This window comes from Methylorubrum rhodesianum (assembly GCF_014199985.1).
In the GTDB taxonomy this organism is placed as follows: Bacteria; Pseudomonadota; Alphaproteobacteria; order Rhizobiales; family Beijerinckiaceae; genus Methylobacterium; species Methylobacterium rhodesianum.
The window spans coordinates 1-111,577 of sequence record NZ_JACHOS010000010.1 but is presented as its reverse complement, the minus strand read 5'-3'; the positions used below and the strand labels follow the sequence as shown (position 1 = coordinate 111,577).

Below are 111,577 nucleotides of genomic sequence, written 5' to 3'. Positions count from 1 at the left end.
CGGGGAGCCCGTGATCGGCGGCGTCTTCGCGCCGGCGACGGACCACTTCTACGAGGCGGTGGCGGGCGAGGGGGCGACCCTCAACGGAGCGCCGATCCGCGTCGCGCCGCAGGAGACGCTGGAGGGCGCGCGCGTCACCGGACCGAAGCCGTTCCAGGATCGCCTGCTCGACGGCGCGGCACGGCTCGGACCCCGCCCCACGGTCACGGTGATCGAGCGCGTGCCGTCGCTGGCGCTCAGGCTCGCGCGGGTGGCCGAGGGCCGGATCGACCTCGGCCTCGTGTCACGGGATGCGCGGGACTGGGATCTCGCCGGCGCCGACCTCATCGTGCGCGAGGCGGGCGGGGTGGTCTGCGACCTGCAGGGCCGACCGGCGGTCTACAACCGTCCGGAGCCGCGCCACGGCGAGTTGATCGTCGTACCGCTCTCCCTGCGCGATCCGACTCTGGCCGCCCTGGACGCTTGATCGTGGGCCGGCCACGGCCGGTCATCGCGTTCGGGTCGATCGCCGCGGAGTCCGCCCCGCGCCGTCATCGCTTCGGCCTCACCTCGCGATCATGGTGGTGGTGGCTGGACCGGACCAATCGTCTGGAAGGCCGCTCGCTCTACCGGCCGGAATTCACCCAGCGCACGAGATCGCCGAGGACTTGGCTCAGAGCCGCATCGAGGCCGGCGGCGGCGTTCTGGGGATCGACCTTCGCCACCGGCACGCGGGCGGTGAAGACGCGGGCGTTCACGACCCGGCCGCTGCCCTCGGCGATCAGCTTGGCCGAGAGGTCGACCACGGCCTCGCCGGTTCCGGAATTGATGTCGAACTCGCGGATCTCGCTGACGAGTTGATAGTCGGACGGCACCTTGTCGCCGGGCCGCGAGACCGAGCGCAGGCGACCGGTATTCTCCAGGCTCTGGATCACCCGCGTCTGGATCAGGCGGGGCAGCCGGTCGGCCCACTGGCCGCCGCCGAGGAAGGAGAGGGAGCCGCCGGGCTCGCGCACGATGATGCGGTCGGCCTCCATCGGCTGCAGGCCGACGGGCTCGGACACAACGATGGAGCGTGCCGTGCCGCCGGCCCGCGCCTGGCCCGGCAGGGCCGCGAGATCGAAGGTGAGCGGCGTGGCGCCGCCGCCGCAGCCGCCGAGGAGCGCGAGCGGCGCGAGAAGGGCACCCGTCCGCAGGAGGCGACCGGACAGGAGACGGCCGGGCGAGCGAGGGAGAGGGGCAGGCGAGTGGGATAGACGCGTCATACGCTCGGGCACCGTCCGTTCGCTGTCGGGGACACTGACTTCCCCTCTAGCACGCGAGAGCATACGCCAACGCCCAAGCTGCGCCGTGCGTGCCGACACATCAGCCGGAAATGGGGTCGCTCAGCGGCCACCGTTGTATTCTGGCAACGACGGCTTGCCGCCGAAGATCACCTGTGACGGGTCGCGCTCCAGGCTGCGGGCGGCGCGGCTGAGGGTGTTGAGCGTGCGCTGGCCGTCGGTCGAGAGGGCCTCGACCTCGCGGCGACTCGTGCCCGACAGCCGGTTGAAGCTCGTCGAGATGTTGGCGGTGCGCTTGTCGAGGTTCTCCGAGAGGGTGCGGAACGCCCTGCCGGCCTCGCGCACGGAGATCGCCGCCTCGCGGATCTCGGCGAAGGTGCCCGACCCCTGTTGACCCGAGGCCGAACCGAGGAAGCCCTCGGCCCCCTTCAGCACGCCGTCGATCCGGTCGGCGGAGGCGCTGAGCTTGGCCGCCAGCGCCCGGGCGTCGTGGAGCCCGGCCTCGATATCGGGGCTGGCATTGGCGAGCGCGGTCGAGAAGGTATCGGCGTTCTCGATCACCCGGTTCAGGCGCTGGCCGTCCACCGCCTTCACGAGCCCGGTGATCGAGGGGCCGGCCTCGGCCAGCGTCTTCGAGAACGACTCGACGTTGGCCAGCGTCCGGTTGATCGCGCCCTCGTTGCCGGCCACCACCTTGTCGAGGCGCTGGAGCACGTCGTCGGCCCGCTGCGCGATCTGCTTGGCGGCGGCCATCATGTCCTGGATGTCGCTCGAATCGGCGAAGATCGTCGGCATCTTGTCGCCCGAGCCCGGCGTGAGAGCCGGCGCGTCGGCGCTGCCGCCCGAGAGCGCGATCTGCGAGACGCCGGTCAGCATCGCCGAGTCGAGCCGAGCACGGGTATCGGCGCGCAGGGGCGTCGAGGGATCGACCTGCACCACGGCGACGACGCGGCGCGGATCCTGCGGCAGCAGGCGCACGTCGAGTGCCTCGCCGACCTTGATGCCGTTGAACGACACGGTCGAGCCCTTGGCGAGCCCGCCGACCGAACCGGAGAAGACGATGCGGAGCGCCTGGGTCGCCTGTCCCCGCGATCCTCCCTGGAGCCAGAACACGAAGCCGAAGGCGGCCAGCACGACGCCGATGGTGAAGGCGCCGATCAGCACGTAGTTTGCGCGAGTCTCCATCGGCTCAGCTCTAATCCCGGTCCGTGGGGCTGGAGCGGTGCGCAACCGCACCGGGGGCGATCATCCCGCGCTCAAGCATGGGCATAATCCGGCGGCACGGCCCGAGCCGGCGTGGCGATGGCGCGGGCGCGCTTGCCGTGGAAGTAGGCGCGCAGCCAGGGGTGGTCGCTCGCCAGCATCTCGTCGATGGTGCCCTGCGCGATGATCCGGCCGTCGCCGAGCGCGGCGATGCGGTCGCAGGCGGTGTAGAGGCTGTCGAGATCGTGCGTCACCATGAAGACGGTGAGGCCCAGCGTCCGCTTCAGGGTCGAGACGAGATCGTCGAACTCGCCCGCACCGATCGGGTCGAGGCCCGAGGTCGGCTCGTCGAGGAACAGGATCTCCGGGTCCAGCGCCAGCGAGCGGGCGAGCGCCGCGCGCTTGATCATGCCGCCCGAGAGTTCCGAGGGGTACTTGTCGGCGGCGTCCGGCCTGAGGCCGACCATCTCGATCTTGAGCCGGGCGAATTCGTCGAGCAGCCGCTCGGAGAGCTTCAGATGCTCGCGCATCGGCATCTGAATGTTCTGCTTGACGGTGAGACCCGAGAACAGGGCGCCCTGCTGGAACAGCACACCCCAGCGCTGCTCGAGCTGGCGGCGCCGGGCGACGGTGAGGCCGTCCACGTTCTCACCGAAGATCTCGATGGTGCCGGAGCGCTTCGGCACTAACCCGAGGATGGTCCGCGTCAGCACCGACTTGCCCTGGCCCGAGGGGCCGACAAAACCTAGGATCTCGCCGCGGCGGATGTCGAGATCGAGCCCCTTCATCACCGTACGGTGGCCGAAGCCGACGACGAGATCGCGCACGCGGATAATTGCGTCGCTCTGGCCGGAATCCGGCGCCGCCGAGGAAAGGTGAGGCGTGGTCAAGGGATCGGTCCGGATGTCGTCTGCCCGCATGATGCTAGAAATCGATCGCTGCGAAGAAGACCGCGAACAGCCCATCCAGCACGATCACCATGAAGATTGACTTGACGACTGAGGCGGTGACGTGGCGCCCGAGCGATTCCGCCGAGCCCTCGACCGCGAATCCCTCGATCGTCGCGATGATCCCGATGGTCAGCGCCATGAACGGCGCCTTGATCAATCCGACGGCGAAATGGTGGAACGATACCGCCGCCTGGAGCCGTGCCAGGAAGGCATCGACGGTCATCCCGCCATAGATCGCCGCGGTCAGACCGCCGCCCGCCAGCGCCGCGAGCGAGCCGAGGAAGGCCAGGATCGGCAGGCCGATCACCAGGGCGAGGATTCGCGGCAGGATCAGGATCTCGATCGGGTCGAGGCCCATGACGCGCAGGGCATCGACCTCCTCGCGCATCCGCATCGAGCCGATCTCGGCGGTGAACGCCGAGCCCGAGCGGCCCGCCACCATGATCGAGGTGAGCAGCACCCCGAGTTCGCGCAGGATCAGCAGGCCGATCAGGTTCACGACGAAGCTCTGCGCGCCGAAGCGCTGAAGCTGGAAGATGCCCTGCTGCGCAACGATGCCGCCGACGAGGAAGGAGATCAGCACGATGATCGGCACGCCGCGAAGCGCCACCTGTTCGAGCTGGTTGACGAGGGCCGCCATGCGGAAGGTCTGCGGCCGGCGCGCGACCCGGCCGCCGGCGGCGACCACCTCGCCGAGGAAGGCGATGCCGGACAGGATCTCGTTGCCGCCTCGCGCGACGCGCCGGCCGGTGCCGTCGAGGAGGCGCACCAGCGGGTTGCGGGTGTCGCGCGGAGCCGGCTCCGGCTCGCGCAGGCCCATCTCGCCGAGCAGGATGCGGTGCTCGGGCCGGGCGCCGGCATAGGCCAGCCGCCCGCCCGCCGCCTCGATCTCGGCGCGGGTGCGTTCCAGCACCCAGGCGCCGAGCGTGTCGAGACGCGCCAACCCGCTCAGATCCACCAGCACCGGTTGGGATCGTCCCTGCGCCGCGATCTCAGCCGATGCGCGCTCCACCGCCGGACCCTGGTCCGCGGTCCAGCGGCCGTGCAGGATCACGCGGCCGCCGCCCGCATCGAGGTCGGCGCCCGCGGTCTCCAAGGTGCCTGAGCCGTCTGCGATCCGCACGCGCCGCTCCCGCTTCCGCTCCGAAAATCCTGAAACGAAATCCTTACCAAGATGCGTCGAATCCGAGCCTTCGGGCTCGACGTCGCGGCCGAACGAGGTCGCTGCTCGGGGCGCCGCCCCGATCCTCGCCGAAGAGGGGTGCCCTCGGAGTCCCGGTTTCGGGATCGTGTTGGAAGCGCTGCCTATACCTTACGGGTAGAGCCGCCGCCAAATCGGCGGGGATCATGGCGGCGTTGCGCCAGCGCGACGAGTGCCAGTCCGGCGAGCGCCAGCGGCGCCATCATCAGGAAGGTCGCGGAGCCTCCGAACGAGCGGTAGACCGCGCCGCAGGCCAGCGTCGCCAGCGCCGAGACCAAGGCGGTCGAGGCGCCGACCGTGCCCTGCGCCCGGCCGCGGGCCCCTTCCGGCGCGAAGCCGGAGACCGCCGCCATGACGCCGAGATGGGTCGCGCCGAAGGTGAGGCCGTGCAGCATCTGGAGCGGCAGGAGCAGGGCGATCTCCCCGTCCGCGAGGCTGAGGCCGAGGGCCCGCAGCAGGGCGGCGCCCGCGCCGAGGCCGAGCAGGCGGAACGGGCTGCGCCAGCGCGCCGGCCAGCGACCGACGAAGGCGAACAGGGCGATCTCCGCCGCGACGCCGATCGCCCAGAGCGCGCCGATCCAGGGCGCTGAGACCCCGTGGCGGGCCCAATCGAGGCTGCCGAAGGCGTAGATCGCCGCGTGGCTCGCCTGGATCAGCGCCGCCGCGGCGATGGACAGCCACAGCACCCGCGGCAGGGGCGGGGAGCCTCCCCTCTGGGTAAGAGGCTCGACGGCGGGGGCGGCCTCCCGGCCGGTGGCCGCGACCGTGGTCGCGACCAGGGCGAGCCCGGTGAGCAGCAGCGGCACCGCCACCCGGTCGCCGAGCACGCCGAGAAGCGCGCCGCCCGCGAGGTTCGCGGCGAGGAAGGCGACCGAGCCGCACAGGCGGATGCGGGCATAGTCGATCCGTTTCGACTTGCGGGCGGCGGCGAGGGTCAGATAATCGATGCTCGGCACCAACGGGGCCTGCGCCACCGCGTTCACGACGATCAGGGCGCCGAGCAGCGCCGCCGCGAGCGCGGCGGCCGCCGGCATCAGGGCATAGCTCAGCGCCAGTGTGAGGCTGCCGGCGACAAGCAGCGTGCGCGGGCGCACACCGCGGTCGATCAGGCCCATCAGAGGGCGCGTCGCCATGACCTTCGTTGCGATCGGCAGAGCAAGCAACAGGCCGATCAGCCCGGCATCGAGCCCGAGCGCGCCGAGCCAGACAGGCATGAACGGCATGGCGATGCCGATCTCCACGAAGACCACGGCGTAGAGGAGGCCGAGCCGGACGGGATCGGGCTCACCGGTCGGGGCTGTGCGTGTCACGGGATCGCGGCGAAGCGGGCCGCCCCTCTCGATCGGCAGAAAACGTCGCGCGGCGGGGCGAAGCGGGGAAAAGCGTAAGCCGCCGTTAAAGCGCTCCTGTCAATCTCGCTCCGACCGTCAATCGTCGCGGCATGCCTCGCGGGGGTGCCGAGTCCGTGCGGGGTGTGATGTCGAGTTCCCGTTCTCTGACGCCGCTGGACGCGTCGCAATACGATGCCATCGAGGACGCCGTCCGGGAAACCGAGCGGGGCCGGTGGTTCCTCACCGAATACGCGCGCCGCAACCGCAACGCCGACACCGAGGTGCTGCTGGACGCGATCCGGCGCATCGAGAACGTCGTCACCACGGACCGGCCGGACGACGTCGGCCGCTTCCGCGGCGACCTGATGGAGATGGCCGATGCCATCGCCCGCACACGCGCCGAGGTGGCCGCCCTCTCCGCGCCGGAGCAGGGCGAGAGCCGCCTCACCGTCGCCTCGGAGGCCCTGGACGCGATCGTGCGCGCCACCGAGCGGGCGACTTCCGACATCCTCAGCGCCGCCGAGGAGGTGCAGGAAGCCGCCTGGACGCTGCGCGAGACCGGTGCCGATCCCGAGCTGTGCGGCGCCCTCGATCGGCACGCCACGCAGATCTATACCGCCTGCTCGTTCCAGGATCTCACGGCACAGCGGACGAGCCGCGTGGTCCATACTCTGCGCTACCTCGAGAACCGCATCGCCTCGATGATCGGGATCTGGGGCAATCCCGACGAGTTGGTGCCCTCTCTCGCCCCGCAGACCCATGCCGAGGCGGCCGCCCTCGATCAGAGCGACGTCGACCGCTTCCTCGACATGGAGGGGGCGGTGCCTGCCCCGGCCAGGGCGACCCTGCCGCCGTTGCCGGCCGTGGCCCTCGACGACGATCTCGCCTTCCTGCCGGAGAGCCGCGAGACGGAGCCTGCCTTCGACGAGGCGCCGATCACCGCCGAGGCGCTGGCGCCCGCCATGCTCCTCGCCGAGGAGGGGGCCGCCGAACCCACGTCCCCCGAAATGCTGATTGTGGAGGCGGTCGAAGCGGAAGCCGCGGCCGAACCGGCTCCGGACGCCGTCTCCGAGCTTCCGGATCCGGCGCCCGTCGAGGCTGCGCCGGATCCGGAGGATCACGGGATCCTCTCCGACATCGACGCGGAGAACGTGGAAGCCGACGGGATTGAGGAGGCCGATCCGATCGCCGACCTCGTCGTCCCGAGTGAGCCCGAAGCGGCCATGCCGGCGGCCCAGCCGCTGGTCGTCGCCGTTGCCGAGGTGGGCGCCGAGGACGATCTCGCCCTGGCCTTCCCCGATCTCGATACGCTGAGCATCGAGGAGAAGATCGCGCTGTTCGCGTGAGGGCGTGACGGATCGAACCCGTGCGGCGCTTCATGCCGCATCGATCCGTCGGAAAACCGGCGGCCCTTTTCGAGCCGATGGCGTATAGGGGCCCGCGTCATGGCCCTGCATCTCCTGAAGCTGTGCGTCGGTCCCGCCTCCATCGAGGAGCTGGAGGCGCGGATTGCCCATAACCGGGCGGAGGCCGTGCGCCTCGGCCAGGAGCCGGTGACGGCGCACGTCACGCGCATGTTCCCCAAGCGGGCGCAGGCCATCGCCGGGGGCGGATCGATCTACTGGGTGATGAAGGGGACGCTGACCTGTCGCCAGTCGATCCGCGCCATCGAGCCGGTCACGGGAAGCGACGGGATCGATCGGTGCCGGCTCGTGCTCGATCCGGCGGTGACGCCGGTCTCGCCGCGCCCCTGCCGCCCGTTCCAGGGCTGGCGCTACCTCGAGGCCCGCGATGCGCCGGCCGACCTCGACCGGGCCAGTGCCGGTGAAGTCGCCGAGATGCCCGAGAGCCTGCGGCGCGAACTGGTCGCTCTGGGATTGATCTGACCGGAGGTTTGACCGGGCGCCCGCGCCTCGCGGCGTAGTCGCCGGGATGGCCCCGCGCCGGAGGGTGCGAGGCCGGGGTCGATCAGGCCGCTTCCTTCAGTCGCACGGCGCCCGGTGTGATCCCGAGGCGGTCGGCGAGATGCCAGCGCAGTTCGCGCGGCGAGTGATACTCGTAGGAAGGGTCGATGAGGTGGCTGAGGTCGGCCTGCGCGTTGCGCGCCTGCGTATCGACCACGCTGTCCACCCGGAAAGTCGCCGCGTTGGTCACCGGCGAGATGGCGCCCTCATGGCGCCGGAACTCGAATGTCATTGTCTTTTCTTCTTTCTCGCCGGATCCCGCGCCACCTTCTGGCGTGGCCGGCGTCGTTTCTGGTTGTTTTGTGTCGTCTTGAATCGGCGGCGCCCGCCGTGAGGCACCCCTGGAAACGCGTTTCCGGGGTCCTACTAGCCGGTGGGTGCCGCTTCGTTGGTCATCAGATGGCGCGGTCGGGCCGGCTCTGCACCGGCCCTGAGGCGGATTAGACCGCCTGAAGGTTGCCGGCCGCGTCCTTGCCGCTGCGCTTATCGGTCAGAACCTCGTAGGAAACCTTCTGGCCCTCGACGAGGTTGCGCAGGCCGGCCCGCTCGACGGCGGAGATGTGGACGAACACGTCCTTGCCACCGTTATCCGGCTGGATGAAGCCGTAGCCCTTGGTCTCGTTGAACCACTTAACAGTCCCAGTATCCACGAATAGTTCCTTCGTTCTTCACACGCCACGCGCAAGCATCTGCTCGAAGCGAGCACGTGGTAGCGTCCGCCGATTTTGCGGGATGACGGGCGATGTGCGGATCAATCGAAGCCTTTCGCCTCGCCGCGCCCGTCAGAACTGTATGTAGGCCGCCGTTGCGGCCTTAACAAGGCAGAATGCGATTCGACCGGCGCGGAGCCTCGTGCGAAGCCCCGGACCCGATCGCGGAGTACCGCTCCCGCCACCCTGTGACAAAGCCCTGGGCCGGTGCATATATGAACGTCAATCCAGGCGGTTACGGGACCGCCCTCAAGGCAGTTCGGTCAGGCGGTTCATGGCGGGTATCTCGGTTTCCCTCGAAGGCGCGAACATCCAGCTTTCGTTCCAGAAGGACGACCAATCGACGGCGGTGGTCATGGACGCTCGCGCCGCCCGCGCCCTCGTGCGCGCCGTCGGCCAGCTCCTCACGGCCATCGACGATGACGGCGAGGTCGACCTGGCCGATGAGAACGGCGACGAGGAGGTCGCCATGCTCGACGTGACCTCCTCGGCCATCGAGGTCGGCACCGACGAGCAGGGTCAGGCCGTGGTGGCCCTTCAGGCCGGCGCGCTGCCGCCGTTCCAGCTTCGCCTGACCGACGAAGAGGCCCGTCACGTGGCCTCCAGCCTCAGCGAGATCCTGGCCGCGCCGCGCGACGTGAGGACCTCGCACGGCGGTCATTGAGGGCCGTCTTCGAGATCCGGCCGGAACCGGTCTCACAAGCACTTGTCCGCCGCGTGTCCGCTGGGGGGGGATCGCTCTCGTATCTGTCAGATCGCGGCCCTTCGATCCTGTCGAAGCCGGCGGTGCCCTTCGGCCTAGCGAAGGCAGCCCTGCGGCTCGCTGCCAGCGGCGGCCTGTGCGCTCGGCACGCGGCAGCTCATCCGGCACCAGAGGGACGGCGATGGGGTTGCCGTGTGATCCATGGCCGCACCTGTCTAGGCATCGACCCCCGTCCCGATGATCGGTCCGCCAGGACGATGCCGGCGGCGCCGGTGCCGACCACCCTCATGCGTACCGGGACGGTCTGCGGCTGAAATTCCGGCTCCGTGAACGTGGTCCCGAACGTCACTGAGCGCGGCCCATCGAGCGAGCAGAGGGCATCGGACCGATCTAGTTCCTCGTGGTGGCGATGGAGGCCCCGGGCCGATCGGAAGTGAACGCGATCGGCAAGCTCATGCCGCTTTCGCACGTAGCTGGGCTTGATCCGACGAGCGCGGCGGCCACTCATTGCCTGAACATCCCACTCAGCCCCCGCCTCTGCATGCAGGAGAATGAGCGCTGAGGCAGGTGAGTCTCACCACCGGCGGGCAGAGAGCTGGATGGTGTGAAAGTTCGGCGTCGTCAGAGGGCTGGGCTGCAATCGTGCCATGAGACGACCCATGAGACGACCGCGCCCCGATCTCGCGACCGGGGCGCGGCGTCCCTTGGATCAGAGCCGGATCCCGGGATCCGTCGGGCCACCGGGCAGGTAGTCCGGCTCGGAGCCGGGGCCGCGCGGCTCGTCGATGTTGGGATCATCGACCGGGTAGGGCGTGCGCGGACCGGTCGGGCCGATATCCGGCTGGTCGTCGGGCTGCGGGGGCGGCGGAAGATCGCCGGGGATCTGTCCGCCGGGAGTGGGCTCGGGGGTCGGGATGCCGGGATTGGCCATGGACCGCCTCCTTCGTTCGTTTCGGGGGATGGCGGTCCAACACCTGCCTCCTGGTCCGGTTCCGTTCTTCCTTCGTCTCCTCGCCCGCTCGCCTGCGGCGCTCACACCGCAGGCGGGACACCGCTCGGAACCTCGTCCCGGGCGATCGGTTGGCCCGGCAATTCCCGATACAGACGGAGCCAATGCCATGCCCGATATCCGCGAGGCCAAGATCCTCATCGTCGCCACCGACGGCTTCGAGGAGAGCGAGTTGACGGTCCCGCAGACCAAGCTGAAGGAGGCGGGTGCCAAGGTCACCGTGGCAAGCCCGCAATCCCGCCAGTCGAAGGATGCGATCCGCGGCTGGGACAAGACCGACTGGGGCAAGAACGTGCCGGTCGATCTCGACATCGAGAGCGTGAACCCCGCCGATTACGACGCCCTCGTTCTCCCGGGCGGGCAGATCAACCCGGACAAGCTGCGCCTCGAGCCGAAGGCGCTGGAGGTGGTGCGCGCCTTCCTCACCTCCGGCAAGGTGGTGGCCGCGATCTGCCACGGCCCCTGGCTGCTGATCGAGGCCGGAGCGGTCAGGGGGCGCAGCCTGACGTCGTTCGCCTCGATCAAGACCGACGTGATCAACGCGGGCGGAAACTGGCAGGACAAGGAGGTCGTGACCGATAGCGGCATCATCACCAGCCGCAATCCCGGCGACCTCGATGCCTTCTGCGCCAAGATCATTGAGGAGGTGAAGGAAGGCCGTCACGAGCCACGCCAGCTCGCCGCCTGATCCCGCTCCCTCGAACGACAAGGCCGCCAGCCTTCGGGCCGGCGGCTTTCTCATGCCCGATCCGAGCCGATGCTGGGTCCCGTGCGTCAGCGTTTGGCGACGGCCTTCTGCAGCTTTGGCCGCTCCGAGGCTGCGCCGGCCATCAGCTTGGCGAGGTGGTCCTGGTCGAGTCCGCCGAGGCTCGCCGGCACGACCGCCGCCTCCGCGCGCTCGGCCTTGCGCGAGGCGATGGAGCCGGTGGTGACCGGATCGGCGAGCGCCGCCACCGGCAGGGCCGGCGTTGCGGGCTCGCGCTGGACGCGCATCGCCCAGTGGGCGGCGGTGGAGAGGACGGCGATGGCCAGGATCGCCTTGATGCCGCCGGTCAGGAAACGCCGCATGGTCGGGCCCGAAAACGCAGGGAACGCGGCCGGTTCCCCGACCCTTCGCCATCATCGCGCAGGATCGTGAACGAACCGTCCAGGATCGTGCCGACGAGGCGTGCCGGATCGGGAAGGCCCGCTCGCGCGGGCCTTCGCTGCCTCACGTTCTGTGCGCAATCTCCGCCGGAGTCTTCTGGTTCTCCGGCTCCGCCGCCCTGCGGGTGCGCCACAGGCTGTAGACGACGCCGAGGGTGAGCAGGACCAGGGTGACGACGAGCGAGACCCACGGCGGCAGGTGAACGAGTTCGAGGGTGTCGGCCACCACGATCTTGGCGCCGATGAAGAGCAGGATGAGGGCGAGCGCCGTCTTCAGATAGGCGAAGCGGTCCACCATTGCCGCGAGCGCGAAGTAGAGCGCGCGCAGGCCGAGAATGGCGAAGATGTTCGAGGTGTAGACGATGAACGGGTCGGTCGTGATCGCGAAGATCGCCGGCACGCTGTCGACGGCGAAGATCACGTCCGCGATATTGACGAGCACCAGCGCCACGGCGAGCGGCGTGAGCCAGCGAACGGTCTTACCCGTCTTCGGGTCCGGCTTGCGGACGATGAAGTGTTGGCCCTCCGGCTTCTCGGTGATGCGCACCCACTTCTTGAGAAAGCGCATCGAGGCGCTGTTCTTGACGTCCTGCTCGTCCTCTTCCTTCGAGACCAGCATCTTGATGCCGACATAGATCAGGAAGGCGGCGAAGACCGAGAGCACCCAGTGCGCCTGCTGGACCAGGGCCGAGCCCAGCCCGATCATCAGGCCGCGCAGCAGCACTGCGGCGAGGATGCCCCAGACCAGGACCCGGTGCTGCGCTGCCCGCGGCACGCCGAGGGAGGTGAGGATCACGGCGATCACGAAGACGTTGTCCATCGACAGCGACTTCTCGATCACGAGGCCGGTCACGTATTCCTGGGCCGGATCGAAACCGAGCATCCACCAGATCCAGCCGCCGAAGGCGAGGCCGAGGGTGAAGTAGAAGGCGGTGAGGAGCAGGCTCTCCTTCACGCCGATCTCGTGGTTCTTGTCGCGGTGGAGCAGGCCGAGATCGAAGGCGAGCAGGCCGGCCACCAGGGCGTGGAAGCCGAGCCACATCCAGACGGGCTTGCCGAGCCACTCGTGGGTGAGAAATTCCATCATCATCGTGCGGGACCGGATGCTTCGCTTTCGGGAGAGCATCGGCTCCGACATCGCGGAGGCGTCTGCCGCATCCCTCCCGAACGGGCCGCCGAACCGGCGGACGAAGGGCCTCACCGGAGTCCGGGGGCGTCGCGAGGGACACGGTGCGCGTTCCGCCAGAGGGGCCCGCAGCCGATGTCGGGCAGTTAGAGGGGAGATCGCGTCGAATCAAGGGCAGCGCGATTTTCCGCCCTCCGCGTCACTCAGACAGCGAATGGTGGCTTTTCGAGCCTGCGCCGCTTGACAGCGCCGGCCGCACGGGGCCCTGCCGCGGATCATGGATGCGGATCGAGAGAACGAAATCGCCGTCGTCGGCGGCGGGCCGGCCGGCCTCGCGGCGGCGGAGCGGCTCGCCGAGGCGGGCCGGTCCGTCACGGTCTACGAGCGCATGCCGTCGGTCGGCCGCAAGCTGCTCATCGCCGGGCGCGGCGGGCTCAACCTCACCCATTCCGAGCCGCTGGCGGACTTCCTGGCGCGCTATGCCCCGGTCGATCCGCGGCTGCCGGCCGCCGTCGCGGATTATCCGCCGGACGCGCTGCGGGCGTGGTGCGAGGGGTTGGGCGAGACCACCTTCGTCGGGTCGAGCGGCCGGGTCTTCCCGCAAAGCTTCAAGGCCTCGCCGCTGCTGCGCGCCTGGCTCGCCCGCCTCGATGCTCTCGGCGTCACGATCCGCACCCGGCACCGGCTGGTGGGACTGGAGGACGGCGCGCTGAGCTTCGAGACACCGGATGGCCCGCAGGTCGTCCGGCCGCGGTCGACCTTGCTCGCACTCGGCGGCGCGAGCTGGCCACGGCTCGGGTCGGACGGGGCCTGGGTTCCGCTGCTGGAGCGGAACGGCGTGACCGTCGCGCCGCTCAAACCCGCCAATGTCGGCTTCCGTGTCGCGTGGTCGGCGCATTTCGCGCAGCGCTTCGCGGGCGAGCCGCTCAAGCGCCTCGCCGCGCATATCGGCGGGGCAAGCGCCCGCGGCGAGGCCGTCGCCACGGCGGACGGCATCGAGGGCGGCGTGATCTACGCGCTGTCGCGGCCGATCCGCGAGGCGGTGGAGCGCGACGGCACCGCCGAACTCAGCCTCGACCTCCGTCCCGATCTCGGCGCCGGGGCGCTGGCGGCGCGCCTTGCCCGAAGCCGCCCTGGTGAGAGTCTCTCCACCCGCCTGCGCAAGGCGGCCTCGCTGAGCCCGGCCGCCATCGGCCTGCTGCGCGAGGCGCACGCCAACGCCCTGCCGCCGGAGGCGGACGCACTGGCGGCGGCGATCAAGGCGGCGCCCCTGCGGCTCGTCGCGCCGGCTCCGATCGCGCGGGCGATCTCGACCGCCGGCGGCGTCACCTTCGCCGAGCTCGACGCGCACTTCATGCTTCGGGCGCGGCCCGGCCTCTTCCTGGCCGGCGAGATGCTCGACTGGGAGGCGCCGACGGGCGGCTACCTGCTGCAGGCTGCCTTCGCCAGCGGGCGTGCGGCGGCGAAGGGGATGCTCTCTTGGCTGGACGGCCGGAGCTGAGCCCGGCTCAGGGCCGGGCGCAGATCCCGACCATGCCGCCGCTGCCGGCCGGACACGACGCTTTGGTGTCCCCTTCGAGGGCCGCCGCGCCGCTAGCCTGACAGGTGGCGGAGGCCAGGACCTCGCCCGCGTCGCAGATGAGCGTGCAGCCCGCATCGGTGCAGGCACGCGCCCGCACGACACGGAACGGGGCCGCCACCGTCGCGGCGGACTCGGCTTTCGGACCCGCCTCACCCTTGGGGCCGCGCTCGCCCGCCGGACCCTGCGCGCCCTTGGAACCCTGTTCTCCCTTGGGGCCCTGTTCTCCCTTGGGGCCCTGTTCTCCCTTGGGGCCCGGTGCACCCGCGGGCCCGGCCGGTCCCGCTTCGCCCTTCGGTCCGGCCTCACCCTTGGGTCCAGCCTCACCCTTGGGCCCCGCCTCGCCCTTCGGGCCTGTGGCGCCCGCGGGACCGGGCGGTCCCTGGAGCCCGGCACTGCCCTGCGGTCCGGCCGGACCCGGCTCGCCCGGCTTACCGGCCGGCCCCTCCGGCGCGCAGTTGGCGACCACCGCCTCGCGCTCGTCCTCGCCGGCCTTGATCACCGCGACGCAGGTCGCGGGCCGGTAGGGCAACCGGAATTCGAAGCGTCCGCGCCGATCGGAGAGGACGGAGATGTCGTCGTCGAGGATCACGGTCACGCCGCTCCGGCGCACGCTGCCGGTGACCTGCAGGTTGCCGCCCTCGATGCGCGCGTCCCAGATCTGGATCGGCTGAACCGGCTGGCTCGGTGCCTTCGCGCGGGTGCGGGCCGGTCGCGATTGCGCTGCGGGCTGGTCCTGGGAAGGGGCCTGCGCCTGCGCCGCCGGCCCAGCGAGGGCGAGGCCCAGCGCGATCAGGATCGGCGCGCGCATCGGGCTCCGTCGTCCCAGGCTCCGCGTCTTCGGCATCCTCGCTCCTCCGCTCCTGTCCCGCGCGTCTTCCGGCGTGGCGGGGGCAGGTTTCGGTTGCGGGTCGCTCAGGGTCAAGCCCGGCCGTCCCTCCACAACCGTCCACAGTGCCCGTCCACAGGACAAGCCGTTCCATGATCTCGCTCTTCCCGGCTTCGTCCACAGACGGGTGCGCCGAGCGGCCGGGACGGCGCGGCCGCCCCTGCGCGACCGGAGAAAAGCGCGAGCCATCGATGAGCCGATATCCTAAGAAGGCCGGCAAGGACCCGGTCCGCCGACGACCCGCGGGATGCGACGGGGATGCGACGGGCCGGGCCTTGCGACCTCGAGACCGAACCGCCGCCATGCTTCGCCCGCTTCTCGCCACCCTGCTTCTTCTCTCTCCCGTCGTGCCGGTCGCCGCGCAGGCCGACGCGTGCGACGCCCTCGCCGCCCGCATCGCCCAGGCGACCGGGGCGAGGAAGGCCGGCCGTCGGGTCGGGCCGAGCATCGACGTGAGGGCGGCGAGCGGGGTCCGGCTCGATCTCACCTGCCGCGCGCAGCCCATCGTGCAGGCGTCGTCGGGCGATCCATCGCCCTCCGCCGAGTATTTCCGCGAGCTGACGATCGCCGCCGAACTCGTCGTCGGCGAACCGGCCGCGACCGTGCAGCCGATCCTGGCGCGGGCCTACCAGACCGCCCTGCGCGAGGGCCGCAAATCCTTCATCCAGCAGAACGGCTGGTCGGCGAGCTGCTACACCGACAGCGCCGGCGCGCTTCGCACGCTCTGCTCCGTCGGACGCATCCCGACGGAGTGAGATGCTATCCGCTCGAGCGGACAGCGTCTCGGCGGGCCTGTGCGACGCTCTGCCGGCTCGGGTCAGGGGCTGACAGTGCGGGTGGCCTGAGACCGGCCGCCGCTCTTTCCCGATCGTTCCCGCTTGAACGAAAGGCACGCCCGCGCCAATGCGGAGGGCAAGAACTCCATCGCACGGATCGGGCGCAGGGATCGAGCGCAACGCTCAGGCGCATGGATCGGGCGAAAGACATTTGGTGAGGAAAACCGCGATGGCCGTCCCGACCGTCAACCACCTGTTCGGCCTCGTGCGCACCCATTGCCCGGCCGAGCCGGGCGCCAAGGTCTTCATCGAGACGCCGGACGGCGCGCGCTACACCTACGCCGACCTGATCGCCCGCTCGGGCGCCTACGCGAACGCTCTCCAGGCCCTCGGCGTGAGGCCCGGCGACCGGGTCGCGGTGCAGGTCGAGAAGAGCGCCGAGGTGATCTTCCTCTATCTCGGCGCGGTGCGGGCGGGCGCGATCTTCCTGCCGCTCAACACCGCCTATACCGGACCCGAGATCGCCTACTTCCTCGGTGACGCGGAGCCGGCGCTGTTCGTGTGCGACCCGGACCGCGAGGGCGACCTATCGGCGGTGGCCGCGCAGGCCGGCGTGCCGCAACTGCGCACCCTCGACGCCGCCGGGCACGGCAGCATGGCCGAGGCCGCCGACGCGGCGAGCCCCGATTTCGCCGACGTGCCGCGCGGACCCGACGATCTCGCCGCGATCCTCTACACTTCGGGAACGACCGGGCGTTCCAAGGGCGCGATGCTGAGCCACGACAACCTGGCATCAAACGCCCTCACCCTGGCGCAGTACTGGCACTTCACCGACCGGGACGTGCTGATCCACGCCCTGCCGGTGTTCCATACCCACGGGTTGTTCGTGGCCACCAACATCGTGCTCGCCACCGGCGGCACGATGCTGTTCCTGCCCCGGCTCGACGCGAAGAAGATCCTGGAATTGATGCCGCGGGCCACCGCGATGATGGGGGTGCCGACCTTCTACACCCGCCTCCTGAAGGAGCCCGGTCTCACCCGCGAGGTGGCGGCCCATATGCGCCTGTTCGTGTCGGGCTCCGCGCCGCTCCTGGCCGAGACGCACCGGGAATGGGAGCATCGCACCGGCCACGCCATCCTCGAGCGCTACGGCATGACCGAGACCAACATGAACACCTCGAATCCCTACGAGGGGCCACGGCGCGCCGGCACGGTCGGTTTCCCGCTGCCCGGGGTGACGCTTCGCGTGGTCGAGCCCGAGACCGGCGCGCCGCTCGGCCCCGAGGAGGTCGGGATGATCGAGGTCAAGGGCCCGAACGTGTTCCAGGGCTACTGGCGCATGCCGGAGAAGACCGCCGCCGAGCTGAAGGTGGACGGGTTCTTCATCACGGGCGATCTCGGCAAGATCGACCGCGACGGCTACGTTCACATCGTCGGCCGCGGCAAGGACCTCATCATCACCGGCGGCTACAACGTCTATCCCAAGGAGATCGAGACCGAGATCGACGCGCTTCCGGGCGTCGTCGAATCCGCGGTGATCGGTCTCGCCCATCCCGATTTCGGCGAAGGGGTGACGGCGGTGGTGGTGCCGGGCGAGGGCGCACCCGACGAGGCGTCGGTCCTCGCGGCCCTGGAGGGCCGTCTGGCCAAGTACAAGTGCCCCAAGCGCGTGCTGTTCGCAGCCGAATTGCCGCGCAACGCCATGGGCAAGGTGCAGAAAAATCTTTTGCGCGAGGCCCACGCCGACCTCTATCGCGGCTGAGGGCTGGTCTCCCGACCGCGATCGCTCCGGAGGCGGATCGACCGCCGCCGGATTCGTCCGAGCCGTGACGCACCGTACATGCGCAGCGCTGGCGCTCTCAAGCCTGTGATGCGATGCTTCGCGGTGCAGGTGGTAAGAGCGGGCGATATGGTTCCGGGGGTGAGCCGTCCCGGCGGCACGCCTGCCGCTGCGAGCCCGCGGTGTGTGTCTTGTCCGAACCGCGGAGTTTTCTTCGAACGTGACCAGCAGTACCGAGCAGGACCGGATCGATGCCGAGCTGGTCCGCGTCTCCGACAGCTCCGATCCGTTCGCCGCCGCCGTCAAGGCGACGCGGATGCCGATGCTCATCACCGACCCGCACCGGGCCGACAACCCGATCATCTTCGTCAATCAGGCCTTCATCAAGCTGACCGGCTACGCCCGCGACGAGATTCTCGGGCGCAACTGCCGCTTCCTGCAGGGGACGGAGACGGATCCGCGCGATGTGGCGCGCATCCGCGATGCGATCGAGCGGCGGGTGCCGATCGAGCTCGAGCTGCTGAACCACAAGAAGAGCGGCGAGGTGTTCTGGAACCGCCTCCTGATCTCGCCGGTCTTCGACGACGAGGGGCAGCTCACCTACTTCTTCGCCTCGCAGTTCGACGTCACCCTGGAGCGCGACCGCATGGTGCGTCTCCAGCGCGACCGCGACGCGCTGGAACAGGAGGTCGAGCGCCGCAACGACGCCCTCACCCGCAGCGAGCACCGCCTCGAATTCATGCTGGCGGCCGGCCGGCTCGGCGCCTGGAGCCTCGACCTCGCCGAGCGCCGGCTCGTCGCCTCGGACCTGTGCAAGCAGAATTTCGGCCGTCCTCTGGGCGAGCCCTTCACCTACGACGATCTCGTCGAGGCCGTGGTGCCGGAGGATCGCGAGCGGATGCAGGCGGCGATGAAGGCCGCCATCGACCGCCGGTCCGATTACGACGTCGAGCACCGCGTCTCGGCGCCTTGCGGGGAGGTGCGCTGGGTGCAGCTGCGCGGCCGGGCCTATTACCGGGCAGACGGGGCGCCGCTCTCCATGGCCGGCATCTCCCTCGACGTGACCGAGCGCAAGCGGGCCGACGAGCAGCGCGCGCTGCTCGCCGCCGAGATGAAGCACCGGGTGAAGAACTCCATCGCCACGGTCCAGTCGATCGCCCATCAGACCCTGCGCAACGCCGCCTCCCTGGACGACGCCCGCCGCACCCTCGACGCGCGCCTCAACTCGCTCGCCAACGCCCACGACATCCTGACGTCGGAGGCGACCGCCGGCGTGACCCTGGCCGAGGCGGTGGAGAGCGCCCTGCAGCCGTTCCGGGTCAGCCCGCGCAATCGCATCCGGGTCGGCGGGCCGGAGGTGCGCCTCACCTCGCGCCTGACCCTGGCCATGGTGATGGCGCTGCACGAACTCGCCACCAACGCGGTCAAGTACGGCGGCCTCTCGAACGATTCGGGCCGTGTGATCCTCAACTGGGAAATCGAGGGGACGGCGTCCAAGCGCCTGCTGATGCGCTGGGAGGAACTCGACGGCCCGCCGGTCGAGAAGCCGTCCCGGGTCGGCTTCGGCACGCGGATGATCGAGCGGGTGCTGGCCGCGGAGTTCGGCGGCGAGGCCAAGATCGATTACCGCGCCCGCGGCCTCGTTCTCACCGTCGAGGCGCCGCTGCCGGAGCGCGAGGGCGGCTGACGTTCGTGGTGACGTCATGACGGCGTTCCGCGTCATCGCCTTCTCTCATCTTGAATTTTTCCAGGGGATGCCCCGCGCTCCGAGGGAACGGCCAAGCCTGATCGGGGGTTGAACCGCGTCTCACAGAAAGGCGCGTGCGCCCGACCCCGCCGAACGATGCCGTCCTCTCCCCCGACCTCGCCCCGATCTCCCGCGGAGGGCACGGCCTCCGTGCTCTGGACCCTGATGATGGGTGCGGCGCTGGTCGCGCTCGCCGCCGCACCCCGGCGCCGGCCCGACGACGAGCCGCAGGATCAGCCGGATCCGCCCGACGCGAAGGAGCGCAACGGCGGCGCCCATTCCCACGAGGGCCGCTCGGCCCGCTGGGTGGCGGCGACGCAGCAGGACCGCGGGCGCGCGGCCGACCATCCCGGCGAGATCCCGTCTCCCGGCTGGTGGGACATCGCCACGCGGGTCTACCTGGAATTCAACAAGGACCGGGTGCTCTCGGTGGCGGCGGGCGTCACCTTCTACACCCTGCTCTCGCTGTTTCCGGCCATCGCCGCGCTCGTCACCTGCTACGGGCTGGTGGCCGACGTGAACACGATCAACGTCCACCTCGCCACGCTGCACGGGGTGCTGCCGGAGAGCGCCATCGACATCATCGGCGAGCAGGTGAAGCGCATCGCCACCAAGGGCAGCGGCACCCTGGGCTTCACCTTCTTCACCAGCCTGACGCTGTCGCTGTGGAGCGCCAACGCCGCGATGAAGGCGATGTTCGATGCGCTCAACGTGGTCTACGAGGAGGAGGAGAAGCGCAACTTCTTCTGGCTCAACGTCCGCTCGCTCACCTTCACCGCGGGCGCGCTGCTGTTCATCATCCTGGCGCTGATGGCGATCGTCGTGCTGCCGGTGGTGTTCAATTTCCTCGGCCTCGGCGACGGCGCGCGCCTCATCGCCATGGCGCGCTGGCCGGCGCTGCTCGTCGTGCTGCTCGGCGGGCTCGCCGTGCTCTACCGCTACGGCCCGAGCCGGGAACGGGCGCGCTGGCGCTGGGTCGGCGCGGGCAGCGTGGTGGCGGGCCTGCTGTGGCTCGCGGCCTCGATCCTGTTCTCGTGGTACGTCGCCAATTTCGGCAACTACAACGAGACCTACGGATCCCTCGGCGCGGTGATCGGCTTCATGACTTGGATCTGGATCTCGGCGACGATCGTGCTGCTCGGCGGCGAGATCAACGCCGAGATCGAGCACCAGACCGCCCGCGACTCGACCACGAGCCCGCAGAAGCCGCTGGGACAGCGCGGCGCGCGCATGGCCGACACCGTGGGCGCGGCGGCCTGAGGCTCGGACAACGTATCATCGGTTCTTGCGCGAGAGGGTCGCACTCGTGACAAGCGGTGCCCGGCACCATTTTGCCGAATGAGAAACGAACCGAGGAACGCGACAATGGCCGGATCCGACGTCATCGGGGCAGATCCCGGACTTCGTACGGAAGACGAGTGGCGCGCGGCGCTGACACCTGAACAATATCACGTGCTGCGCGAGCACGGCACCGAGCGGGCCGGCACGAGCGGCCTCAACGCCGAGAAGCGCCCCGGCACGTTCTCCTGCGCCGGATGCGGCGCCCCGCTGTTCGAGAGCGGCACCAAGTACGAGTCGGGCAGCGGCTGGCCGAGCTTCTTCGCGCCGCTCGACGGCGCGGTCGAGACGCAGGTCGACCGCAGCCACTGGATGACCCGTACCGAGGTGCATTGCGCCCGCTGCAAGGGGCATCTCGGGCACGTCTTCGAGGACGGACCGGCGCCGACGGGTCTGCGCTACTGCATGAACGGCGTCGCCCTCGGCTTCGAGCCGGAGGGTTGAACGCATCGGAATCCATGGGCTTCATCCCATGAATTCCACGCCTTTTCTGCCTCCAGGCTTGCGGCGTGGTTGTTTCGGGCTCAACACTTCGCCATGAAGGCCCCTTGAAGAAGAGGTTAACGCCCCGGTCTTCGCGAACCGCCCCTGTCCGGTACGGTGGGCGGCCGCCGATCCCGCTCCGGATCGGCGCCCCGAAGGCCGAGCGTCCGGGCCGGTCCCGGACCGGTGCATGCCGACCCGCGGAGGGAAGTGAATGAGTGTCGTTCGCCGGTTTCTCGTGGCGCCCTCTCTGGTCCGCCTCCTGCGGAAGGAGAGGGGCGGCTCCCGTGTCACCGAGGGCTACTTCGCGCCTCAGGCCGGACGGACCTCGTTCGTGCGCCTGCAGGGCACCAACTGCTTCTTGGTGCTGATGACCGGCTCCGAGGGCGCGATGGCCGAGGAGCGCACCGAGGTGCCGCGCGCCCACGGCGACGCCCTCCTCGACGTCTGCCAGGGCCGGGCCGTCTACGAGCGCACCACGGTCTCCCTCGGCGGCTCGGCCGAGGCGCTGGTCGATCGCTACGTGCGTCCGTCCGGCCTCGATATCGTCAGCCTCGTCTTCCCCGATGCCGCCGCCGCCCAGAGCTTCACGCCGCCGGTCTGGTTCGGCACCGAGGTGACGACGGACAAGGCCTATGACGGCCAGTCGATCGCGCTCACCGGCGTCCCGACCCCCGGCGACATCCCCCTCAGCAACGCCGCTCTGGATGCGGTGCTCGACCTGATCGAGCCGCGCTTCGGCTCCAATCGCCCGCCCTTCTCCCCATCGAAGCCGACGACACCGTCGCGGGAGACCTCGGCCCCCGCCCGCTCGCTCGAGCCGCCGCGCCACCCTCCGATCCCGGAGGCGCTCCTCGCCGCGGCCGTGGCTGAGCCTGCAACGGCGGCCGAGGCCAAGTCGGAGGAGCAGCCTCAGGCCGCCGAAGAGCCTCTCCCGGCGGCTGCCGCCGAGCCCGCGACCGAGGCGCCCAAGGCCGAGGAGGCTCCGACCGAGCCGCCCCGGGCCGAGGAGCCGGCAGCCGAGCCCGTGCCGGAGCCGGCCCCTGAATCGGCCTCCGCCGAGGAGCCCGCCTCCTCCCAGGCGGTCGAGGCGGCCAAGCCGGAGGAGACGCAAGGTGCGGCCGACGCCGGCAAGCCCGCGGGCGAATCCGGGGAGCGGCTGGCGCCGGACGCGCGGATCGACGACGTGATCGAGAGCCTGTCGAAGGCGCTGGGCGCGGCGATCCGGAACCCGCAGGAGCCGGGCCGCGACGAGGAGGTGACCGAGGCGTTCGAGCGCTGGCAGGTCCGGCCGCGCCGCACGCAGCAGACCTGAGCGGCGGCCGCCCCTGAGAACCGATGAGATCTGAGAAAGCCGGCCCCGGCAGGGGCCGGCTTTCTTGCTCCGTCCTCGAACGGTGGCGGTCTCCGGGGCGAGGAGGGCGCCTGCCGCGCGCTGCCGAACCCGCCTTCAGACCTTGCAGGTCGAACCGGCCGGCAGAAGCTGGGGATGGCGCCCCGGCACACCGGAACCGGAAAGGGCTACGCTTCGTTGGCTGGCATCCGGTCGCTCCCAGCTCGCGCGGAGCGCCGGTTAAGTCTGCCTAACAAATGAGGAATCTCCGCCATGAGACGTCTCGCCATCGCCGCTGCAGGTCTGATGCTGTGCCTCCTGCCCATCGCCGGTGAGGCTCAGGCCCAGGGTATTCCGGGCGGCATGCGCCGCGGCGCCGCCGAGGGCGATCGCGTCGCCGGACCGATCGGCGGGATCGTGGGCGGCGCCGTCGGCGGCGCGGTGGGCGGCGTGAACGGCGCGCTCGGCATCGATCCCGGCCGTCGCGCCTACCGCACGCGGATGCGCTCGCACCGCCACGACCATCACCACCGCCGCCATCATCGCCACTATCGCTGAGGCCGGCTGGCGGCGTCATCGCGCGGGGGAGGGGGCGCTCTCCGCCGCGCGTGCCGGCGCATCAGGGCATCCTCACCCAGGAGGGCGAGACCCGAGGCGACGATGATCGCGGCGCCGAGCATCGTCCAGAGGCTCGGCACGTCGCCGAACAGCAGGTAGCCCAGCAGGACCGACCACAGGATCTGCGTGTAGATGAACGGCGCGAGCAGGCTCGCCGGGGCCCGCGCATGGGCCAGCACCAGCAGCCAGTGCCCGATCGTGCCGAACAGCCCGACCGCGATCAGCATCGCCCAGACCGTGCCGGAGGGCGGCGCCGTCCAGATCCAGGGCAGGAGCGGGCTCATCACGGCGAGACCGCCGAGGCCGGTGTAGAACATCGTCGTCGCGGTCGAGTCGTAGGCCGCGAGCTTGCGGGTCACGATCACGTAGACCGCGTAGCAGAGCATCGCACCGAGGCTGAACAGGATGGCGGGCTTGGCCACCAGCGCGTCCGGCCGCACGATGACGAGGACGCCGACGAAGCCCGCCACCACCGCCGCGAGCCGCATCCGCGACGACCATTCGCCCAGCAGCGGACCGGCGAGCAGCGCCACGGTCAGCGGCGCGGCGAACTGGATCGAGATCGTCTCCGCGAGCTGGAGCGAGCGCAGGGCGAGGAAGTTGAAGGCGGTCGAGCCGAACAGGAGCAGCGAGCGCAGGATCTGCAGCGGCAGGCGCCGGGAGTGGGACACGCCCGGCCGCGTCACCGGGTTGATGAACGCCGTCACCAGCGTGACGCTGACGGCGTAGCGCATGAAGGTGGTGAGCAGCGGATCGACGCCCGTCCCAGCCAGCACCTTGCCCGTGGCGTCGAGGCCGGCGAAGAACACCGGGGCGATGCACATCAGGGCGATGCCCACGAGGCGGCGCGGATCACGGGCGATCGATCCTGCCGCTTCGCCGGCCTGTCTGGCGGACACGTCTCACTCCCAGTTTCCGACCCACGTCCGGATCGAGGCCGTAGACCAAGCCGGCGTCCGGCGCAGCCCGATCGGCGCAGGTCTTCTCCTCTGAACGAAACGAAAGCCCGCTGACTTCAACGGTTTTTGCGCGCCGGCCCCGTCACGCCTCTGCGGCGAAGCCGGCGCCCGGCTCGTGGATCGGGCAGCCGTTCTGCGCCGCCCGTAACCCGGCGGAGGCGGGATAGGCGGCCCGGCGGGCGCGCATGATCGCGCCGAGCGGCCGATGCGCGGCGAGTGCGTGCCAGGGGTTGAAGGCCAGACCGTCGTCGATCCGCCGCATCTTGTCCTCGCTCCAGGCGTCCTGGCGCGGCACGGTCAGGCGGGCCACCGCGACGTAGGGGCTCTGGTCTTCCGGCCAGGGCTGCGAGGCGTCCTCGACCGGCATCGTCTCCTCGTCGGTGCGCAGCTGCTCGACGGAGGGACGGTAGGGAATCGGGCTCGCAGCGCTCACCTCGGGCCTCACGGAGGATCCGCCCGCCCTCGCAGGGCCGGTGCGGAACCAAACCGTGATCGGTTGCGGCCGTTCAGCCGCGCGCGGTCACGCTCGCGCGACCGGGCCGTCGAGGGGAGCGAGGCGGGGCTCGGGCGCCAGCGCCGCGGACGGGCCGGGTCGCCGGGGTCGGGCGAGACGCCGGGCGAGGCCGGGCAGATCGACCGAGCTCTCGCTCTGCGACGCCTGACCGAAGACCCGCCGGTCGAGGCCGGCGATGTCGCGCGCCAGATCGGGCTCGCCCCTCCAGAGCGCGGCGAGATCCGGCTGCGCCTGCTCGGCGCGGCCGAGCGCCGCCCGGAACGCCGCCGCGTCGCCCGAGGCTGCGGCGAGGCGCAGGGCGCGGGCCTGCCCGCGGTCGAGGCGAAGGCGGCCGGGGCCGGTGCGGAAGCCGATCAGCGCGAGTCCGAGACCGAAGGCGGCAAGTGATGCCGCGGCTAGCACCGGCCAGGACGCGGGAGCCGCGGCCTTGAGATCCTCCTCCCGGTCGGCGAGGCCGCCGCCGATCTGGCGGGCGGGGATCTCGGCCTCGCGCTGGGTCCGCGTGAGCGTGTCGAACCAGGGGATCTTGATCGCGTCGAGCGGGATCACCTCGGAGACACCCTTCTTGATGTCCCACTGATAGGTCGCCCGCGCCACCGGGCCGGTGGGCGTGATGATGGTCTCGCGCTTCACCGGGCCGGCGAAGGTGATGATGCCGCGGGTGCGCATCACCGGGCGCGGCGGCAGCCCTTCGGCCAGCATGCCCTGCGCCTCGAGGGTCACGATCCGGCGGGCCGTGTCGCCCTTGTTCAGCGTCTCCGGGTCGGGATCCCAGGAATCGGTGATCGACACGTCCCGCGCCGGCAGCCACCAGGGCTCGGCCGCGTCGGGGCCGCCGGTCGCCCCGGTCCAGGCCGCGACCGGGAAGGGCACGGGCTCCGAGCGGACGTCGATCTGCTTGCGCTCACCGTTGTCGTTGATGGTGAGGCGGTGGATGAACGGATCGATGGTGAAGGTCCCCGTATGCTGGGGGAAGACCGCGATGGTGCGCTCGAATTCCAGCGCCATCTGACCGTCGGGCAGCCGCGTGCGGCCCCAATGGTCGCGGCCGAGCTGCGTCCAGGAGAAGTTGACCAGCGGCGGCTGGCGCATCTCCTCCAGCAGAATCTGCGTGCGATAGACGCCGCGCAGGCGCAGCAGCACCATCTCGCGGGCATAGGGCTGGGTCCCGTTGGGGAGGTCGGGCGTCACCGTGAGGGTGAGGTCGCCGGGCTCGATGGCGCGGGCGGGCGTGAGGACGGCCAGCAGGATGAGGCAGAGCGCCGCCAACACTCCCCTCTCCCCTCTGCGGGAGCGGGTGGCCCGCGAAGCGGGTCGGGTGAGGGGAGCGCCCTTTCCGGAAAGACCTGAGCCGGCCCCTTTCGCGCCTGCTCCGCAGCCACCCTCCCCCGCAGAGGGGAGAGGGGTGTTCGCGCGGCGCCGGAGAACGTCGAAAAGAATCACCACGGGTTGCTGCCTCCCGGGATGGCGGTGCCGGCCTCGATGCGGCGGGCCTGCTCGGCCTTGAGGCGCAGCTTCAGGAAGCGGCCGGGCTCGTCCGGCAGGGTCTGGAGCCAGAGCCGGTCGGGATGAATCTCGTGGGCCTCGAAGCTCTTTGTCACCCGGCGCGCCTCGCGCTCCGGAGCGGCGGCGACCATGGCCGAGCCGGCGCCCTGGCGGCCGCGGCCGGCCGCGTCGCTCGCCGAGCCGCGGGCCTGACCCTTGCCGGAATCGATCGCCTGCTGCTCCGCCTTGCCGCGCCGTGCCACCGGGCTGGTGCCGGGCAGCGAGGCGGACGAACTCGCCTCCTTGTTGCCGGCCAGACCCTCGCCGCTGGAGGTGGCGCGGATGTCGTCGTTCTGGTCCTGGTTGGCGGTGTTGTTGTAGCGGGCGCCATACTGGGCCGAGGCGTTGGCGATGCCGCCGCCCTTGCCGCGGTCGATCTCCTCTTCCAGCGCCCTCGCGATCAGCGAGCGGTTGGCCTGCGCATCGGCGTCGCGCGGATTGTAGGTCAGCGCCTCGTCGTAGGCGTCGAGCGCGCCCTTCAGGTCGCCGGATCGGGCGAGCGCGTTGCCGAGGTTGTAGGCGCCGCGCTTGCCCTGCGCCCGGAACAGCGGAATCGCCTCGTCATAACGCCCGGCCTCGTAGAGGGCGGCGGCCCACCAGGCGGGCACCTCGAACACGTGAAGGGCCGCGCTCGGCAGCCCGACCGCCATCAGGAAGCGGCCCAGCGTCGTGCGCGGCTCCGACACGAGCAGCAGGCCGAGGATGCCGATTCCCGCGAGCGCGAGGCCGGCAATGCGCGCGAGCCGCCGCCAGTTGCGCGGGAAGGCGATGGGAAGCGTCCGCCGGAGGGGCGTCGCTCCGGCAAAGAGTCGGGAAGGAGCGGGCGCCACCATCATGCGCTCCGACGGAACAGGAGAAGGGCCGGCACCAGCGCCAGCAGCAGCAGCCAGCGGCCGAAATCGGCGAAGGCGAGCACGCCGAAGCCGCCCGCCGCAAGATGCTGCGCGGTCGAGGCGCCGACGCGGTCGAGCACCGCCTGCGGGTTGTCGATGTCGGCGGCACGGCCGCCGCCCGCACCGGAGAGCCGGTCGAGGGCGGCCCGGTCGGGGCGGGGCGCGCCGGGCGGCAACGCCTTGGCGGCGGGCACGAACAGGGCGTGGAGCTGCCAGCCCTTGTCCCGGATCGCGGCGGCCTCGCGCTCGGCCGCCTGCCCGACGCCGTCGCCGTCGGAGATCAGCACCACGTCGGCGGCGACGACGTTCGCCTCGGCGAGCGTCCGGCGGGCGAGCGCCAGCCCGCGCTCGGGATGGCTGCCGCGGTCGGGCACGGTGTCGGCGTCGAGCGCGAACAAGGTGGTGGCCAGCGTCTCGCGGTCGTTGGTGGGCGAGAGGGCGGTGTAGGCGTCGCCCGCGTAGACGATCAACGCCAGCGAGCGGGTGCCCGCGGCCTCCGCCACGGATTGCGCGGCCTGCCGCGCCTCCTTGAAACGCCCGCCCTCGGTCACCGAGCGGGAGAGGTCGAGCACGACCACCGTGGCATCGAGGTTGCGGAAGGTCGCGGCTTCCGGGCGCTCGATCGCCGGGCCGGTGAGCGCCAGCGCCAGGACGCCGGCGGCGAGCGCGGCGGCGAGGTTGGCCTGCCGCCGCCCGCCGAGCAGGGCGCCGCTTCGGGCGAACAAGGCCATCAGGTGCGGATCGACCGCCTTGCTCCAGTCGCCGAGCGGGGCCGAGCGCCACGCGGCGCGCAGGGCCAGCACGGCCACGATGGGCAGCGCCAGGAACCAGAGCGGGCGCAGCAGGGTGAGGGACTCGATCATGGACTTGTCCCGATCATGTCCGGCGCCGCGTCGCCAGGAGCCCGCAGGCGCACAGGAAGGCGAGGGCCGCCGGCCAGGGCCAGAGATCGCGACGCAGGGGCAGCGGCGGCGCCTTGGCCCGGCCGCCCTCCAGCTCGTCGATGGCGCTGGCGACGGCCTCCAGATCGTCGGTGGTCTTCACGCGGAAGGCGCGTCCGCCGCTGGTCTCGGCCATGGCCCGCAGGGTCTCGACATCGACCACGTCCTGCTCGTTGTTCGGGTTGTCGGCCATGTCGATCGGCCCGAGCGCGATGGTGTAGACGCGCACGCCGAGGTCTTTTGCCAGCGCCGCCACGTCCTTGGGCGCGGTCTGGCCGGCATTGTTGGCGCCGTCGGAAAGCAGCACCACGACCTTGTCGCGAGACGGGGGCGGACCGCCGCCCTCCGCGTTCGCCACCTGGGCCGGCGCGAGCCGCTTGAGGGCGAGGCCGAGGCCGTCGCCGATGCCGGTGGAGCGCCCGACCAGACCGATCGTCGCCTCCTCCAGGGTGCGGGCGACCGCCGCCGTGTCGAAGGTGGGGGCTGCGGCGACGTAGGCCTGATCGGCGAACTCGACGAGGCCGATGCGGTCGCCGGCCCGGCGGCGGATGAACTCGGCGCCGACGCGCTTCACCGCGGCGAGCCGGCTCACCGTCTCGCCGTCGAGGGAGAAATCCTTGCGCTCCATGCTGCCCGATAGATCGAGGGCGAGCACGATCTCGCGGGCCGAGGCCGGAAGCGCGAGGGCGGGCAGGACCATGCGGGGGCCGGCGAGCGCGACCACGAGTGCCACCCAGAGCGTGCCGATGAGCCAGAGCCGCCGCCGTCCGCGGGCAGCGATGGACTCGGAGCCTTCCGCACCCCGGACGAGGGTGGGCGGCACGCGCAGCGCGCCGCTGCCTCCCTCGCGCTCCGGCGGGATCAGCCGGGCGGCGAGCGGCAGGGGCAGGAGCAGCAGGGCGAGCGGCGTCGCGAAGTCGAAGGCGGAGACGAGGGCCGTGAACCAGGCGGGCATCGAGGTCAGGCCCGGATCTGTGCGAGCATGCGGCCGAGGCCGGCATCGATCGCGGTCGGATCGACGGCTTCGGGACGCCGATAGAGGTCGTCGGCGAAGACGCGGCCCGGACCGCTGCGGAAGAAGTCGGTGCCGAAGGTGGCATCGAGCGTCGCCGCCCAGGCGGGGCCGCGGGCGCGCGCCGCCTCCTCACCCTTCAGCGTGCGCACCACCCGGCGGAGAAGACGGGCCTGCGCGACGCGCCGGGCTTCCGGCTCCAGCCGCGCGGCGAGCGCCAGCTCCCGCAGGGCCGCCCGGCGCAGGGATGCGCCGCGACGCGCGCGGAGCAGGCGGATCCCGCCGACGAGCAGCGCGAGACCGAAGCTGAGGACGATGGCGGCCACCATCTCGGGCTGCACCGCCCCGCTGCCGCCGGTGGGCAGATGCAGGCCGCGCAGGGCGGAGAGGTCGGGGGTGGCGGTCACTCCTTGCCCCTCCCCGCATGCCCTCTCCCGGCCTCACAACACCGCATCGAGCCGCTCCATCAGGGGGGCGTAGCTCTCCGGCCCGGCCTCGACGTCGATGCGCAGGCCGTCGACGCCGCAGGCATGGAGGCGGGCGAGGCGCGGATCGAGTTCGTCGGGGGGCGTCGCCCCGCGGCGGGCCTGGACGGTGCCGCGTTGTCCGTCGGGCAGGGCGTAGGGATAGAAGCCGGGCGGACGGGTGCGTTCGAAGGCGTCGCTGACCAGCAGCAGGCGGATCGACAGCCGCTCGGCGAGCCCGGTGATCAGGCTCTCGAAATCCGGCCCCGGGGCGTCGAGGGCGCTCGCGACGACGAGGTGCCCGCCGGAGGGCAGCAGTGAGCGCGCGAGCGCCAGGGTGTCGGTAAGCGGCGGGTCGTCCGCCGCGGGGCGCGCCAGGGCGGCGGCGTGGGCATGGGCCATCGCCCCGGTGACGGCGGTCATCGCCCGCTCGCCGCCGGCCGGGCGGACCACCGAGGGCTCGCCGGCGCCTGCCGCGATCAGGCCGATGCGCCCGCCATCGCCGACGATGCGCCAGCCGAGCAGCGCCAAAGCCTCCGCCGCCGCGACCGAGCGCAGCGCCCGCCGGGTGCCGAACAGCATCGAGGGCCGGAAGTCGGCGAGCAGCACCACGGCGCGGTCGCGCTCGTCATGGTGGGTGCGCACGTGCAATTCGCCGGTGCGGGCGGTGGCGTTGCGGTCGATGAAGCGGCGGTCGTCGCCCTCGGACCAGGGCCGCACGTCGTCGGGCTCGGATCCGCGCCCCCGCTTCCGCGTGACGATGCCGCCGGGCAGGCCGGCGATGGTGCGGGTCGAGGGTGAGACGCCGCGCCGGGCGAGGTGGCGCAGGCTCATCAGCCCGGCCCCCGAGAGATGGATGCCGGGGGCGTCGGTCGGGTCGCTCGCGGGCGCCGCGGTCGCGGTCATGGCGGCTACAGCGCCCGGGTCCGCTCGACCAATCCGCCGACGATGCCCCGCGTGGTGCGCCCCTCGGCCGCCGCGCGCCAGGTCAGGCCGATGCGGTGGGACAGGGCGTCGGCGGCGAGCTCCGCGATGTCCTCGGGCACGACGTGGTCGCGGCCGTGCAGGTAGGCCCGCGCCTTGCCGGCGACCATCAGGGCCAGCGTGCCGCGCGGCGAGGCCGGGTGCTCGATCGCCGCGCGCAGTTCCGGCGCGACGCTGTCGCCGCGGGTGCCGGCCACGAGCCGCACGAGATAGTCCTTGAGAGCCGGCGAGACGTAGGTGGCGAGGGCGGCCTCGCGGGCGGCGATCACCTCGGCGACCGAGAGCCTCACCGGCATCGCCTCGGCGTGGTGGTTCAATTCGCCCTCGACGAGGTCGAGAATGCGGCGCTCGGAGGCCTCGTCGGGCATCTCGACGACGACGTGGAGCAGGAAGCGGTCGAGCTGCGCCTCCGGCAGCGGGAAGGTGCCCGCATGCTCGATCGGATTCTGCGTCGCCACCACCATGAAGGGGTCGGGCAGGCGGTGGGTGTGGCCCGAGACGGTGATCTGCCCCTCCGCCATGGCTTCCAGCAGCGCCGACTGCACCTTGGGCGGGGCGCGGTTCACCTCGTCGACGAGGATCAGCGAGTGGAACAGGGGTCCGGGCAGGAACTCGAAGGTACCCGCATCCTGGCGCCAGACGGTGGTGCCGGTGAGGTCCGCCGGCATCAGGTCGGGCGTACACTGCACGCGGGCGAAGGAGCCGTCGAGCCCGTCCGACAGCCGCTTGACCGCGCGGGTCTTGGCGAGCCCCGGAGCCCCCTCGATCAGCAGGTGCCCGCCGGTCAGGAGCCCGATCAGCAGGCGTTCGACCAGCTTGTCGGCGCCGATCAGCCCGTGGCTCAGTCCATCGCGGAGCTGGAGGATGCGGTCGCGGACGGGAGCCGGCTCCGCCGCGGGCCGGGCGAGTGCCTCGACGCTCATGCTCGGGCCTCTGCCGGCGGCCCAAACGCCGCTGCCCGCGCTTCGAGCGCCGGTCGAGCCTCGACCATCGTCGCAGGAGAACGATCCTGCCGCATGCGCGTCTCCTCAGCGTGGGTTCTTCTTATGGGTCCCACAATCCTGCCGGTGTGCCCGCTGCCCGGTCGCCGCGTCAATCCCGCGCCGCGACCCTGGCCACGGGCAAATTGACCGGTTTCGACGGAGGCGGCGCGAGTCGGTGACGTTTCGTCACGCAACCGTCACGCTTGTGCGACAGCGGGGAAAACCTGCGATACCGAACCACTCCCCGAAAGGTCCGATGCCCGGCCCGTTTCCCTTCCCCACGCCCGAAGCCCTGAATTCCGGCATCAGTCTCGCGGTCGCCTTCGGCCTCGGCACCCTGATCGGGGTCGAGCGGCAGTACCGGCAGCGCAGCGCGGGCCTGCGCACCGCCGTGCTGGTGGCGCTGGGCGCCGCCGCCTTCGTCGATCTCGGCATGCGGCTGACCGGCGGCGAGGGAGCGACCCGCGTCGTGGCCTACGTCGTCTCCGGCATCGGCTTCCTCGGCGCCGGCGTCATCATGAAGGAGGGCATGAACGTGCGCGGCCTCAACACCGCCGCGACCCTCTGGTGCTCGGCGGCCGTCGGTGCCTTCTCCGGGGCCGACCTGCCGCTCGAGGCCTGTTTCGTCACCATCGCCGTGCTGGCGGGCAACACGCTGCTGCGCCCGCTCGTCAACCTGATCGACCGCATCCCCATCGACGAGAGCGCGACGGAGGCGACCTACGAGGTGCAGGTGACGGTGCCCGCCGAAGCGGCCGGTCTCGCCCGCGACCTGCTGGTGGAGCGTCTTGAGGCGGCGGATTACCCCGTCGGCACCACGGAGGTGGAGGAGCGCGGCGAGACCACCGTCGATGTCATTGCCACGCTCACCGCGACGACGGTCCATTCCAAGGATCTCGACGCCGTGGTGGCCGATCTGGCGAAGCGGCCGGAGGTGCGTCACGCCACGTGGACGGTGCAGACGGGGGATTGATCGGGCCCCGCGCCGGGGCCTACGGCCGCACGCATCCCCCCGTGCGAACGCGGATGAGCGACGATGAGGAATCCCGAACGACACGCCCTGATCGTCGGCGCTTCCCGCGGCCTCGGTCTCGGCCTGACCGAGACCTTCCTGCGGCGCGGCTGGCGGGTCACCGCGACCCGGCGCGTGAGCGCACCCGGTCTCGAAAGCCTCTCGGCGCAGGGCGCACGGGTCGAGACGACCGATATCGATGACGACGCGTCCGTTGCCGCCCTGCGCGATCGGCTGGATTGCGAAACCTTCGACCTGATCTTCGTCGTGGCCGGCATCCTGGGGGAGTCGGACCGGCCGCTCCACGCGGTGCCGCGGGCGGTCCACGCGCAGGTCTTCCTCACGAACGCGGTGAGCCCGATCCTGTTCGCGGAGGCGTTCCACGACCGGCTCGTGTCGGGCGGTACGATCGCTTTCATGTCCTCCGGGCTCGGCAGCATCGGCCTCAACACCGACGGCGGTTGGGAGAACTACCGCGCCAGCAAGGCGGCGCTGAATACCAATGCCCGGAGCTTCGCCGCGCGCCACGCCGCCCGCGACTTCGGCGTGCTGCTGCTGCATCCGGGCTGGGTCGCCACCGACATGGGCGGCGAGGGCGCCGACCTCGACGTGGCGACAAGCGCGGCCGGCCTGGCCGACGTGATCGAGGCGAGGGCCGGCCGGACCGATCTCGCCTTCCTCGACTACCGGGGCGAGACGCTGCCCTGGTGAGCCTAGGCTTCCCTCCGACCGGTTGCCGCGACCCTGGGGAGGGCGCGGGACCGGCCTCAGCGGCGCGGGTCGAGGGGCCGGCTGCGGCGCTCGACCACCACGGTCGGGCGGCTGCGACGCTCGACGATGACGGCACGCGGCGGTGCGCGGTTGGGGCTCGCCGGAGCCAGGATGCGTTGCTCCTGGGGCCGATACGCGGGCCGTGCCGCCGCGGCCTTGGCGGCGGCGACCACGTGCGGGCGTACCTCGTCCGGACCGAGGCCGATCAGCCCGCAGGCGATCTCCACCTGCTGCTCAACGTCGTCGGCGAGGTCCTGGGCGGCGGCGACCGCCTCGTCCACGGTCGGCGGCTCGCGCCGCACCCGGATCGGAGGCAGATCCTGGAAGCTCTTCGGGGTTCTTTTCACGGCACGACTCGCGGTCTTCATGCACCGATCTTAGGACGGCCCGCCCGGTTTGTGCATTGCACACAAATCGGACGTGACGGACCGCCGGCCGCATGGCTGCCGGGCGGACGCCCCGCTCGTCGAGCATGCAGGATGCGCGCCGACAAGGAGCGCCGCCAGCACATTCGTTGACGAGGCCGTCCCGCCGGGTCCGGCCCGCGACGGTCAAAGTGTCGCGGCGGCGCAGCAAAGCGAGCGCCCCGCGAAGCGGCCGACCCGGGCTGAGGAAATCCCCGGGCTGAGAGCGCGCCATCCCCAATCCCGCCCCGATCCTACGTCAGTCACGCTCCTCACCATGCCAGACGCTCCTGATCCCCGCCTCACTCCGGCTCGTCCCGATCTCGCCGATATCCGCCTGAAGGGCACCGTCGTGGCGGAGCGCTACGTGGCTGGCGAGCCGGCACGGGTCGTCGTTCCCGCCGCACCCCTGCGCCGCGCGCCGCGTCTCGAGGCCGGGCTCGAAACCGAGGCGGTGATGGGCGATGCGGTGACGGTGTTCGAGGTCCGCCAGGAATTCGCGTGGGTCCAGATCGCCCGCGACGGCTATGTCGGCTACCTGCCGGAGGCGGCGCTCGGGCCGACCGATCCGGCGCCGACCCACCGGGTCACGAGCCTGCGCACCTTCGTCTATCCGGCCGCGGACCTGAAGCGCCCGCACGTCGCCCATCTGAGCCTTGGCGCCGCCTTCGCGGCGGAGGCGCGCGAGGGCGAGTACTGGCGGCTCGCTGGCGGCGGCTTCGTCTTCGCAGGCCATGCCGCGCCGCTCGATGAGGCCGAGGCCGATTATGCGGCCACCGCCGAGCGGCTCGTCGGCACGCCCTATCTCTGGGGCGGGCGCACCAGCCTAGGCCTCGATTGCTCGGGCCTCGTCCAGCTCTGCCTGCAGATGGCGGGGCGTCCCTGCCCGCGCGACGCCGATCAGCAGGAGCGGGCGCTCGGCGGCGCCCTGCCGCCCGGGCTCGACGGGCTCCGGCGCGGCGATCTCGTGTTCTGGAAGGGCCATGTCGGGCTGATGCTCGACGCTGATCGGCTGATCCACGCCAACGGCCACCACATGGCGGTGGCGGTCGAGCCGCTGCGCGAGGCGGTCGAGCGCATCGCCGCCAAGAGTTTCGGCGCCGTCACCTCGATCCGGCGGCTCGATCCGGTCGCCTGAGGGCGCTCAGCCGGCGCGGACGCGATCGGGGGCCAGTGAGGCCACGGCCTCTGCCAGGGCATCGACCTGACCCTCGTCGTGGACGGCCGAGAAGGCGACCCGCAGCCGCGCCGTGCCCGGCGCCACCGTCGGTGGCCGGATCGCGACGACGAGGAAACCGCGCGTCTCCAGCGCCGCCGAGACGGCAAGGGCCGCCTCGGCTTCGCCGACGAGGACGGGCACGATCGGGCTCTCCGCCTCCGGCAGCCCGAGCCGCGCGGTGAAGCGGCGGGCCAGCGCCAGCGGCCGGGCGGCGCGCTCCGGCTCGGCCTCGACGATCTCCAGGGCTCTGAGCGCCGCGGCGGCGGAAGCCGGTGGCAGGCCGGTGGTGTAGACGAGGCTGCGGGCCCGGCTCGTCAGCAGGTCGATCACGGGCCGCGAGGCACAGAGATAGCCGCCGTAGGAGCCCAGCGTCTTCGACAGCGTCCCCATCTCGAGCGGTGCCCGCAGGCCGGGCTCGACCACGCCGAGGCCGTGGGCGTCGTCCACCAGCGTCCAGGCGTCGTAATTTTCCGCGAGGCTCAGGATCTCGGGAAGCGGCGCCCGGTCACCGTCCATGCTGAAAACCCGCTCGGTCAGGATCAGCGTCCGCCGGGCCGCGCCGCGATGCGCGGCGAGGGCCGCGCGCAGCTGCCCGACATCGTTATGGGCGAAGCGTACGACCTGTGCGCCCGACATCTTCGCTCCCGCGAACAGGCAGGAATGGCCGAGGTCGTCGATCAGGATCAGGTCTCCCGCGCCGACCAGGGCCGGGGCGATGCCGAGATTGGCGAGGTAGCCGGAGCCGAAGACCAGGGCCGCCTCCTTGCCCTTGTGCCGGGCGAGCCGCGCCTCCAGCGCCGCCAGGGGAGGGGCGTTGCCGGTCACCAGCCGGGAGGCGCCCGCGCCCGCGCCGTAACGCGCGAGGGCCTCGGAGGCGGCCGCGATCACCCGCGGATCGTGGGCAAGGCCGAGATAGTCGTTGCAGGAGAACGAGACGAGGCGGCGGCCGCCCCGCTCGGCCGCCGCCTCGGCGCCGCGGGCGGTCACGACCAGCCGGCGGCGCAGGGCGGCGGCCTCCAGGCCGGCGAGCTTTTCCGCGGCGAAGGCGTCGAGGCTGTGCGAGTGGTTCGGCGACATGGCGCCTGAAGGCGACGGGTCCCGGGGGATGTCAAGCCGCCGGCCGGCGTGAACCCGGCGCGGGGCGGCGCGTTGCTCCACCTCTCTCGGAACACGCCGCCATGCTGCGTTGCCTCATCCTGGCTGTCCTGCTCCTGGCCGGTGCCTTCGCGATCACGGTACCGGCCTCCGCCGGTCCGGCCCAATCCTACCTGTTCGGCGAGCAGCGCTTCCGCAACGCCTGCCGGCCACCGCTGAAATACGCGGCCGGGGCCTGCGTCCGCCGCTGCCCGGCGGGCTACCAGAGTTTCCGCGGATATTGCCGCTTCCGCAACATGCGGTGGTGATCGTTACACGGCCGGCTTGCGGCGCGGTTCGCACCGTGCGAGCGTCAGCCCGTCCGATACAGACGATACGGGAGAGCCCAGACCGCTCGTGAAGGGAGGTCATGGCGCCGACGGAGCAACCACCCCCGGAAACTCTCAGGCACAATCACCGTATCGTTGGACAATCTGGAGAGAGGCGCCGTCCGGCGTCCACCGAAGGAGAAACCTCGCTCGGCCACGGGTGAGGGAAGCTCTCAGGTAAGCGCGACAGATGGGGGCAACTTGCCAGCCGGCCGGCGGGCAAGAATCGTCTGTCGTGGAGTGCCCGATGAGCCTGCAAGCCTCCGGGGCCGTGAGCCCTGCCGCCCCCAGTCCCGCTGATCCGCTGGCCCAGACGCCGCTGCACGCGCTCCACCTGCGCCTGGGCGCCAAGATGGTGCCGTTCGCGGGCTACGCGATGCCGCTGCACTACGCCGCCGGGCTCCTCAAGGAGCACCTTCACACCCGCGCCGCGGCCGGCTTCTTCGACGTATCGCATATGGGCCAGATCGCGCTGACGACGCGCTCCGGCGACGTGGCGGAGGCGGCCGGCGCTCTCGAAAAGCTCGTACCGATCGACATTCTCGGGCTCGAGGACGGGCGCCAGCGCTACGGCTTCCTGACGGACGCGGCCGGCGGCATCCTCGACGACCTGATGGTGGCGCGCCTGCCAGACCGGCTGCACGTCGTCGTCAACGCCGCCAACAAGACGGCCGATCTCGCCCGGATCCAGGCGCATCTTCCCGATGGCGTCGCTGCGACGCTCGTTCCGGACGCGCTGATCGCGCTCCAGGGGCCGAAGGCCGCGGACGTGCTCGCGCGCTTGGCGCCGGCGGTCGCGGCGATGCGGTTCATGGACGTGCGCACGATCGATCTTCTCGGTACGCCCTGCCTCGTCAGCCGCTCCGGCTATACCGGCGAGGACGGGTTCGAGATCGCCGTGCCGGCCGAGCGCGCCGAGGCGGTGGCCGAGGCGCTGCTCGCCGCGCCCGAGGTGATGCCCGTCGGCCTCGGCGCCCGCGATTCCCTGCGCCTCGAAGCCGGCCTCCCCCTGCACGGCTCCGACATCGACGCCGGCACCAGCCCGGTCGAGGCGAGCCTCGCCTGGGCGATCTCGCCCGCCCGTCGCCGGGGCGGCGCCCGCGAGGGCGGTTTTCCGGGCGCGGACCGCATCCTCGCCGAGATGAAGGCGGGCCCCGGCCGCCGCCGCGTCGGCCTGCGCCCCGAGGGCCGCGCGCCGGTGCGCGCCGATGCCCCGCTCTTTTCCGCGGAGGCCGGGGGCGAGGCCGTCGGCCGCGTCACGTCCGGCGGCTTCGGCCCGAGCCTCGGCGCGCCCGTTGCCATGGGCACCCTGCCATCCGTGCTCGCCAGCCCCGGCACCCGCGTCTTCGCCGAGGTTCGCGGCCAGCGTCTTCCCCTCGTCGTCTCCCCGCTCCCCTTCGTCCCGGCCGGCTTCAAGCGCGGTTGATTGTCGTCAGATCAGGAGTTCGAACCATGCTGCGTTTCACCGACGAGCACGAATGGCTGCGCCTCGACGGCGAGGTCGCCACGGTCGGCATCACGGCCCATGCCGCCGAACAGCTCGGCGACCTCGTCTTCGTCGAGCTGCCGAAGGTCGGCGCCCGGCTCACCAAAGGCGAGGCGGCGGCGGTGGTCGAGTCCGTCAAGGCGGCCTCCGACGTCTACGCGCCGCTCTCCGGCGAGGTGACCGAGGTCAACGAGGCGGCTTTGTCCGACCCGGCCTCGGTCGGGGCCGACCCGCAGGGCGCGGGCTGGCTCTACCGGCTCAAGCTCGACGACGTCTCCGCCATGGACGCGCTGATGGACGAGGCGGCCTACGCCGCGTTCGCGAAGTAGGCCGCCGCACAGCCCTTCCCCCGACGGATCCCGGGCTCGCCCGAAATCCGGAAAGCATCCGCCCAAGTCGGGCAGGCCCGGATTGGGTGGTGGGAGGGTGGCCCTCGCGTCAGCGAGGGTCGGGAGAGGGGAGCGCCATGTCCGGAGGGACCCGAGCCGGCCCCTCACCCGCCCGCTCCGCGGGCACCCTCTCCCGCGAAGGGGAGAGGGAAAGCCGAAGCTTTCGCCCGAGAGGCATCCGATGAAATACGATCGCCACGATCCCTTCGATTTCGCCGCCCGGCGCCATATCGGCCCGAAACTCTCCGAGATCGACCAGATGCTGGAGACGGTCGGCGCGAAGTCGCTGCACGCGCTGATCGACGAGACTCTGCCGCCCGACATCCGGCAGGCGGAGTACATCGATTTCGGCGCCTCGCTGACCGAGCGGCGCTCGCTGGAGAAGTTGCGCGCCACCGCCAACAAGAACCGGCTGCTCGTCTCGCTGATCGGCCAGGGCTACCACGGCACGACGATGCCGCCGGCGATTCAGCGCAACATCTTCGAGAACCCGGCCTGGTACACCGCCTACTCGCCCTACCAGCCCGAGATCAGCCAGGGCCGGCTGGAGGCGCTGCTCAACTTCCAGACCCTGGTCTGCGACCTGACCGCGCTCGACGTGGCCAACGCCTCGCTCCTCGACGAGGCCACCGCCGCGGCGGAAGCCATGGGCATGGCGCGCCGCGTGGCGAAGTCGGACAGGAACGCGTTCTTCGTCGACCGCGACTGCCTGCCCCAGACCATCGCCGTGCTGAGGACCCGCGCGGCGCCGCTGGGCTGGGAGATCGTCGTCGGCGATCCCTTGGATCTCGATCCGTCCGCCGTCTTCGGGGCGTTGTTCCAGTATCCCGGTGTGAACGGCGCGGTTCACGATTTCTCCGACGTCATCGCCGGTCTGCACGAGTCCGGCGCGCTCGCCGTGGTCGCCGCCGACCCGTTGGCGCTGACGCTCCTCAAGGCACCGGGCGAGATGGGCGCCGACATCGCCGTCGGCTCGATGCAGCGCTACGGCGTACCCATGGGCTATGGCGGCCCGCACGCCGCCTATCTGGCGACCCGCGACGCCCACAAGCGGGCGCTGCCCGGCCGCATCGTCGGCGTGTCGGTGGATGCCCGCGGCAACCGCTCGTATCGCCTCGCGCTCCAGACCCGCGAGCAGCATATCCGGCGCGAGAAGGCGACCTCGAACATCTGCACCAGCCAGGTGCTGCTCGCGGTCATCGCCTCGATGTTCGCGGTCTATCACGGGCCGGCCGGACTCAAGGCCATCGCCCTGAGGGTCCACCGCGACGCGGTGCGTCTCGCCGCCGAGCTGGAGCGCCTCGGCTTCACCGTCGAGCCGAAGCACTTCTTCGACACCATCACCGTGCGGGTCGGCGCGTTCCAGGGCGTGATCCTGAAGAGCGCGGTCGAGAACGGAGTGAACCTGCGCAGGGTGGGCCACGACCGTGTCGGCATCAGCGTCGATCAGCGCACCCGGCCCGACATCCTGCAGGCGGTCTGGCGCGCCTTCGGCGGCACCGATCTGACCTATGACGAGACCTACCCGGAGCCGCGCCTGCCCGCGGATCTGGAGCGGACCTCGGAGTACCTGACCCACCCGATCTTCCACATGAACCGGGCCGAGAGCGAGATGACGCGCTACATGCGCCGCCTTGCCGACCGGGATCTGGCACTCGACCGGGCGATGATCCCGCTCGGCTCCTGCACGATGAAGCTCAACGCCACCGCCGAGATGTTGCCGATCTCCTGGCCGGAATTTTCGGAGCTTCATCCGTTCGTGCCGGAGGATCAGGCCGTGGGCTACCGGGAGCTGATCGACGATCTCAGCCAAAAGCTCTGCGCGATCACCGGCTACGACGCGATCTCGATGCAGCCGAATTCAGGTGCGCAGGGCGAGTATGCGGGGCTGCTCGCCATCCGCGGCTATCACCTGTCGCGGGGGGAGGGCCATCGCACGGTCTGCCTGATCCCGTCCTCCGCCCACGGCACCAATCCGGCCTCGGCGCAGATGTGCGGGATGAGCGTGGTGGTGGTCGGCGCCGACGCCCACGGCAACATCGACGTCGAGGATTTTCGCACGAAGGCCGAGCAGCATGCCGACAAACTCGCGGCCTGCATGATCACCTATCCCTCGACCCACGGCGTGTTCGAGGCGCGGGTGCGCGAGCTGTGCGAGATCGTCCACCGGCACGGCGGACAGGTCTATCTCGACGGGGCCAACCTCAACGCCATGGTCGGGCTGGCGCGGCCCGGCGACATCGGCGCCGATGTCAGCCACCTCAACCTGCACAAGACCTTCTGCATCCCGCATGGCGGCGGCGGGCCGGGCATGGGGCCGATCGGCGTCAAGCGGCACCTGATCCCGTTCCTGCCCTCCGATCCGCGCACCGGCGAGGAGGGGGCGGTCTCGGCCGCCGCCTTCGGCTCGGCCTCAATCCTGCCGATCTCGTGGAGCTACTGCCTGATGATGGGCGGGCGCGGCCTGACCCAGGCGACGCGGGTGGCGATCCTCAACGCCAACTACATCGCGAGGCGGCTGGAGGGCGCCTATTCCATCCTCTATGCCGGGCGGAACGGGCGCGTCGCGCACGAGTGCATCGTCGATGTCCGCCCCTTCCAGAAGAGCGCGGGCGTCACCGTCGAGGACATCGCCAAGCGCCTGATCGATTGCGGCTTCCACCCGCCGACGATGAGCTGGCCGGTGGCGGGCACGCTGATGATCGAGCCGACCGAATCCGAGACGAAGGCCGAGATCGACCGATTCTGCGACGCCATGCTGGCGATCCGGGAGGAGATCCGGGCGATCGAGGAGGGTCGGATGGACCGCGCCAACAACCCGCTCAAGAATGCGCCGCACACGGTGCAGGACCTGATCGGTGCCTGGGAGCGGCCCTATTCCCGCGAAGCCGCCTGCTTCCCGTCGGGATCCTTGCGCATGGACAAGTACTGGCCGCCGGTGAACCGCGTCGACAACGCGTACGGGGATCGCAATCTCGTCTGCTCCTGCCCGCCGCCGGAGGCGTATGGGGAAGCGGCTGAGTAGCGGCCGGCCGCCGGACCCTCCTCCGTTTGCGGAGGAGGGTGTCCGCGAAGTGCGCGGGAGAGGGACTGGCAGAGGTCGGCTCGGAACGACGCTCCGCTCTCCCGCGGAGAGGAAAGAGGATGGGCTGACGGGTTTGACTCAATGGCCGCCACCCCCCATCCCGACGCCCATGACCGCGCTCTCCTCCCAAAAGCTCTGGCGTCCCTACACCCAGATGAAGACGGCCGCGCCGCCGCTGGAGGCGATCGCGACGCAGGGCACGCGCATCACCCTGAAGGGTGGACGCGAGCTGATCGACGGCATCGCCTCGTGGTGGACCGCCGTCCACGGCTACAACCATCCGCACATCGCGGCCGCGATGGCCGACCAGCTCATCCGCATGCCGCACGTGATGTTCGGCGGGCTCACCCACGCCCCGGCCGAGCGGCTGGGACAACGTCTCGCCGCCCTGCTGCCGGGTGATCTCAACCACGTCTTCTTCACCGATTCCGGCTCGGTCGCCGTCGAGGTCGCCCTGAAGATGGCGGTGCAGCTCTGGCTCAACCGCGGCGAGACCGGCCGTACCCGGGTGCTCGCCTTCCGCGGCGGCTATCACGGCGACACCATGGGCGCGATGTCGGCCTGCGACCCTGAGGAGGGGATGCACCGCCGCTTCGGCGCCTACCTGCCGACGCAGGTTTTCTGCGAGTTGCCGCGCGACGGCGAGCGGGAAGCCGCCCTCGACGCGGCGATGGCCCGCCACCGCCACGAACTCGCGGCGGTGATCGTCGAGCCGTTGGTGCAGGGCGCCGGCGGGATGCTGACCCATCCGCCGGAGGTGCTGGCCACGGTCGCGCGGCTCGCCCAGCGCCACGGCCTGCCCCTCATCGCCGACGAGATCTTCACCGGGTTCGGCCGCACCGGGACGATGTTCGCCTGCGAGCAGGCGGGTGTCGTGCCCGACATCCTCTGCCTGTCGAAGGCGCTCACCGGCGGCACGATGGCGCTGGCCGCGACCGTCGCCACCACGGAGATCTTTTCCGCCTTCTGGTCCGACGACCCGTCGGCGGCGCTGATGCACGGCCCGACCTTCATGGCGAACCCGCTCGCCTGCGCGGCGGCCAATGCCAGCCTCGACCTGTTCGAAACCGAGCCGCGCCTGGATCAGGCCCGCGCCGTCGCCGCGCGCCTGGAGGCGGGTCTCGCCCCCTTGCGCCGGCTGTCCGGGGTGCGGGACGTGCGCGTGCTCGGCGCGATCGGTGCGGTGCAGTTCGCGCAGGCTCCGGACCTCGCCGACCTCAAGCGGCGCTTCGTCGAGCGCGGCGTCTGGGTACGGCCGTTCGGGGACATCGTCTATCTCACCCCCGCGCTCACCATCGACGAGAACGATCTCGGCCGCCTGATCGCGGCGGTGACGGCGGTGACCGAAACCGCCGCCTGAGGCCGGTTCGCCCCGACCGTTCGACCCGGCGGCGCGGAGCTTGCAGGCCTGCCCGAGGGAGAGCCGAAGCACCTCCGGGACCCTGCAACCCGCAGCGGGGTTACTCGTTGGATCATCGCAGCGCAGCGGTTCCCGGCACGGGAAACGGCCAAGTCTGCAAACATCGGGTCTGCGAACAACAAGTCTGCGAACAACTTGGGTCGCTGGAGCAAATCGGGGAGAGCTTAAGGTGGCGAGCCAGACCGAAACGACGAACCCGGAAGCCGACCGTCCCGTCATCCTCATCGTCGAGGACGAGGCCCTGACCATCATGGACCTCGGCGACGTGCTGGAAGAGGGCGGTTACGACACCGTACAATGCGCCTCCGCCGAGCGCGCCCTCTCCATCCTCCAGGCCCGGCCGGATATCTGCGGCCTCGTGACCGACGTGCAGCTTTCCGGCCGCGTCGACGGATTCGAACTCGCGAATTCCGTCGCCCAGGCCCGGCCGAACCTGCCGATCCTGATCGTGTCCGGCCGCGCCTCGCCCGACCCCGAGCGTATGCCGGCGGGCGCTCAGTTCATCGCCCGCCCCTGCGCCGGCGAGGACATTCTGGCCCGTCTCAAGGGGCTGATGCCGCAGTGCTGAGCACGGCGCGCCCGTCCGCCACTATCTGCGCCAGACCCTGCGCGAGGCCGTAGCGCGGACGGAACCCGACTTCGTCCGCAAGACGCCGGATGTCGGCCTCGATGCAAGCCGGCTCCGAGGGGCTGAGCGGGCGTGCCCCGAAATCGAGCAGGTCCGGCCGGCCCGTGAGCGTCCCGATCGTCTCCAGGATGTCGCGCACCGGTACGGCCTCGCCCGAGCCGATATTGACGGGCCCCTCCACCGCCGAATCGATCAGGGCCGCGAAGGCGGCGCCCGCATCGATGACGTGGAGAAAGTCGCGGCGCTGCCGGCCTTCGCTGGTGGCAAGCTGCCGGCCCGCGAGCAGCGCCCGCGCCGCGTCGCCGACGAGCCGGCCGGGCGTCTCGCCGGGGCCGTAGAGGTAGAACAGCCGCCCCCAGGCGAGGGAGAGCCCGACCCCGGCCGCGTAGGCTTGCAGGACACGGCGAAGCCCGTCCTTGGCGGCCCCGTAGAGCGTTGCGGGATGGCATGGGGCAGCTTCGGTCAGGCGGCCGCTGCGAAGGCTTTCCGCTGCAGTCTCCGTCCCGGCAGGCGGGGAGGGGGCTTCGGCGACCCCGGCGTCGTGCCCCGCTCCGCGCGCCCGGGGAGAGGGGGCGTCCGCTTCTGCACGCGGCAGCCGTTCGATGCCGGTCCAGTCGTACTCCGCACAGGTTCCCGCCACGACCGCGCGGGTGCCGCCCGCCTCGCGAAACATCCGCACGAGGTCGAGGCTCGCCGCAGTCCAGTCGAGGTTGTCCGGCGCCTGCCAGTAGCGGCCGGGCGTGGTGATCCAGGCGAGGTGGAGGAGGTGGCTCGCCGAAGCCGCCTGCACGGCGGCGCGCCTCTGAGCCGGATCGAGCAGGTCGGCGGCGTGGAAGGCGTGGGCGCCATCGGGGGCGGTCCGCCCGAGCCCGTGCACCTCGAAGCCGCGGGCCGCGAGGGCCGCCACCGCGTGGCGGCCGACGAAGCCGGCCCCGCCGGTGACGAGGACCCGCCTCACCGCCCCGCCCAGTCGGGAAAGGCGAGGTCGCGCGGCGCGATCACGGTGATCGGCTCGGGCCATGTCAGCCCGAAGGCAGGGTCGTCCCAGCGCACCCCGTCGGCGGCGGCGGCCACGAAGGGCCGGTCGATCATGTAGAGGATCTCGGCATCGTCGCTGAGCGTCTGGAAGCCGTGCGCGAGGCCTGCCGGGATGTAGAGGGCGTGGCGGTTCGCGGCCGAGAGCGTCACCAGCGCGGTCCGCAGATAGGTCGGTGAGCCGGGCCGCAGATCCACCACCGCGTCGTGGATCGCGCCGGCCGTGCAGCGCACCAGCTTGGTCTCGGCGTGCGGTGCCGTCGAAAAGTGCAGGCCGCGCACCGTGCCGCGGCGGTGGTTGAACGACACGCTCGACTGGGTGAAGCGACCGATCAGCCCGCGCTCGGACAATTCGCTCTCGCAATGCGTCCGGGCGAAGAAGCCACGCTCGTCCGTGTGCGGCTCGGGCGCCACGCGGAACAGGCCGGGCAGCTCGAGTTCCTCGAAGATCATCGGGCTTCAGAACACCGTCAGTTCGGGGATCGCCACGGCGAAGCGACCGCCCCAGGCGCGGATGGCGGCCATCTCGCCGGCGATCTCGTCCTTCAGGTTCCAGGGCAGGATCAGCACCGTGTCGGGGCGCAGGGCGAGAAGGTCGTCGGGCGAGACCACGGGGATGCGGCTGCCGGGCAGCCACGTGCCCTGCTTGTGCGGCGAGCGGTCGGCCACCGCCCGGACCAGTTCCGGGCCGATGCCGCAATAGTTGAGGAAGGTGTTGCCCTTGGCCGCCGCACCGTAGGCGCAGACCGTGCGGCCCGCCGCCCGCTCCTCGATCAGGAAGCGCAGCGCCGCGCATTTGATGTCGGCCACCGCCTGCCCGAAACCGGCGTAGCCGGACGGATCGAACAGCTTCGCGCCCCACTCGGCCAGCACCACGCGCTCCAGCCCCGGGGTCGGCTGGTGGGAGGCGGCCTCGTGGCAGGCGAAAACCCGCAGCGAACCGCCATGCGTCGGCCATTCCTCGACGTCGAACACCCGCAGGCCCTGCTGGCGCAGGATACCGATCACCACGCCGAGCGAGAGGTAGGAGAAGTGCTCGTGGTAGATCGTGTCGAACTGTCGATGCTCGATCATCCGCAGCAGGTGCGGGAATTCGAAGGTCGCCACGCCCTCCGGCTTCAGGATCTCGGCGAAGCCCGCGGTGAAATCGAGGATGTCGGGCACGTGGGCGAGCACGTTGTTGGCCGCCATCAGGTCGGCCTTGTGGCCCGCGGCGGCGAGCCGCCGGGCGGTGTCGCGGCCGAAGAAGGCGACCTCCGTCGGCACGCCGCGCTCCACCGCCACGCGGGCGACATTGGCCGCCGGCTCGACGCCGAGCACCGGCACGCCGCGGGCGACGAAGTATTGCAGCAGGTAGCCGTCGTTGCTCGCGACCTCGACAACCTTGCTCTCCGGTCCCAGCCCGAAGCGCTCGATCATCGCGGAGACGTAGCCTTCCGCGTGCCGCAGCCAGCCGGCGGAGAAGCCGGAGAAGTAGGCGTAGTCGGAAAAGATCGCCTCGGGGCTCTCGAAGGCTTCGAGTTGGACCAGCCAGCAGGCGTCGCAGACATAGGCGTGGAGCGGGTGGAAGACCTCGCCCCGGTGCCGCCGCTCCGGTGTGACGTAGGAGTTGGCGAGCGGCGACAGGCCGAGATCGCAGAAGGTCCGGGTCAGGGCGGCGCCGCAGGCGCGGCAGGTCGGGGCGGTCACGCTTGGACTCCGGCTTGAACTCCGGCTCGGACGCCAGCGCGGTCTCCGGGCTGGCCCAGCGCCTCGTAGCGCGCGATCTCGGCCGCGGCCAGAGCACGGGGATCGGCGCCGGAGGCGGCCGCGCGGTACCAGGTGGCGGTCCAGTCGAGCGCGGTATCGAGGGTCAGACGCCGGTCCCAGCCGAGGCGGGCGCGGGCCTTCGAGGCATCGACCTTGAGATAGGTCGCCTCGTGCGGATGCGTCCGTTGCGACAGGTGCCAGCCGGCCCCGTCGCCCCAGCCCCGGGCCAAACGCTCGACGAGGTCCGCGACGGGCCGGCAATCCTCGTCCGCCGGTCCGAGATTCCAGCCCTCCGCGAAGGCGTTGCCGTCAGCACCCGCGAGACATTCGGCCAGCCGCAGGTAGCCGGCCAGCGGCTCCAGCACGTGCTGCCACGGGCGGATCGCGTGCGGCGCGCGGATCTCGACCGATTGCCCGGCCCAGAACGCGCGCACGATGTCGGGGATCAGCCGGTCGGCCGACCAGTCGCCGCCGCCGATGACGTTGCCGGCCCGGGCGCTGGCGATCCGCGCCGGGTGGCCGCCCGCGCCGAAGAACGAGGCACGATAGGCGCTCGTCACGAGTTCGGCGCAGCCCTTGGAGGCGCTGTAGGGGTCGCGCCCGCCCATCGCCTCGGTCTCGCGGTAGGCGTAGGGCCATTCGCGGTTCTCGTAGGCCTTGTCGCTCGTCACCACGACGACCGCGCGCACGCTGGGCGCGCCCCGCACGGCCTCCAGCAGGTGGACGGTGCCCATGGCGTTGACCGCGAAGGTGCCCACCGGATCGGCGTAGGAGGGCCGTACCAGGGCCTGCGCCGCCATGTGGATCACGATATCCGGCTGCGATGCCGCCATCGCGTCGGCGAGCGCCGCCAGGTCGCGGATGTCGCCGATGCGGGACCGCTCGGACGGGAAATCGATCGCCTCGAACAGGTTCGGCCGCGTCTCCGGCGCCAGGGCGAAGCCGGAGACACGGGCGCCGAGCCGGGCGAGCCAGAGGCTCAGCCACGCGCCCTTGAAGCCGGTATGGCCGGTGAGGAGCACGCGCTTGCCGGCCCAGAAGGCGGGATCGGGATTGAGCGCGGCCATCACCACACCTTCCAGGGGGCGTCGCCGCGGGCCCAGAGCTCTTCGAGGTGCTTCTTATCGCGCAGGGTGTCCATCGCCTGCCAGAAGCCGGTGTGATGGTAGGCGTGGAGCTGCCCGTCGCGGGCGAGGCTCTCCAGCGGCTCGCTCTCCCACACGGTGGCGTCGCCGGCGATCCGGTCGAGTACACGGGGCGAGAGCACGAAGAAGCCGCCGTTGATGGTGGCTCCGTCCCCCGCCGGCTTCTCGCGAAAGCTGCGGACGGCGTCGCCCGCGAGGTCGAGGGCGCCGAAGCGGCCCGGCGGCACCACCGCCGTCAGGGTGGCGAGGCGCCCGTGCGCCCGGTGGAAGGCCGCGAGCCGCGTGAGGTCGATATCGGCGACGCCGTCGCCGTAGGTCATGAAGAAATCGTCCTCGCCGAGATAGTCGCGCACCCGCTTGAGGCGTCCGCCGGTCATGGTGGCGTCGCCGGTCTCGATCAGCGAGACCTTCCAATCCTCGGCCGCCGAGCGGTGGAACTCGACATGGCCGCGGCCGAGATCGAGCGTGACATCGCTCAGATGCAGACGGTAGTTGAGGAAGAATTCCTTGATGACGTAGCCCTTGTAGCCGAGGCAGATCACGAACTCGGTGACGCCGTGGGCGGCGAAGATCTGCATGATGTGCCAGAGGATCGGCCGTCCGCCGATCTCCAGCATCGGCTTGGGGCGCACCACGGTCTCCTCCGAGAGCCGCGTGCCGAGTCCGCCCGCGAGGATCACGGCCTTCACGGTTGGTCTCCGAGGTTGTGCTTCGTCGCCATCATCGCCACGCCTCTACCATGCGCTGCGCGGCGAGCGGAAACCGCTCGGCATCGAGCGCGAAGGCAGGCGGGCGGATGCCGAACGGATCCGGGTAGTACGGATCGCGGGCGAGCCTCGCGCCCCAGCGTCTGCGAAACCGGGCTTGCTCGGCGGGATCGACGGTGGGGATGCGGTTGCGGCTCTCGTAGTGATGCAGCCGGGCCTCGGCGCAATAGACCGTGCGCAAGCCCCGCTCGCCGAGACGCAGGCAGAGGTCGATGTCGTTGTAGTTGATGGCGTAACCCTCGTCGAAGCCGTCGATTCCCTCGAAATCGGCGCGGCGCACCATCACGCAGGCGCCGGTGACAGCGAGATAGTTGCGGTTGGCGAGGCTGGAGCCGTGATAGCCGGCGTCGTCACCCGCAAAGCCGCGGCGGACATGGTCCGGCAGTCCTTCGCCGAAGACGACCCCGGCATGCTGCAGGCCCCCGTCCTCGAACAGGAGCTTGGGGCCGACCGCGCCGACGCCGGGGATGGCCAGCAGCGCGAGCATCGCCTCGATCCAGTCCGGCGTGATGACGCTGATGTCGTCGTTGAGGAAGACCAGCACGTCGCCGGTCGACGTCCGGGCACCGAGGTTCATCTTGGCGGCGACGTTGAAGACCGGCTTGTCCCAGGTGACGGTGCGCGCGCCGAACCGCTCGACCGCCGCGCGCGTCTGCGGTCGCAGGTCGCCGTTATCGACCGCCACGATCTCGATTGTTGCGAAGGTGCTGGTCTCCCGGATGCTCGCGAGGCAGGCGGCCAGGAGATCGATGGTGCGCCCGCCGATGGTGCTGTCGCGCCCGGCGGTCGGGATCACGAGGGAGACGAGCGGGCGGGTCTCGAGCCTGCGCCGCAGGGCGAAATGTTCGGGGCCGAGGGTGCGGACGGCGTCGAGTCCGCCGGTGCGCCGGGCGCGGCGGGCGAGCGCGCGGGCAGCGGCTTCTGGGTCGGATCCGGCAGGGCGGCGATGGTAGAGCACCTGCGCGAGGTGCCCGATGCGGTCGCTCCGCTCGGTCAGGCGCAGCGCGAGGTCGTAGTCGTGTGCGCCCTCGCTCTCGCCCGGGAAACCGCCGACCGCCCGCACTAGGCTGGTACGATAGAGGGCGAGTCCGCCGATGTAGAAGCTGCTCTCAAGCGTCTCGGGCGACCAGTCCGGCTTGAAGCAGGGATCGCAGCGCTCGCCGTCCGGTCCGATCCTATCCTCGTCCGTGTAGAGCAGATCGAGATCGGGCTCGCGGGCGAGCTGTCGGACGAGGACAAGGAGGGTGTGCGGCGCGAGCCGGGCACCGGGCTCCACCGTGGCGAGCCAGGGGCCGCGCGCCTGCGCCAGCGCCGCATCGAGGGAGGAGGCGGTGCCGTGGGCGCGCGGGACGATGCGGATGCGGTCGTCTTCTGCCGCCAGGGCCCGGAGCGCGGCCGAGGCCTCGGCGGCGAGGCACAGCTCCCAGTCCGGATAGATCTGCGCCCGCAGGCTCGCGACGGTCTCCGCGACATGAAGCGAATCGTCGCCGGCCGTCATGAGAAGCGAGATCAGCGGACGCTCTGGCAGGGCCGCGAGGCTGGCCCGCATGGCCTCGGAAGAGGGCAGAGCCCTGGCTTCGACCGCCTGGATCCAGGCGGCGTAGGTGGCGGGCGGGCGCCGGGTCTCGGCAGCACGGGTGAGGCGGCGCCAGATCTCCCGCGGCGGCGTGCTGCGCACCAGCCCGAAGGCGCGCCGCAGGAGCCGCAGGGGCCGACGCTCCTGCGGCGGCAGCCGTTCGAGGATCTTGCGCGCTGACAGGAGGGCCGCCTCGATCCGGCCCGCCGGCTCGACCTGCACGGCATCGATGCGGAAGCGTGGCCCCGCCTCGGCCGCTTCCAGGCGCAGCGCGCGGGTGCCGGGGGGCAGGCGAATCAGGTCGTCGGTGCCGTCCGCACGCCGTGTGAGCCGGTAGCGGCGCGGCTCCGCCTCGCCCGCGGCGTCGACGGCGAGCACCGGCTGCACCGCCTCGGGGCGGCAGCGGATGCGGATGCGCGTCGCGGACAGGGCCGCCACCGCCGCTGCCGGTCCGAGGGCGAAGGTCGGATCGGGGCCGGTCGCGATCCAGCCCCCATCGTCCGCGGGCCGGCGCAGGTCGCGCAGGGGATAGAGGCCGAGCGCCTCGCGACGCCTCATCGGAACGGCCCGGTGTCTCGGTTGCGTTGGACGCTCATGCGGCGCCGGAATCCATGAAATCGGCCGCTCCGTGAAGCGATTTCTCGAAAGAGCTGTGTCTTGTCTCCCCGACGGCGGCAAAGCGCGGCGTTTCTGTCATCGAAGTTTCATGGGCTGTCGGCAGATGCTTGCCCGGCGGGCCGCCTGCAGTTCATCCTCTCGGGCAGCGTTCGAGGGCCCGCGCGTCCGTGAAGGGAAACCGGATCATGTCGGCGGCAAACGAAGCGGTCGCCGTGGCGGCACACGGCGAGGCCACCGGAACGTCGGATGGCCGAGGCGCGCAGAAGGACCGCGCGGGCAAGACCGTCAAGCGGCTGCGTCCCCCGGCGGCCAAGAGCGTCGGCTGGGCGCTGGTCCAGGCGGCGCGGCTGCATCGCGCCCGGGTTGGCGACCGGCTCGCCGAACTCGACCTGTTCGCCGGCCAGGAGCAGGTGGTGCAGGCGCTCGCCGCCGCCGGCAGCATGACCATGGGCGATCTCGCCGCGACCCTGCGGGTGCGCCCACCCACCGCCTCGAAGACGATCTCGCGGCTCGCCGCCCTCGGCTTCGTCGAGCGCCGGGCCGAGGCCGGTGACGGGCGCATCGTGCGCGTGCGCCTGACCGAGACCGGGATGGCCAAGGCCGCCGCCATCGAGCGCATCTGGGACGAGGTCGAGGCCGAACTGCTCGAAGACTTCGACAACAAGGAGCGGCGCCGCCTGCGCAAGCTCCTGCGCCGCGTCGCCCGCAACCTCGCGGAAGCCGCGGGCGTGAGCGGCCACGAGGAAGCCGATTCCGAAATCGACGGCGAGGTCGACGACGAGGACGAGGCCCTGCTGGGATCGGCGGCCTCCGACGCGGTGGCGCGATCATAGGGTGCCGTCCCGGAAGGCGGGCCGGCTTGTCCGAACCCGCTGAGAAACGAGCGCCCGGAAACAGGCGCCCGTCCGACGGTTTCAGGCCCGACCGACCGGCACCATGTCGGCAAGCTCGCGCCGGGGCGGATGTGCGAGGGCGGCGGCCAGCATCGCTTCCAGGACGATGAGGTCGGTTTCCGGATCGGGTTCCCAGCCGCAGGCGCAATGTCCGTCCGGCCCATGCGCGGCGGCCACCTGCCGGTAGAGCGTGCCGACGGTGCGCGCCGCCGCCTCCAGCGCGGCCATGACATGCATCGGTTCCCGCTGAAGCGCCTGCCAGAAGGCGACGGTGAGCGCCCGCTCCAGCATCCCCTGCGCGTGTCGCTCCGCCGCGTCGGAGGGAGGCGTGCCGAGACCGGCGCTCATGCCCGAACCTCCGTCCGCATCCGCGCCCGGGCTTCGACCGGCACGAGGCGCGGCGGCGTCGCGTCTCCGGGCTCGAGCCCGACCAGGGTTTCGAGGCCCCCCCGACTCAGCGCGAGGGAGGAGCCGTCCCACCACGCGAGACGGACGGCTTCCAGCACGTTTTCGAGAGTCGCGAGCAGAGCGGCGAGGCCGCCCGCGCTGTCGCGAACCGGGGGCGGCCTATCGGCCCGTGCGGGCCACCGGCCGTCGTGAGAGACGTTCGGGAACAGGAGAATGTGCGCCATGGGTCCACCATGGCTCCAACTATAGTTGGTATGCAAGCATTCTCTAAAACATTGGAAATACTTTAAATATCCTCTATTTTGAGCTGTTACAGCATCGATTTAGAACAATTCAATCGGCGCTGGAAAACTCCCGTCCCGTCTCGGCTTGGCCGAGACGCTCATCGCACGGGTTGATCGAAGGAGGTTGTGGGGAAGGGCTCGTCCCGGAGGGTGAAGTGCCACCATTCCTGGGCATAGGGGACGAAGCCGGCGCGAATCATCGCGTCGCGCAGGCGGCGGCGGTTGCGGGCCTGCTCCGGGGAGAGGCCAGGAAAATCGGTCGCCGACGCCTCGTCGAACAGGTCGAAGGGGGTGCCCATGTCGAGCTCGGCCCCGTCGGCGCGGCGCACCAGCGTCAGATCCACCGTCGAGCCGCGGGAATGCGACGAGCGCTCGGCGATGTAGCCGAGGCGGAAGAGATCGGCCTTGTCGGTCCGCGGGTAGTAGGCGGGCTTCATGCGCGTGTCGGCGGGGTCGCGCGCCCAGGCCGCGAAATCCGCGACCGCGCGGCGCGGGCGGTAGCAGTCGAACACCTTGAGGCCGAGACCCTCGGGCGCCAGCGCCGCCTGGACCGTCGCCAGCGCCCGCGCCGCCTGCGGCGTCAGCAGGCAGCGCGGCGCCTCGTAGCCGGCGATGGGGCGGCCGATGAAATTGTCGGAGCCGGCATAGCGCAGGTCGAGGACAAGGCCCGGCACCACGCCGCCCGCATCGACGAAGGGGCCGGCCTCCGTCGCGGCGGGCTGGGCGGCGGCGAGGGCGAGGCCCGTCAGGACCGTGCGCATCAGGTCCGCCATGCCAGCAATCCCGCGCCGGCGGCGATCAGCGCGACGCCGGCCCAGTGATGCGGCGCGAGGCGCTCGCCGAGGAAGAGGACGCCGAATACCGCGACCAGGACGACGCTCAGCTTGTCCAGCGGGGCGACGCGGGCGGCCTCGCCCAGGGCCAACGCCCGGAAGTAGCAGAGCCAGGACGCACCGGTGGCGAGCCCCGACAGGGTCAGGAAGACGAGGTTTTTCGTCGAAACACGGCCAAGATCCGACGCCTGTCCCGCGGTGACGACGATGGCGCCCGTCAGCAACAGGATCACCACGGTCCGGATGAAGGTCGCCACGTCCGGCGCCACGCCGTCGATTCCGACCTTGGCGAGGATCGCGGTGGCGGCGGCGAACCCGGCCGAGAGCAGGGCCCAGAACCGCCACGACAGGAGAAGATCGGCCACGGGAAGCCTCCGCTACAGGGCGTGGCGCATGACGACCAGCGCCAGGGCCAGCCCGCCGATCCCCGCCAGCACCGAGACGAGGACGTAGGCGAGGGCCGCGAGCCCGTCGCCGCGCTCCATCAGGGTGACGGCCTCGAGAGAGAAGGTCGAGAAGGTGGTGAAGCCGCCCAGGATCCCGGTCGCCACGAACAGCCGGGCCTGGAGGGGGCCGCCGCGCGCGGCCATCCAGCCGGTGACGATCCCCATCAGGACCGAGCCGACGATGTTGATGCCGAGCGTGCCCCACGGGAAGCTCGATCCGAGCCGCACGGCCCAGAGATTGACCCCGTGGCGCAGCACACCGCCGAGGCCGGCACCGAGGAAGACGAGGAGGGTGTTCAAGTCTGAAGGCTCGGGAAGGGGCGCCGGGTGATCACCTCGGTCGACGAGGTGTGGCGCCGGACGCAGGCTGACGATCTTACAGACGCTTTCCCGTTCATCACAGCCGTCAGTCCGGGGCCGCGTCGCGGAACCCGGAAACCACCCGTGATGCGTCGTTGGAAGCAGGGCGTCGCGGCCGGTCGTGGAGTCCGGGTTCGCCTTCGGCGCCCCGGAATGACGATCGCCGGAATGCTGCGCCGCCGCCGCGATCGGACGGCTCTTCGATCTGTCGACGCGCCCGCCTTGCGCGGAAGCCAATCCGACGAGAGGGACCCACCGACGGAGCCGGTGGGTCCCTTCGGTTCATGACGGTGCTGATCAGCCCTCTCCTATGACCTTGTCCGGCGTGATCGGCAAGTGGCGGATGCGCTTGCCGGTGGCGTGGAAGACCGCGTTCGAGATCGCAGCGGCCACGCCGACGATACCGATCTCGCCGAGACCCTTCACGCCGAGCGGGTTCGCCTTGTCCTCCTCGTCCACGAAGATCACGTCGAGGTCGTGAATGTCGGCGTTCACCGGCACGTGGTACTCGCCGAGATTGTGGTTCATGAACCGGCCGATGCGGTGATCGAGCATCGATTCCTCGTGCAACGCCGAACCGATGCCCATGACGATTCCGCCCAGGATCTGGCTGCGGGCCGTCTTGAGGTTGAGGATCTTGCCCGCCGCGATGGCCGAGATCACGCGGGTGCAGCGCACGATCCCGAGCTCCTCGTCGATCTTCACCTCCGCGAAGATCGCCGAATGGGTATAGGCCTCGTATTGCTGGGCGAAGTCCTTGTCCGGAGCGGCCTCGCCGGTCGCCTCGAGCTTCTGCGTTCCGGTCGCCTTCAGGACGTCGGCCAGCGCCACGCTCTTCGAAGGATCGCCCGTCACCTCGATGCGGCCGTTCGAGAACACCACGCGCTCGAAATCGGCGTTGGCCAGCGGCGAGTTCTCCATGCCGCGGGCGAGCTTGAACGCCTGCTCGGCGATGTCGCGGCAGGCCTTCATCACGGCTGTGCCCGACGAGGCCGCCGTCCACGAGCCGCCCGCCACGGGGGCTTTGGCGAGGGTGGTGTCGCCGAGCTTGGTCGTGACATGGTCCAGCGGCAGGCCGAGCGTGTCGGCGGCGATCTGAGTCAGGATCGTGTAGGTGCCGGTGCCGAGATCGCCCGTCTGGTTGCCGACCTCGAGCCGGCCGTCGGCGGTGAGCACCGCGTGGGCGCTCGACTGCATCATCATCGATTCCCAGATGCCGGTCGCCATGCCCCAGCCGACGAGTTCGCGGCCCTCGCGCATGGAGCGCGGCTCAGGGGTGCGGCGGCTCCAGCCGAAACGTTCGGCGCCCTGGCGGAAACACTCCTTGAGCGCCTTGGAGCCGAACGGCTTCTCCTCGGTCGGATCGCTCTCGGTGTAGTTCTTCAGCCGCAGCGCGATCGGATCCTGGCCGGTGGCGTAGGCCAGCTCGTCCATCGCCGTCTCGATGGCGTAGACGCCGGTCACGGCGCCCGGCGCGCGCATGTCGCCTGGCGTGGGAGTGTCGAGCTTGGCCAGGCTGTAGGTGAGCTTGACGTTGTCGCAGTCGTAGAGCACGCCCGACCAGTTGACGACGACCTCCTGATAGTCCTCGTAAGACGAGGTGCCCTGCACCGCGTCGTGCCTGAGCGCGGTGAGCTTGCCCGAGCGGTCCGCGCCGAGCGAGACGGTCTGAAGCGCCTCAGAGCGGTAGGTGAAGGACCACATCTGGTCGCGGGTCAGCGTCACCCGCACCGAGCGCCCGAGATCCTTGGCCGCCAGCATCGCCAGAAAGAGCTGGTATTGCGGGCGAAGGCCCGAGCCGAAGCCGCCGCCGAGATAGGGGTTCAGGACCCGCACCTGCTCCGGCTTCAGGCCGAAGGCGCTGGCGATGTAGTCGTGGGTGTTCGAGACGCCCTGGATCTTGTCGTAGACGGTGTAGGTGCCGTCCTTCTCCACCACGACGGTGGAGGCGTGCGGCTCCATCGGGTTGTGATGCTCGTCGGCCATCCGGTACTGGCCGTTCACGCGGATCTCCGCGGCGTCGAACGCCGTCTCGGCGTCGCCCCACGGCTCCGGCGGCGGCTTGATGCCGGCCCGCTTCATCGGCGGATCGTAGGCCTCGGGCGCCTGCGCCGCGAGGTCGGTGCGGGGCGCCACGACCCCGTAATCGACCCGCACCAGGGAGGCGGCGTAGCGCGCCGTCTCGAAATCCTCGGCCACGACGAGGGCCACCGGCTGGCCGGAGAAGACGATCCGGTTGGTCGCCAGCGCCTGGAACGGCGCGCCGGGGGGCGCCACCGCGTCCTGGTAATCCTCCGGGTTGTCGGAGGTGGCCGGGCGGTTCTCGTGGGTGATCACCTTGATGACGCCGGGCACCGCCTCCGCCGCGGAGGCGTCGATGCTCCGGATGCTGCCCTTGGCGATGGCGCTCGACACGACCACGCCGTAGGCGAGGTCGGGCGCGGCGAACTCGCCGGCATACTTGGCGAGACCCGTGACCTTGGCCGGGCCGTCGACGCGGCTGACGGCGCTGCCGACGAACCGGTCGCGGCCAGCCGCCGTGCTGATCTGAACGGTCATGGACGGCTCCTTACTGGATGCGCTTGTCGGACTGGGACTGGGGTGTGCCGGCGGCGGCCTGCTCCAGGCCCCGGACGATGGCGCGGCGCGCCAGCTCGATCTTGAAGCCGTTGGTCGATTGCGGCTTGGCCTCGCGCAGGACGAGGTCGGCGGCCGCCTTGAAGCTCTCGCGCGTCGCCGGCCTGCCCTGCAGCAGGGCCTCGGCGTCCGTGTTGCGCCAGGGCTTGTGAGCGACGCCCCCGAGCGCGAGGCGCGCGGTGCGGATGGTCCGCCCGTCGAGTTCGAGCGCGGCCGCGACCGAGACCAGCGCGAAGGCGTAGGAGAGCCGGTCGCGCAGCTTCAGATAGGTATGGTGCCCGGCAAAGCCCCTGGCCGGCAGATCGACGGAGACGATGATCTCGCCGGGCGCGAGGTTGGTGTCCTTGGCCGGATCGTCACCCGGCAGGCGGTGGAACTCGGCGAACGGGATCGCGCGGTCGCCCTGCGGCCCGCTGACCCGCACCGTCGCCTCCAGTGCGGCCAAAGCCACGCACATGTCGGAAGGGTGGGTGGCGATGCAGTGCTCGCTGGTGCCGAGGATCGCGTGGATGCGGTCGACGCCGCCGATCGCCGAGCAGCCGGTGCCGGGCTCGCGCTTGTTGCAGGGCGTGGCCGTATCGTAGAAGTAGTAGCAGCGGGTGCGCTGCAGTAGGTTGCCGCCGGTGGAGGCCGCGTTGCGCAGCTGCGCCGAGGCGCCGGCCAGGATCGCGTCCGCCAGCAGCGGGTAGCGCTCGCGGATGCGGGCGTCGTAGGCGAGCGCCGCGTTGGTCACGAGCGCGCCGATGCGCAGGCCCCCGTCGCGCTCCTCGATCTTGTCCAGCGGCAGCCGGGTGATGTCGATGAGCTTTCCCGGCCGCTCGACATCGTACTTCATCAAGTCGATGAGGTTGGTGCCGCCGGCGATGAAACGGGCCGCCGGATCGCTGCCGAGCGCCTGCACCGCCTCCGCCACCGTGCTGGGACGGACGTAATCGAAGCGGTTCATCGGGCGCCTCCCTGCTGCATCACATCCTCGATCGCGTCGACGATGTTGGTGTAGGCACCGCAACGGCAGATGTTGCCGCTCATCGCCTCGCGGATCTCGTCGCGCGTCTTGGCGTGGCCCTCGTTCATCATTCCGACGGAGGAGCAGAGCTGACCCGGGGTGCAGTAGCCGCACTGGAAGGCGTCGTGCTCGACGAAGGCTTCCTGGATCGGGTGGAGGCTGTTCGTGCCCTCGCGATGGGCGAGGCCGGCCAGACCCTCGACGGTGGTGATCTCCGCGCCGTCCTTCATCACGGCGAGCGTGAGGCAAGAGTTGATGCGCGTGCCGTTCACCAGCACGGTGCAGGCGCCGCACTGACCATGGTCGCAGCCCTTCTTGGTGCCGGTCAGGTCGAGGCGCTCGCGCAGGAGGTCGAGCAGCGTGGTCCAGGGCGCCACCTGAAGCTCGCGCCGCTCGCCATTGATGGTGAGCGTGATGCCGATTGTCCCGACGCCGCCGGGCGAACCGCTGTCGATGAGCATGGTTACATCCGTGATGAGGCGCGAGCCCCACACGGACGAAGCGCGGGCCGGGAGGCTTCGCGAGGACCGAACAGGGAGCGCGTCTTGAAAGGGCGCGGTCTTGAGGGCCCGCGCCGGGTCGTGTCGATAACCATTCCAAGGTGACCCTGTTCCGCTCGGCCGTTGGAGCCGACGGACCGGCCCGATCACGGGCCGGCGGGATACGGGGCGGCTTCCCGTCGGGGGTGGGGCGAAGGGCCGGGTGAAGGGCGGGGTTACGCGCGGCGAGAAGCTCGGCTAACGCTTGCCCCGCACGCCGACTTCGAGGAGCCGCCATGGCCGATGCACTCGACCCCGTCCTCAACGACATCGACCGCGATCTGGACAACAGCCTGGAGCGGCTGTTCGCGTGGCTGCGCATCCCCTCGATCTCGACCGACTCGGCCTATGCCGGCCATTGCCGCGAGGCGGCGCAGTGGCTGGAAGGGAACCTGACTGCGCTCGGCTTCGAGACCAGCGTCGAGGAGACCTCGCTCCACCCCGTCGTTCTGGCCCACCGCCCGAAGCCGGGCGCGCCGCACGTGCTGTTCTACGGCCATTACGACGTGCAGCCGGTCGATCCGCTGAATCTCTGGCGGACCGCGCCGTTCGACCCCCGCATCGAGGAGGCGGACGGCACGAAGCGGATCGTCGCCCGCGGCGCATCCGACGACAAGGGTCAGGTGATGACCTTCGTCGAGGCCTGCCGCGCGCATCTCGCCATGAACGGCGATCTGCCGGTCGGGGTCACCATCCTCATCGAGGGAGCGGAGGAGAACGGCTCCCAAGGACTGCCCGAATGGGTCGAGGCCAATCGCGAGCGGCTGAAGGCGGATGTGGCGCTCGTCTGCGACACCGGCATGTGGGACCGCGAGACTCCGCAGATCACGACCTCGCTGCGCGGCCTCGCCTATTATGAGGTCAAGGTCACCTGCGCCGACCGCGACCTCCATTCCGGCTTCTTCGGCGGCGCCGCGGCGAATCCGATCCACGTGCTGTCGCGGATCATCGCCGACCTGCACGACGCGGATGGCCGCGTGACCCTGCCGGGCTTCTACGACGGCGTGCGCGAGCCGCCGCCGGAGCTGCTGGAGCAGTGGCGCTCGCTCGGGCTGACGCCCGAGAAATTCCTGGGACCGATCGGCCTGAAGCAGCCGGCGGGCGAGCGCGGGCGGCTGCCGATCGAGCTGATCCAGTCGCGGCCGGCCTGCGACGTGAACGGCATCATCGGCGGCTATACGGGCGAGGGGACCAAGACCGTCATCGCGTCCCAGGCCTCCGCGAAGGTCTCGTTCCGCCTCGTCGACGACCAGGACCCGGAGCAGCTCTCGAAGACCTTCGAGGCCTTCGTGCGCGAGCGCGTGCCCGCCGACTGCTCGGTGGAGGTGATCTGCTACAAGGGCTCGCGGGCGGTGGCTCTGCCCTACGACATGCCGCAGCTCGCGGCCGCGCAAGCAGCCCTCTCGGCCGAATGGGGCCGCGAGGCGGTGGCGGTGGGCGCCGGTGGCTCGATCCCGATCGTCGGCGATTTCAAGCGCATCCTCGGGCTCGACACCCTGCTGATCGGCTTCGGCCTCGACGATGACCGCATCCACTCGCCCAACGAGAAGTACGAGCTGACGAGCTTCCACAAGGGCACACGCTCCTGGGCGCGGATCCTCTCGGCGCTGGCCGAGGCGTGATGCCGGATCGGATGGGCGAGCGTCGGCTTCTCCGGCTGGGATCTCCGGCAGCATGAATGCGGCTGCCCTCTCCGGACTGTCGAGCGGTGCCCCTGCGTCGCTGCCCGGCCAGCTGATCGAGGCCGCGCCCGACGCCTGCGTGCTGCGCTTCCCCTTGCCGCCCTCGCTGCCGATCCCGCTGCACGTGTCGGCGCCCGAAGGTTTGCGTCTGGTGACCTGGGCCCTGGACGGGCTCGGCGCCGGTGCGACGGAGGGGCCCGTCTGCCTGCTGGTGCTCGAAGGCGACGGCGCCGCCCTGCGCGACAGCGTGACCGTCGCCACCCATTTCCGCGATCTCGCGGTGCAGCCCGCCCCCGCCTGGGCCGACGCCCTCAGCGCAGCCGAGCGGATCCTCCTCGCGCGGGCGCTGCTTTCCGCGGGCACCGCCGGCCTCGCGCCGCTCGGACGCCTGTTCGGTCTCGTCGAGGCGGCGATCGCCGCGCTGCCGGCCGCCGAGGATGCGCCGGATCTCGCGGACGAGGACGGCGGCTGGTCGCTCGGCGGTACGGCGGTTCCGCACGGCCTGCTGTTTCGCACCCGCGCCGGCTGGGGCTGTGCCAGGGTCGCGCGCTCACGCCTGCGCTTCGGCAATCATCCGAGCAAGCATCCGCGCCAGAACCTGACGCTCGAACCCGTCTGGGGGGCGCCTCCCGAGGGTCTGCCCGAGCGCTCCTACGCGCTCAGTGCCCACGGCTTCACGGCGCTGACGAGATGACCTTCGTGACGCATATGGGCCTCGTGACGCGATGGGCCGCCTGATGCCGCCCGACAGGCCGGACAAGCCAGCGATCCTCGTGCTCGCGCCGATGCCGGCGGCGCCCGTGAGTGCCGGCAACCGGCGCCGGCTCGCGGCCACCTGCGAGGCGCTGACCCGCGGCGGCTTCGCCATCGACCTCGCCTATTACGCCCACGAGGATCAGATCTACCGCCGTTTCGGCCAGCACCCGCCGACCGACTTTCGGGCGATGGAAGCGACGTTCCGGAACGTCTTCCTGATCGAGGCGCGGACCGTGATTCCGCTCAAGACGCGCGCGACTTCGTTCGGGATCGACGAGTGGTGCCCCGACGAGGTCGGCGCGTTCGTCGCGTGGTACTTCTCGGCCTATCCCAACACCGGCGCGGCGCTGGTCAACTACGTCTTCCTCTCGCGCGCCCTGGAGCGGGTGCCGCCGGGCGTGTTGACGCTCATCGACACCCACGACCGCTTCGCCGGCCGCCAGAACCAGTACCGGCCGTTCCGCGCCGAGCCGAACTTCTTCTACACCGACGCGGCCGGTGAGGCGCAGGGGCTGTCGCGAGCCGACGTCGTGCTGGCGATCCAGGCGGCGGAAGCGGGCATTTTCGCCGGCCAGACCGACAGCCGCGTCCTGCTTCTGCCGCCGCATTTTCCCGCGCGGAAATCCTTCTCCGTGCCCGATCAGGTCAAGCGGATCGGCTTCCTCGGCCACGGCAACGACCCGAACCTGTTCTCCATCGGCCGGTTCATCCGCGTCTGGCGCGACGGCTGGACACCGGATCGCCCCGAGCTCGTCATCGCCGGCGAGATCTGCCGCAGCCTGCCCGGCGTCGAGGGACCGGGCGTGCGGCTGCTCGGCTATCTCGACCGGCTCGACGAGTTCTACGCGCAGGCCGATCTCGTCGTGGCGCCGATGCTCATGGGTTCCGGGCTCAAGATGAAAGTCGGCGAGGCGCTCTCCTTCGGTCGCCCGGTGATCGGCACCGAGATCGGACTCGAAGGCTTCGAGCCCGAGGCGCCGGCCCATCGCTGCCGCGACGCGGAGGCGGTGAAGGAGGTGGTGCTGGCGGTGGCCGACGATGCCGACGCGCTGGCGCAACTGACGCGGGCGAGCGAGGCGCTGTTCACCCGCTACGCCGCGGCGGCCCTGGCGGCGGAAGCGGAGCTGACCGGGCTGCTGAGGGCGCGTTGCGGTGACCGTGCCCTCGCCTCGCCCGCCAGGCAGGATGTGGGGCAGGGAACTCCTGAAGCGGAGCGAGCAGGTACGTTCCGAGGCGGCGGCCTCGTTCTGACCTGCGAGACCTCCGCCCGCTCCCTGCCCGCCGCCGACCCTGATCTCGGGGTGCTGGTCGCTACCGAACGAAGGCCGGGACAGGGCACGGCGGACGTCTACACACCCCGGCGGCAGCGCTGGTTCGCCCATGCGGACGCCTCCGTCGACGGCGCGCCGCCGGATCTCGGCGCCCTCGACGTCGCCCTCTCGCCCGAATGGGTGCGTGACCGTAAGCTGACGCCCGAGACCCGCGTCGCGCTCGCCCGCAGCTTCGCGGGCATCCAGGCCGATTGGGAGACGCGAGGCCGGATCGTCGGCCGCGCGGGGGATCGCATCGAGATCGCGACCCTGCTGCCCGGCGTTCTCGTCAACGGCACCCATCCGGCGGTGGCCTTCCTGATCGCGGAGGAGGGGGCTTCCGAACTGCGCCTCGAACGGGTCACGCCGCTCCACCGGCGCGGGACTGATATCTATGCCGATCTCACCGGCCGTCTGCCCGCGCCGCTCCCCGTGAGCCTGTCCTTCCGCGCGGCTTCCATGCCGTCGGACGGCCGCCGCCTCCTGTTCCTCACCGATGACGGGATCGGCCGGATCTTCCTGGCGGAGGACGCGGCCCAACCCATGACCGGACCATGAGCGAGATTCCCGCCGTTCCCCTGCTCGACACCGTCGATCCCGGTATCGGGCGCCGCGCGGCGCTCGCCGAGGCCGCGCTGATCTTCGACGCGATCGTCCGCAACGGCGTCCGCCTCGCCTTCGCGCCGCAGCCTGAGCCGGACGTCTCCATCGTCATCGTCGCCCGCGACGCCCGCCACCTCCTGGCACTCACCCTCACCCGCCTCTGCGCGGGGCAGGTTCTGGCCGGCGTCAGCTTCGAAGTCGTGCTGGTCGACAACGCCTCGGCGCCGGAGACCCGCGCCCTCTACCGGCATCTCGACGGGGTCACGCTGATCGAGAACGCCACCAACACCGGCTTCGGCCCCGCCTGCAACGCCGGCGCGGCGCGGGCGCGGGGGCGCTACATCCTGTTCCTCAACCCGGATGTCGATCTCCTGCCCGGCGCGCTGGCGGCGATGGTCGCGACCTTCCGCGAGTACGAGGGCACCGGCATCGTCGGCGCCCGACTCGTCTTCCCTGGCGGCGTTCTGCAGGAATCCGGCGCGGGCTTCCGCGACGATGCCGGGCTCACCCATCCGCACGGCCGCGGCAACGCCGACCCCTTCGCCCCCGAGCACGCCGCGACCCGCGATGTCGGCTACGTCTCGGGCGCCGTGCTGATGATCGAGCGGGACCTGTTCGAAGGCCTGGGCGGCTTCGACCCGCTCTTCGCCCCGGCCTATTTCGAGGACACCGACCTCTGCCTGCGCTGCCATCAGGCCGGGCGGCGGGTGATCGTGCAGCCGCGGGCCACGGCGATCCACTACGAGAACGCCACCAGCGCCCGCCGCGAGGATGTGGAGGCCCTGCTCGATCGCAACCGCGCCCGCTTCCTCGACCGCCACCGCGCGAACCTGTTCGCGCAGGGGCCGCAACCGAGGGGAACGGGCCTCCTCGACCACGATCCCTGGCGCCTGCGCGTGCTCTACGTGGATGACCGGGTGCCGCATCTCGATCTCGGCGCCGGCCTGCCGCGGGCCAACGCCATCCTCAACGCCATGGCGGGTCTCGGCTACGCGGTGACCTTCTTTCCGAACTACGAGGCGGATGCGGAGGAGGCGCAGCGCTACCGCGATCTCGATGAGCGCATCGAGATCGCCTATGCCAGCGGCGACGACGGCTTTGCCCGCCTGATCACCGAGCGGCGCGACCATTACGACGTGCTGTGGGTCAGCCGGCCGCACAACATCCTGTTCGTCACGCAGGCGCTGCACGCCGCCGGACTCGACCCGCGGGGCTTCGTGCGATCGAAAGTGATCTTCGACTCGGAAGCCCTGTTCGCGCTGCGCGACTTCGTGACCGGGGCCGCGACCTCGGGCAGCGCGGTCGCCGCCGATCTGGCGTGGCAGGCCGAACGTGAGACGCGCCTGTTCGGCCTCGCCGACGCCGTGGTCTGCGTCTCGCCCGCAGAGGCGCGGGTGCTCGCCCGCTACAGCGCCTGCAACGCCACCGTGCTCGGCCACGCCCTGACGCTGCCGGAGGCGCCGACGCCGGGTTTCGCGTCGCGGAGCGGTTTCGTCTTCGTCGGCGCGCTCGCCCGCGAGGGCCAGCCCAACGTCGATTCCCTCGATTGGTTTTTCGGGAGCGTCTGGCCCCTCGTGCGCGGTGCGCTGCCGGAGGCGGCACTGACGATCGTCGGCGGAATCGCGCCGGAGATCCGGGAGCGCTACGCCCGGGAGCCGGGCGTGCGGGTCACCGGCCGGGTGCCCCAGACCGAGCCTTATCTCGATGCCGCCCGCGTCTTCCTGGCGCCCACGCGCTTCGCAGCCGGCATCCCGCACAAGGTCCACGAGGCGGTGGCGCGGGGGCTCCCCTGCGTCGTCACGCCGATCCTCGCCGATCAGGTCGGCTGGGAGGATGGCGCCGGCCTTCTCATCCGCGATTGGCGCGATCCGAAGCCCTTCGCCGAGGCGCTGGTGGCGCTCCACGAGGACGCCGCCCTTTGGGATCGCGTCCGGACGGAGGGAGGACGGAGAATCGCCGCGGATTGCGACGCCGGTGCCTTCGCGACGGCGATCCGGGCGCTCTGCGAGGCGCAGGTGGTGGCATGAGCACCTCTCCCGTCGCCCGCCTCGTCGGCCTCGCCACCGGCCTCCTGCGCCGCGCCGTGATCGGCCGCGTGCCGAAGCTGTTCGACACCGCCTATTACCGTGAACGCAATCCGCGTGTCGCGCGCAGCGGCCTCGACCCGTTCCTGCACTATGCGTGGTTCGGCGCCCGCCGGGACCGCAACCCGAGCGCGGACTTCGACACCGCCTTCTACCGCCGCCAGAGCGGCCGGACCCGGCTCGATCCTGTCCGCCATTACGGGCAGATCGGCGCAAAGCAGGGCCTCGATCCGAGCCCCGGCTTCAGCACGAGCCTCTATCTCGCCCGCTACCCCGACGTGGTCGCGGCCGGAATCAACCCGCTGCTGCATTTCCGCACCGATGGCCGGGCGGAAGGGCGCGAGGCGGCACCCTCGCCGATCGAGCCCGATCGCCTGCGGGCACTCGACGGCGTGGCCGAGGACCATGTTCTCACCTTGCCCGAGGCGGAGGGCGGGCGCTTCGCCCTGACGCTGCTGCGCGAGAGTCCGCTCGACGGCGCCGCGGATTTCGCGCCACGCTTCTGCCTTCAGCTCTGCGTCGACGGCGTCGAGTACGACGCCCTGCTCGACGCGTTCCGCGCCTTCGAGACAGGCGGGCATGAGGCCCTGGCCCTTGAGATCGACACCGGCGCCGGTCCGCACCCGCCGATGCCGACCCAGCTCCTCGCCTTCGAGCGCTGCTTCGTCTCGCGCGAGCGCGACGGCCGGGTGCTGCGTCTGCGCTACGCCGAGATGCGGGCCTGGGACCTGCGGCTCAAGCGCCCCGGCGTGGCGGCGGTGTTTTCCGGCGGCCATTTCTCCACACAGCGTTTCGCGAAGGGGGAGGGGTGGCCGGCGGCCTGATCCCCGCCCGGCATCCGGGAAACCGGGGCGGCGACGCGCGTTCCTCCGTGAAGGACGCGAGCAGGTTCATCACCATGAGCGACGACGACCGCCAGCCGCGCGCGGAGCGCCCCGATTCGACCGGGACCAATTCCAGGCCCCGCGACACCACCATCGGCCAGACCGGCGAGGGCATCCCCGACGATAGCGGGCGGCCGGTGCAGGTGGACGAGGCGGAGGCCAAGCGGATCGAGGAGAAGATCCGCAAGCTCTGAGGGTGGCGCGGAGCACTTCTGCCACCGTCGCGATCCGGATCGCGGACGCCGAGCCTCGCGATGACGGAGAGGAGGACCCATCCGTCATCGCGAACGTCGACGAGCCAAGCCGGCAGCGCGAGGGTCGGCCTCCGTCCTGTGGCCTTCTCCGTCTCAGACCGTCCGCTCGGAAAAGATCGCCTTCTTGACGATGGCGTGGACGCCCCAATTGCCGTCGACGACCTGGGTGATGCCGAAATCGACGGCGACCGACATCAGCGAGATCGCCTCGTCCTCGGTCAGACCCTTCGCCTGCATCAGGAACTGACGCATCTTGCGGAAGGCATCGCGCATGGCGAGGTCGATGGAGGATTTCTGGAAGATCGCGTTCTGCGCGTCCGGCCCGAGATCCTTCAGATAGTTCGGGTAGCTGAAGCCCGAGAGCACCCAATCCTCGCTCGTCTCGATCATCGGGAAGTCGAGGGCCTCCAGCGAGGTGCCGGCGAGATCGGCCTTCTTGTGCAGGATGAACTGAAAGGTGCCGGTGAGCGAGCACTCGATCGCCGTGCCGCACAGCTCCGAATCACCCTGGCTCGCATGGGGGTCGCCCACCGAGAACAGCGCGCCGGGCACGGCGACGGGGTAGTAGAGCGTCGCGCCCTTGCCGATGCGCCAATTGTCGATGTTGCCGCCGGTGTAGCTCGGCGGAATCGAGTTCACCATGTCGGCCTCGGACGGCGCCAGGCCCATCGTGCCGAAATGCGGGCGGATCGGCACGCGGATGCCCTTGAGCACGTCGAAGCTGCGCCGGGTCTTGGTGTGATCGACCGGTAGGCCGGGATAATCGATCGTCGGGTGGTCACGCCCGTCGGGATCGGTGACGCCCGGCCAGGGAAAGCTGTAGACGGCCTTGGCCCAGTCGCGTTCGCCGCTGGCATCGACCTCGTAGATCGTGACGACCTCGCGTTTGTTGCCTCCCAGCATGTCGTTGTAGTGGTAGCCCCACCACGCCGCGGCGTTGCTGCCGAAGGTCCGGCCCCTGAATTTCGGGTTGGCGGAGGGGCGCGGCGCGACGTCGAGGATGCGCACCTCCAGAACGTCGCCGGGCTCCGCCCCGCGGATCGCCACCGGGCCGGTGCAGATATGGACGCCGAGCCCGCCGCCGGGGCCGAGCTTGGAATCCTCCGGCCCCGCGCCGCGGCGGGCGACGCCCTTACGCTCCTTGGTCCAGAGGAACACGCTCTCGGCGCCGGGATCACCCGTCACCATGCGCTCGGCATCGTCGTTGGCGTGGTGGGTCAGCGTCTCGATGGTGACGAAATCACCCGAGTCGATCTCGACCTGGGGTTTGAGCTTCTTCGAGAAGTAGCCCCAGTGCACGGTCTCGGCATTGGCCGGGAGGTGGTAGTGCGCGGTCTGCTTCAGCCGGCCCGCGCTGCTCTGCGCCAGCGCCGGGCTCACCAGCGTGAGCCCGCCCGCAGCGAGGGCGGCGGCCCCTCCGGTCGCGACGAAACCGCTCTTCAGGAAGGCACGCCGTTCCGGCTCCATGTCGCGCCGATAGCGCAGCCGATGCTCGGCGAAGGCGGCACAGGTCGGGTCGTCACCAAGGCACATTGCAGACTCCAGGCGCGTTCAACGCATGGATCTGAATGCAAAATCACAGCCAAGCTCGAGCCCCGTCGCCCGGCTCGGGCGACGGGCCTCGATCGGCGGGGCTCACTCCGAGAGCGGCCCGGCGCCCGGCTCGGCTTCGGGGGCGGCGTCCTGTACGGCTCCGGCCTGGGCCTCGACCACCGCCGCGGCGGTGACGTTGACGATGCCGCGCGCCGTCACGGAGGGCGTGAGGATGTGCGCCGGCTTGGCCGGTCCGATCAGCAGGGGGCCGACCGGCAGGGCGTCGGCGAGCACCTTGGCGAACTGGAAGGCGATGTTGGCGGCGTCCAGGTTCGGGAAGACGAGGATGTTGGCCGCACCCTTCCAGTTCGAACCCGGAAGAACCCGGTCGCGCACGAGTTCGGACAGGGCCGAATCCGCCTGCATCTCGCCGTCGGCCTGGACGTCCGGCGCGCGGGCCTGGATCAGTTCGAGGGCGCGACGCATCTTCTTGGCCGAGTCCGAGTCCGACTGACCGAAATCGGAGTGGCTCAGGAGGGCGACCTTCGGCGTAAGACCGAAGCGGCCGACATGGTTGGCGCAGGCGATGGCGACGTCGGCGATCTCCTCCGCGCTCGGATTCTGGCGGACATGGGTGTCGGCCAGGAAGTAGGCGCCCTTCTTCGTCACGATGAGGCTCATCGCGGCGAAGTCGAGGAGATCCGGCGCGAGGCCGATGATGTCGCGGATGACGCGCAGGCGGGTCTCGAACCGGCCCTCCAGGCCGCAGATCAGGGCATCCGCCTCGCCCCGGCGCACGGCCAGCGCGCCGATCACCGTGCTGTTGGTGCGCACCAGCGTCCGCGCGAGGTCCGGCGTGATGCCGCGCCGCCCGGCGACCTCAAGGTAGGTCGAGACGTAGGCGCGGTAGCGCGGATCGTCTTCCGGGTCGATCAGGTCGAAATGCTCGCCGTGGCGAAGGTCGAGGCCGAAGCGCTTGATGCGGGTCTCGATCACCCGCGGACGACCGACCAGGATGGGGCGTGCCACCTTGTCCTCGACGACGACCTGGGCCGCGCGCAGCACCCGCTCGTCCTCGCCCTCGGCGTAGATGACGCGCTTGGGATTGTCCTTCGCCTTGGAGAAGATCGGCTTCATGATGAAGCCGGAGCGATGCACGAAGCGGTCGAGCGATTCCGCGTAGGCCTGGATGTTCTCGACCGGCCGCCCGGCCACGCCCGAATCCATCGCCGCCTTGGCCACCGCGGGCGCGATGCGCAGGATCAGCCGGGGATCGAACGGGCTCGGGATCAGCGAATGGGGCCCGAACGGCCGGGCCTCGCCGCCATAGGCGCGGGCCACGACGTCGGAGGGCGCCTCGCGGGCGAGCGCGGCGATCGCCTTCACCGCGGCCTTCTTCATCTCCTCGTTGATCGCGTGCGCGCCGACGTCCAGCGCCCCGCGGAAGATGTAGGGGAAGCAGAGAACGTTGTTGACCTGATTGGGGAAGTCCGAGCGCCCGGTGCAGATCATCGCGTCGGGCCGCCGCTCCTGGGCAAGGTCCGGCATGATCTCGGGATACGGATTGGCGAGCGCCATGATCAGCGGCTTCTCGGCCATCTTCTCGAGATATTCGGGCTTGAGCACTCCGCCCGCCGAGAGGCCGATGAACACGTCGGCGCCGGGGATCACCTCGGCCAGGGTGCGCGCCTGAGTCTCTTGCGCGTAGACGTCCTTCCAGCGGTCCATCAGCTCGGACCGGCCCTTGTAGACCACGCCCTTGATGTCGGTGACCGTGATGTTCTCGCGCTTGGCGCCGAGGGAGACCAGCAGGTTGAGGCAGGCGAGCGCCGCCGCCCCCGCGCCCGAGGTGACGATCTTGGCGTCGGGGAGCTGCTTGCCGGCCAGTTCGAGAGCGTTGAGGACGGCGGCTGCGACGATGATCGCGGTGCCGTGCTGGTCGTCGTGGAAGACCGGGATGTTCATCCGCTCCCGACAGCGCTCCTCGACCTCGAAGCACTCCGGCGCCTTGATGTCCTCGAGGTTGATGCCGCCGAAGGTCGGCTCCAGCGAGCAGACCACGTCGACGAGCTTGTCGACGTCCTTCTCGTTCACCTCGACGTCGAACACGTCGATCCCGGCAAATTTCTTGAACAGGACCGCCTTGCCCTCCATCACCGGCTTCGAGGCCAGCGGGCCGATATCGCCGAGGCCGAGCACGGCCGTGCCGTTCGAGAGCACCGCGACGAGGTTCTGGCGGATCGTGAGGGTCGCGGCCTCCTGCGGGTCGTCGTGGATCGCCATGCAGGCGGCGGCCACGCCGGGGGAATAGGCGAGCGCGAGGTCGCGTTGGTTGCCGAGCGGCTTGGTGGCCTGGATCTCGAGCTTTCCCGGTTTCGGCAGTCGGTGGTAGACGAGCGCCCCGGACTTCAGATCCTCGGACATGTTGTCGGCCATGGCGATGCCGTCCTCTTCCGCTCGTTTATGCGCGCCCGCACCCTCGTTTCTCGGGGGGCGCTGTTGAGGCATCTGTTGCAACGGCTGAAGCGGGGGCGCAACCCGCACAACGAAACCCGACTTCATCTCGAAAAGCTGGCGCGCCGCTGGAATTTTTCAATCGGGCCATACTCTTACGGGCGGCCGAAGGTACGCTTCCCGGAATCGGGGCGTCGGCTGACGATCGGCCGGTATTGTTCCATCGCCGACAAGGTCGAGATCCTGCTCGGCGGAGACCACCGGCTGGACTGGATCTCGACCTATCCTTTCGCTGCCATGTCTGGATTGTGGCCGGGGGCGAATGCACCGCAGGATTACCATGCCTCGCGCGGCGACGTGACCATCGGCAACGATGTCTGGCTCGGCTCGGGCTGTCTGATCCTGTCGGGGATCACCGTGGGCCACGGCGCGGTGGTGGCCGCCCATGCCGTCGTCACGCGGGACGTGCCGCCCTACGCGGTCGTCGCCGGCAATCCGGCGCGGATCGTGCGGCGCCGCTTCGACGAGGCCACCACCGCGGCGCTCGTCGAGGCGGCGTGGTGGGATTATCCGCACGAGACCGTGATGCGCTGGATCCCGCTGCTCCAGAGCGGCCGGGTGGAGGAACTCATCGCCGCGGTGAGGGCCGAGCGCGCCGTTGCGGGACCGCCCCGATTGCCGTAACCGGCCAGCAAGATCGTCAGGAAGTCACGACCCATGTCCGAAACGCCCCCCGACCGCCTCTCGGTGAATCCGAACAGCCCCTTCTACGACGAGGCGATCCTCGCCCGCGGCGTCGGCATTCGCTTCAAGGGCGTCGAGAAGACCAATGTCGAGGAGTACTGCGTCAGCGAGGGCTGGGTCCGGCTGTCCGCCGGCAAGGCACTCGATCGGGCCGGCAACCCGATGACGGTCAAGCTCAAGGGCCCGGTCGAGCCGTATTTCCGCGAAGAGGGCTGAGGAGAGGCCCGACGCGGGAGCCGCTCGATCGACGCGGACACCGCCTCGGCTGGCCCGCCCAGCGTTCGAGCCGCGCCCGATCCGCCGTTCCGGCGGGTCAGCCGGCCTTCGAAGGGGCGATGAAAACGAAGAACCCCGCCGGAGCGGGGTTCGTTGGCGGGGTGAGATGAGGCTGGCCGTCAGACCGCCATGCGGTCCTCGCCCTCGAGCGGCTCGCGCAGCACGTAGCCGCGGCCCCACACGGTCTCGATGTAGTTCTTGCCCTCGGAGGCGTTGGCGAGCTTCTTGCGCAGCTTGCAGATGAACACGTCGATGATCTTCAGTTCCGGCTCGTCCATGCCGCCGTAGAGATGGTTGAGGAACATCTCCTTGGTGAGCGTCGTACCCTTCCGCAGGGAGAGGAGTTCCAGCATCTGGTACTCCTTGCCGGTGAGGTGCACCCGCGAGCCGGAGACCTCGACGGTCTTCTGGTCGAGGTTCACGATCAGGTCGCCGGTGGTGATGACCGACTGGGCATGGCCCTTCGAGCGGCGCACGATGGCGTGGATGCGCGCCACCAGCTCGTCCTTGTGAAACGGCTTGGTGAGGTAGTCGTCGGCGCCGAAGCCGAGGCCCTTCACCTTATCCTCGATGCCCGCCATGCCCGACAGGATCAGGATCGGGGTCTTCACCTTGGCGACGCGGAGCGAGCGCAGCACCTCGTAGCCCGACATGTCGGGAAGGTTCAGATCCAGAAGGATGATGTCGTAATCGTAGAGCTTGCCGAGATCGACGCCCTCCTCGCCGAGGTCGGTCGTGTAGGTGTTGAAGTTCTCGGACTTGAGCATCAACTCGATGCTCTGCGCCGTCGCGCTGTCGTCCTCGATCAGAAGTACGCGCATCGTGATCCCCACCGGACAGGCCGTTTCGGGGCGCTTGAGACAAGCCGCCGCCGGTCGTCCGCCGACGGCCTCGGCGGACGCTCCCTCATTCCCACTTTCGAAACGCTATTCCTTAACCGTTAACAAAAGCCGAATCCCGCTTGCAAGCGCTGTCCCTTTCGAGTCCGGGACCGATTCTCGCCATGGTTGGCGATCTGTTCTCCATCCGCAGGGGCTTTTCCAAGGCCGAGAATCCGTGCCGCCGGCTAACCCCTTCATTTCGCTGAGGTTGGCCGTTCTGTTGCCGAAAGGAGACGGATACCATTCGTCGCATTTTCAATACGCTCCAGCCGAGGACGCCCCCGGCGGAGCGGGGTCCGAGCACCTTGGCGGAGGACCGCGCGGTGTTAAGACATCGGCCGGTTCGGTGACGAATGGCGGTTAACGGGGTCGAGGGCGCATGACGCAGGAGCGCGGCTCCGGGGGATTGTCGGCGGCGCTCGCCGCGCTCTCGACCGTCGAAACCCTGGAAACCTTCGGCCGAGTCACGGCGATCCGGGGCCTCCTGGTCGAGGTGGCCGGTCCGGTCTCCGCCATGCGGCTCGGCGGCCGCATCGATGTGGTGGTGGAGGGCGGCGGAGCGGCGACGTCGACCGCGACCGTCCCATGCGAAGTCATCGGCTTTGCCGGCGACCGCGCCCTCGCCATGCCCTTCGGCTCGCTGGAAGGTGTGCGCCGCGGCTGTCCGGCCCTCGTGCGCGACGAAGCGGCGGGGGCCATCCGTCCCTCCAACGCCTGGCTCGGACGCACGGTCGACGCCCTCGGGCGACCCATCGACGGGCTCGGCCCGCTCGCCCAGGGCCCGGCGATCTATCCCCTGCGGGCCGACCCGCCGCCGGCCCACGGACGAAGGCGGGTCGGGCCGCCGCTCGACCTCGGGGTGCGCTGTATCAACACCTTTCTCACCATGTGCCGCGGGCAGCGCATGGGCATCTTCGCCGGCTCCGGCGTCGGCAAGTCGGTGCTGCTCTCGATGCTGGCCCGCTACACCGCGGCCGATGTCGCCGTGATCGGCCTCGTCGGCGAGCGCGGGCGCGAGGTGCAGGAATTCCTGCAGGACGATCTCGGCGCCGAGGGTCTTGCCCGCTCCGTCGTGGTGGTGGCGACCTCCGACGAGCCGGTGCTGATGCGCCGCAACGCCGCCTACGTGACGCTGGCGATCGCCGAGTATTTTCGCGATCAGGGCGCCCAGGTGCTGTGCATGATCGACTCGATCACGCGCTTCGCCATGGCCCAGCGCGACATCGGGCTCGCCGGCGGCGAGCCCCCGACCGCCAAGGGCTACACGCCCACCGTCTTCTCCGAGCTGCCGCGCCTGCTCGAACGGGCGGGGCCGGGGGTCGGGGAGGGAGCGATCTCCGGGCTGTTCACCGTGCTGGTCGAGGGCGACGACCACAACGAGCCGGTGGCGGATGCCGTGCGCGGCATCCTCGACGGCCATATCGTCATGGAGCGGCGCATCGCCGAGCAGGGGCGCTATCCGGCGATCAACGTGCTGCGCTCGGTCTCGCGCACCATGCCGCGGTCCTGCGACCCGGCCCATCTCCCGACGGTTCGCCGAGCGCGCAAGGTGCTGGCGACCTATTCCGACATGGAGGAATTGATCCGGCTCGGGGCCTACCGCGCCGGCTCGTCGCCGGAAGTGGACGAGGCGGTGGCTTTGATGCCCGATCTGACGGCTTTTCTGGGGCAGGGTAAGGAAGAAGCAACCTCCATCGGCGAGGGTTACGCCCGGTTGGCCGCCATCGTCGGCGGCGGGTGAGGCGGCTTCGAAAGCGCGTCGGGTCACGGTCCGGAAGGATCGCGGCGCCGATCGGGCCGCTTTCCAGCGTAGCGTGGAGTGGATGGCCCGACATGAAATCGCGTGACACTCTGATCCGGCTGCGTCGGTTCCAGGTGGACGAGAAGCGCCGCCGGGTTGCCCAGATCGAGATGATGATGGCCGACTTCAACCGCATGGCGGCCGAACTCGACCGTGAGGTCGCGCAGGAGGAAGCCCGCGCCGGGATCTCCGATCCGGCCCATTTCGCCTATCCGACCTATGCCCGCGCCGCGACCGGCCGCCGGGACAACATGCGCCAGTCGGCCGCCGCCCTGGAGGGCCAGCTCGCCGAGGCCAAGGCCGAGCTCGGCGAGGCGTTCGAGGAACTGAAGAAGGTCGAGATCCTGGAGGACCGCGAGCGCTCCGCCGAGCGCGCGGCCGAGGCCGCCCGCGAGCAGGCCGAGATGGACGCGATCGGGTTGCGCGCCCGGGCCTGACCGGCTGGATCGGGTCGGGCGTCGGCGGCGAGGCCGGCGACGCCGCGCGCGCCGGCGGTGAGCCTGCAGGACGGCCGGATGGGGCGTTGCGCAGCCGCGTGCTGCCTGCGGTCTGTGGCTTCGGCCCGTCGACTGCCGTGCGGCTGCCCCATGGAACCGTGAAGCGACCCTTCGGTTTTAACCTATGTCGTCGGCATCGCGCCGCCCTCGCGCGCTCCGCTTCTTCATAGGTGCGACATGCGGCAGTCTGGAACCGGGATCCTGCTCGCGGCTCTCCTGACCGGCGCCACTCCCACGCTCGCGTTTTCGCAGAATGTCATGGCCCTGGATGGCAGCGGTTCTCGAGCGACCGTCTCTGCTGCGCGCGAGGTGACGGCGACGGCCGTGGCCCGGAACGTGATCACGCCGGACGGCATGGGCTATCGGGTCGACGTCTTCGGCGCAGCGCCCGGTTCGCGGGTCGTGGCTGCTCAGAACCTCATCACCCCGAACGGGGCGGCCCCCGTCCCCAACGTGAATGATTGCACCTTCATCCGGGACCCGATCGCCTTGCGCGATTGCATCAATCTCTACGAGGGCCAGCGCCTCGCGCCGGGACCGCGTGCCGGCGCGCTTCGCCAGGGTCTGATCACCGATGAGGGACTGATCGAAGCCGCCGGTCCGATCCCGGGCTCGAACAGAAGTCGGTCCGGCAACCGGGAACGGACAGTTGCACCCGATGCGAAGGGGTCCAACCCCGTCTACATCCAACAGGTCGCGCCTTAGCTCCTGATCGCCCATTCACGGGATCGGCCCGGCACGATGCCGATTCGGCTTCTTCTATTTGAAGTTGTGTATCGAATCCGGTACTCTGTTCAGCTGCGCATAATCCTCTCTGAACGCGACTCTTCGGCATGAAACCGTCATGATCGGGCGGCAAGACCCGGTTGCATCGAGACGGTCGCCCCGGTTCCGCTTGCGATGCGCGCGGCCGTGGCGCAGGAGAGACCGCTCCCGAGGAGGCGGCCGGCATCCATGAAAAAAGTCAGTGAAATCTTCTGGGGGCTGGTGGGCCTCGCCGCGGTGGTGGGGTCCTGCTACCTGCTCTGGGGCGAGTTGAAGACCCTATCCTGGGCCAGCATCGAGGCGGCCTTCGCCGCCATCCCGATCCACCACTTCCTGCTCGCGGCCCTCTCCACGCTCGTCGCCTATGCCGCGCTCGCCTGGTACGACCGGATCGCGCTGCTGCATCTGGGCGTGCGCCACATCTCCTGGCTGTTCGTCTCGGTCTGTTCCTTCACGACCTACGCGCTTTCCCACAATATCGGCGCCTCGGTGTTCTCCGGCGCCCTGGTCCGCTACCGCGCCTACACCTCGAAGGGGCTGTCGGCGGCGCAGGTCGCGGTGCTGGTGGCGCTCTGCTCCTTCACCTTCGGTCTCGGCACGATCCTGCTGGGCGGCTTCGTACTGGTCTACGATCCGGGCCTGCTGGCGCGGCTCGACAACCTGCTCCCCGCCGCGCTCACCAACCCGGCCACCTCGCGGCTGGTCGGTTTCGGTCTGCTCGCCTTCGTCGCGCTCTACGTCATCGGCTCGGTGCTGCGCTTCCGCCCGCTGACGATCCGCAACTTCAAGATCGAGTATCCCCGGCCCGGCATCATGGTGCGCCAGCTCATCGCGGCGCCGCTCGAACTGCTGGGGGCCGCTGGCATCATCTACTTCGCCCTGCCGGACGCGTTGAATCCCGGCTTCATCGCCGTTCTCGGCATCTTCCTGGCCTCGTTCTCCGTCGCGCTGGCCTCGCACGCGCCGGGTGGGCTCGGCGTGTTCGAACTCGTGTTCTTCACCGCCATGCAGCTTCAGACCGATGCCGAGAAGGCCCCGGTCCTCGCCGCCGTACTGATCTTCCGCCTGTTCTACCTTCTCATCCCCTTCGCGGTGGCGATCGTGGTGGTGCTTCTCTTCGAGCGCTCCCGACTCTCGAATGCCCTGGGCAAGAACACCAAGGCAGCGCCGGAGCCGCCGCTGGTCGCACCGGGTCTCGACAGTCACGTGATCGAGCAGCGGTTGGAGAAGAAGGCGGTCTGATCCGCAGTCCCGAGCCAATTTGCGGCGGTCGCCTCCCGGAGGCGGCCGCCGCATGCGTTCCCGTCGATGGAAGGTTCCGTGCACAATTCGTCGCAGTGACGAACGGCGTGCCGATCCTTACGTCACGCCGCCGCAGTGGACGAATGAGACACGCGGGCTTGCCGCCCTTTCAGGAACGGTTAAGCTTCGACGGATTGGGGGGCATTGAGGCTCCCGGATGGATATCATGGCTTCGATCAAGATTCGGGTTGCCGAGGACGGCACCTGCTCGATCTGCCGCAACGGCACGATCATCAGCAGCGGACTCACGCGTTCGCAGGCCGACCAGATGGTCGCCGTCCTGCGCGCCATCGAGGGACACGCCTGATCGGCCGCGAGCCCTGAGCGAGCCTTCGCAAGGTTCCTGGGCAGCCCGGTCGGCCCAATCCTCCGAGAGCACCTTCACCTTAAAGACCTGAAACCGAGCCCGCCCTCGCTTGAGGGCGGGCTCGGTTCTTTCTCGTCCCCGCCGAGCTGAGAGCTTCACACCGAGCCGACCGTCCGCAGGCGTGCGCGGGAATGGATCTCCGCCTGACTCATCACCGGGGTCTCGCGGCGGAAGCGCTCGATGATCGAGCGGACGAAGGGGCGAGCCTGGACGGAGGTGACGAGCACCGGCATCTCGCCCATGCGCGCCGCCTGCTCGAAGCGGTCGCGCACCGTGTTGACGAACTCGGTCAGCTTCGACGGCTGCATCGCGAGGTAGCGCTCTTCCCTCTCGCCGACGATCGATTCGAGGAAGGTCTGTTCCCAGGCCGGCGACAGGGTGATGATCGGCAGCGTCCCGTCCGGCCCCTGGTACTGCGCGCAGATCTGCCGGCCGAGGCGGGCGCGGACATGTTCGACGATGTCGCGCGGGTTCTTCACGTGGCCCGCGACCTCGGCGATGCCCTCGACGATGGAGCCGAGGTCGCGCACCGAGACGCGCTCGGCCAGCAGCAATTGCAGCACCCGCTGGATGCCGGTGGTGGCGATCTGCGAGGGCACTACCTCCTTGAGGAGCTCGGTGTGCTCCTTGGGCAGCTCGCGCAGGAGCTTCTGCACCTCGACATGGTTCAGGAGCTCCGAGACATGGGCCTTGATCAGCTCGGTCAGGTGCGTCGAGATCACGGTGGCCGCATCGACCACGGTGTAGCCCTTGAGTTGGGCCTGATCACGCAGGCCGGCATCGATCCAGGTCGCGGGCAGGCCGAAGGTCGGCTCGAGCAGGTGCTGGCCGGGGAGCTGCACCTGCCCGCCCATTGGGTCCATCGCCATGAACTGGCCGGGGAAGACCTGGCCGGTGCCGGCCTCGATCTCCTTGACGCGCACCACGTAGGTGTTGGCCTCGAGACTGACGTTGTCGAGGATACGCACCGAGGGCATCACGATGCCGAGTTCCGACGCGAGCTGGCGGCGCAGAGCCTTGATCTGGTCGGTGAGCCGATCCTGGCCCTCGCCGTTGACGAGGGCGAGGAGCGCGTAGCCCATCTCCAGCTTGAGGTCGTCGAGCTTGAGCAGGTCGGTGACGGTCTCCTCCGCCGGCGCCGCGCCGGGGGCGGCGGAGCCCGGCATGCCCTCCACGGCAGCGGGCGGGGCCTCGCGCTGCGTCTTGGCGATGCGCCAAGCCGCAAAGCCGGCGGCGCCGCCGAGCGCGAGGAAGGGCAGCATCGGCATGCCGGGCAGGAGCGCGATCAGGAACATCACGCCCGCCGACATGCCGAGGGCCTTCGGATAGTTCGCCATCTGCTTGCCGAGCGCCTTGTCGGCCGAACCCTTCACGCCGGCCTTCGAGACGAGGATGCCGGCGGCCGTCGAGACGATCAGCGCCGGCACCTGGCTCGCCAGCCCGTCGCCGATGGTGAGCAGGGTGTAGGTCTTGGCGGCCTCGGCGAAGCCGAGCCCCTGCTGGGCGACGCCGATGATGATGCCGCCCACCACGTTGATGCCGGTGATGAGCAGCGCCGCCACCGCGTCGCCGCGCACGAATTTCGAGGCGCCGTCCATGGCGCCGAAGAACGAGGATTCCTCTTCGAGCGCGGAGCGCCGTGCCTTGGCCGCCTTCTCGTCGATCAGGCCGGCGGAGAGGTCGGCGTCGATCGCCATCTGCTTGCCGGGCATGGCGTCGAGGGTGAAGCGGGCCGCCACCTCGGCGATGCGGCCCGAGCCCTTGGTGATGACGACGAAGTTCACGATGATTAGGATCGCGAAGACGATGATCCCGATCACGAAGTTGCCGCCCATCACGAAGTGCCCGAAGGCCTCGATGACGTGACCGGCCGCCGCGGTGCCCTCGTGACCGTGGCCGAGGATCAGCCGGGTCGAGGCGAGGTTGAGCGCCAGCCTCAGCATGGTCGCGATCAGGAGCAGCGTCGGGAAGACGGTGAATTCGAGCGGATTGTCGATGAACAGCCCGGTCATCATGATCAGCACGGAGAGGATGATCGAGACGGCGAGCAGGAGGTCGAGCAGGACCGCCGGCAGCGGGAAGATCAGCACCACGAGGATGCCCATCACCGCCGTGGCGAAGAACAGGTCGGAGCGCTTCGACAGCGCCTGCAGGCTCGACCGGTCCGGCAGGCGCAGGGACGCGAGGCCGCCGAGCCCGCCTGCCCCCGCCGGTACGGCCTTGGCCGCTTCGCTCATCGCGCCGAATCTCCGAAGACGAATCGCGCCGGCCATCCGCAGGCCCGCACCCGGCAGGATTTGCCGGGTTCAGGGTTAGCGAGACGTTAACGCCGAGGCATGCGGAACCTCGGCTGGCGACAGGGCTTGGTCAGGCAATCGGTCCGGCCCTCGGCTTGGCATCCTGCGGACGAGCCTCGCTCATGCGTCTCCTTCCCCTTCTCTGCATTGCCCTCCTGATGCCGGCATCGGTCCGGGCCGCGCCGGAGCCCGGGGCACCGGCCGTCGCCCCGGCGGAGAAGGCCCACGGGGCGGTGGGGACGCGGCTCGAGCCCGGCGCCAACAGCTTCACGGCCGCGCAGGTGCGGGCCCGGCTGGCCGAAATGGGTTTTCCGGAGGTCGCCGACCTGCATCTCGACGGGCAGGGTATCTGGCGCGGGCGGGCCGAGCATGCCGGCCGCACGCTGCGCGTCGGCATGGACTACCGGGGCGAAGTCTCCGCCGAGTGAGACACACAGCTTAAGGCACGCCGGGTGAAGCCGGTCGATGCCCGAGACAGACGAGAGGAACGACCATGGCAGCACGCGCCGTCACCGCCCTGTTCGACAGCCAGGAGGACGCCGCCCGCGTCATCGACCGCATCGAGGCCGCGGGCGTGACGCGGGCGGATATCGGCATCGTGTCCCTCAACGCCGCGGATCGGCCGGCCGGCTCGGTGTCCGTGCCTTCAGCCGACGCGTCAGGCGTGGCGACGCCCGAAGCTTTGGGCGGGCACGAGAGTTCGGCGGCGGAGGGGGCGGGAGCCGGTGCCACCGTCGGCACCGTGCTCGGCGGTGGCGCCGGATTGCTCGCAAGCCTCGGCCTTCTCGCGATTCCCGGCGCCGGTCCGGTCATCGCCGCGGGATGGCTCGTCGCGGCCCTGTCGGGCGCCGGGGTGGGGGCGGCCGCGGGCGGGCTGATCGGTGCCCTGACCGGCGCCGGCCTGAGCGGAGCCGATGCCGAAACCTATGCCGAGGGGATCCGCCGCGGCGGGACCCTGGTGACCGTGCGGGCCGACGGTGAGGTCGCCGACCGGGTCATCGCGCTCATGCAGCGCGGCGGAGCCATCGATCTCGATGAGCGCGCCGAGGGTTGGCGGGCGCAAGGGTGGACCGGCGGCACCACCGGGGCACCGCCCGCGACTGCAACGCCCGCGCCGGTTCCGGAGCCCGCCCTGGCGCCTGATCCGAGCACCCCGGCCGATCCCACAGCCCCGCACCCGACCCGTCGTCCGCCCAACGAGATCCCGTGAATCGGCAGGTTCAGCTGTAGAGATACTTCCGGATCACGACGCTGAGGCCGAACACCGCCATCGCCACCAGCGCGACGATGCTCGTGATGAGGTGACGGCGCGGCTCGATCGCCGAGATGGGAACCACCGGGCTGACCACGGGCGTGAAGAATTCGATCTGGCGGTTGGCGATGATGCGCGCCTGCTCGCTCGCGGCCAGCACCTTGTTGTAATAGAGCTGAGCGTTCTTGCGCTCGTTCTCCAGCCCCTCGAACTCGGTCATCGCCTCCGACAGCAGGCGCCGCTGATCCGGATCGGTGCTGGTCATCTGCCGTTCGATTTTCTCGATGTTGTCGTCGAGATCCTGGATCTGAGCCTTCAGGTCTTGGATCGGCCGCCGCTCGGGCGAGAGGTCGCGCAGGCTCTGATTGAGCTGGACGGAGAGCTCGATGCGCTTCTTGCGCAGCTCCGCGATAACCATGAGGTTGTTCTTGTTGGCCGATTGCGCATCCAGCACGCCGGCGCGGTTGCGCAGGTCGCGCATGGCGCGCTGCACGGTGAGCAGGCGTTCCTCGGCATTCTTGAGCTCGCGCGTGCTCTCGGCGAGGGCAGCGTTGCGCGACCTGACGCTGAGCTCGTTCACCATCCGCTCGCTCTCGTCCATCAGCGCTTGGGCGAGCCGGTAGGATTCCTCCGGATCGAAGGCGGCGACATTCAGGGTGACGATGCCGCCGTTCGAGTCGACATGGGTCGTGACGCGCTTGCGCCAGTAGCGCAGGAACAGCTCGATCGGCTCGTTGGCATCGAAGCGCGAGAAGAAGTCGATGCCGTCGCGCGAGTACATGTCCCGCAGCGGCATCTGCCGCTCCATCGCCTCGACCATCTGCCGGCTGGCGATGTAGCTAATCGTGATCAGCGTGTCCTGAGCGATCATCTGCTTGGACATCGAGCTGTTGCTGCCCGTCTCGTCGCTCTGCACCTTGTCGACGTTGCCGAGCGCCGGCCGCAGGGCGAAGCGCGCCTCGGTGATGTAGCGGTCCGAGGCGATGAGGTAGAAGTAGCCGGCGGTGACGAGCGTCGGCAGCAGGAAGAGGACCAGGAAGAGGGCGGGGATCCACGGATCGCGCCGGATATGCGTCTGGTAGGCGCGGATGCCCTTCTTGTGATCGGATTGCCGCGCGATGCGCGCGAACCGCTTGAGCGATTCCGCGACGGCGGTCGAGCGGTCGGCGGTGGTCAGCGGTGCGCCGCTCGGACTGCTGATCTCGGTGCTCATGGTCTCGGTGCCCGCACGCCCCCAGCGGTTTGCCGCGCGGCGCTCAGCGCCGCGGCGGACCGCATGATTCCGTCTGTGACCCGCCCTCGCGGCGAAAGCGTGTCCGATCTGCCGATGGAGGTCGGCTCGACGCCGGACACGCGGCCGGTGCGGTGGTCGTCAGCTGTTCAGGCGGCGATAGGCCGTGATCGCCTCATCGACGTCGTCGTACACCACCGCCTGCCCGTTGATCAGGATGAGCGCCTGACTGCAGTACTCGCGGATCTGCTCCATGCTGTGGGAGATCAGGATCACGTCGGCGGTCTCCCGCCGCTTGTTGAACACGTCGGCGCAGCGCTTCTGGAAACGCGCATCGCCCACCGAGAGCGTCTCGTCGATGAGGTAGGTGTCGAAGGGAATCGCCATGCTCATCCCGAAGGCGAGCCGCGAGCCCATGCCGGAGGAATAGGTGTTCACCGGCATGTTCAGGTAGCTGCCGAGTTCGGAGAAATCCTCGACGAATTCAAGCACGCGGCGCGGATCCTCGCCGTAGATCCTGGCAACGAAGATGACGTTGTCCCGTCCCGTCATCCTCGGATTGAAGCCGCCCGCGAAGCCGAGCGGCCAGGACACGCGGAGGCCCCGGGAGATGCGGCCGCGGGTCGGCTCCTCGACACCGGAGATGAGCTTCATCGTGGTCGACTTGCCGGCCCCGTTGATTCCCATGATGCCGTAGCTGATGCCGGGCTTCAGGGTGAAGTTCACCCGGTCGAGGATGGTGCGACGCCGCCCGTAGGTGGAATAGACCTTGGTGACGTTCTCGAAGCGGATCACGGGTCGATTGGCTCCGTCGGCGAACGATGCGGGTCGGCCCCGCGGCCCCGGGCCCCCCGCCTGACGCCCATCGCCCCGCCGACAACCGGCGAGGCTCGGCACTTTGCGCCGGGCACAAAGCCGGAAAAAGCGGCGAATCTGGGGATGCCGTCCGCATCCCCCCATGGGCGATCCCGCGCATTGCCGGCCGCCCGCGACTGTCACCGGGTGCAGGTGACTAGACCACCGGATCTCCGTTCGTCGGTCACGAACGCTTCGGTGACGCGACGCCGGCGCGCCGCAACGCCTCGGCGAGGGCGCCGTCCTGCGGCGGGGCCGCGGGGGCGGGGCGGCGGGACGGTGCCTCGGAGCGGGGGACGCCGCCGCGCGGCGCCGGCGCGCCGTCGACGGGGTCGTCCAGCCGCATCGAGAGCGAGATGCGCTTGCGCGGCACGTCCACGGCGAGCACCAGGACCCGCACCACGTCGCCGGTCTTCACCACCTCGGACGGCGAGGCGATCCGCTTGCGGGCCATGGCCGAGATGTGGACGAGCCCGTCCTGATGCACGCCGACATCGACGAAGGCGCCGAAGGCCGCGACGTTGGTGACCACGCCCTCCAACTGCATGCCGGGCTTCAGGTCGCCGATCGTCTCGACACCCTCCTGGAAGCTTGCCGTCCGGAAGGCCGGGCGCGGGTCGCGGCCCGGCTTCTCCAGCTCGGCGATGATGTCGCGCACGGTCGGCACGCCGAAGCGCTCGTCGGCGAAGGCCGCGGGGGAGAGCTGGCGCAGCGCCGCCGCGTTGCCGATCAGCACCCGGATGTCGCTCTTCGTCGCCTCCAGGATGCGCCGCACCACCGGGTAGGCTTCCGGGTGGACGCCGGAGCGGTCGAGCGGGTCCTCGCCGTCGGGGATGCGCAGGAACCCCGCCGCCAGTTCGAAGGTCTTCGCTCCGAGGCCCGGCACCTTTTTCAGACCGGCGCGGGTGCGGAACGGGCCGTTGGCATCGCGGTGGGCGACGATCTTGTCCGCCACCGACGCGCCGAGGCCCGAAACCTGGGCGAGCAACGGTCCGGAGGCGGTGTTCACATCCACCCCCACCGCATTCACCGCGTCCTCCACCACCGCCTCGAGCGAGCGCGACAGCTTCTGCTCGGTCACGTCGTGCTGGTACTGGCCGACGCCGATGGATTTCGGGTCGATCTTCACCAGTTCCGCCAGCGGGTCCTGCAGGCGCCGGGCGATGGAGACGGCGCCGCGATGCGACACGTCGAGATCGGGCAACTCGCGGCTGGCGATGGCCGAGGCCGAGTAGACCGAGGCCCCGGCCTCCGACACCGTGACCTTGGCCATCTTGAGATCGGGGTTGGCGGCGAGGATCTCGGTGGCGAGCCGGTCGGTCTCGCGCGAGGCGGTGCCGTTGCCGATGGCGATCAACGCCACGCCGTGCTGGCGGCACAGGCGTGAGAGCGAGGCCACGGCCTCCTTCCAGCGACGCTGCGGCTCGTGCGGGTAAGTGGTCTCGACGGCCACCACCTTGCCGGTGCGATCCACCACCGCCGCCTTCACGCCGTTGCGGTAGCCGGGATCGAGCCCCAGCGTCGCGCGCCCACCCGCGGGGGCGGCGAGAAGCAGGTCCTTGAGGTTGCCGGCGAACACCTTCACCGCCGCCTCCTCCGCCCGCTCGAACAGGCGTGCGCGCAGATCCGCCTTGATGCCGGTGCGGATCTTGGTGCGCCAGGCGGTGCGGACGGTCTCGAGGAGCCAGGCATCCGCCGGGCGGCCCCGGGCGGCGACGCCGAACCGGCGGCAGATCGCCAGTTCGAACGGTCCCGGCACGCCGGGCACGGTATCCTCGCCCTCGGCGGTGAGGGCGAGATCGAGCACCTCCTCCTTCTCGCCGCGGAACAGCGCGAGCACCCGGTGCGACGGCATGCGCTCCAGACGCTCGCGCCAGTCGAAATAGTCGGAAAATTTCTGGCCCGCGGCCTCCTTGCCCTTGCGCACCTTCGACACGGCCTCGCCGCCGCGCCAGACATCCTCGCGCAGGCGGCCGATCAGGTCGGCATCCTCGGCGAACCGCTCGATCAGGATCGCCCGGGCGCCCTCCAGGGCCGCCTCGATGGTCTCGATCCCCTTGGCCGCGTCCACGAAAGCCTGCGCGGCCCGCTCCGGTGCCGTCTCCGGTCGCGTCAGCAGCGTCTCGGCAAGCGGTGCGAGGCCGGCCTCGCGGGCGGTCTGCGCCTTGCTGCGGCGCTTCGGCCGGAAGGGCAGGTAGATGTCCTCCAATCGTGCCTTGGTGTCGGCGGCGGCGATGGCGGCGGAGAGCTCCGGAGTCAGCTTGCCCTGGGCGCGGATGCTCTCGATGACGCTGGCGCGCCGGTCGCGCAGCTCGCGCAGGTAGCCGAGCCGCTCCTCCAGGCTGCGGAGCTGCGCGTCGTCGAGCGAGCCGGTCGCCTCCTTGCGGTAGCGCGCAATGAACGGGACCGTGTAGCCGCCGTCGAGCAGGTCCACGGCCGCGGCCACCTGCCCCTCGCGCACGCCGAGCTCCTCGGCGATCAGCAGATTCACGCTCTTCACGGGATCGGGCCTCGGTCGCGGTGGCGGGGAACGTCGTGCGGCCGTCCTTCTCCGATCGGGCCGGATGGCGCAAGCGACTCCCTCGCCCGGGGATGCCGCGGCTCAATCGTCCGAGCTGTAGACGCTGTCGCCGACGAAGATCATGTCGCGGTCGATCTCGGGCGGGTCCTTCTGCGAGCCGTAGGCGAAGAACAGGCGGCGGCTGCGTCCGTCCGCACCGGTCAGCGTCAGGGTATGGCGGTCGAGGCGGTACCGGCCACCCTCGGGGCCGCGGCGACGGCCGATCGTCGTGCCGACGCCGGTGCTCGCCCCGGAATTGATGGCGCCGACCGAGCCGCCGCGCCCGTAACGGCCGTCGGCCCTGAAGTCGTAGCGGCTCTCGACCGCAACCGCGACGTCACCGCCCATGGCACTGTTGCCGCCGCCCGACAGGCGCCGGTAGGCGCGCGCCACGCGCTCGTCCGCAGCGGCCGGAAAGGCGCGGAAGAAGCTGCCGTCGCCCAGGGCGTAATCGGCCGGCTTGCCGTCCGCGCCCGTCAGCACGAAGCCCTGACCCTTACGGGTCCAGCGACCGAAGCGGCGCGGCTGTGCCATCCGCTCGGCGGCGAGGTCGACGTCTTCGAGCGCCGTCTCGCCGATCTCGTAGGTGGTGCCGTCCTTGAGGACGATCAGCGGCTCGAAATCGACGATCATCATGCCGCCGACGCCGAAGCCGGTGGCAGAGCGAAAATAGACGCCCTCCACCGCGTCCCAGTTGGCGGCGTGACGGGGCGGGGCCGAGGCGTCCGGAACGGGGCCGGGCAAGGAAGGCGGTGCCGGCCGGGGATCGGCGACGGGCGGATTGACGTCCCTCGACGCCGTCGGCGACGGTTGAGCGGAATCCGGCGAGGGCTCGGCGCCCGCCCGAGCCTTCGGCACCAGCCCCGCCTCGGTCAGCGCCAGCGCCCGCAGCTTGGCGGCGGGAATGAAGGCGTTCGAGAGAGTTGCGAGGAAGCGGGGCACGACGCCGAGCTGCCGCGCCGCCTTCCAGCCCGCGTGGTGAAGCACGGCGCGCAGCTTCACCTGCTCGGCGAAGGCGGCCCGGCTCGCCGCCTGCGACAGCGGCGGCTTCTCCGCCAGCGGCATCACGAAGCGGCGGCGGACCGCCTGAAGCGCCTCCGGACCCGGTTCCGCCGTCGCGTCGTTGGCGACCATCCATTGCAGGACGATGAAGGCGGTGAGCACGTCGCCGGCATCGGCCGGGTCGAGACCGGTCCCGTCAAGGAAGCTACGGAAGATCGCGTCGTAATCGTACTTCGCGAGTTCACGGCCGGCCTCGGCCGCCGCGATCGGGTTGGTCGTGCGTAGCTCGCCCAGGTGGCGCTCCACGGTCGCCCGGCGCAACTCCGGTGTGGAGGCGAAGGGGAGGCGCCGGTCCGTTCCCGCTGGCTCGGCATCGCGTTCCCCCGGCGCCGGGACGGTCTCGCGCAGCGATCGGGCGTCGAAATCGGCGCTGTGCCTCTGGGCCTGCGGCGGGCGGAGATCCTGGCGGAGGCCGGGCGCGGCATCCTGAGCGAGCGTCGGGCTCCCCAGCAGCAGAAAGGCAGCGGCGAGACCAATCCTTGGCCCAGGCCGTGCGGGGAGGGCGGCCCAGGCGTCGCAGCTCGACGCGCTTCTCGTACTGGAACGGACGCTTGCCGCCGCGGTGGCGCGCGGGCTCGTCCGCGCGGCCGGATACGGGGGGCACCATCGCGCCGGAAGACCCGCGGCATGTGCCGCTGACGCTGCGCGACGGGCGCCGCGGCACAGCTTTCGGAACCAGGGTTCTGCCGGTCGGGACCGGGACGTCAGCAGCCGCGGCGACACGGGGGCTGTCGAGGCGAGGTGAGGAGGGCTGAGGCGCATGGTCAGTCTCGGGGCCGCTCCGGCCCGCAGGCGGAGAGGGGCAGGCGGGCGAGGAGGAAGACGCGGTTCTGCGCATCCGGCGGAACGAAGCGGCCCTTTTCCCGGCACGCCGCGTCCGGGCTGAAGCCGGGCTCGCGCACCACCGGCTCGGAGAGCCGCGAATCCGCGTCGTCGTTGACGATCCGCAGGCGGCCGTCGGGAAGAAGATCGACGGCGAAGCTGCCCGCGCAGCTCGCGCCGCGTCCGCAGCGGCGGATGCGTCCTCCGGTCTCGGCGCAGCCGATTCCGCCCTCGGCCCGTCCGCCGTCGGTGAAGTCGACGCGCAGCGTCAGATCGAGCTCCGGATCGATCCGGTCGGCCTGGGGGCGCAGTGCGATCAGGCCGCGCGACGAGCCGGAAAGATGGATCGCGCTCACCACCTGCCCCGGATGGCGGGCGAGATGGTCCGCGTCGTAGCGGCGCCCGTAGCAGGCGCCCGCCACGGGAAAGGCGCGCTCGGCGGCGAAGCCGACACCCTCTGCCCGGGCGCTTCCGGCGGGAAGCAGCGCGAGAGCCACGAGGAAGCGGGCAAGCTGCGGCATCGAGGGCCTCGGACCGATCACGTTCGACCCCTTCCGGGAGCGCGGGCGTCGCGGCATCCGCGTCACGACAGCCACGCGCCGATGACCGCCCGCAGGCCGATGCCGAGCCAGATCACGAGCGTCAGCAGCATGAAGGGCAGCAGCAGGATGACCAGCCAGCCCATCACCAGGAGCGTGTAGAGCAAGCCGCCGATATCGATGCCGGCGACGAGGCAGGGATGCGCGCTCGCCTCGTCGACCCGGCAGCCGGTGAGGTGGGCGAGCACGAATCCGAGCCCGAACAGCAGGGCCGGCGTCCAGACGAGCAGGGTCACGGCGAGCATCATGCGCCGGCTCCATCGCGGCAAACGTGATCGGTGCGGCTGTCGTCCATCCATGATGCGCCCTCGCGGTCGATCCTGTCGCGCGTCGGACCGTCTCCGGACCGGCGCCGCCCGCTGCCGGCGACGCGGTGTCGGCGGTCGCTGTTCACAGGGTGAAGCTCGCGACCCAGATGCGCCGCCAGCCGGACCCGGCCGGCGCGACGACGACTTTCACCGCCCGCCGCCCATCGATCGTCGTCTGGCCTCCGGCGCTTTCCTGCGGTGGCACCGCGATCCAGCCGTCGAACGCGGAGGCGAGGCTGCCGAGCCCCGGATCGATGCCTGCCTCGAGGCCCTTCGGCAGGAGGCGGGCGGCGAAGGCGTCGGCCTCCGCTTCCGGCGCGTCGAGGCGCAGCAGCACCAAGCGGTCGATCCCGGCCTCCGTGTGGACGCGCAGGTCGCGCTGGCCGGGCGGCAGGGGTGTTTCGAGGAAGGCCTCGATGGCCTCCGGGCTCATCGTCGTCGGCGCCGGGGTGCAGGCCGCGAGGGCCGGCAGGGCGACGAGGGCGGCGGTGAGCGCGCGGAAGGGCTCGCGCCACGTCGGCTCCGACCTGTGGCGGTCGCCGAAGTCCCGCGGTGATGGGGCGTCGAAGCGGTCGTGCGACGCGTCCCTGCATTCCGTCATGCCTCTTGCCCGCGTCACGGCTCGCGCCGGTAGACGCCGCGGAACGTGACGTTCATGCCGCCGCAGGCGAGGTTGTCCTCCACCACCAGCCAGGGTCCGACGCGTCGCAGCCAGACCTTGCAATCGTACTCGCCGCCCTTCGCGACCGGCAGCGTCGCGTTCTCGCCCATGGCGAAGCTGGCACCGTCGCCTGCAGGCGTGACCGTGCCGGAGATCTCGCCGAGGTTGACCCCGCCGCGCTTCACCCGCTCGGGATCACCGAGGCCCCAGGTCGCGTCGCCGGTCACGGAGAGCGTGCCGGGTTTATCCCCGCGCTTCACCTGGATCCGCCCCTCCGCCTGGGTCCAGGTGCCCAGCCAATCGTCGAGGGCGACGGAGGGCGGCGGTTCCGCAGCCACTGCCTCGGCGGGGAGCCAGCCGGTCCGGGCGAGGTCACCCTTCGCGCCGCGATAGCTGGCGCAGACATAGCCACCGTTGCGCTCTCCCAGGATCACGGGATCACCGGCCACCAGATAGGCCCGCTCGCGGCATTCGGCGCTCGGGGCGGGGCAGCCATTCTGCGCGAGCCCGTCCTTGACGAAGGCTGTACGGCCCGCCGCAACGATTCGCCCGAAGCCGAGAGTCGGCCCCTCCGAGAGCGAGGGCGTGCGCCGGCACTCGTTCTTCGCGGGCAATGCGCGATCCTGCGCGCCCGCGGCCCCGGTTGTGGCCAGAAGCGCCACGAGGACTAGGCCGCGTGACCCGCGCCGCGCCTGACGGATAGGATGGGAGTGGATCAAGGGAGCGCTCTCGTCCAGAATGATGCGAAGGGGAATCGGGCCATGGATGGCGGCGGCCCTGGCCCTCGCCGTCGTCGCGGCGGCGGGTTGGCGCCTGCGCGATCTCCTGGCGCAGGATGCCTGCCTCAATGCGAGGGGCGCGTGGCGGGACGGTGCATGCCGGCGCTGACGACCTTTCGTGCCGCCGTGCATCGGCGGGGTATCGCACAGTCCTAGTTCACGCCTGCCGGATCGGTGTGGCCGGCGGTGCGCAGTCCAGCGTGGGCGAGCGGGACAGCGGGGCTCGGCCGGCGCCTCATCGCGGCGTCACCGCATCGCGACCGAGGCGGCGACGCGCTCGGCGCGGGCCAGCGCGTCGGCCCGGCCGGCATCGGCGACCCCGATCACCCGAAGGTAGCGCCCGTCTTCGAACACCGTCGTCTGCGTCAGGCCGAGCGTGCGCCCCGTTCGGGTATCGGTGCCGGTGCCGCGCAGGCGAACCACCACGGCGTCGCCGCGGGTACTGCGCTCCTCGTCGGTGACCGCGACGTTGGTCAGGTCCTTCTGCGCCGTGAAGAGCCGGCGGGCGTAGGCCGCCTCCGCGCCCGCCGGCACCGGCGCCTGCCCCAGCGAGGGCGTGACCACGACCACAGGCTGCTCGCGCCCGGGATCCACGTCCTTCGGCCCCTCGGTCAGGAGTAGGCCGTTGCCGGCGAACACCACCATCGGGCGGAAGCCGGCTGTGTCGCCGACGGTGAAGGGCAGGGCCGCGACCTGATCGGCGAGGCTCGCCTTGGGCCGGAAGGCGATCGTGCGCAGGGCCGCCTCGACCGTGGGGGCCGGCACCTGTTTGGCGGCCGCCTCGGGGACCTGGACGGTGACGAGGCCGGTGCCGGAGGCACCGCGCACCACGGCGACCCACTTGGTGTAGGCGAGCCCGTTGGCCCCCTGCGTCCCACGCAGGACAAAGCCCTCGCCGCCGGCCGTGCTCAGCGGCTCCAGCCCGCCTTTCACCCGGAAGCCGGACGGCGCCAGCGCCTCGGGGGTGAACTTCCCGTTGATCTGGTCCCAGGCTTCCGGCGGCATCTCGACGAGGACGATCGAGGCGCCCGACCGGTGCTCGAAGCCCGCGAAGCTCGCGGCCGGCTTCATGCCGGGCGGCGGTGCGAGGCCGAGCGATCCGGCGGGCGGGAACACCGGCTCGGCCGCGAAGACCGGCGCGGTGGAGACCATCAGCCCGGCGAGCAGGCCGCGTAGCATCCACCGGCCGGGAACGAGGCGGGCGAACAGGCCCCGCAGCGGGTTGCGACGGCTCATCGTGTCTCTCCGAATGGCTGAGCGCGAAAGGGCGTTCCGGACGATCCGGGCGCGGGTCAGCGGGTCGCGACGCGGCTGACGACGAAGGTGTTGCCGGAGAACTGGACCTGCCCCGGCGCGCTCATGTGCTCCAGCATCAGCCGCAGATTGCGGCCGAGCCGCGCCGAGTCGGAGCGGGTCTCGTACCAGTACTCGGCGGTGGCCCCGCCCGATCGGACCGGGCGATGGTGCTCGTAACAGCGGAAGGCGGCCATGTACTCCTCCGCCGCCTGCACCTCCTGCGGCGAGAAGCCGTTGAGGCGCACGACATAGGCCGTCGGCAATCCGCCGCAGGATTCGCCGCCGGCGGCTGCGGCAGGCGGAGGCTCGGCGCCGGGCAGGGCATTCGGCAAGGCGTTCGGAAGCGCGGCCGGCGGCCCGGCATCGGCGGCACGGCGGGGGGCGATCACGCCGTCGAGCTTGGCCGTGAGCGCGGTGGCCACGTCCGCGGCGATGCTCTTCGCTTCCGCGCCGACCCGTTCGAGCAGGCATTCCCGGTCGCAGCCCTGAGGCAGGGGTGGAAGCTGCAGCCCGGCCACCTCGAAGGCGCCCAGCGATTGCCCGGTGCGCAGGTTGAGGAGCCGGCCGGGGATGCGCACCTCCGGCCGCACGATGTCGGAATAGGCCGATTTCGAGGCCGAGGCGTAGACCTGGAACACCGCTACCACGTCGAGCGGCGGGTTCTGGACCGCGCGGGCGACCTCGATCAGCTCCGCGTCGCGGCGGCGGACCCGATTGGCCTGGGTGATCCCCATCGCCACCGCCGTCTCGTCGTAGATGTTGTAGCCGCGCAGGTTCATCGTCTCGGACAGTTCGGCGATGACGCGCTGGAAGATGCGGTTGCCGCGCGGCACGGAATCCTCGTCGGCATCCTCGCCCATCACGACGATGTTCGGCCGGGTCTGCGCCTCGGCCTGAGCGGCGAGGCCGAGGCAGGAGCCGCCGATCAGGGCGAGGGCGAGGAGGCTGTTTCGCGTTCGGGTACGCAGCATCGGGATCATCCTGTCTGTAGGTTCGTGTGCCGGCGGGTGTGCTGAGGGGGTCACTCGGTGCAGGGCAGCGGCGTCGGGGCCGCGCCGAAATCGTCGAGGTCGAGCGGCACCTGGCGGCGGGGATCGCCGGGCATATCGGCCGCGCAGCCTTGCTCGGAGACCGGCAGGACGAAGCGCAGGGCGCCGCTCGGCGCGGGCGCGATCAGGCTGACCTCGACCCGCCGGTTGATCCGCGCGAAGGGCTGGGACGGGTCCTTGGGCCGGACGGGTCCCCAGCCGTGGATGCGCAGGCGGCGCGAATCGATGCCGTAGGTCTCGACGAGATGGGCCTTCACGCTGCGGGCGCGGGCGAGCGACAGGCGCCGGTTGTAGCCGGGACCGCCGGCGGCATCGGTGTGGCCGGCGATGAGGAAGCCGTGGCCGGACAGTTCGCGGGCCTGCAGCGCCTGACCCAGCGGTTCGAGCTGGATGCGCGCCTCCGGCGTCAGGCGGGCGCTGTCGTAGGCGAAGAACACGGTGAGATCGACCGAGCGGGCCGGATCGACCCGCAGGCTCGGACCGCCGTCGCCGGGCGAGACCGCGACCGGCGCGGCGGGACGGCCCGGATTGCCGTCGGCGAAGGGGGCGAGCGAGCGGATGATCGCGTTGGCCGAGGGGTTCACCGCCCCGGCCTCGGCCCGCTCTGCGGCTTCGTCCCGGGCCGGGGGCGCTTCCGCTTCGGCGGCGGGCCGGCGGGTGCCGGGCACCTCGGTCAGCGGGTTGGCGCGGGCGGGCGCGAGGGCGAGAGCGAGGCCCGCCGCCAGCAGCAGCCTCAGGCGCGGATGCCCCGGGCGCGGATGCCGGACCGAAGCGATCCCGTCGGCGGTGCTGACGGCGCCGCGCGCCGCCTGCTCGCGGACTCCCCAGAGTGCCCCCATGGCTTTCGTCTCCCTCTCACGAGCCTTGCTGACGGGCCTTGCTCTCGGGCCTTGCCGCGGCCCCGTCCCACTCATCCCTGGACCTCGCAGACCGGCTTTCGCCGCCGGCTCGCGAAAAAAATCGTTCAGCGCCCGCGCAGGATCGCATTCATGCCGGCGGGATCGAGCGGCCCGTCGGCGGGCCTGGGGGAGGGCGCCGCGCCCGTCTTCGCAGGTGGGGTTCCGGCCGGCGCGTCCCCGGCGGGAGCGGCGGCGGCGACCGGGCGGCCCTGGGAGGCGGCGATCTCGGACAGGATGCGGCTGCGGCCGAGTATCGCCGAGAGCCGCGTGGCCTTGTTGAAGCTCGAGGGGTCCTTCGGGTCGAGGCCGCCCTCCTTGTGCAGGGCGATGCCGGCCACGGAGGCGTCGAACATCAGCGAGCCGGAGGAGCCGCCGAGCGTGTCGCAGCGGTGGCGCAGATCCGGCCCCTCGGCCTGATCCTTCATCGCGAAGCAGCGGAAGCGGCTCATCACCTTCGGCCGCCCGAGGGGATGATGGATCACGAGCATCGAGCGGTTGCCCGGCACGGTCTCGCCCGAAAGGCGGACGGTGCCGTAGGCAGCACTCGGATTCCCGGCGACGCGGGCGAGCGCGTAGTCGAGGCGGGCGTCGAACTCGACCGGCTTCGGATCGATCTCGAAGCGGCGCGAGCCTTTGCCGTCCAGCGTCAGGTAATCCATCAGGATCGACGCTTTGACCGGGGCGAGGTCGCCCGATTGCGGCAGGCAGTGGTGGTTGGTGAGAACGTAGTCTCCGGGGAGCAGCGCGCCGGTGCAGGAGGCGCCGACCTGCTGCCCGGTGCGGGCGTTCCGCAGGACGATGTCGACGCGTCCGATCGGGCGGGCCAACGCGGCGAGCCCGTCCTTCGGGTCGAGTTCGCTGATCGGCTCGAACGCGCCCTTGTTCTGGTCGACATAGGCCGCCGCGTCGCCCGTCGTCTGGCGCGAGGGGAGTTGCGCACGGCCGTAATCGGCGGGGTCGAAGCCGATGCTCTGCGCGCGCGCGGACGGGGCCGTGCCGATCACGGCCGGGCCCACCGCGAGCAGTAGGCCGGCGGCGATCGGGACCGATCGGGCGGGCCGGCGTCTCCGGCGAATCGGGGTCATCGTCTCCCTCCTCTCCGTCAGGGTCGTATGCCCGGCCCGTCCGGCTGGGTCAAAAGTCTCAGAGTGCGGACTGCGCACCCATCAGCGGGTCAGGGCATGGACCAGCCGCTCGTCCGGCGGCGCGGCGCCCGCCTCCGGCAGGGCCTTGGTCTCCGGCAGGGCATGGACGGCGTAGACGAGGTTCTGCCGGCCGCCCTCGCGCAGAAAGAATCCCTGGGCCCCGTCGGCGAGCCGGATCGGGGGCAAGGCGGCGGCGCGCAGTTCCGGGCCGATTTCGAGCCGCAGGCCCGGCGCCGCCCCGATGGCGAGCCCGCACAATTCGGGTACGAGCCGGGTTGGGGCGAGGCGCTCGCCGCCCTCCGACTCGACCGGGCGGCGCTCGGGCGGATCGGCGCCGAAGGTTACGCGGCGGCAGGACGAGCCGGGCGGTGCCCGTAATTCCTCGACGCGGATCGCGGCCGGCTTCTTCGCTGCGGGCGGGGAGGGCGGGGCGGTCTCCGCCTCACGCGCGGGGGCGGCCGAGGCGGGGCCGGCCGCCGGATCGTTGGCCGCGCCGATGACGGGAGCCGGCCGGCTCCCGAGCGCGATGAACCCCACGAGTCCGACGAGTCCGACGAGGCCGGCCGCCGCGGCGGCGCCCGCCGGCAGGGCGAGGCCCCCCCCGCTTCGGCGCGGTGCCGGCCCGTCCATGCCCTTCGGCGGCGTCAGCGCATCCAAGGCGGCCGGCACATCTGCGGCGGGCAGGATCCGCGGTGCCCCGGTCCTCACGAGGGCACGGAGGGCCGTCTCGGCCTCCGCCCGCTCCGGCCCCTCCGGCAGGAGAGCCGCGAGCGGCACATCCGGCGCCTCGGCGAGCAGGTCGCGGGAGCGCTCGATCTTGTCGAGGAGCGCGTAGTCGCCGGGCAGCACCGCGAGATCGCGATCGACCGCTCCGGTCGCCCAGAGAATCAGATCGGCCTGCGCCGGTTCCGCGACGAAGCGGTGGCCGTGCGCGGCGAGGCCGTGGGCGAGGCAGACCGGCACTTCCCAGGAGCGGCCGGCATCGAACGAACCCGACAGGCGCAGTTCGTGCGGGGATCCCGCCGCGCCGCCGAGCCGGGCGACGGGCCCACCCGGCGCGCAGAGCCGGGCGTAGTCGGCCGACCAGGGCAGGGGGCGGTAGTCGCCGTCGGCGAAGGCGGCCGGCGCCGGCAGGCCGGGGCGCGGGCTCAACGAGCGCAGGCGCAGCGGCCCCCTCGTGGTCGGGATCACGACGAGGATCGAAAGCCCGCTCATGCGCGCCTGATCCGCCGGGGTGCGGCCGGCCTCGTCACGACAGGTCGTCTCACAACAGGAACACCGCGCAGGCGGGATCGCGCAGCATCTGCCCGAGCCGATCGGCCTCGGCCACGGCCGGGTCGAGGGCGAGCAGGATCGTCCCGTCGACCGGTTCGCCGAGGTCGAGCCGCACCGCCTCGTCGCCGAGCCAGGCCTCGATCCGCCGTGGCATCCGCGCGTCGGGTCCGCGCAGGATCAGGAGCGGAGGCGTGCCCACCAGGATCTCCAGTTCGAACGGTCCGACCCGACGCCGCGTCAGCGCGCCGTCCGAGGCCGCCGCGGCGAGGGGCGCGTGGGCGACGGCCTGGGCGCCGAGAAGCGTGCGGTAGCGCCGGGCAGCCTCGGGATCGGAGCGGAGCGCCCGGACCACGGCGAGATCGACCGGGGCGCCCGGCTCCCGGTTGGCATGCGTCCAGAGAGCGGCGTGACTCGGCCGGGCCGCGGAAGGCCGCGCACGCGTCAGCGCGCGGGCGGCGTGGATCTCGGCGAGCAATCGGGCATCCTCGCTCACGCGGCAGCCTCCCCGGCATAGGCCGCCGCGAAGGCTGCCGCGAATAGGGACCGGTCCGCCGCGAAGGCCGCGTCGAGCGGGCGCTGCCGGGCGAGGCCTGCGAGCGACCGTTCCAGCCGGCCGGCCTCCTCGGCGAGGCGCAGGAGCGCGGTCTCGGCCGCGGCGAAACCTCGGGCGAGGGCGGCGCGGTCTTCGAAGCCGGACCGTCGCATCCGGCGCAGATCCGCCTCCGCCGCCTCCAGCACGGCGCGCGTCTCGGGATCGAGGCCGTCGCGCTCGGCGATGCGCAGGGCCGCCGCGATGCGCAGCATCCGGGCGAGGTGGGCCGCGAGCGCTCCGGCCCGCTCCTGCAGGGCCGCGTAGCTCCGGGCCTCGGCGCAGGTCGCCCGCTCGGCGACCTCGCCCCCGCCGCCGCCCCGACGCAGGCGGTTGGCGATTCCCGATTGGACCTGCCCGAAGCTCGCGGCCCGCAGTGTCGTCAGCGGGCGGGTGCGGTGGAAGGGTTCGAGGCGCAGGAGGTCGGTCAGCTCCTCGCGCTCGGCGCCGGTGAGGATCTTCGGACCTTCCGGCCAGTCGGCGAGCAGGGCCGCCAGGGTCTCGGCCGGCTCGGCGGCGGCGAGGTCGCCGAGGGCCGCGTCGAGCCGCTCCTCCCAGCCGGCATGCGCGTCGAGGGAAACGGGGGCGGACAGCCCCTCCAGGCCGCCGATGAGATGGGCGGCCGCCTCGAAGGTCACGAAGTGCTCGGCGACCGTGCGGAAGCCCGGCCGCTCGCCCGCCTCCATCTCGCCGCGCCAGAAGGTGAGGATGTCGTCGTCGGTGAAGGCCTTGCGCCCGGCCAGGAAGCCGAGGATCGCGCGGAATCGGCGCTCCAGTGGCGCCAGCGGCAGGTGCGCGTTGCGATAGGCGGAGAGGTGGCGGGCGAGGCGCTTGGCCAGGAAGGCGGCGCCCTCGGCATCGGGCGCGGCGGCAAGCTCGTCGAGCCAGCCCGTGACGGTGGCGAACTGCGCCAGATCCTCCGCCGTCAGTACGAATTCGGCGAGCGCGAGCAGCCGGGCGAGGCCGGCCCAGCTCGTGCGCCACGCCTCGCCGAACACCGGGCCGCGGGCGTCGGCGACGACGGTTCCGGAGAAGCGCGCGGTCACGGCCGCTGCGGTGGCGAGGCCGGGATCGAGCGCCAGGGTGACGAGGTCGCGGCCGCTTGCAGCCTCGGTCCCGCGGGCCAGGGCGGCGAGAGCGTGGGCGAGGTCCCAGAGCGGCTTGTCGCGGTTCGGGCGCACGGCGCCGGTGACGACCCGGGCGAGCCAGGTGCGGTCCTCGCGCGAGAGGTCGCGGCCGTCGCAGACGGCGGTCAGATCGGCCGCGCAACGCTCATCGTACCCGCCGGTCATGCGCCTCCCGGTGCCGGGGCGCCGTGCAACCCCTTGCGATTTCTCGATTCGCTGTATGGTTATCCCGAGCCCGGCCATCCGTCACCCTCCGGCGCCGCGTGCGGTCGCAGCATAGCCGCCGCATGGGCGGGCCAGAGCGCGATCCGGTCTCATGCGGGCCGGATGTTGCGGAGCGCCGCCGCGAGGCCGAGGTCTGCAGCGTTCATGAGCGAAATGCGGGCGGCTGCGACGGTGCGGGGCGGCAGCAGGTTGCCACCCTCACTTGGGCAGGATGTCGGCCGCGCGGGCGGTGGCGATCATCGCCTCGTGCATCGCCCCGTCGTCCACGTCCGACGTCAGATCCCCGAGCCGGTTGTCGAAGGCTTCGTTCTGCGATCCCATGAAGGCCCGGCGCTTTTCGGTGTCGCGGGGATAGGGCGTGGGGAACATCGCGATGCCGCGCTCGACCGCGGCGGCGTGCTTGGGCAGGTTCATCGCCTTCAGGGCATCGACGACGTCGGGCGCCAGCACCCCTGAGGAATTGAAGAAGGCTTGGTGCACCGAGCCGTTCAGCATTTCAGCCTCGAAGATCCGGACGACGATGATCCGCGCATGGGCGGGCGGCAGGGCGGCGAGGCGGGCCGCGACCGCCGCCGGCGCGTCGTAGTGGTTCAGGCAGGTCCAAAGCCCGCCGGTGAGAAAGGCGAGGCGGTCGTCTTCGTCCGCGCCGGAGCGCAGCGGTTCGTAGAGCGCCGCGAGTTCCGGCGAACGGGCGATCCGCGCCGCCGCTTCGTCGAGGAGGCGCGGAAGGGCGCGGAAGCGCTCGGACAGACGATCCAGGGCAGCGTCGAGCGCGGCATCGCGGATCTCGCCGTGGCCGTCGCTCCAGCGGTCGTAGCGCCGGGCCTGCGTGCCGCCGTAACCCGGCCCGAACAGGGCCGCTCCCTTGCGCAGCAGCGCGGCGTGCCCGGCCAATCCCTCGGCATCGAGGGCCTGGAGCGCGTCCTCGAGAAAGACGCTGTCGGAGAGGACGAAGAAGCCCTTCAGGCCGGTGGCGCCGCCCGTCCAGTGATCGAGCGCGGCCAGCACCAGCACGGACCGCTCCGCAGGCTTGAAGGTCGCCAGTCCCCGCGCGAGGGCGGCCCGCATCTCGGCCGCACCGGCCGCGTCCAGAGAGAAGCGGTTGAAGTCCCGGCGCGTGTCGGACTTGAAGAACAGGTCCGGCATGCGCAGCGGCACCACCCGGTTCTCGAGCGCCTTGGTCATCGGGTAGTGCCGAAGGGCCTCGAGGTCGCAGCCTCGGGCCGGCGGGCACGCTGCGGCGGTCAGGAGGCAGGCCGTCGCGAGCCCGAACCATCGTCCCGAGACAGGAGGACGGCGAGGCGGACGCTGCGGCACGCCTGACCCGGTCCGCCCGAGCACCTTCGCTTGACCGTCCATTTCGATCCTCGTCTCCCGGCGCTGTCCGCGGCGTCAGCGCACCACGATCCGCGCCGTCGCCTCGGTGATTCCGGGCGTCGCCCGGATCTTCTCGAGGAGGTCGAGCACGTCGGAGGGCTGCAGCAACTTGGCCTCGCCGTCCACGCCCGGCGCCGCCGCGAGCCAGCGCTCGGCGAGTTCCGGCGGCAGGCCGCCGTCGACGCCGAAGCAGGCGAAGAGGTTCTCGAACGGCTCGCCCGCCACGATCTCGTCGAGGCCGTAGCCGCGCGGGTAGCGCTTCGCCTCGCCGGGCTTGAGCGGTGCCGCCGAAGCGGTGTTGCCGCGCACCGGCAGGGCGATAAAGGCGGTCTCGTCGGGGGCGAGGACCCAGCAGTAGAGGCTTTGCCGGGCGCGTGCTTCGATGCGCATCTCCAGGCGCTGTCCGGCCGAGAACGGCGTGGCGGTGGCCGCCACCGTGAGACGCCCGGCATCGGTGCGGGCGGTCGCCGCGAGATGGTCGAGGAAGGGCCGCGGGGTCGGGTCGCAGCCGAGACCCTCGATCCCGATGCGCCGCCGCCCGGTCGGGGCCAGCACGGCGTCATCGCGCTGGAACTCCAGCTCCATCCACGATTGCCGGTTCGGGTCGGTCAGGAAGCGCCCGCGCGCGGTGACCGGTCCGGCACAGGCCGTGCCGGGGGGGCGGCGGCGCACGTCGAGGCGCCCCCCCTTCAGGATGCGGTTGGCCGAGCGCGCCTCGGCGTCGAGCGCGATGACGAGGCGGTCGGTGAGGGCGCCGGCGCAGGTGGAGTGTCCGCCCTCGGCCACGAAGGGGCAGACCTCGATGGCCTTCGCGTGCGGCGCCGCCGCGGCGAAAGTCTTTACGGCGCCCTCCATCACCGCGTCGATGTCGGCGACGGCCGCCCCGACGCGGATCGGCACGATCAGGGGCTCGCTCGTCGCCTTGCAGGCGGCGTTCCGGGTGATCGCCTGGAGGCGCAGGGCCGCGGTGTCGCCGGCCCGGCGCGGTTCCACCAGGAAGACGCTGGCATCGCCCGCGAAGGCCGCGCGGATCTGCGCCTCGGCCTCCACCCCCGACAGGCCGGACGTACCCTCGCGCAGGGCCTTGATCCGCACCACGTCGGCCGCCGCCGCGAGCCGCACGCGGCCGGTCGCCTGGAGCCGGCTCTCGACGGCGAGGCGCACCTCCTCCGCTTGTTCGCGGGAGAGCGCCGTCTGACCCGGCTCCACGCCGACCACGGCGAGGGTCAGGTCGGGCCGCCCGGCGCAGGCCGCCACCGCGTCGAGGAAGGGGGCGAGGGTGGCGGTGGCCGGATCGGCGCGGGCGGCCGCTGAGAGAAGCAGGAAGGCCGCGAGGAGGAGGAGCCTCATTCCGCCTCGTTCGCCCGGGCGTACTGGTCGAGGGCGCGGACGAAGACGGGATTGAAGCGGCCGTCGAGGGCCCCCGAATAGTAGGCGGCCTCCTTGACCGCGCGCTGCACGGTGCGGATCGTCTCCGGCTTCAGCTTCTGCGCCGCCGTATCCGTGGCCGAGACCGAGGCCGCGCCGAGTTCACCCTGCTTGAGCGCCCGCAGAACCATGTCGGCGGAGCGCACGCCGGGGAAGTAGCGGCCGAAGCCATTGTCGATCAGTGTCGCCATCGTCGCCATGGCGACGGGATCGCCCTTGTCGGCCGCCTGTCGGAACAGGTCGAAGCCCTGGCGCAGGTCCCGCGGGAAGCCGTAGCTGCCGGTGGCGTAATGCGGCACCAGCTTCGAGATCGAGGGGACGTCGCCGCCCGCGACCGCGCGCTTGTAGAGCGCCACGGCCCCGGCCTCGTCCTTGGGGACGCCGTTGCCGTATTCCAGCATCCGCGCGGCGTTGGCGAGCGCCACCACGTTCCCGGCCTCGCCCGCCTGCCGGTAGAGGCGGTAGGCCTCGGCCTGGCCGCGCTTCACCCCCTGACCGTTCTCGTAGAGGGCTGCGAGGTTGTTCATCGCCGAGACGCTGCCGGCTTTGGCGGCCCGGTCATAGGACGCGAACGCCTCCTTGGACCGGTCGGCCCGGTCGTAGGCGCGGCCGAGCTGGTAGGCGAGGCGGCGCAGCTGCGGGTAGGCGGCCGAGGCCCCGCGGCAGGCCTCGATGGCGGCGGAGGCCTCGATGCGCCCCAGCTTCACCCCCGGCACGCCCTTCGGCCGGTCGGGATCGTCGGTGCCGGCGGCGAGCTCGTCGCAGCGCTTCACCCGCGGATCGCTGCTCGGGTTCGTGCCGCCGAGATAGCCCTCCGCGAGACCGCGATAGGCGCAGACCTCGCCGCAGGAATCGAGATAGGCCTGATACTGTCGCGCGCCGCCGAACTTCGCCCAGTTCTCCTGGTCGATCGCCGCCGCATCGCGCTTGCGGCCGGCGAGCAGCCGGTCCATCGCCTGGGCGCGGTGGGCGCAAGCCTCACCGCACGTGCCGATGTAGGCCTCGAAGGCCTCGCGCGTGCCGAGGCTCTCGGCGCGGCGCCACGCCGCCTCGTCGCCGATCGCCGCGACGCCGCCGGCCACCGCCGCGACGGGGAGCGACGCCTTCAACACGATCGGCGCATCGTCGATCTCCGGCACCTGTTCGCGGCCCGAGGCGCGCCGCGCCGCCTCCTCGACCTCGCGGCGCAGATACCCCTTCAATTCCGGCCACTGAATCAGTCCATCGCCGTTGCCGGGCCCATCCTTGGCGTCGGCGAGCCCCGACACGCCCATCAGGAAGCGGCTGGTGAGAAGCCCGAGCTTGTTCGCCTCGTCCCAGTTGGCCGGTGTCGCGCCCGAGGTGGCGACGAGGCGCACGATCCCGCTCTCCGCCTTCGGCCGGGCCGGACTGAACCCGGGGGCCGAGACCGCGAGCAGGCTCTCGCCCTTGCGGCCCGTCTCGCCGGTGAAGCAGGCATCGACCATCACCACGAGCTGCCGCTCGGAGCCGATCTTGCGCTTCACGAGGTCGAGGTTGCGGTAGAGGGTTTCCAGCAAATAGCCGCTCTCGCCCTGGTTCGGGTTGCCGTCCTCGGGCAGCAGGAAGGGCTGTTTCGTCGCGAGATCCGGCACGCCGTGGCCGGAATAGTAGACGAACACGTTGGAGCGGCCCTCGCGCACGCTGCGCCAGAGCCGGCCCGATTGCGGGTTGCGCTCGGTGCCGAAGACTTGGTTGAACTCGTTGAGGGTCGCGTCCTTCAGGAGAAAGACGTTGCTGTCGCGGTAGCCCAGACGCTCGATCAGGTAGGCGCGGATCGCCTCCGCGTCGTTATGAGCGAAATCGACCGGGACCGTCTGCTTGTAGCTGCGGTTGCCGATCACCACGGCGACCGAGTCGGCATTGTCGGCGAACGGCGCCGTCTCGGCGGCGGCCTGGGCGGGTGCGATCTCGGCCAGCGCGATCTGGGCCGGCACGGCGAGGGCGAGGCTGGCGGCCAGGAGGAACACGGCATCGCGAATTGCTCTGCGCGCGGCGGATACCAGGCCCTGTCTCGGCATGCGGATCGTCCTCTTCTCGGCTCGCGGGCCGAGTCTCAAATCCTTGGAGCGGGGCACCCGCCTCGGGCGCCACCTAGGGGTAGCCGCTCGCTGACTGGGAAACAATGCCGCCCCGAAGGGCCCGCCGCACGGGCGAGGAGGTGGGGTCGTCCATCGTCCCTCAGCCTCCGGAGAACAGCACGAGGATGAGGCCGAGGGCGGCGAGGTGGAGCGGGCAGAGGGCGGTCAGCATCCCGTCGCCTCCCTACGGCAGGTAGAGGCCGCGGCCGCAGCGGCGCACCCGGCGGGCCTCGACATAGCCGGTGTAGCGATTGAACACCTCGACCGTGCGGTAGAGGCAGTACCGGCCGGAGTTGCGCCCGTTGTAGTAGACGCCGCCATTGTCGAGATCGACGCCGAGGAACTCCTGATTGCCGGTCGGCGCGGCGGCCTCCTGAGCGAAGGCGGAGGGCGCGGCGCCGAGGAGGCCGGCGCCGACGAGTGCCAGGATCATCACCTTGTTCATGTCGGTTCTCCCTGATCGGGCGGTGTCCATCCGCCTTCGCCAGGGGCATGGGAGCGACAGACCGGTTTTCGCGCGAACCGGCCTGAGAAAAAATCGCCGGGCGCCCGGCGAGGCTCAAGCCGCGGAGGTTTCCGGGCCCTCGATCAGGCGCAGGCTGCGGCGCAGGCTCTGCGGCGGATGGCCGAAGGCGCGCAGGAAGGCGCGCCGCATCCGGTCACGGTCGGCGAAGCCGGTGTCGCGCGCCACCACGTCCAGGGTGTGGCGCCCCTCTTCGAGCATCGCCTTCGCCGCCTCCAGGCGCAGCCGCTCGACCGCCTTGGCCGGGGATTGTCCGGTTTCCTCGCGGAAGAGCCGGCTGAACTGGCGCGGGCTGACGCTCGCGGCCTCGGCGAGTTCCTCGACGGTCAGCGGGTTGCGCAGGTGCTCCTTGGCGTAGACGAGGGCGCGGCGGACCCGGTCGGAGCGCGGCTCCAGTTCGAGCAGCGCCGAGAACTGCGACTGGCCGCCGGGGCGGCGGTGATAGACGACGAGCTTGCGGGCGATGGCGCGCGACAGCTCGGCGCCGTGGTCGTCCTCGATCAGCGCCAGCGTCAGGTCGATCGCCGCGCTCATCCCGGCCGAGGTCCAGATCGGGCCGTCGGCGACGAAGATTCGGTCGTCATCGACGCGGATCAGGGGAAAGCGCTCCTGCAGGTCGCGGGCATGGGCCCAGTGGGTCGTCGCCAACCGTCCGTCGAGCAGACCGGCCTCGGCCAGGGCGAAGGCGCCGGTGCAGAGGCCCGCGACGCGCCGCGAGGTTCGGCCGGCCCCGGCGATGTAGGCGCGCAGACGCGGCGTGAGCGGGCGCGGCAGCAATTCGCCGACCACCATTAACGTATCGGGAGCCTCCGCCAGCGGGACGGTCTCGATGCCGATGCCGAGCGAGGATCGGACGGTGCCGCCGCGCTCCGACATCACGAGCAGCCGGTAGGCCTCGCGGCCGAGATGCACGTTGGCGAACTCGAAGGCGGACAGAGCGGCCAACCCCATCACTTGGAAGCCGTCCTCCAGGATGAACCCGACCTGCCGCATCCGACGCTCCGCATCTATGTCCTGTTTTGACGTTTATACGTCATTTCAGACACGCCGGTCCAGGGATAGGGTCCTGCCATCGAAACGGCCATGCAGCCTCGGCAAACGCCGCGGCCGGCCTCAGGACAGGACCCGGACCATGACCTCGACCTCCGGCACCGTGCTCATCACCGGCGCCTCATCCGGCATCGGCGCCGTCTATGCCGACCGCTTCGCCGCCCGAACCCACGACCTGATCCTCGTTGCCCGCAACAAGGCGCGGCTCGATGCCGTGGCCGACGACCTGTCCCGCCGCCACGGCGTCGCGGTTCGGACCGTCGAGGCCGACCTGACGGAGCGCGCGGGTCTCGCCGCGGTCGAGCACATCCTCGAGAGTGATCCGTCCATCACCCATCTCGTCAACAATGCCGGCTTCGGCAGCGCCGCGCCGCTCGCGTCCGCCTCCGTGGACGAGATGGAACGGATGATCGCCATCAACGTCACCGCGCCGATGCGCCTGACCTACGCCGCGGTGCCCGCCTTCACGGCCCGCGGAGCGGGTACGATCATCAACATCGCCTCGATCGTCGCCATCGGGCCCGAGGTGCTGAACGGCGTCTATGGCGGCTCGAAATCCTTCGTCCTCGGCTTCAGCCACAGCCTGCGCAAGGAACTCGCCGGCACCGGCGTCACGGTGCAGGTGGTGCTGCCCGGCGCGACCGGAACCGAGTTCTGGGATGTCGCCGGCCTGCCCGCCAGCAACCTGCCGCAGGAGTGGGTGATGTCGGCCGAGGATCTGGTCGATGCCGCGCTCGCCGGCCTCGACCGGGGCGAGTTCGCCACCGTGCCCTCGCTTCAGGACGCTGCCGAGTGGGACGCCTGGGAGGCGGCACGGCAAACCATGCTCCCGCACCTTTCCAACGCCGTCCCAGCCTCGCGCTACCGCGCGGCTTGAGCCGATATCAGGTTTCGAAAGGATGAGTCCTTCCGCGGGTCGAGGGCGGATCCCTGGTTGAGGGGAAGCCGGGACATCACGCGGCGAAGTCCAGCCCGTCGCGGCCGGCAAGGCTTTCGCCGAGGAAGGTGATGAGCGGCTGGACGAGGTCTGCGGCCCGCTCCTCGCCGAGTACCATGACCTCGGTCATCGGCAGGGCCGGCCAGACCTCGGGGGCGCGCAGGATCTGCATGCCCTCCTGCAGGAATGAGCGGCCGAGCAGCGTCACGCCGAGGCCCCCCGCCACCGCCGCCTGCACCCCGGCGAGGCTGCTGGCAGTGCAGGCGGCATTCCATTCCCGCCGCACCGAGTCGAGCGCCGCGATCATCATCTCGCGGTAGCTGCAGGGCGGGGCGAGCATCACCAGCCGGGCAGGCTTGGTGAAATCGAGTTCGTAATCGGCGGAGGCGAGCCAGACGAGCGGCTCGCGCCAGATCACCCGGCCGCGGGGATGCGTGCCGCTGCGCTTGGCGATCACCGCGTCGAGCCGGTTGGCGTCGTAGGCTTCGAGCAGGGTGCAGCTCAGCCCGGTCATCAGGTCGATATGCACCCCCGGATAGAGCCGGCTGAAGCGCGCGAGCAGCTTCGGCAACTGGCCGGGAATGAAGTCCTCGGACACACCGAGCCGCAGGGTGCCGCTGGCCGGCGGCTCGCGCCACTCGCGCATCAGCTTGTCGTTGAATTCCAACATCTGGCGCGCGGCGACCAACAGGCGCTCGCCGTCCGGAGTCAGCCCGAGGGTGCGGCTGGTGCGGTCGAAGACGCGGCGTCCCAGGATCTCCTCGAGACGCAGTACCTTCTGGCTCACCGCCGATTGGGAGCGATGCACGACGTCGGCGGCGGCGGTGAAGCTGCCGGTCTCCGCCACCGCCACGAAGGCGCGCAGCAGGTCGAGTTCGAGGTCCGGATGGCGCATGGCCGGTTGGCGTCTCGGCTGTGAACGCGGACAGGCGGCAACCCGCCCCGGCCGTCACGCATCTTCGCGATCCGGATGACTTTCAGCAAGCAGAAAATCTGATCGCATCGATCAGAACTATGCGTTTCTCAACTTCATCGCGGCGGCGCATCCTTCGGCTCGCCGGTCCCGACGACCGGCCGGATGGGCTTCGAGCCCACTCCGCCTCCCTCGAAGAGGCCCGCCATGTCCGCCTCGACCGCCATCCCCGAGCCGCCCGCCTGCCATGCCCTGGCGGCTTCGTCCGCCCTCCGACGCGCCGGCGTAGGCTCGGCGCCGGCGCTTCTGCTCGGCGGCGCGATCCTGCTCTGGGGCGCGAACTGGCCGGTGATGAAACTCGGGCTCGGTCATGTCTCGCCGCTCTGGTTCTCGGCCCTGCGCTTCGCCACGGGCGCGGCCTGCCTGTTCGCGTGGCAGGCTGCCCGCGGCGCGGTGTGGCGGCCTCGGGGCGCGGATCTCCCCTTCATCGCCTCCATCGGCCTGCTGCAGATGATGCTGTTCACCGCGCTCGGTGCCGTGGCGATGACGCATCTGCCGGCCGGACGGTCGGCGATCCTGAGCTACACCACGCCGATCTGGGTCGTGCCGATGGCGGTGCTGGTCTTCGGCGAGCGGCTCGGGCGCCTGCAATGGGCCGGGATCGGGCTGGCGGCCCTCGGCGTCGCGATCCTGTTCAATCCGCACGCCATCGACTGGCGGGACGGCGCCGTGCTCGGCGCCCACGGGATGCTGCTCGCGGCCGCCGCCGCCTGGGCCGTCTGCATCCTGCACCTGCGCCACGGTCGCTCGGCGGCTTCCGCAGCGCAGCTCGCGCCCTGGCAGATGCTGCTGGCCGCCGCCGTGCTGCTGCCGCTCGCGCGCACGGCCGAGGGACCGTTCACCGGGGATGGGACCGTGACGTTCTGGGCCTGCCTGATCTTCGTCGGGCCGCTCGCCACCGCCTTCGGCTTCTGCGCCGTCAATGCCGCGAGCCAGCGGGTGCCGGCGAGCCGGATGTCGACACTGATGCTCGGGGTGCCCGTCACCGGCCTCGCGATCGCGACGGTGACGCTGCACGAGATGCCCGGACCCGACCTCGTCCTCGGCGCCCTGGCGATCATCCTCGGCATCGCCGCCACCGCGGTGCCCGCCCGCCTCACCCATCCGCACCGAAGGAAAGCCCGCAACTGACGCGGGCCTCGTCAAGCCAGAAGGAGTCTTCCCATGCGTGCCGTCGGCTTCCACAAATCCCTGCCCATCGAGGACGCGCAGGCGCTGCTCGACCTCGGGCTGCCCGAGCCCGTGCCGGGGCCGCGCGACCTACTGGTCCGGGTGCGGGCGGTCTCGGTCAATCCGGTCGATACCAAGGTGCGCCGACGCGCGAACCCGCCCGAGGGGCAGCCGCAGGTGCTGGGCTACGACGCCGCCGGCCTCGTCGAGGCGGTCGGCCCGGAGGTGACCCGGTTCAAGGTCGGGGACCCGGTCTTCTACGCCGGTGCGCTGGGCCGACCCGGCACCAATGCCGAGCTGCATTGCGTCGATGAGCGGATCGTCGGCCACAAGCCCGCCTCGCTGTCCTTCGCGGAAGCCGCGGCGATGCCGCTCACCGCGATCACCGCCTGGGAGGCCTTGTTCGATCGGCTCGACATCCGCCGGCCGGTGCCGGGGGCGGCGCTCGCGGTCCTGATCGTCGGCGGAGCCGGCGGTGTCGGCTCCATCGCCGTTCAGCTCGCCCGCCGGCTCACCGACTTAACCGTGATCGCCACCGCCTCGCGGCCCGAGACGGCGGCGTGGAGCCGGACGCTCGGCGCGCATCACGTCATCGATCACACCCGGCCGCTGGCGGCGGAGGTCGCGGCGCTCGGCATCGGCGCCCCGGGCTTCGTGTTCTCCACCACCCACACCGACCGGCACCTGCCGGAGATCGGCGCCCTCGTTGCGCCGCAGGGCCGGTTCGCGCTGATCGACGATCCGGCCGCTCTCGACGTGCTGCCCCTCAAGCAGAAGAGCGTCTCGACGCATTGGGAGTTCATGTTCACCCGCTCGATGTTCGCCACCGCCGACATGGACGCGCAGGGTCGCCTGCTCGACGAGGTGTCGCGCCTCGTCGATGCGGGCACGCTGAAGACCACGGTGGCCGACCATTTCGGAGCGATCTCGGCCGCCAATCTCCGCCGCGCCCACGCGCTGATCGAGAGCGGGCGGGCCAAGGGCAAGATCGTGCTGGAGGGTTGGGCCTGACCGAGGGCGGCGCTCCGCCACGGCGGTCGCTCGCCGGGCCGAGCGCGGCCCGTTTCCCGGGGCAGGCGGAGTACAGCCAATGCGCCGGCATGTCCGAAAATGCTGTGTTTATGGCGTTGCCGGGATCCGAGTCATCGATGACCATGGATACGGTCAGGCGGAGCCACAGGGGTGTCGGTCGATGGTGAGTCTCACGATCAACGGTCATCAGCATACGGTCGATGCCGATCCAGATACGCCGCTACTCTTCGTTCTGCGCGACGCGCTCGGACTGACCGGCACCAAGTACGGTTGCGGCATCGGCCAATGCGGTGCCTGTACGGTTCTGCTCGACGGGCAGGCGACGCGCTCCTGCCAGGTGCCGGTGGAGAGCGTCGGCGCGCAGGCCGTCACCACGATCGAGGCGATCGAAGCGGATCCGGTCGGCGCCCGGGTCGTCGCGGCCTGGATCGGGATCGAGGTGCCGCAATGCGGCTACTGCCAGTCCGGCCAAGTCATGGCCGCGACCGGCCTGCTCAAGGAAACCCCGAAACCCTCCGAGGACGAGATCGCCGCGGCAATGACCAACCTGTGCCGCTGCGGCACCTATAACGCCATCGCCGCCGCCGTGCGGCAGGCCGCGGCCTGACGGAGGCGAGGATGAACGATCTCACGCCCCTCCATCGCCTCGGCATCGGTGCCCGGCACCCCGTGGAGCCGGTGCAGAACCTGTCGCGCCGCGGTTTCCTCGGGATCGCCGCCGGTGCGCTCCTGCTCGGCATCGACCTGCCGGGGGAGGCCGCCGCCCAGACCCGGGCGGAAGGGCCGGCGGCGGTGGCGCCGAAACCCGGTACCCGCGTCGCCGCCTTCCTCGAGATCCGCCCCGACAGCTCCGTGCGCCTGCTCAGCCCGTTCGTCGAGGGCGGCCAGGGCATCAATACCGGGCTTGCCCAGACCATCGGCGAGGAACTCGACCTCGATCCGGCCCGGTTCGCCGTCGAATGCGCGCCGCCCGGTCCCGATTACGCCGTCGTCAACGGTCTGCGCATGACGGGCGGCAGCTTCTCGACCCGGTCGAGCTTCGAGGCGATGCGCCGGCTCGGCGCCACCGCCCGCGACATGCTGATGCGCGCCGCCGCCGCCCGGCTCGCCGTGCCCCAGGACAGCCTGACGACCGAGGACGGGCGCGTGATCCACGCCGCTTCCGGCCGGAGCCTCGGCTACGGCGAAGTGGCGGAAGCCGCCCTCGCGCTCCCGCCGCGGGACGACGTGGCGCTGAAGGACCCCAAAGCCTTCCGCTGGATCGGCCGTCCGGTGGCCCGGCTCGACATGCGCGACAAGGCGACCGGCCGCGCGACCTACGCCATCGACATCCGCGTCGAGGACATGCTGCACGCGGCCGTGCAGCACGCGCCGCAGCTCGGGACCGAGCCGCAGACAATCGCCAACGAGGCGGAGGTGCAGGGGATGCCGGGCGTCCACTCGGTTCACCGCCTGCCCGGCGCGGTGGCGGTGGTCGCCGATTCCTGGTGGCGGGCGCGCAAGGGCGCCGAGGCCCTGCAGGTCGCCTGGACGGATCCGGCCCCGGAGGGGACCGCGACGGTCTCGAAAACCTTCTCCTCGTCGGCGATGCTCGCCGCGCTGAAGGGCTCGACCGAGCCCGGCATCCCGGCCGAGCAGGAGGGCGATCCGGCTGCCGCCTTCGCGGGCGCCGCGCGGGTGATCGAGGCGGAGTACGACGCGCCCTATCTCGCCCATGCCCAGCTCGAACCGCCCTCGGCCGTCGCCCGGTTCACGGCGGACGGCAGCCTCGATCTCTGGCTGCCCAACCAGATGCCGGAGCTGTTCCAGCAAATCGCCGCGAAGACCGCGGGCCTGACACCCGAGCGGGTGCGCATCCACTCGCCGATGCTCGGCGGCTTCTTCGGGCGCCACTTCGCCTACGGCCCGGCCAACCCCTTCCCGCAGGCGATCCTGCTCGCCAGGGCGACGGGCCGGCCGGTCCGGGTTCTGTGGTCGCGGGAGGAGGAGTTCGGCATGGATGCCGTGCGCCCCTTGAGCTTCGCCCGGTTCAAGGCCGCGCTCGGGGCCGACGGAATGCCGGTGGCGCTCCAGACCACGGCGGTCGGCGAAGGCCCGATCGGCCGCTGGTTCGGCGCGCTGTTCAAGTCGCCGGTCGATTCCTCCGTCGTCGAGGGTCTCGACAAGAAGCCCTACGCGATCCCGAACCGGCGACTCGACTACGTGAAGGTGCCACATCCTGTGACGATCGCCTTCTGGCGCTCGGTCGGCCACTCGATGAACGATTACTTCTACGAGAGTTTCCTCGACGAGATCGCCGCAGCCGGCGGCCGCGACCCGTTCGATCTGCGCATGGCGCTGTTGAAGGACAGCCCGCGCCACCGAACGCTGCTCAGGGCGGTCGCGGATCTCGCCGGTGGATGGCGGCGCGGGCCGTTTCCGGCGGAGGACGGCACCCGCCGGGCACGCGGCATCTCGATGGCCTCGCCCTTCGGCTCGGAGACCGCGACCATCGCCGAGGTGTCGCTGAAGGACGGCGAGGCGCGGGTTCACGATCTCTGGATCGCCATCGATCCGGGCAGCGTGGTCAATCCGGCCATCGTCAAGCGGCAGGTCGAGAGCGCGGCGGCGCTCGGCCTTTCTTCCACGCTGCTGGAGCAGGTGGTCTACGAGAACGGCCAGCGTCAGGCGAAGAACTTCGATGCCTATCCGATCCTCGACCGTGAGCGGATGCCGCGGGTTCACGTCACCATCGTCGAGAGCGGGGCGCCGATGGGCGGCATCGGCGAGCCGGGGCTGCCCGGCGTGCCGCCCGCGGTGGTCAACGCGGTCGCGGCGCTCACCGGTCAGCGCGTGCGCAGCCTGCCGCTCGCCAAGACGCATCTGTCCGGTGTCTGAGGCCGTTCGGCGGGGTGGAGAAACGCAACGATGACGACGGCGGCGGTGTCACGGGAGGCGAGCCCGGTTCGTGCCGGTCCAGCGCCGCGCTTCGAATACTTGCCGGTCGCGCTGTTCGGTGCCGTGATGGGGCTCACCGGTCTGACCGTGGCATGGCGTCTGGCCAGTGCGCGCTACGGCCTGCCCAGCCTCGTCGCCGAGGCGATCGGCTGGAGCGCGCTCCTCACCTTCCTCGTCCTCGCCCTGGCCTACGGCGTCAAGGCGGTCACGGCTTGGCCGACGGTGCTGGCCGAGTTCCGCCATCCGATCGCCGGAAACCTGTTCGGCACCGTCCTGATCAGCCTGCTGTTGCTGCCCTTCGTGCTTAACGGGATCAATCCGTTGCTCGCAGCGGCGGCCTGGGTGACCGGTGCGGCCGGCATGGTGGTGTTCGCCGTCCTCATCGTCAGCCGCTGGATGGGAAGCCGTCAGCAACTCGCCCACGCGACGCCCGCCTGGATGGTGCCGGTGGTCGGCCTCCTCGACATCCCGCTCGCCGCGCCGATGCTCGGCCTGCCCCATACGCAGACACTGACCATGTTCGCGCTGAGTGTCGGCCTCTTCTTCGCGATACCGCTCTTCACCCTGGTCTTCTCGCGCCTCGTCTTCGAGGAGCCGCTGCCCGCGGGCCAGCGGCCGACGCTGATGATCCTGGTCGCCCCTTTCGTCGTCGGCTTCTCCAGCTACACCGCGACGTTCGGCCGGATCGATGCCTTCGCGGAGGCACTGTTCCTCATCGGCCTGTTCGTTCTCGTCGTGCTCGTCGGCCGTCTGCGCGACATGCCGCGCTGCTGCCCGTTCCGCGTCTCGTGGTGGGCCGTGAGCTTTCCCCTCGCGGCCACCGCCGTCGCGGCCCTGCGCTACGCCGGGCACGCGGACGATGCCGCGATCGACGTGCTGGCCCTGGGACTGCTCGCCTTCGCCACCCTGGTGATCGCGGCCCTTGCCGCCCGGACGGTGTTCGGGATCGCGCGGGGCGAGTTGCGCCGGCTCACGAGCTGACGGGAGAGCGGCGAACAAACCGGTCTGCCTCGGGGTTGCCGGGAAGAAGCGCGTTCCGCTTCGATCCCGCAAAGCCTTGAGGATGCTCATGACCGGCGACGAGACGTGGACCGATCGGTCCGAGCCCGGCTCACGATCGCGGTCGGACCGGGGATCGACACTGGCCCGCGGGCTCGTCGCCGGCGCCGCCGGCGTCGCCGCGATGACGCTCGCGAGAAGGTCGAGCAGAGCCTCACCGGCCGGCCGAACTCCTTCGTTCCCGCCCACACCCTTCGCCGCGTCCTTGGTCTGCCGGCGCGGCCCGATCGCGACCGGGTCGGGTTGAATTGGGCGATGCATTGGGGCCAGGGCATCGCCCTCGGGCCGCTCCGGATGCTGATGGCGGAGCGCGGAATGCGTGGTTCCGTCGCCTCGTTCCTGTTCCTGAACCTTCGCCTGCTCAACGATCAGGCGCTCGAGAACGCGACCGGCGCCGGCGCACCGCCCTGGACCTGGCCCCGCGACGAGCAGCGGATCGATCTCCTGCACAAGGCGATCTACGCCTTCGTCACCGGCTACGTCGCCGATGGCCTCGCACGGAACCCGGATCGCGAGCGACATCGTGGCCGGGCCGATGACGCGAGGGATCCTGATGACCGGGTCGATGACGCCGCGGATCCTGCTGGCGGACGACGGGGCATCCTCGGCCGCACGGCTCTGTCGCGTCGTCGGCGCACGGCCCACCCCAGCGAGCGTACGGACGCGCACCGGCCGTACGGCACGGTGAATAGGGCGTACGGCGTGCGAGTGGACACGCCCGATCGTGTCGGCGTGCCGGTGCTCGTCGTCGCCGGCGACGAATGGGAGGCCGAGTTGATGGCGGCGGAGGCGGCCGGTCCGCACGCCCGTGCCGAGGTGTTTCGCGAGCTGGATCGGGCAGAGATCCGAGAGCACGGGCTCGACCTGAATGAGCGCGGCAGCATCAAATCGCTGGCGGTGCTGAGGCTGTAGACGCGCCGCGCGTCGACGCCTGCCAACATCCTCGGCGGCAGGGGAACGCATCGCCTGCGGAAGGCCCCGTCAATCCGGTGATTTGAGCGTGGGCAGGCATCCCTGCACTTTCCGCGATTTTTCGATTGACCTCCGGCCGCGCGCCCCCTATACCCCGTTTCACCGACGGGGCGCCGCGGTCCACCGCTTGGTGGGCGAGGGCTTCGACGGTCTTCGGGATTGTCGGTGGAGCGGAGCTGA

General features: G+C 70.9%; 106 protein-coding genes, 1 pseudogene and 1 riboswitch (1 of these 108 cut by a window edge). Of the genes and pseudogenes, 46 read left to right on the top strand and 61 right to left on the bottom strand.

Features of this window, described 5'->3' with window-relative positions; genetic code table 11:
* On the top strand, positions 1–466 hold the 3' portion of the coding sequence (locus HNR01_RS15815) for an inositol monophosphatase family protein (RefSeq protein ID WP_153874155.1). Its footprint begins 353 nt before the window's first position; the window shows 466 of its 819 coding nt (coding positions 354–819); its start codon lies off the left edge, out of view; its stop codon occupies positions 464–466.
* Positions 467–605: 139 nt separating this feature from the next.
* On the opposite strand, the gene HNR01_RS15810 is transcribed toward HNR01_RS15815, so the two are convergent.
* The 5 genes from HNR01_RS15810 to HNR01_RS15790 all read right to left on the bottom strand — a co-directional run bounded on the left by HNR01_RS15810 (position 606) and on the right by HNR01_RS15790 (position 5,926).
* Entirely contained in the window at positions 606–1,244 is a 639-nt protein-coding gene (locus tag HNR01_RS15810; RefSeq protein ID WP_017487196.1) for an ABC-type transport auxiliary lipoprotein family protein, read from the bottom strand.
* Positions 1,245–1,364: 120 nt separating this feature from the next.
* Positions 1,365–2,447: an MlaD family protein gene (locus HNR01_RS15805; RefSeq protein WP_017487197.1), complete on the bottom strand. Its 1,083-nt coding sequence runs from the start codon at positions 2,445–2,447 to the stop codon at positions 1,365–1,367.
* A gap of 71 nt (positions 2,448–2,518) precedes the next feature.
* Positions 2,519–3,355, bottom strand: coding sequence for an ABC transporter ATP-binding protein (locus HNR01_RS15800; protein WP_183668545.1), 837 nt, complete (start codon positions 3,353–3,355; stop codon positions 2,519–2,521).
* 34 nt (positions 3,356–3,389) lie between these two features.
* Complete coding sequence (locus tag HNR01_RS15795) at positions 3,390–4,538, bottom strand: ABC transporter permease (protein ID WP_183668542.1); 1,149 nt, start codon at positions 4,536–4,538, stop codon at positions 3,390–3,392.
* Positions 4,539–4,720: 182 nt separating this feature from the next.
* Positions 4,721–5,926 (bottom strand): MFS transporter, encoded by a 1,206-nt coding sequence (locus HNR01_RS15790; RefSeq protein WP_183668540.1) that lies wholly within the window; start codon positions 5,924–5,926, stop codon positions 4,721–4,723.
* Positions 5,927–6,093: 167 nt separating this feature from the next.
* On the opposite strand from HNR01_RS15790, the gene HNR01_RS15785 reads away from it, so the two are divergent.
* Together HNR01_RS15785 and HNR01_RS15780 are read left to right on the top strand one after the other, a co-directional pair.
* On the top strand, positions 6,094–7,293 hold the full coding sequence (locus tag HNR01_RS15785) for a hypothetical protein (RefSeq protein ID WP_183668538.1): 1,200 nt from the start codon (positions 6,094–6,096) through the stop codon (positions 7,291–7,293).
* 99 nt (positions 7,294–7,392) lie between these two features.
* Positions 7,393–7,833: a DUF1489 family protein gene (locus HNR01_RS15780; protein ID WP_183668537.1), complete on the top strand. Its 441-nt coding sequence runs from the start codon at positions 7,393–7,395 to the stop codon at positions 7,831–7,833.
* 82 nt (positions 7,834–7,915) lie between these two features.
* Here the strand turns inward: HNR01_RS15780 and HNR01_RS15775 are convergent, their stop codons facing one another.
* Together HNR01_RS15775 and HNR01_RS15770 are read right to left on the bottom strand one after the other, a co-directional pair.
* On the bottom strand, positions 7,916–8,143 hold the full coding sequence (locus HNR01_RS15775; protein WP_017487203.1) for a hypothetical protein: 228 nt from the start codon (positions 8,141–8,143) through the stop codon (positions 7,916–7,918).
* Positions 8,144–8,351: 208 nt separating this feature from the next.
* Entirely contained in the window at positions 8,352–8,561 is a 210-nt protein-coding gene (locus tag HNR01_RS15770; protein ID WP_009866236.1) for a cold-shock protein, read from the bottom strand.
* A gap of 334 nt (positions 8,562–8,895) precedes the next feature.
* Here HNR01_RS15770 and HNR01_RS15765 point away from each other — a divergent pair, with 334 nt between their 5' ends.
* Positions 8,896–9,285, top strand: a complete 390-nt coding sequence (locus HNR01_RS15765) for a hypothetical protein (RefSeq protein ID WP_017487204.1) — start codon at positions 8,896–8,898, stop codon at positions 9,283–9,285.
* A 748-nt stretch (positions 9,286–10,033) separates the two neighbouring features.
* On the opposite strand, the gene HNR01_RS15760 is transcribed toward HNR01_RS15765, so the two are convergent.
* Positions 10,034–10,255, bottom strand: a complete 222-nt coding sequence (locus tag HNR01_RS15760; protein WP_096484013.1) for a hypothetical protein — start codon at positions 10,253–10,255, stop codon at positions 10,034–10,036.
* 187 nt (positions 10,256–10,442) lie between these two features.
* Here HNR01_RS15760 and HNR01_RS15755 point away from each other — a divergent pair, with 187 nt between their 5' ends.
* Entirely contained in the window at positions 10,443–11,021 is a 579-nt protein-coding gene (locus tag HNR01_RS15755; protein ID WP_183668536.1) for a type 1 glutamine amidotransferase domain-containing protein, read from the top strand.
* An 86-nt stretch (positions 11,022–11,107) separates the two neighbouring features.
* On the opposite strand, the gene HNR01_RS15750 is transcribed toward HNR01_RS15755, so the two are convergent.
* Together HNR01_RS15750 and HNR01_RS15745 are read right to left on the bottom strand one after the other, a co-directional pair.
* Positions 11,108–11,401 (bottom strand): hypothetical protein, encoded by a 294-nt coding sequence (locus tag HNR01_RS15750; RefSeq protein ID WP_183668535.1) that lies wholly within the window; start codon positions 11,399–11,401, stop codon positions 11,108–11,110.
* A gap of 142 nt (positions 11,402–11,543) precedes the next feature.
* Positions 11,544–12,569: a TerC family protein gene (locus HNR01_RS15745; protein WP_153874230.1), complete on the bottom strand. Its 1,026-nt coding sequence runs from the start codon at positions 12,567–12,569 to the stop codon at positions 11,544–11,546.
* A gap of 313 nt (positions 12,570–12,882) precedes the next feature.
* Between HNR01_RS15745 and HNR01_RS15740 the strand changes: the two genes are divergently transcribed.
* Positions 12,883–14,106, top strand: a complete 1,224-nt coding sequence (locus HNR01_RS15740) for a TIGR03862 family flavoprotein (RefSeq protein ID WP_183668533.1) — start codon at positions 12,883–12,885, stop codon at positions 14,104–14,106.
* A gap of 7 nt (positions 14,107–14,113) precedes the next feature.
* On the opposite strand, the gene HNR01_RS15735 is transcribed toward HNR01_RS15740, so the two are convergent.
* Positions 14,114–15,031 (bottom strand): collagen-like domain-containing protein, encoded by a 918-nt coding sequence (locus tag HNR01_RS15735; protein ID WP_183668531.1) that lies wholly within the window; start codon positions 15,029–15,031, stop codon positions 14,114–14,116.
* A gap of 344 nt (positions 15,032–15,375) precedes the next feature.
* Here HNR01_RS15735 and HNR01_RS15730 point away from each other — a divergent pair, with 344 nt between their 5' ends.
* From HNR01_RS15730 to HNR01_RS15700, 7 genes are all read left to right on the top strand, one after another.
* Positions 15,376–15,828: a hypothetical protein gene (locus HNR01_RS15730; RefSeq protein WP_017487212.1), complete on the top strand. Its 453-nt coding sequence runs from the start codon at positions 15,376–15,378 to the stop codon at positions 15,826–15,828.
* Positions 15,829–16,078: 250 nt separating this feature from the next.
* Positions 16,079–17,611, top strand: coding sequence for a malonate--CoA ligase (locus HNR01_RS15725; protein ID WP_183668529.1), 1,533 nt, complete (start codon positions 16,079–16,081; stop codon positions 17,609–17,611).
* A gap of 238 nt (positions 17,612–17,849) precedes the next feature.
* On the top strand, positions 17,850–19,316 hold the full coding sequence (locus HNR01_RS15720; protein ID WP_183668527.1) for an HWE histidine kinase domain-containing protein: 1,467 nt from the start codon (positions 17,850–17,852) through the stop codon (positions 19,314–19,316).
* Positions 19,317–19,472: 156 nt separating this feature from the next.
* Entirely contained in the window at positions 19,473–20,636 is a 1,164-nt protein-coding gene (locus HNR01_RS15715; RefSeq protein WP_153874140.1) for a YihY/virulence factor BrkB family protein, read from the top strand.
* 105 nt (positions 20,637–20,741) lie between these two features.
* Positions 20,742–21,158 carry a peptide-methionine (R)-S-oxide reductase MsrB gene (msrB, locus tag HNR01_RS15710; RefSeq protein ID WP_153874139.1) on the top strand — a complete coding sequence of 139 codons (417 nt, stop codon included), beginning with the start codon at positions 20,742–20,744 and terminating at the stop codon, positions 21,156–21,158.
* Between the two features lie 253 nt (positions 21,159–21,411).
* Positions 21,412–22,512, top strand: coding sequence for a hypothetical protein (locus HNR01_RS15705; RefSeq protein ID WP_183668525.1), 1,101 nt, complete (start codon positions 21,412–21,414; stop codon positions 22,510–22,512).
* Between the two features lie 291 nt (positions 22,513–22,803).
* Positions 22,804–23,088 (top strand): hypothetical protein, encoded by a 285-nt coding sequence (locus HNR01_RS15700; protein ID WP_026105957.1) that lies wholly within the window; start codon positions 22,804–22,806, stop codon positions 23,086–23,088.
* On the opposite strand, the gene HNR01_RS15695 is transcribed toward HNR01_RS15700, so the two are convergent.
* From HNR01_RS15695 to HNR01_RS15655, 9 genes and pseudogenes are all read right to left on the bottom strand, one after another.
* Complete coding sequence (locus HNR01_RS15695; protein WP_183668524.1) at positions 23,079–24,047, bottom strand: DMT family transporter; 969 nt, start codon at positions 24,045–24,047, stop codon at positions 23,079–23,081. The genes HNR01_RS15700 and HNR01_RS15695 overlap by 10 nt on opposite strands.
* A 142-nt stretch (positions 24,048–24,189) precedes the next feature.
* Positions 24,190–24,498, bottom strand: a pseudogene (locus tag HNR01_RS15690) (hypothetical protein); the annotation flags it as partial.
* A gap of 129 nt (positions 24,499–24,627) precedes the next feature.
* Positions 24,628–25,890: a BatD family protein gene (locus HNR01_RS15685; RefSeq protein WP_210313302.1), complete on the bottom strand. Its 1,263-nt coding sequence runs from the start codon at positions 25,888–25,890 to the stop codon at positions 24,628–24,630.
* A 170-nt stretch (positions 25,891–26,060) separates the two neighbouring features.
* The gene (locus HNR01_RS15680) at positions 26,061–26,999 is read right to left on the bottom strand and encodes a tetratricopeptide repeat protein (RefSeq protein ID WP_183668661.1); all 939 of its coding nucleotides are present in this window, start codon (positions 26,997–26,999) and stop codon (positions 26,061–26,063) included.
* Positions 26,999–27,922 carry a vWA domain-containing protein gene (locus HNR01_RS15675; RefSeq protein ID WP_183668517.1) on the bottom strand — a complete coding sequence of 308 codons (924 nt, stop codon included), beginning with the start codon at positions 27,920–27,922 and terminating at the stop codon, positions 26,999–27,001. The genes HNR01_RS15680 and HNR01_RS15675 overlap by 1 nt, the downstream gene beginning before the upstream one ends.
* 13 nt (positions 27,923–27,935) lie before the next feature.
* Positions 27,936–28,955 carry a VWA domain-containing protein gene (locus HNR01_RS15670; protein ID WP_183668516.1) on the bottom strand — a complete coding sequence of 340 codons (1,020 nt, stop codon included), beginning with the start codon at positions 28,953–28,955 and terminating at the stop codon, positions 27,936–27,938.
* A gap of 5 nt (positions 28,956–28,960) precedes the next feature.
* Positions 28,961–29,419, bottom strand: coding sequence for a DUF4381 family protein (locus HNR01_RS15665; RefSeq protein WP_183668514.1), 459 nt, complete (start codon positions 29,417–29,419; stop codon positions 28,961–28,963).
* A 33-nt stretch (positions 29,420–29,452) separates the two neighbouring features.
* The gene (locus HNR01_RS15660; RefSeq protein ID WP_183668512.1) at positions 29,453–30,382 is read right to left on the bottom strand and encodes a DUF58 domain-containing protein; all 930 of its coding nucleotides are present in this window, start codon (positions 30,380–30,382) and stop codon (positions 29,453–29,455) included.
* Between the two features lie 5 nt (positions 30,383–30,387).
* Positions 30,388–31,383 (bottom strand): AAA family ATPase, encoded by a 996-nt coding sequence (locus HNR01_RS15655; RefSeq protein WP_183668510.1) that lies wholly within the window; start codon positions 31,381–31,383, stop codon positions 30,388–30,390.
* A 316-nt stretch (positions 31,384–31,699) separates the two neighbouring features.
* Here HNR01_RS15655 and HNR01_RS15650 point away from each other — a divergent pair, with 316 nt between their 5' ends.
* A complete protein-coding gene (locus HNR01_RS15650) occupies positions 31,700–32,416 on the top strand; it encodes an MgtC/SapB family protein (RefSeq protein ID WP_183668508.1) in 717 nt (238 codons plus the stop codon).
* Between the two features lie 63 nt (positions 32,417–32,479).
* Positions 32,480–33,166, top strand: a complete 687-nt coding sequence (locus HNR01_RS15645) for an SDR family NAD(P)-dependent oxidoreductase (protein ID WP_183668506.1) — start codon at positions 32,480–32,482, stop codon at positions 33,164–33,166.
* A gap of 56 nt (positions 33,167–33,222) precedes the next feature.
* Here HNR01_RS15645 and HNR01_RS15640 read toward each other — a convergent pair whose 3' ends face one another.
* A complete protein-coding gene (locus tag HNR01_RS15640; protein WP_017487230.1) occupies positions 33,223–33,594 on the bottom strand; it encodes a hypothetical protein in 372 nt (123 codons plus the stop codon).
* A 313-nt stretch (positions 33,595–33,907) separates the two neighbouring features.
* Between HNR01_RS15640 and HNR01_RS15635 the strand changes: the two genes are divergently transcribed.
* The gene (locus tag HNR01_RS15635) at positions 33,908–34,768 is read left to right on the top strand and encodes a C40 family peptidase (RefSeq protein ID WP_183668504.1); all 861 of its coding nucleotides are present in this window, start codon (positions 33,908–33,910) and stop codon (positions 34,766–34,768) included.
* Positions 34,769–34,774: 6 nt separating this feature from the next.
* Here the strand turns inward: HNR01_RS15635 and HNR01_RS15630 are convergent, their stop codons facing one another.
* Positions 34,775–35,926, bottom strand: a complete 1,152-nt coding sequence (locus HNR01_RS15630; protein WP_017487232.1) for an aminotransferase class I/II-fold pyridoxal phosphate-dependent enzyme — start codon at positions 35,924–35,926, stop codon at positions 34,775–34,777.
* A 101-nt stretch (positions 35,927–36,027) separates the two neighbouring features.
* Here HNR01_RS15630 and HNR01_RS15625 point away from each other — a divergent pair, with 101 nt between their 5' ends.
* The 6 genes from HNR01_RS15625 (at position 36,028) to HNR01_RS15600 (ending at position 43,260) form a co-directional block, all read left to right on the top strand.
* On the top strand, positions 36,028–36,252 hold the full coding sequence (locus HNR01_RS15625; protein ID WP_017487233.1) for a hypothetical protein: 225 nt from the start codon (positions 36,028–36,030) through the stop codon (positions 36,250–36,252).
* Positions 36,253–36,310: 58 nt separating this feature from the next.
* Positions 36,311–36,413: riboswitch (glycine riboswitch) on the top strand.
* 146 nt (positions 36,414–36,559) lie between these two features.
* Positions 36,560–37,738, top strand: coding sequence for a glycine cleavage system aminomethyltransferase GcvT (gene gcvT, locus HNR01_RS15620; protein WP_183668502.1), 1,179 nt, complete (start codon positions 36,560–36,562; stop codon positions 37,736–37,738).
* A 26-nt stretch (positions 37,739–37,764) separates the two neighbouring features.
* Positions 37,765–38,127, top strand: coding sequence for a glycine cleavage system protein GcvH (gene gcvH, locus HNR01_RS15615; protein ID WP_183668499.1), 363 nt, complete (start codon positions 37,765–37,767; stop codon positions 38,125–38,127).
* A gap of 241 nt (positions 38,128–38,368) precedes the next feature.
* The gene (gene gcvP / locus HNR01_RS15610; protein ID WP_183668497.1) at positions 38,369–41,212 is read left to right on the top strand and encodes an aminomethyl-transferring glycine dehydrogenase; all 2,844 of its coding nucleotides are present in this window, start codon (positions 38,369–38,371) and stop codon (positions 41,210–41,212) included.
* Between the two features lie 169 nt (positions 41,213–41,381).
* Positions 41,382–42,632, top strand: coding sequence for an adenosylmethionine--8-amino-7-oxononanoate transaminase (locus HNR01_RS15605; protein WP_183668495.1), 1,251 nt, complete (start codon positions 41,382–41,384; stop codon positions 42,630–42,632).
* A 229-nt stretch (positions 42,633–42,861) separates the two neighbouring features.
* Positions 42,862–43,260, top strand: a complete 399-nt coding sequence (locus tag HNR01_RS15600; RefSeq protein WP_017487238.1) for a response regulator — start codon at positions 42,862–42,864, stop codon at positions 43,258–43,260.
* Here HNR01_RS15600 and HNR01_RS15595 read toward each other — a convergent pair.
* From HNR01_RS15595 to HNR01_RS15570, 6 genes are read right to left on the bottom strand one after another with little or no spacing between them, the layout of a single operon-like run.
* Positions 43,235–44,278, bottom strand: coding sequence for an NAD-dependent epimerase/dehydratase family protein (locus tag HNR01_RS15595; protein WP_183668493.1), 1,044 nt, complete (start codon positions 44,276–44,278; stop codon positions 43,235–43,237). The genes HNR01_RS15600 and HNR01_RS15595 overlap by 26 nt on opposite strands.
* Positions 44,275–44,808 carry a dTDP-4-dehydrorhamnose 3,5-epimerase family protein gene (locus HNR01_RS15590; protein ID WP_183668492.1) on the bottom strand — a complete coding sequence of 178 codons (534 nt, stop codon included), beginning with the start codon at positions 44,806–44,808 and terminating at the stop codon, positions 44,275–44,277. Before HNR01_RS15590 ends, HNR01_RS15595 begins: the two co-directional genes overlap by 4 nt.
* A gap of 6 nt (positions 44,809–44,814) precedes the next feature.
* Complete coding sequence (locus tag HNR01_RS15585) at positions 44,815–46,044, bottom strand: class I SAM-dependent methyltransferase (RefSeq protein WP_183668490.1); 1,230 nt, start codon at positions 46,042–46,044, stop codon at positions 44,815–44,817.
* Positions 46,041–47,171: a CDP-glucose 4,6-dehydratase gene (gene rfbG, locus HNR01_RS15580; protein WP_183668488.1), complete on the bottom strand. Its 1,131-nt coding sequence runs from the start codon at positions 47,169–47,171 to the stop codon at positions 46,041–46,043. Before rfbG ends, HNR01_RS15585 begins: the two co-directional genes overlap by 4 nt.
* Complete coding sequence (rfbF, locus tag HNR01_RS15575) at positions 47,171–47,938, bottom strand: glucose-1-phosphate cytidylyltransferase (protein ID WP_017487243.1); 768 nt, start codon at positions 47,936–47,938, stop codon at positions 47,171–47,173. The genes rfbG and rfbF overlap by 1 nt, the downstream gene beginning before the upstream one ends.
* A 31-nt stretch (positions 47,939–47,969) precedes the next feature.
* The gene (locus tag HNR01_RS15570) at positions 47,970–50,150 is read right to left on the bottom strand and encodes a glycosyltransferase (protein WP_183668486.1); all 2,181 of its coding nucleotides are present in this window, start codon (positions 50,148–50,150) and stop codon (positions 47,970–47,972) included.
* A 245-nt stretch (positions 50,151–50,395) separates the two neighbouring features.
* Between HNR01_RS15570 and HNR01_RS15565 the strand changes: the two genes are divergently transcribed.
* A complete protein-coding gene (locus tag HNR01_RS15565) occupies positions 50,396–51,043 on the top strand; it encodes a MarR family winged helix-turn-helix transcriptional regulator (protein WP_153874117.1) in 648 nt (215 codons plus the stop codon).
* A gap of 81 nt (positions 51,044–51,124) precedes the next feature.
* Here the strand turns inward: HNR01_RS15565 and HNR01_RS15560 are convergent, their stop codons facing one another.
* The 8 genes from HNR01_RS15560 to HNR01_RS15525 all read right to left on the bottom strand — a co-directional run bounded on the left by HNR01_RS15560 (position 51,125) and on the right by HNR01_RS15525 (position 57,538).
* On the bottom strand, positions 51,125–51,451 hold the full coding sequence (locus tag HNR01_RS15560; RefSeq protein WP_183668484.1) for a hypothetical protein: 327 nt from the start codon (positions 51,449–51,451) through the stop codon (positions 51,125–51,127).
* Positions 51,448–51,735, bottom strand: a complete 288-nt coding sequence (locus HNR01_RS15555) for a hypothetical protein (protein ID WP_017487247.1) — start codon at positions 51,733–51,735, stop codon at positions 51,448–51,450. Before HNR01_RS15555 ends, HNR01_RS15560 begins: the two co-directional genes overlap by 4 nt.
* Positions 51,736–51,893: 158 nt before the next feature.
* Complete coding sequence (locus tag HNR01_RS15550; protein WP_183668660.1) at positions 51,894–52,556, bottom strand: M15 family metallopeptidase; 663 nt, start codon at positions 52,554–52,556, stop codon at positions 51,894–51,896.
* Positions 52,556–52,993 (bottom strand): EamA family transporter, encoded by a 438-nt coding sequence (locus HNR01_RS15545; RefSeq protein ID WP_183668482.1) that lies wholly within the window; start codon positions 52,991–52,993, stop codon positions 52,556–52,558. The genes HNR01_RS15550 and HNR01_RS15545 overlap by 1 nt, the downstream gene beginning before the upstream one ends.
* Positions 52,994–53,005: 12 nt before the next feature.
* Complete coding sequence (crcB, locus tag HNR01_RS15540) at positions 53,006–53,374, bottom strand: fluoride efflux transporter CrcB (RefSeq protein WP_153874114.1); 369 nt, start codon at positions 53,372–53,374, stop codon at positions 53,006–53,008.
* 357 nt (positions 53,375–53,731) lie between these two features.
* Positions 53,732–55,993, bottom strand: a complete 2,262-nt coding sequence (locus tag HNR01_RS15535) for a xanthine dehydrogenase family protein molybdopterin-binding subunit (protein WP_183668480.1) — start codon at positions 55,991–55,993, stop codon at positions 53,732–53,734.
* Positions 55,994–56,003: 10 nt separating this feature from the next.
* Entirely contained in the window at positions 56,004–57,017 is a 1,014-nt protein-coding gene (locus HNR01_RS15530) for an FAD binding domain-containing protein (protein WP_183668478.1), read from the bottom strand.
* The gene (locus HNR01_RS15525) at positions 57,014–57,538 is read right to left on the bottom strand and encodes a (2Fe-2S)-binding protein (RefSeq protein ID WP_183668476.1); all 525 of its coding nucleotides are present in this window, start codon (positions 57,536–57,538) and stop codon (positions 57,014–57,016) included. The genes HNR01_RS15530 and HNR01_RS15525 overlap by 4 nt, the downstream gene beginning before the upstream one ends.
* 314 nt (positions 57,539–57,852) lie before the next feature.
* Here HNR01_RS15525 and HNR01_RS15520 point away from each other — a divergent pair, with 314 nt between their 5' ends.
* The 6 genes from HNR01_RS15520 to HNR01_RS15495 all read left to right on the top strand — a co-directional run bounded on the left by HNR01_RS15520 (position 57,853) and on the right by HNR01_RS15495 (position 65,129).
* Positions 57,853–59,238: a M20/M25/M40 family metallo-hydrolase gene (locus tag HNR01_RS15520; protein ID WP_183668474.1), complete on the top strand. Its 1,386-nt coding sequence runs from the start codon at positions 57,853–57,855 to the stop codon at positions 59,236–59,238.
* A 52-nt stretch (positions 59,239–59,290) separates the two neighbouring features.
* Complete coding sequence (locus HNR01_RS15515) at positions 59,291–59,992, top strand: hypothetical protein (RefSeq protein WP_183668472.1); 702 nt, start codon at positions 59,291–59,293, stop codon at positions 59,990–59,992.
* A 43-nt stretch (positions 59,993–60,035) separates the two neighbouring features.
* Positions 60,036–61,922: a glycosyltransferase gene (locus HNR01_RS15510; RefSeq protein WP_183668470.1), complete on the top strand. Its 1,887-nt coding sequence runs from the start codon at positions 60,036–60,038 to the stop codon at positions 61,920–61,922.
* The gene (locus tag HNR01_RS15505) at positions 61,919–63,994 is read left to right on the top strand and encodes a glycosyltransferase (RefSeq protein WP_183668468.1); all 2,076 of its coding nucleotides are present in this window, start codon (positions 61,919–61,921) and stop codon (positions 63,992–63,994) included. The genes HNR01_RS15510 and HNR01_RS15505 overlap by 4 nt, the downstream gene beginning before the upstream one ends.
* The gene (locus tag HNR01_RS15500; protein ID WP_183668466.1) at positions 63,991–64,875 is read left to right on the top strand and encodes a hypothetical protein; all 885 of its coding nucleotides are present in this window, start codon (positions 63,991–63,993) and stop codon (positions 64,873–64,875) included. Before HNR01_RS15505 ends, HNR01_RS15500 begins: the two co-directional genes overlap by 4 nt.
* Before the next feature lie 74 nt (positions 64,876–64,949).
* Positions 64,950–65,129: a hypothetical protein gene (locus HNR01_RS15495; RefSeq protein ID WP_026105962.1), complete on the top strand. Its 180-nt coding sequence runs from the start codon at positions 64,950–64,952 to the stop codon at positions 65,127–65,129.
* 153 nt (positions 65,130–65,282) lie between these two features.
* Here the strand turns inward: HNR01_RS15495 and HNR01_RS15490 are convergent, their stop codons facing one another.
* Positions 65,283–66,722 carry an acetamidase/formamidase family protein gene (locus HNR01_RS15490; RefSeq protein WP_183668464.1) on the bottom strand — a complete coding sequence of 480 codons (1,440 nt, stop codon included), beginning with the start codon at positions 66,720–66,722 and terminating at the stop codon, positions 65,283–65,285.
* 102 nt (positions 66,723–66,824) lie between these two features.
* Entirely contained in the window at positions 66,825–69,158 is a 2,334-nt protein-coding gene (locus HNR01_RS15485; protein WP_017487261.1) for an NADP-dependent malic enzyme, read from the bottom strand.
* Between the two features lie 75 nt (positions 69,159–69,233).
* On the opposite strand from HNR01_RS15485, the gene HNR01_RS15480 reads away from it, so the two are divergent.
* Positions 69,234–69,860, top strand: coding sequence for a CatB-related O-acetyltransferase (locus HNR01_RS15480; RefSeq protein ID WP_183668462.1), 627 nt, complete (start codon positions 69,234–69,236; stop codon positions 69,858–69,860).
* A gap of 33 nt (positions 69,861–69,893) precedes the next feature.
* A complete protein-coding gene (locus HNR01_RS15475; protein ID WP_017487263.1) occupies positions 69,894–70,136 on the top strand; it encodes a DUF3297 family protein in 243 nt (80 codons plus the stop codon).
* Between the two features lie 179 nt (positions 70,137–70,315).
* Here the strand turns inward: HNR01_RS15475 and ctrA are convergent, their stop codons facing one another.
* On the bottom strand, positions 70,316–71,017 hold the full coding sequence (gene ctrA, locus HNR01_RS15470; RefSeq protein ID WP_026105963.1) for a response regulator transcription factor CtrA: 702 nt from the start codon (positions 71,015–71,017) through the stop codon (positions 70,316–70,318).
* Between the two features lie 439 nt (positions 71,018–71,456).
* Between ctrA and fliI the strand changes: the two genes are divergently transcribed.
* The 5 genes from fliI to HNR01_RS15445 all read left to right on the top strand — a co-directional run bounded on the left by fliI (position 71,457) and on the right by HNR01_RS15445 (position 75,749).
* The gene (gene fliI / locus HNR01_RS15465; RefSeq protein WP_017487265.1) at positions 71,457–72,818 is read left to right on the top strand and encodes a flagellar protein export ATPase FliI; all 1,362 of its coding nucleotides are present in this window, start codon (positions 71,457–71,459) and stop codon (positions 72,816–72,818) included.
* Positions 72,819–72,910: 92 nt separating this feature from the next.
* Complete coding sequence (gene fliJ / locus HNR01_RS15460; RefSeq protein WP_012452679.1) at positions 72,911–73,315, top strand: flagellar export protein FliJ; 405 nt, start codon at positions 72,911–72,913, stop codon at positions 73,313–73,315.
* A 237-nt stretch (positions 73,316–73,552) separates the two neighbouring features.
* Positions 73,553–74,080, top strand: coding sequence for a hypothetical protein (locus HNR01_RS15455; RefSeq protein ID WP_183668460.1), 528 nt, complete (start codon positions 73,553–73,555; stop codon positions 74,078–74,080).
* 249 nt (positions 74,081–74,329) lie between these two features.
* The gene (locus HNR01_RS15450; protein WP_026105964.1) at positions 74,330–75,382 is read left to right on the top strand and encodes a lysylphosphatidylglycerol synthase domain-containing protein; all 1,053 of its coding nucleotides are present in this window, start codon (positions 74,330–74,332) and stop codon (positions 75,380–75,382) included.
* 226 nt (positions 75,383–75,608) lie between these two features.
* On the top strand, positions 75,609–75,749 hold the full coding sequence (locus HNR01_RS15445) for a hypothetical protein (protein ID WP_173807872.1): 141 nt from the start codon (positions 75,609–75,611) through the stop codon (positions 75,747–75,749).
* A 155-nt stretch (positions 75,750–75,904) separates the two neighbouring features.
* Here the strand turns inward: HNR01_RS15445 and flhA are convergent, their stop codons facing one another.
* Positions 75,905–78,046, bottom strand: a complete 2,142-nt coding sequence (gene flhA, locus HNR01_RS15440) for a flagellar biosynthesis protein FlhA (RefSeq protein WP_183668458.1) — start codon at positions 78,044–78,046, stop codon at positions 75,905–75,907.
* A 182-nt stretch (positions 78,047–78,228) separates the two neighbouring features.
* Here flhA and HNR01_RS15435 point away from each other — a divergent pair, with 182 nt between their 5' ends.
* On the top strand, positions 78,229–78,534 hold the full coding sequence (locus HNR01_RS15435) for a hypothetical protein (RefSeq protein WP_183668457.1): 306 nt from the start codon (positions 78,229–78,231) through the stop codon (positions 78,532–78,534).
* A 65-nt stretch (positions 78,535–78,599) separates the two neighbouring features.
* The gene (locus tag HNR01_RS15430) at positions 78,600–79,316 is read left to right on the top strand and encodes a general stress protein (protein ID WP_183668455.1); all 717 of its coding nucleotides are present in this window, start codon (positions 78,600–78,602) and stop codon (positions 79,314–79,316) included.
* A gap of 10 nt (positions 79,317–79,326) precedes the next feature.
* Here HNR01_RS15430 and HNR01_RS15425 read toward each other — a convergent pair whose 3' ends face one another.
* The 8 genes from HNR01_RS15425 to HNR01_RS15390 all read right to left on the bottom strand — a co-directional run bounded on the left by HNR01_RS15425 (position 79,327) and on the right by HNR01_RS15390 (position 88,070).
* The gene (locus HNR01_RS15425) at positions 79,327–80,571 is read right to left on the bottom strand and encodes a KpsE/RkpR family capsule polysaccharide export protein (RefSeq protein WP_153874099.1); all 1,245 of its coding nucleotides are present in this window, start codon (positions 80,569–80,571) and stop codon (positions 79,327–79,329) included.
* Positions 80,572–80,730: 159 nt separating this feature from the next.
* Positions 80,731–81,384 (bottom strand): ABC transporter ATP-binding protein, encoded by a 654-nt coding sequence (locus HNR01_RS15420; RefSeq protein ID WP_017487273.1) that lies wholly within the window; start codon positions 81,382–81,384, stop codon positions 80,731–80,733.
* Positions 81,385–81,628: 244 nt separating this feature from the next.
* Positions 81,629–83,944, bottom strand: coding sequence for a Tex family protein (locus HNR01_RS15415; RefSeq protein WP_017487274.1), 2,316 nt, complete (start codon positions 83,942–83,944; stop codon positions 81,629–81,631).
* 102 nt (positions 83,945–84,046) lie between these two features.
* Positions 84,047–85,312 carry a hypothetical protein gene (locus tag HNR01_RS15410; RefSeq protein ID WP_309236207.1) on the bottom strand — a complete coding sequence of 422 codons (1,266 nt, stop codon included), beginning with the start codon at positions 85,310–85,312 and terminating at the stop codon, positions 84,047–84,049.
* A gap of 518 nt (positions 85,313–85,830) precedes the next feature.
* On the bottom strand, positions 85,831–86,409 hold the full coding sequence (locus tag HNR01_RS15405) for a hypothetical protein (protein ID WP_183668453.1): 579 nt from the start codon (positions 86,407–86,409) through the stop codon (positions 85,831–85,833).
* 62 nt (positions 86,410–86,471) lie between these two features.
* Positions 86,472–86,735 (bottom strand): hypothetical protein, encoded by a 264-nt coding sequence (locus HNR01_RS15400; protein WP_017487277.1) that lies wholly within the window; start codon positions 86,733–86,735, stop codon positions 86,472–86,474.
* 142 nt (positions 86,736–86,877) lie between these two features.
* A complete protein-coding gene (locus HNR01_RS15395) occupies positions 86,878–87,396 on the bottom strand; it encodes a hypothetical protein (protein WP_017487278.1) in 519 nt (172 codons plus the stop codon).
* A gap of 14 nt (positions 87,397–87,410) precedes the next feature.
* Complete coding sequence (locus HNR01_RS15390; protein ID WP_017487279.1) at positions 87,411–88,070, bottom strand: hypothetical protein; 660 nt, start codon at positions 88,068–88,070, stop codon at positions 87,411–87,413.
* A gap of 151 nt (positions 88,071–88,221) precedes the next feature.
* On the opposite strand from HNR01_RS15390, the gene HNR01_RS27910 reads away from it, so the two are divergent.
* Entirely contained in the window at positions 88,222–88,344 is a 123-nt protein-coding gene (locus HNR01_RS27910) for a hypothetical protein (RefSeq protein ID WP_017487280.1), read from the top strand.
* 137 nt (positions 88,345–88,481) lie between these two features.
* On the opposite strand, the gene HNR01_RS15385 is transcribed toward HNR01_RS27910, so the two are convergent.
* From HNR01_RS15385 to HNR01_RS15330, 12 genes are all read right to left on the bottom strand, one after another.
* A complete protein-coding gene (locus HNR01_RS15385; protein WP_183668451.1) occupies positions 88,482–89,471 on the bottom strand; it encodes a hypothetical protein in 990 nt (329 codons plus the stop codon).
* A 56-nt stretch (positions 89,472–89,527) separates the two neighbouring features.
* The gene (locus HNR01_RS15380; RefSeq protein ID WP_246417522.1) at positions 89,528–90,502 is read right to left on the bottom strand and encodes a hypothetical protein; all 975 of its coding nucleotides are present in this window, start codon (positions 90,500–90,502) and stop codon (positions 89,528–89,530) included.
* A 50-nt stretch (positions 90,503–90,552) separates the two neighbouring features.
* Entirely contained in the window at positions 90,553–91,419 is an 867-nt protein-coding gene (locus HNR01_RS15375; protein ID WP_017487283.1) for an OmpA family protein, read from the bottom strand.
* 125 nt (positions 91,420–91,544) lie between these two features.
* Positions 91,545–92,564 (bottom strand): trypsin-like serine peptidase, encoded by a 1,020-nt coding sequence (locus HNR01_RS15370; protein ID WP_153874090.1) that lies wholly within the window; start codon positions 92,562–92,564, stop codon positions 91,545–91,547.
* Positions 92,565–92,645: 81 nt separating this feature from the next.
* Complete coding sequence (locus HNR01_RS15365) at positions 92,646–93,839, bottom strand: hypothetical protein (RefSeq protein ID WP_183668449.1); 1,194 nt, start codon at positions 93,837–93,839, stop codon at positions 92,646–92,648.
* A gap of 49 nt (positions 93,840–93,888) precedes the next feature.
* Complete coding sequence (locus HNR01_RS15360) at positions 93,889–94,392, bottom strand: hypothetical protein (RefSeq protein WP_183668447.1); 504 nt, start codon at positions 94,390–94,392, stop codon at positions 93,889–93,891.
* Positions 94,389–95,780: a hypothetical protein gene (locus HNR01_RS15355; protein WP_183668445.1), complete on the bottom strand. Its 1,392-nt coding sequence runs from the start codon at positions 95,778–95,780 to the stop codon at positions 94,389–94,391. Before HNR01_RS15355 ends, HNR01_RS15360 begins: the two co-directional genes overlap by 4 nt.
* Before the next feature lie 258 nt (positions 95,781–96,038).
* The gene (locus HNR01_RS15350) at positions 96,039–97,025 is read right to left on the bottom strand and encodes a DMP19 family protein (protein WP_183668443.1); all 987 of its coding nucleotides are present in this window, start codon (positions 97,023–97,025) and stop codon (positions 96,039–96,041) included.
* Positions 97,026–97,232: 207 nt separating this feature from the next.
* Positions 97,233–98,567, bottom strand: a complete 1,335-nt coding sequence (locus HNR01_RS15345; protein WP_183668441.1) for a hypothetical protein — start codon at positions 98,565–98,567, stop codon at positions 97,233–97,235.
* The gene (locus HNR01_RS15340) at positions 98,564–100,684 is read right to left on the bottom strand and encodes a caspase family protein (protein ID WP_183668439.1); all 2,121 of its coding nucleotides are present in this window, start codon (positions 100,682–100,684) and stop codon (positions 98,564–98,566) included. The genes HNR01_RS15345 and HNR01_RS15340 overlap by 4 nt, the downstream gene beginning before the upstream one ends.
* 244 nt (positions 100,685–100,928) lie before the next feature.
* Positions 100,929–101,189 carry a hypothetical protein gene (locus HNR01_RS15335; protein WP_017487292.1) on the bottom strand — a complete coding sequence of 87 codons (261 nt, stop codon included), beginning with the start codon at positions 101,187–101,189 and terminating at the stop codon, positions 100,929–100,931.
* A gap of 114 nt (positions 101,190–101,303) precedes the next feature.
* Entirely contained in the window at positions 101,304–102,260 is a 957-nt protein-coding gene (locus HNR01_RS15330; protein ID WP_017487293.1) for a GlxA family transcriptional regulator, read from the bottom strand.
* A gap of 139 nt (positions 102,261–102,399) precedes the next feature.
* Here HNR01_RS15330 and HNR01_RS15325 point away from each other — a divergent pair, with 139 nt between their 5' ends.
* Positions 102,400–103,194, top strand: coding sequence for an SDR family NAD(P)-dependent oxidoreductase (locus tag HNR01_RS15325; RefSeq protein ID WP_183668437.1), 795 nt, complete (start codon positions 102,400–102,402; stop codon positions 103,192–103,194).
* 76 nt (positions 103,195–103,270) lie between these two features.
* Here the strand turns inward: HNR01_RS15325 and HNR01_RS15320 are convergent, their stop codons facing one another.
* Positions 103,271–104,149: a LysR substrate-binding domain-containing protein gene (locus HNR01_RS15320; RefSeq protein ID WP_183668435.1), complete on the bottom strand. Its 879-nt coding sequence runs from the start codon at positions 104,147–104,149 to the stop codon at positions 103,271–103,273.
* 225 nt (positions 104,150–104,374) lie between these two features.
* Here HNR01_RS15320 and HNR01_RS15315 point away from each other — a divergent pair, with 225 nt between their 5' ends.
* From HNR01_RS15315 to HNR01_RS27370, 6 genes are all read left to right on the top strand, one after another.
* Complete coding sequence (locus tag HNR01_RS15315; RefSeq protein ID WP_183668433.1) at positions 104,375–105,358, top strand: DMT family transporter; 984 nt, start codon at positions 104,375–104,377, stop codon at positions 105,356–105,358.
* Positions 105,359–105,391: 33 nt separating this feature from the next.
* Complete coding sequence (locus HNR01_RS15310; RefSeq protein WP_183668431.1) at positions 105,392–106,408, top strand: zinc-binding alcohol dehydrogenase family protein; 1,017 nt, start codon at positions 105,392–105,394, stop codon at positions 106,406–106,408.
* A gap of 181 nt (positions 106,409–106,589) precedes the next feature.
* Entirely contained in the window at positions 106,590–107,036 is a 447-nt protein-coding gene (locus tag HNR01_RS15305; RefSeq protein WP_017487299.1) for a (2Fe-2S)-binding protein, read from the top strand.
* Positions 107,037–107,047: 11 nt separating this feature from the next.
* Positions 107,048–109,306 carry a xanthine dehydrogenase family protein molybdopterin-binding subunit gene (locus HNR01_RS15300; RefSeq protein ID WP_183668429.1) on the top strand — a complete coding sequence of 753 codons (2,259 nt, stop codon included), beginning with the start codon at positions 107,048–107,050 and terminating at the stop codon, positions 109,304–109,306.
* 30 nt (positions 109,307–109,336) lie between these two features.
* On the top strand, positions 109,337–110,347 hold the full coding sequence (locus tag HNR01_RS15295; RefSeq protein ID WP_017487301.1) for an SLAC1 anion channel family protein: 1,011 nt from the start codon (positions 109,337–109,339) through the stop codon (positions 110,345–110,347).
* Positions 110,348–110,725: 378 nt separating this feature from the next.
* The gene (locus HNR01_RS27370; protein ID WP_246417521.1) at positions 110,726–111,337 is read left to right on the top strand and encodes a hypothetical protein; all 612 of its coding nucleotides are present in this window, start codon (positions 110,726–110,728) and stop codon (positions 111,335–111,337) included.
* Positions 111,338–111,577: the final 240 nt, after the last annotated feature.

Coding starts and splice junctions, on each gene's coding strand:
- HNR01_RS15805 (WP_017487197.1), bottom strand. CDS start 2,447: ATGGAGACTCGCGCAAACTACGTGCTGATCGGCGCCTTCACCATCGGC.
- HNR01_RS15490 (WP_183668464.1), bottom strand. CDS start 66,722: ATGTGCCTTGGTGACGACCCGACCTGTGCCGCCTTCGCCGAGCATCGG.
- HNR01_RS15565 (WP_153874117.1), top strand. CDS start 50,396: ATGTCGGCGGCAAACGAAGCGGTCGCCGTGGCGGCACACGGCGAGGCC.
- HNR01_RS15645 (WP_183668506.1), top strand. CDS start 32,480: ATGAGGAATCCCGAACGACACGCCCTGATCGTCGGCGCTTCCCGCGGC.
- HNR01_RS15380 (WP_246417522.1), bottom strand. CDS start 90,502: ATGCTGCGTACCCGAACGCGAAACAGCCTCCTCGCCCTCGCCCTGATC.
- flhA (WP_183668458.1), bottom strand. CDS start 78,046: ATGAGCGAAGCGGCCAAGGCCGTACCGGCGGGGGCAGGCGGGCTCGGC.
- HNR01_RS15395 (WP_017487278.1), bottom strand. CDS start 87,396: ATGACGGAATGCAGGGACGCGTCGCACGACCGCTTCGACGCCCCATCA.
- HNR01_RS15635 (WP_183668504.1), top strand. CDS start 33,908: ATGCCAGACGCTCCTGATCCCCGCCTCACTCCGGCTCGTCCCGATCTC.
- HNR01_RS15785 (WP_183668538.1), top strand. CDS start 6,094: ATGTCGAGTTCCCGTTCTCTGACGCCGCTGGACGCGTCGCAATACGAT.
- HNR01_RS15775 (WP_017487203.1), bottom strand. CDS start 8,143: ATGACATTCGAGTTCCGGCGCCATGAGGGCGCCATCTCGCCGGTGACC.
- HNR01_RS15755 (WP_183668536.1), top strand. CDS start 10,443: ATGCCCGATATCCGCGAGGCCAAGATCCTCATCGTCGCCACCGACGGC.
- HNR01_RS15555 (WP_017487247.1), bottom strand. CDS start 51,735: ATGGCGCACATTCTCCTGTTCCCGAACGTCTCTCACGACGGCCGGTGG.
- ctrA (WP_026105963.1), bottom strand. CDS start 71,017: ATGCGCGTACTTCTGATCGAGGACGACAGCGCGACGGCGCAGAGCATC.
- HNR01_RS15370 (WP_153874090.1), bottom strand. CDS start 92,564: ATGACCCCGATTCGCCGGAGACGCCGGCCCGCCCGATCGGTCCCGATC.
- HNR01_RS15670 (WP_183668516.1), bottom strand. CDS start 28,955: ATGCCCGCCTGGTTCACGGCCCTCGTCTCCGCCTTCGACTTCGCGACG.
- HNR01_RS15715 (WP_153874140.1), top strand. CDS start 19,473: ATGCCGTCCTCTCCCCCGACCTCGCCCCGATCTCCCGCGGAGGGCACG.
- HNR01_RS15315 (WP_183668433.1), top strand. CDS start 104,375: ATGTCCGCCTCGACCGCCATCCCCGAGCCGCCCGCCTGCCATGCCCTG.
- HNR01_RS15650 (WP_183668508.1), top strand. CDS start 31,700: ATGCCCGGCCCGTTTCCCTTCCCCACGCCCGAAGCCCTGAATTCCGGC.
- HNR01_RS15705 (WP_183668525.1), top strand. CDS start 21,412: ATGAGTGTCGTTCGCCGGTTTCTCGTGGCGCCCTCTCTGGTCCGCCTC.
- HNR01_RS15530 (WP_183668478.1), bottom strand. CDS start 57,017: ATGAACCGCTTCGATTACGTCCGTCCCAGCACGGTGGCGGAGGCGGTG.
- fliJ (WP_012452679.1), top strand. CDS start 72,911: ATGAAATCGCGTGACACTCTGATCCGGCTGCGTCGGTTCCAGGTGGAC.
- HNR01_RS27370 (WP_246417521.1), top strand. CDS start 110,726: ATGGCGGAGCGCGGAATGCGTGGTTCCGTCGCCTCGTTCCTGTTCCTG.
- gcvP (WP_183668497.1), top strand. CDS start 38,369: ATGAAATACGATCGCCACGATCCCTTCGATTTCGCCGCCCGGCGCCAT.
- HNR01_RS15550 (WP_183668660.1), bottom strand. CDS start 52,556: ATGCGCACGGTCCTGACGGGCCTCGCCCTCGCCGCCGCCCAGCCCGCC.
- HNR01_RS15760 (WP_096484013.1), bottom strand. CDS start 10,255: ATGGCCAATCCCGGCATCCCGACCCCCGAGCCCACTCCCGGCGGACAG.
- HNR01_RS15445 (WP_173807872.1), top strand. CDS start 75,609: ATGGCTTCGATCAAGATTCGGGTTGCCGAGGACGGCACCTGCTCGATC.
- gcvT (WP_183668502.1), top strand. CDS start 36,560: ATGAGCCTGCAAGCCTCCGGGGCCGTGAGCCCTGCCGCCCCCAGTCCC.
- HNR01_RS15485 (WP_017487261.1), bottom strand. CDS start 69,158: ATGGCCGACAACATGTCCGAGGATCTGAAGTCCGGGGCGCTCGTCTAC.
- HNR01_RS15325 (WP_183668437.1), top strand. CDS start 102,400: ATGACCTCGACCTCCGGCACCGTGCTCATCACCGGCGCCTCATCCGGC.
- HNR01_RS27910 (WP_017487280.1), top strand. CDS start 88,222: ATGGCGGCGGCCCTGGCCCTCGCCGTCGTCGCGGCGGCGGGTTGGCGC.
- HNR01_RS15405 (WP_183668453.1), bottom strand. CDS start 86,409: ATGCCGCAGCTTGCCCGCTTCCTCGTGGCTCTCGCGCTGCTTCCCGCC.
- HNR01_RS15425 (WP_153874099.1), bottom strand. CDS start 80,571: ATGAGCACCGAGATCAGCAGTCCGAGCGGCGCACCGCTGACCACCGCC.
- HNR01_RS15450 (WP_026105964.1), top strand. CDS start 74,330: ATGAAAAAAGTCAGTGAAATCTTCTGGGGGCTGGTGGGCCTCGCCGCG.
- HNR01_RS15655 (WP_183668510.1), bottom strand. CDS start 31,383: ATGAGCGTCGAGGCACTCGCCCGGCCCGCGGCGGAGCCGGCTCCCGTC.
- HNR01_RS15400 (WP_017487277.1), bottom strand. CDS start 86,735: ATGATGCTCGCCGTGACCCTGCTCGTCTGGACGCCGGCCCTGCTGTTC.
- HNR01_RS15765 (WP_017487204.1), top strand. CDS start 8,896: ATGGCGGGTATCTCGGTTTCCCTCGAAGGCGCGAACATCCAGCTTTCG.
- HNR01_RS15525 (WP_183668476.1), bottom strand. CDS start 57,538: ATGCTCATCGACAGCGGTTCGCCCGGCGGCGTCGGGACAATCGGCATC.
- HNR01_RS15365 (WP_183668449.1), bottom strand. CDS start 93,839: ATGAGCGGGCTTTCGATCCTCGTCGTGATCCCGACCACGAGGGGGCCG.
- HNR01_RS15305 (WP_017487299.1), top strand. CDS start 106,590: ATGGTGAGTCTCACGATCAACGGTCATCAGCATACGGTCGATGCCGAT.
- HNR01_RS15345 (WP_183668441.1), bottom strand. CDS start 98,567: ATGAGGCTCCTCCTCCTCGCGGCCTTCCTGCTTCTCTCAGCGGCCGCC.
- HNR01_RS15495 (WP_026105962.1), top strand. CDS start 64,950: ATGAGCGACGACGACCGCCAGCCGCGCGCGGAGCGCCCCGATTCGACC.
- HNR01_RS15350 (WP_183668443.1), bottom strand. CDS start 97,025: ATGACCAAGGCGCTCGAGAACCGGGTGGTGCCGCTGCGCATGCCGGAC.
- HNR01_RS15660 (WP_183668512.1), bottom strand. CDS start 30,382: ATGACCGCGACCGCGGCGCCCGCGAGCGACCCGACCGACGCCCCCGGC.
- HNR01_RS15675 (WP_183668517.1), bottom strand. CDS start 27,922: ATGATCGAGTCCCTCACCCTGCTGCGCCCGCTCTGGTTCCTGGCGCTG.
- HNR01_RS15520 (WP_183668474.1), top strand. CDS start 57,853: ATGGCCGATGCACTCGACCCCGTCCTCAACGACATCGACCGCGATCTG.
- fliI (WP_017487265.1), top strand. CDS start 71,457: ATGACGCAGGAGCGCGGCTCCGGGGGATTGTCGGCGGCGCTCGCCGCG.
- HNR01_RS15375 (WP_017487283.1), bottom strand. CDS start 91,419: ATGGGGGCACTCTGGGGAGTCCGCGAGCAGGCGGCGCGCGGCGCCGTC.
- HNR01_RS15340 (WP_183668439.1), bottom strand. CDS start 100,684: ATGCCGAGACAGGGCCTGGTATCCGCCGCGCGCAGAGCAATTCGCGAT.
- HNR01_RS15505 (WP_183668468.1), top strand. CDS start 61,919: ATGAGCGAGATTCCCGCCGTTCCCCTGCTCGACACCGTCGATCCCGGT.
- HNR01_RS15310 (WP_183668431.1), top strand. CDS start 105,392: ATGCGTGCCGTCGGCTTCCACAAATCCCTGCCCATCGAGGACGCGCAG.
- HNR01_RS15510 (WP_183668470.1), top strand. CDS start 60,036: ATGCCGCCCGACAGGCCGGACAAGCCAGCGATCCTCGTGCTCGCGCCG.
- HNR01_RS15630 (WP_017487232.1), bottom strand. CDS start 35,926: ATGTCGCCGAACCACTCGCACAGCCTCGACGCCTTCGCCGCGGAAAAG.
- HNR01_RS15735 (WP_183668531.1), bottom strand. CDS start 15,031: ATGCCGAAGACGCGGAGCCTGGGACGACGGAGCCCGATGCGCGCGCCG.
- HNR01_RS15515 (WP_183668472.1), top strand. CDS start 59,291: ATGAATGCGGCTGCCCTCTCCGGACTGTCGAGCGGTGCCCCTGCGTCG.
- HNR01_RS15300 (WP_183668429.1), top strand. CDS start 107,048: ATGAACGATCTCACGCCCCTCCATCGCCTCGGCATCGGTGCCCGGCAC.
- HNR01_RS15455 (WP_183668460.1), top strand. CDS start 73,553: ATGCGGCAGTCTGGAACCGGGATCCTGCTCGCGGCTCTCCTGACCGGC.
- HNR01_RS15500 (WP_183668466.1), top strand. CDS start 63,991: ATGAGCACCTCTCCCGTCGCCCGCCTCGTCGGCCTCGCCACCGGCCTC.
- rfbG (WP_183668488.1), bottom strand. CDS start 47,171: ATGGCCGCGCTCAATCCCGATCCCGCCTTCTGGGCCGGCAAGCGCGTG.
- HNR01_RS15730 (WP_017487212.1), top strand. CDS start 15,376: ATGCTTCGCCCGCTTCTCGCCACCCTGCTTCTTCTCTCTCCCGTCGTG.
- HNR01_RS15355 (WP_183668445.1), bottom strand. CDS start 95,780: ATGACCGGCGGGTACGATGAGCGTTGCGCGGCCGATCTGACCGCCGTC.
- HNR01_RS15745 (WP_153874230.1), bottom strand. CDS start 12,569: ATGATGATGGAATTTCTCACCCACGAGTGGCTCGGCAAGCCCGTCTGG.
- HNR01_RS15430 (WP_183668455.1), top strand. CDS start 78,600: ATGGCAGCACGCGCCGTCACCGCCCTGTTCGACAGCCAGGAGGACGCC.
- HNR01_RS15750 (WP_183668535.1), bottom strand. CDS start 11,401: ATGCGGCGTTTCCTGACCGGCGGCATCAAGGCGATCCTGGCCATCGCC.
- HNR01_RS15570 (WP_183668486.1), bottom strand. CDS start 50,150: ATGAGGCGTCGCGAGGCGCTCGGCCTCTATCCCCTGCGCGACCTGCGC.
- HNR01_RS15435 (WP_183668457.1), top strand. CDS start 78,229: ATGCGTCTCCTTCCCCTTCTCTGCATTGCCCTCCTGATGCCGGCATCG.
- HNR01_RS15330 (WP_017487293.1), bottom strand. CDS start 102,260: ATGCGGCAGGTCGGGTTCATCCTGGAGGACGGCTTCCAAGTGATGGGG.
- HNR01_RS15560 (WP_183668484.1), bottom strand. CDS start 51,451: ATGAGCGCCGGTCTCGGCACGCCTCCCTCCGACGCGGCGGAGCGACAC.
- gcvH (WP_183668499.1), top strand. CDS start 37,765: ATGCTGCGTTTCACCGACGAGCACGAATGGCTGCGCCTCGACGGCGAG.
- HNR01_RS15780 (WP_183668537.1), top strand. CDS start 7,393: ATGGCCCTGCATCTCCTGAAGCTGTGCGTCGGTCCCGCCTCCATCGAG.
- HNR01_RS15295 (WP_017487301.1), top strand. CDS start 109,337: ATGACGACGGCGGCGGTGTCACGGGAGGCGAGCCCGGTTCGTGCCGGT.
- HNR01_RS15385 (WP_183668451.1), bottom strand. CDS start 89,471: ATGAGCCGTCGCAACCCGCTGCGGGGCCTGTTCGCCCGCCTCGTTCCC.
- HNR01_RS15475 (WP_017487263.1), top strand. CDS start 69,894: ATGTCCGAAACGCCCCCCGACCGCCTCTCGGTGAATCCGAACAGCCCC.
- HNR01_RS15680 (WP_183668661.1), bottom strand. CDS start 26,999: ATGGTGGCGCCCGCTCCTTCCCGACTCTTTGCCGGAGCGACGCCCCTC.
- HNR01_RS15700 (WP_026105957.1), top strand. CDS start 22,804: ATGAGACGTCTCGCCATCGCCGCTGCAGGTCTGATGCTGTGCCTCCTG.
- HNR01_RS15810 (WP_017487196.1), bottom strand. CDS start 1,244: ATGACGCGTCTATCCCACTCGCCTGCCCCTCTCCCTCGCTCGCCCGGC.
- HNR01_RS15605 (WP_183668495.1), top strand. CDS start 41,382: ATGACCGCGCTCTCCTCCCAAAAGCTCTGGCGTCCCTACACCCAGATG.
- HNR01_RS15535 (WP_183668480.1), bottom strand. CDS start 55,993: ATGACCGTTCAGATCAGCACGGCGGCTGGCCGCGACCGGTTCGTCGGC.
- msrB (WP_153874139.1), top strand. CDS start 20,742: ATGGCCGGATCCGACGTCATCGGGGCAGATCCCGGACTTCGTACGGAA.
- HNR01_RS15725 (WP_183668529.1), top strand. CDS start 16,079: ATGGCCGTCCCGACCGTCAACCACCTGTTCGGCCTCGTGCGCACCCAT.
- HNR01_RS15320 (WP_183668435.1), bottom strand. CDS start 104,149: ATGCGCCATCCGGACCTCGAACTCGACCTGCTGCGCGCCTTCGTGGCG.
- HNR01_RS15640 (WP_017487230.1), bottom strand. CDS start 33,594: ATGAAGACCGCGAGTCGTGCCGTGAAAAGAACCCCGAAGAGCTTCCAG.
- HNR01_RS15740 (WP_183668533.1), top strand. CDS start 12,883: ATGGATGCGGATCGAGAGAACGAAATCGCCGTCGTCGGCGGCGGGCCG.
- HNR01_RS15335 (WP_017487292.1), bottom strand. CDS start 101,189: ATGAACAAGGTGATGATCCTGGCACTCGTCGGCGCCGGCCTCCTCGGC.
- HNR01_RS15625 (WP_017487233.1), top strand. CDS start 36,028: ATGCTGCGTTGCCTCATCCTGGCTGTCCTGCTCCTGGCCGGTGCCTTC.
- HNR01_RS15590 (WP_183668492.1), bottom strand. CDS start 44,808: ATGATCTTCGAGGAACTCGAGCTGCCCGGCCTGTTCCGCGTGGCGCCC.